The sequence below is a fragment of the Pantoea piersonii genome (assembly GCF_003612015.1).
GTDB lineage: Bacteria > Pseudomonadota > Gammaproteobacteria > Enterobacterales > Enterobacteriaceae > Pantoea > Pantoea piersonii.
Window position 1 is genome coordinate 73343 of sequence record NZ_RARB01000003.1, and the last position, 114348, is coordinate 187690.

104 protein-coding genes and 1 other RNA gene (2 of these 105 only partly in view) are annotated in these 114348 nt (G+C 59.4%); 37 read left to right on the forward strand and 68 right to left on the reverse strand.

Going from position 1 to position 114348, the window contains the following annotated elements; genetic code table 11:
- The 3 genes from D7S44_RS23510 to D7S44_RS09870 all read right to left on the reverse strand — a co-directional run.
- Positions 1-72, reverse strand: the 5' end (the start) of a protein-coding gene (locus D7S44_RS23510; RefSeq protein ID WP_158591243.1) for a hypothetical protein. The gene continues 72 nt to the left of window position 1, outside the view; only the first 72 of its 144 coding nucleotides appear in the window; the start codon lies at positions 70-72; its stop codon lies off the left edge, out of view.
- Positions 73-104: 32 nt separating this feature from the next.
- On the reverse strand, positions 105-440 hold the full coding sequence (locus D7S44_RS09865) for a hypothetical protein (protein WP_120454396.1): 336 nt from the start codon (positions 438-440) through the stop codon (positions 105-107).
- Between the two features lie 114 nt (positions 441-554).
- Positions 555-788, reverse strand: a complete 234-nt coding sequence (locus D7S44_RS09870) for a hypothetical protein (protein WP_048781224.1) — start codon at positions 786-788, stop codon at positions 555-557.
- A 118-nt stretch (positions 789-906) separates the two neighbouring features.
- On the opposite strand from D7S44_RS09870, the gene D7S44_RS09875 reads away from it, so the two are divergent.
- The 19 genes from D7S44_RS09875 to D7S44_RS09950 all read left to right on the forward strand — a co-directional run bounded on the left by D7S44_RS09875 (position 907) and on the right by D7S44_RS09950 (position 8559).
- Positions 907-1644 carry a S24 family peptidase gene (locus D7S44_RS09875; RefSeq protein ID WP_048781225.1) on the forward strand — a complete coding sequence of 246 codons (738 nt, stop codon included), beginning with the start codon at positions 907-909 and terminating at the stop codon, positions 1642-1644.
- Between the two features lie 479 nt (positions 1645-2123).
- A complete protein-coding gene (locus D7S44_RS09880) occupies positions 2124-2420 on the forward strand; it encodes a hypothetical protein (protein WP_147402096.1) in 297 nt (98 codons plus the stop codon).
- Positions 2421-2427: 7 nt separating this feature from the next.
- Entirely contained in the window at positions 2428-2754 is a 327-nt protein-coding gene (locus D7S44_RS09885; RefSeq protein WP_120454399.1) for a hypothetical protein, read from the forward strand.
- A gap of 114 nt (positions 2755-2868) precedes the next feature.
- The gene (locus D7S44_RS09890; protein ID WP_205685223.1) at positions 2869-3222 is read left to right on the forward strand and encodes a hypothetical protein; all 354 of its coding nucleotides are present in this window, start codon (positions 2869-2871) and stop codon (positions 3220-3222) included.
- A gap of 16 nt (positions 3223-3238) precedes the next feature.
- A complete protein-coding gene (locus D7S44_RS23515; protein WP_158591245.1) occupies positions 3239-3394 on the forward strand; it encodes a hypothetical protein in 156 nt (51 codons plus the stop codon).
- A gap of 307 nt (positions 3395-3701) precedes the next feature.
- Complete coding sequence (locus D7S44_RS23520) at positions 3702-3839, forward strand: hypothetical protein (protein ID WP_158591247.1); 138 nt, start codon at positions 3702-3704, stop codon at positions 3837-3839.
- Positions 3839-4033, forward strand: coding sequence for a hypothetical protein (locus D7S44_RS09895; RefSeq protein ID WP_120454401.1), 195 nt, complete (start codon positions 3839-3841; stop codon positions 4031-4033). The genes D7S44_RS23520 and D7S44_RS09895 overlap by 1 nt, the downstream gene beginning before the upstream one ends.
- Positions 4030-4182, forward strand: coding sequence for a hypothetical protein (locus tag D7S44_RS23525; RefSeq protein WP_158591249.1), 153 nt, complete (start codon positions 4030-4032; stop codon positions 4180-4182). The genes D7S44_RS09895 and D7S44_RS23525 overlap by 4 nt, the downstream gene beginning before the upstream one ends.
- On the forward strand, positions 4175-4777 hold the full coding sequence (locus D7S44_RS09900; RefSeq protein WP_120454403.1) for an ERF family protein: 603 nt from the start codon (positions 4175-4177) through the stop codon (positions 4775-4777). The genes D7S44_RS23525 and D7S44_RS09900 overlap by 8 nt, the downstream gene beginning before the upstream one ends.
- On the forward strand, positions 4778-5305 hold the full coding sequence (locus D7S44_RS09905; RefSeq protein WP_205685224.1) for an HNH endonuclease: 528 nt from the start codon (positions 4778-4780) through the stop codon (positions 5303-5305). It begins immediately after the preceding gene.
- Positions 5289-5753 (forward strand): single-stranded DNA-binding protein, encoded by a 465-nt coding sequence (gene ssb, locus D7S44_RS09910; protein WP_120454405.1) that lies wholly within the window; start codon positions 5289-5291, stop codon positions 5751-5753. The genes D7S44_RS09905 and ssb overlap by 17 nt, the downstream gene beginning before the upstream one ends.
- A gap of 25 nt (positions 5754-5778) precedes the next feature.
- Complete coding sequence (locus tag D7S44_RS09915) at positions 5779-6129, forward strand: hypothetical protein (protein WP_120454407.1); 351 nt, start codon at positions 5779-5781, stop codon at positions 6127-6129.
- A 32-nt stretch (positions 6130-6161) separates the two neighbouring features.
- Positions 6162-6485 carry a hypothetical protein gene (locus D7S44_RS09920; protein WP_120454409.1) on the forward strand — a complete coding sequence of 108 codons (324 nt, stop codon included), beginning with the start codon at positions 6162-6164 and terminating at the stop codon, positions 6483-6485.
- On the forward strand, positions 6482-7027 hold the full coding sequence (locus D7S44_RS09925) for a hypothetical protein (RefSeq protein ID WP_120454410.1): 546 nt from the start codon (positions 6482-6484) through the stop codon (positions 7025-7027). Before D7S44_RS09920 ends, D7S44_RS09925 begins: the two co-directional genes overlap by 4 nt.
- A 52-nt stretch (positions 7028-7079) precedes the next feature.
- Complete coding sequence (locus D7S44_RS09930) at positions 7080-7346, forward strand: hypothetical protein (protein ID WP_120454412.1); 267 nt, start codon at positions 7080-7082, stop codon at positions 7344-7346.
- 45 nt (positions 7347-7391) lie between these two features.
- Positions 7392-7610 (forward strand): TraR/DksA C4-type zinc finger protein, encoded by a 219-nt coding sequence (locus tag D7S44_RS09935; RefSeq protein WP_120454414.1) that lies wholly within the window; start codon positions 7392-7394, stop codon positions 7608-7610.
- Positions 7607-7939, forward strand: a complete 333-nt coding sequence (locus D7S44_RS09940; RefSeq protein WP_120454416.1) for a hypothetical protein — start codon at positions 7607-7609, stop codon at positions 7937-7939. The genes D7S44_RS09935 and D7S44_RS09940 overlap by 4 nt, the downstream gene beginning before the upstream one ends.
- Positions 7940-7984: 45 nt before the next feature.
- Positions 7985-8278: a hypothetical protein gene (locus D7S44_RS09945; RefSeq protein ID WP_120454418.1), complete on the forward strand. Its 294-nt coding sequence runs from the start codon at positions 7985-7987 to the stop codon at positions 8276-8278.
- A gap of 98 nt (positions 8279-8376) precedes the next feature.
- On the forward strand, positions 8377-8559 hold the full coding sequence (locus D7S44_RS09950; protein ID WP_120454420.1) for a helix-turn-helix transcriptional regulator: 183 nt from the start codon (positions 8377-8379) through the stop codon (positions 8557-8559).
- Here D7S44_RS09950 and D7S44_RS09955 read toward each other — a convergent pair.
- The 10 genes from D7S44_RS09955 to cysG form a co-directional block, all read right to left on the reverse strand.
- A complete protein-coding gene (locus D7S44_RS09955) occupies positions 8537-9730 on the reverse strand; it encodes a tyrosine-type recombinase/integrase (RefSeq protein ID WP_120454422.1) in 1194 nt (397 codons plus the stop codon). The genes D7S44_RS09950 and D7S44_RS09955 overlap by 23 nt on opposite strands.
- Before the next feature lie 164 nt (positions 9731-9894).
- Positions 9895-10944 (reverse strand): tRNA pseudouridine(13) synthase TruD, encoded by a 1050-nt coding sequence (gene truD / locus D7S44_RS09960; protein WP_120454424.1) that lies wholly within the window; start codon positions 10942-10944, stop codon positions 9895-9897.
- Entirely contained in the window at positions 10941-11423 is a 483-nt protein-coding gene (gene ispF / locus D7S44_RS09965; RefSeq protein WP_120455109.1) for a 2-C-methyl-D-erythritol 2,4-cyclodiphosphate synthase, read from the reverse strand. Before ispF ends, truD begins: the two co-directional genes overlap by 4 nt.
- Positions 11423-12139, reverse strand: coding sequence for a 2-C-methyl-D-erythritol 4-phosphate cytidylyltransferase (ispD, locus tag D7S44_RS09970; protein ID WP_120454426.1), 717 nt, complete (start codon positions 12137-12139; stop codon positions 11423-11425). The genes ispF and ispD overlap by 1 nt, the downstream gene beginning before the upstream one ends.
- A gap of 3 nt (positions 12140-12142) precedes the next feature.
- Positions 12143-12457 carry a cell division protein FtsB gene (gene ftsB, locus D7S44_RS09975; protein WP_033752087.1) on the reverse strand — a complete coding sequence of 105 codons (315 nt, stop codon included), beginning with the start codon at positions 12455-12457 and terminating at the stop codon, positions 12143-12145.
- Between the two features lie 171 nt (positions 12458-12628).
- Positions 12629-12949 (reverse strand): DUF3561 family protein, encoded by a 321-nt coding sequence (locus tag D7S44_RS09980; RefSeq protein WP_120454428.1) that lies wholly within the window; start codon positions 12947-12949, stop codon positions 12629-12631.
- Positions 12950-13004: 55 nt separating this feature from the next.
- The gene (gene cysC / locus D7S44_RS09985) at positions 13005-13610 is read right to left on the reverse strand and encodes an adenylyl-sulfate kinase (RefSeq protein ID WP_120454430.1); all 606 of its coding nucleotides are present in this window, start codon (positions 13608-13610) and stop codon (positions 13005-13007) included.
- Entirely contained in the window at positions 13610-15037 is a 1428-nt protein-coding gene (gene cysN, locus D7S44_RS09990; RefSeq protein ID WP_120454432.1) for a sulfate adenylyltransferase subunit CysN, read from the reverse strand. Before cysN ends, cysC begins: the two co-directional genes overlap by 1 nt.
- Positions 15038-15047: 10 nt before the next feature.
- Positions 15048-15956 carry a sulfate adenylyltransferase subunit CysD gene (cysD, locus tag D7S44_RS09995; RefSeq protein ID WP_120454433.1) on the reverse strand — a complete coding sequence of 303 codons (909 nt, stop codon included), beginning with the start codon at positions 15954-15956 and terminating at the stop codon, positions 15048-15050.
- A 9-nt stretch (positions 15957-15965) separates the two neighbouring features.
- Entirely contained in the window at positions 15966-17381 is a 1416-nt protein-coding gene (cysG, locus tag D7S44_RS10000) for a siroheme synthase CysG (RefSeq protein ID WP_120454435.1), read from the reverse strand.
- Positions 17382-17634: 253 nt separating this feature from the next.
- Between cysG and D7S44_RS10005 the strand changes: the two genes are divergently transcribed.
- Positions 17635-18654, forward strand: a complete 1020-nt coding sequence (locus D7S44_RS10005) for an aminopeptidase (RefSeq protein ID WP_120454437.1) — start codon at positions 17635-17637, stop codon at positions 18652-18654.
- 73 nt (positions 18655-18727) lie between these two features.
- On the opposite strand, the gene D7S44_RS10010 is transcribed toward D7S44_RS10005, so the two are convergent.
- From D7S44_RS10010 to cysJ, 3 genes are read right to left on the reverse strand one after another with little or no spacing between them, the layout of a single operon-like run.
- Positions 18728-19462 carry a phosphoadenylyl-sulfate reductase gene (locus D7S44_RS10010; protein WP_120454438.1) on the reverse strand — a complete coding sequence of 245 codons (735 nt, stop codon included), beginning with the start codon at positions 19460-19462 and terminating at the stop codon, positions 18728-18730.
- A complete protein-coding gene (gene cysI / locus D7S44_RS10015; protein WP_120454440.1) occupies positions 19459-21183 on the reverse strand; it encodes an assimilatory sulfite reductase (NADPH) hemoprotein subunit in 1725 nt (574 codons plus the stop codon). The genes D7S44_RS10010 and cysI overlap by 4 nt, the downstream gene beginning before the upstream one ends.
- A complete protein-coding gene (gene cysJ / locus D7S44_RS10020; RefSeq protein ID WP_120454441.1) occupies positions 21183-22988 on the reverse strand; it encodes an NADPH-dependent assimilatory sulfite reductase flavoprotein subunit in 1806 nt (601 codons plus the stop codon). Before cysJ ends, cysI begins: the two co-directional genes overlap by 1 nt.
- A gap of 296 nt (positions 22989-23284) precedes the next feature.
- Between cysJ and queD the strand changes: the two genes are divergently transcribed.
- Positions 23285-23644: a 6-carboxytetrahydropterin synthase QueD gene (gene queD, locus D7S44_RS10025; protein WP_120454443.1), complete on the forward strand. Its 360-nt coding sequence runs from the start codon at positions 23285-23287 to the stop codon at positions 23642-23644.
- A 126-nt stretch (positions 23645-23770) separates the two neighbouring features.
- Positions 23771-24367 carry an inorganic diphosphatase gene (locus tag D7S44_RS10030; protein WP_120454445.1) on the forward strand — a complete coding sequence of 199 codons (597 nt, stop codon included), beginning with the start codon at positions 23771-23773 and terminating at the stop codon, positions 24365-24367.
- Between the two features lie 40 nt (positions 24368-24407).
- Here the strand turns inward: D7S44_RS10030 and queE are convergent, their stop codons facing one another.
- The 6 genes from queE to rlmD form a co-directional block, all read right to left on the reverse strand.
- Positions 24408-25079 carry a 7-carboxy-7-deazaguanine synthase QueE gene (queE, locus tag D7S44_RS10035; RefSeq protein ID WP_120455111.1) on the reverse strand — a complete coding sequence of 224 codons (672 nt, stop codon included), beginning with the start codon at positions 25077-25079 and terminating at the stop codon, positions 24408-24410.
- 174 nt (positions 25080-25253) lie between these two features.
- Complete coding sequence (gene eno, locus D7S44_RS10040; RefSeq protein WP_120454447.1) at positions 25254-26552, reverse strand: phosphopyruvate hydratase; 1299 nt, start codon at positions 26550-26552, stop codon at positions 25254-25256.
- A 76-nt stretch (positions 26553-26628) separates the two neighbouring features.
- Complete coding sequence (gene pyrG / locus D7S44_RS10045) at positions 26629-28266, reverse strand: glutamine hydrolyzing CTP synthase (protein ID WP_120454449.1); 1638 nt, start codon at positions 28264-28266, stop codon at positions 26629-26631.
- A gap of 229 nt (positions 28267-28495) precedes the next feature.
- A complete protein-coding gene (gene mazG, locus D7S44_RS10050) occupies positions 28496-29284 on the reverse strand; it encodes a nucleoside triphosphate pyrophosphohydrolase (protein ID WP_120454451.1) in 789 nt (262 codons plus the stop codon).
- 63 nt (positions 29285-29347) lie between these two features.
- Entirely contained in the window at positions 29348-31579 is a 2232-nt protein-coding gene (gene relA / locus D7S44_RS10055; RefSeq protein ID WP_120454452.1) for a GTP diphosphokinase, read from the reverse strand.
- 33 nt (positions 31580-31612) lie between these two features.
- The gene (rlmD, locus tag D7S44_RS10060) at positions 31613-32929 is read right to left on the reverse strand and encodes a 23S rRNA (uracil(1939)-C(5))-methyltransferase RlmD (protein WP_120454454.1); all 1317 of its coding nucleotides are present in this window, start codon (positions 32927-32929) and stop codon (positions 31613-31615) included.
- A gap of 87 nt (positions 32930-33016) precedes the next feature.
- Between rlmD and barA the strand changes: the two genes are divergently transcribed.
- On the forward strand, positions 33017-35749 hold the full coding sequence (barA, locus tag D7S44_RS10065; protein ID WP_120454456.1) for a two-component sensor histidine kinase BarA: 2733 nt from the start codon (positions 33017-33019) through the stop codon (positions 35747-35749).
- 123 nt (positions 35750-35872) lie between these two features.
- Here the strand turns inward: barA and lplT are convergent, their stop codons facing one another.
- The 12 genes from lplT to D7S44_RS10125 all read right to left on the reverse strand — a co-directional run bounded on the left by lplT (position 35873) and on the right by D7S44_RS10125 (position 59094).
- Positions 35873-37078 carry a lysophospholipid transporter LplT gene (gene lplT / locus D7S44_RS10070; protein WP_120454457.1) on the reverse strand — a complete coding sequence of 402 codons (1206 nt, stop codon included), beginning with the start codon at positions 37076-37078 and terminating at the stop codon, positions 35873-35875.
- Positions 37075-39225, reverse strand: a complete 2151-nt coding sequence (gene aas, locus D7S44_RS10075) for a bifunctional acyl-ACP--phospholipid O-acyltransferase/long-chain-fatty-acid--ACP ligase (protein ID WP_120454460.1) — start codon at positions 39223-39225, stop codon at positions 37075-37077. Before aas ends, lplT begins: the two co-directional genes overlap by 4 nt.
- A gap of 77 nt (positions 39226-39302) precedes the next feature.
- Positions 39303-40691, reverse strand: coding sequence for an efflux transporter outer membrane subunit (locus tag D7S44_RS10080; RefSeq protein ID WP_120454461.1), 1389 nt, complete (start codon positions 40689-40691; stop codon positions 39303-39305).
- Between the two features lie 3 nt (positions 40692-40694).
- The gene (locus tag D7S44_RS10085; RefSeq protein ID WP_120454463.1) at positions 40695-43796 is read right to left on the reverse strand and encodes a multidrug efflux RND transporter permease subunit; all 3102 of its coding nucleotides are present in this window, start codon (positions 43794-43796) and stop codon (positions 40695-40697) included.
- Complete coding sequence (locus D7S44_RS10090) at positions 43793-47005, reverse strand: efflux RND transporter permease subunit (protein WP_120454465.1); 3213 nt, start codon at positions 47003-47005, stop codon at positions 43793-43795. The genes D7S44_RS10085 and D7S44_RS10090 overlap by 4 nt, the downstream gene beginning before the upstream one ends.
- Positions 47002-48231 (reverse strand): MdtA/MuxA family multidrug efflux RND transporter periplasmic adaptor subunit, encoded by a 1230-nt coding sequence (locus D7S44_RS10095; protein ID WP_120454467.1) that lies wholly within the window; start codon positions 48229-48231, stop codon positions 47002-47004. Before D7S44_RS10095 ends, D7S44_RS10090 begins: the two co-directional genes overlap by 4 nt.
- A gap of 143 nt (positions 48232-48374) precedes the next feature.
- Positions 48375-49772, reverse strand: a complete 1398-nt coding sequence (locus D7S44_RS10100) for an efflux transporter outer membrane subunit (protein WP_120454468.1) — start codon at positions 49770-49772, stop codon at positions 48375-48377.
- Entirely contained in the window at positions 49762-52899 is a 3138-nt protein-coding gene (locus D7S44_RS10105; protein WP_120454470.1) for an efflux RND transporter permease subunit, read from the reverse strand. The genes D7S44_RS10100 and D7S44_RS10105 overlap by 11 nt, the downstream gene beginning before the upstream one ends.
- A gap of 10 nt (positions 52900-52909) precedes the next feature.
- Positions 52910-54046 (reverse strand): efflux RND transporter periplasmic adaptor subunit, encoded by a 1137-nt coding sequence (locus D7S44_RS10110; protein WP_120454472.1) that lies wholly within the window; start codon positions 54044-54046, stop codon positions 52910-52912.
- Positions 54047-54219: 173 nt separating this feature from the next.
- On the reverse strand, positions 54220-54408 hold the full coding sequence (locus D7S44_RS10115; protein WP_120454474.1) for a toxin-antitoxin system HicB family antitoxin: 189 nt from the start codon (positions 54406-54408) through the stop codon (positions 54220-54222).
- A gap of 411 nt (positions 54409-54819) precedes the next feature.
- Positions 54820-56547: a penicillin-binding transpeptidase domain-containing protein gene (locus tag D7S44_RS10120; RefSeq protein WP_120454476.1), complete on the reverse strand. Its 1728-nt coding sequence runs from the start codon at positions 56545-56547 to the stop codon at positions 54820-54822.
- A gap of 273 nt (positions 56548-56820) precedes the next feature.
- Complete coding sequence (locus tag D7S44_RS10125) at positions 56821-59094, reverse strand: molybdopterin guanine dinucleotide-containing S/N-oxide reductase (RefSeq protein WP_120454478.1); 2274 nt, start codon at positions 59092-59094, stop codon at positions 56821-56823.
- Positions 59095-59272: 178 nt separating this feature from the next.
- On the opposite strand from D7S44_RS10125, the gene galR reads away from it, so the two are divergent.
- A complete protein-coding gene (galR, locus tag D7S44_RS10130) occupies positions 59273-60274 on the forward strand; it encodes an HTH-type transcriptional regulator GalR (RefSeq protein WP_120454479.1) in 1002 nt (333 codons plus the stop codon).
- Here galR and D7S44_RS10135 read toward each other — a convergent pair.
- Both D7S44_RS10135 and lysA read right to left on the reverse strand, forming a co-directional pair.
- Positions 60271-60723: a GNAT family N-acetyltransferase gene (locus D7S44_RS10135; protein WP_120454481.1), complete on the reverse strand. Its 453-nt coding sequence runs from the start codon at positions 60721-60723 to the stop codon at positions 60271-60273. The genes galR and D7S44_RS10135 overlap by 4 nt on opposite strands.
- A 12-nt stretch (positions 60724-60735) precedes the next feature.
- Positions 60736-61992, reverse strand: coding sequence for a diaminopimelate decarboxylase (lysA, locus tag D7S44_RS10140; protein ID WP_120454483.1), 1257 nt, complete (start codon positions 61990-61992; stop codon positions 60736-60738).
- Between the two features lie 97 nt (positions 61993-62089).
- On the opposite strand from lysA, the gene D7S44_RS10145 reads away from it, so the two are divergent.
- Positions 62090-63010 carry a LysR family transcriptional regulator gene (locus tag D7S44_RS10145; protein ID WP_120454485.1) on the forward strand — a complete coding sequence of 307 codons (921 nt, stop codon included), beginning with the start codon at positions 62090-62092 and terminating at the stop codon, positions 63008-63010.
- Here D7S44_RS10145 and D7S44_RS10150 read toward each other — a convergent pair.
- Entirely contained in the window at positions 63007-64170 is a 1164-nt protein-coding gene (locus D7S44_RS10150; RefSeq protein ID WP_120454487.1) for an MFS transporter, read from the reverse strand. The two genes, D7S44_RS10145 and D7S44_RS10150, sit on opposite strands and share 4 nt — an antisense overlap.
- 353 nt (positions 64171-64523) lie before the next feature.
- On the opposite strand from D7S44_RS10150, the gene D7S44_RS10155 reads away from it, so the two are divergent.
- On the forward strand, positions 64524-65150 hold the full coding sequence (locus D7S44_RS10155; protein ID WP_120454488.1) for a serine protease: 627 nt from the start codon (positions 64524-64526) through the stop codon (positions 65148-65150).
- 42 nt (positions 65151-65192) lie between these two features.
- On the opposite strand, the gene lysS is transcribed toward D7S44_RS10155, so the two are convergent.
- Together lysS and prfB are read right to left on the reverse strand one after the other, a co-directional pair.
- Complete coding sequence (gene lysS / locus D7S44_RS10160; RefSeq protein WP_120454490.1) at positions 65193-66716, reverse strand: lysine--tRNA ligase; 1524 nt, start codon at positions 66714-66716, stop codon at positions 65193-65195.
- Between the two features lie 9 nt (positions 66717-66725).
- A protein-coding gene (gene prfB, locus D7S44_RS10165; RefSeq protein ID WP_120454492.1) for a peptide chain release factor 2 occupies positions 66726-67824 on the reverse strand; the annotation gives its coding sequence in 2 pieces (ribosomal slippage) (positions 66726-67748 and positions 67750-67824; 1098 coding nt in all).
- Positions 67825-67995: 171 nt separating this feature from the next.
- Between prfB and D7S44_RS10170 the strand changes: the two genes are divergently transcribed.
- Positions 67996-68313 (forward strand): RpnC/YadD family protein, encoded by a 318-nt coding sequence (locus D7S44_RS10170; RefSeq protein ID WP_147402097.1) that lies wholly within the window; start codon positions 67996-67998, stop codon positions 68311-68313.
- A 7-nt stretch (positions 68314-68320) separates the two neighbouring features.
- Here D7S44_RS10170 and recJ read toward each other — a convergent pair whose 3' ends face one another.
- The 3 genes from recJ to xerD are packed head-to-tail and all read right to left on the reverse strand — an operon-like array spanning position 68321 to position 71686.
- On the reverse strand, positions 68321-70054 hold the full coding sequence (gene recJ / locus D7S44_RS10175; RefSeq protein ID WP_120455113.1) for a single-stranded-DNA-specific exonuclease RecJ: 1734 nt from the start codon (positions 70052-70054) through the stop codon (positions 68321-68323).
- A gap of 6 nt (positions 70055-70060) precedes the next feature.
- On the reverse strand, positions 70061-70771 hold the full coding sequence (gene dsbC, locus D7S44_RS10180) for a bifunctional protein-disulfide isomerase/oxidoreductase DsbC (RefSeq protein WP_120454496.1): 711 nt from the start codon (positions 70769-70771) through the stop codon (positions 70061-70063).
- A 21-nt stretch (positions 70772-70792) separates the two neighbouring features.
- Entirely contained in the window at positions 70793-71686 is an 894-nt protein-coding gene (xerD, locus tag D7S44_RS10185) for a site-specific tyrosine recombinase XerD (protein ID WP_120454498.1), read from the reverse strand.
- A 102-nt stretch (positions 71687-71788) separates the two neighbouring features.
- Between xerD and fldB the strand changes: the two genes are divergently transcribed.
- Positions 71789-72307, forward strand: a complete 519-nt coding sequence (gene fldB, locus D7S44_RS10190) for a flavodoxin FldB (RefSeq protein ID WP_120454500.1) — start codon at positions 71789-71791, stop codon at positions 72305-72307.
- 8 nt (positions 72308-72315) lie between these two features.
- Here the strand turns inward: fldB and D7S44_RS10195 are convergent, their stop codons facing one another.
- Together D7S44_RS10195 and sdhE are read right to left on the reverse strand one after the other, a co-directional pair.
- Positions 72316-72729, reverse strand: coding sequence for a protein YgfX (locus D7S44_RS10195; RefSeq protein WP_120454502.1), 414 nt, complete (start codon positions 72727-72729; stop codon positions 72316-72318).
- On the reverse strand, positions 72704-72970 hold the full coding sequence (gene sdhE / locus D7S44_RS10200; RefSeq protein WP_120454504.1) for an FAD assembly factor SdhE: 267 nt from the start codon (positions 72968-72970) through the stop codon (positions 72704-72706). The genes D7S44_RS10195 and sdhE overlap by 26 nt, the downstream gene beginning before the upstream one ends.
- 218 nt (positions 72971-73188) lie before the next feature.
- Here sdhE and ygfZ point away from each other — a divergent pair, with 218 nt between their 5' ends.
- Complete coding sequence (gene ygfZ / locus D7S44_RS10205; RefSeq protein ID WP_120454506.1) at positions 73189-74172, forward strand: tRNA-modifying protein YgfZ; 984 nt, start codon at positions 73189-73191, stop codon at positions 74170-74172.
- 45 nt (positions 74173-74217) lie between these two features.
- On the opposite strand, the gene trhA is transcribed toward ygfZ, so the two are convergent.
- Positions 74218-74868 (reverse strand): PAQR family membrane homeostasis protein TrhA, encoded by a 651-nt coding sequence (trhA, locus tag D7S44_RS10210; RefSeq protein WP_218834529.1) that lies wholly within the window; start codon positions 74866-74868, stop codon positions 74218-74220.
- A 178-nt stretch (positions 74869-75046) separates the two neighbouring features.
- Here trhA and D7S44_RS10215 point away from each other — a divergent pair, with 178 nt between their 5' ends.
- Together D7S44_RS10215 and D7S44_RS10220 are read left to right on the forward strand one after the other, a co-directional pair.
- Positions 75047-75766, forward strand: a complete 720-nt coding sequence (locus D7S44_RS10215) for a MurR/RpiR family transcriptional regulator (protein ID WP_120454508.1) — start codon at positions 75047-75049, stop codon at positions 75764-75766.
- 113 nt (positions 75767-75879) lie between these two features.
- A complete protein-coding gene (locus tag D7S44_RS10220; RefSeq protein ID WP_120454510.1) occupies positions 75880-77319 on the forward strand; it encodes a 6-phospho-beta-glucosidase in 1440 nt (479 codons plus the stop codon).
- A gap of 40 nt (positions 77320-77359) precedes the next feature.
- On the opposite strand, the gene D7S44_RS10225 is transcribed toward D7S44_RS10220, so the two are convergent.
- The 8 genes from D7S44_RS10225 to D7S44_RS10260 all read right to left on the reverse strand — a co-directional run bounded on the left by D7S44_RS10225 (position 77360) and on the right by D7S44_RS10260 (position 87418).
- Complete coding sequence (locus tag D7S44_RS10225; RefSeq protein WP_120454512.1) at positions 77360-78112, reverse strand: SDR family oxidoreductase; 753 nt, start codon at positions 78110-78112, stop codon at positions 77360-77362.
- Between the two features lie 60 nt (positions 78113-78172).
- Entirely contained in the window at positions 78173-81046 is a 2874-nt protein-coding gene (gene gcvP / locus D7S44_RS10230) for an aminomethyl-transferring glycine dehydrogenase (RefSeq protein ID WP_120454513.1), read from the reverse strand.
- Between the two features lie 83 nt (positions 81047-81129).
- Positions 81130-81516, reverse strand: coding sequence for a glycine cleavage system protein GcvH (gene gcvH / locus D7S44_RS10235; RefSeq protein WP_120454515.1), 387 nt, complete (start codon positions 81514-81516; stop codon positions 81130-81132).
- A gap of 22 nt (positions 81517-81538) precedes the next feature.
- Positions 81539-82633 carry a glycine cleavage system aminomethyltransferase GcvT gene (gcvT, locus tag D7S44_RS10240; RefSeq protein WP_120454517.1) on the reverse strand — a complete coding sequence of 365 codons (1095 nt, stop codon included), beginning with the start codon at positions 82631-82633 and terminating at the stop codon, positions 81539-81541.
- Between the two features lie 442 nt (positions 82634-83075).
- The gene (gene ubiI / locus D7S44_RS10245) at positions 83076-84278 is read right to left on the reverse strand and encodes an FAD-dependent 2-octaprenylphenol hydroxylase (RefSeq protein ID WP_120454519.1); all 1203 of its coding nucleotides are present in this window, start codon (positions 84276-84278) and stop codon (positions 83076-83078) included.
- A 13-nt stretch (positions 84279-84291) separates the two neighbouring features.
- On the reverse strand, positions 84292-85470 hold the full coding sequence (gene ubiH, locus D7S44_RS10250) for a 2-octaprenyl-6-methoxyphenyl hydroxylase (protein WP_120454521.1): 1179 nt from the start codon (positions 85468-85470) through the stop codon (positions 84292-84294).
- Positions 85467-86789 carry a Xaa-Pro aminopeptidase gene (gene pepP, locus D7S44_RS10255; protein WP_120454522.1) on the reverse strand — a complete coding sequence of 441 codons (1323 nt, stop codon included), beginning with the start codon at positions 86787-86789 and terminating at the stop codon, positions 85467-85469. The genes ubiH and pepP overlap by 4 nt, the downstream gene beginning before the upstream one ends.
- Before the next feature lie 50 nt (positions 86790-86839).
- Positions 86840-87418, reverse strand: coding sequence for a YecA/YgfB family protein (locus tag D7S44_RS10260; protein WP_120454524.1), 579 nt, complete (start codon positions 87416-87418; stop codon positions 86840-86842).
- A 170-nt stretch (positions 87419-87588) separates the two neighbouring features.
- Here D7S44_RS10260 and zapA point away from each other — a divergent pair, with 170 nt between their 5' ends.
- The 3 genes from zapA (at position 87589) to D7S44_RS10275 (ending at position 88810) form a co-directional block, all read left to right on the forward strand.
- Entirely contained in the window at positions 87589-87918 is a 330-nt protein-coding gene (zapA, locus tag D7S44_RS10265; RefSeq protein WP_120454526.1) for a cell division protein ZapA, read from the forward strand.
- A gap of 39 nt (positions 87919-87957) precedes the next feature.
- Positions 87958-88141: non-coding RNA, 6S RNA (ssrS, locus tag D7S44_RS10270), on the forward strand.
- Positions 88142-88216: 75 nt separating this feature from the next.
- Positions 88217-88810: a 5-formyltetrahydrofolate cyclo-ligase gene (locus tag D7S44_RS10275; protein WP_120454528.1), complete on the forward strand. Its 594-nt coding sequence runs from the start codon at positions 88217-88219 to the stop codon at positions 88808-88810.
- 101 nt (positions 88811-88911) lie between these two features.
- On the opposite strand, the gene serA is transcribed toward D7S44_RS10275, so the two are convergent.
- Positions 88912-90150, reverse strand: coding sequence for a phosphoglycerate dehydrogenase (gene serA / locus D7S44_RS10280; protein WP_120454530.1), 1239 nt, complete (start codon positions 90148-90150; stop codon positions 88912-88914).
- Positions 90151-90430: 280 nt separating this feature from the next.
- Positions 90431-91090 (reverse strand): ribose-5-phosphate isomerase RpiA, encoded by a 660-nt coding sequence (gene rpiA / locus D7S44_RS10285; protein ID WP_120454532.1) that lies wholly within the window; start codon positions 91088-91090, stop codon positions 90431-90433.
- A gap of 207 nt (positions 91091-91297) precedes the next feature.
- Between rpiA and D7S44_RS10290 the strand changes: the two genes are divergently transcribed.
- Positions 91298-92203 carry a LysR family transcriptional regulator ArgP gene (locus tag D7S44_RS10290; RefSeq protein ID WP_033752211.1) on the forward strand — a complete coding sequence of 302 codons (906 nt, stop codon included), beginning with the start codon at positions 91298-91300 and terminating at the stop codon, positions 92201-92203.
- Between the two features lie 40 nt (positions 92204-92243).
- Here D7S44_RS10290 and D7S44_RS10295 read toward each other — a convergent pair whose 3' ends face one another.
- The 6 genes from D7S44_RS10295 to epd all read right to left on the reverse strand — a co-directional run bounded on the left by D7S44_RS10295 (position 92244) and on the right by epd (position 98352).
- Complete coding sequence (locus D7S44_RS10295; RefSeq protein ID WP_120454534.1) at positions 92244-92981, reverse strand: oxidative stress defense protein; 738 nt, start codon at positions 92979-92981, stop codon at positions 92244-92246.
- 142 nt (positions 92982-93123) lie between these two features.
- A complete protein-coding gene (gene argO, locus D7S44_RS10300; protein WP_120454536.1) occupies positions 93124-93747 on the reverse strand; it encodes an arginine exporter ArgO in 624 nt (207 codons plus the stop codon).
- A 126-nt stretch (positions 93748-93873) separates the two neighbouring features.
- The gene (gene mscS, locus D7S44_RS10305) at positions 93874-94746 is read right to left on the reverse strand and encodes a small-conductance mechanosensitive channel MscS (RefSeq protein WP_120454538.1); all 873 of its coding nucleotides are present in this window, start codon (positions 94744-94746) and stop codon (positions 93874-93876) included.
- Positions 94747-94933: 187 nt separating this feature from the next.
- Complete coding sequence (gene fbaA, locus D7S44_RS10310) at positions 94934-96013, reverse strand: class II fructose-bisphosphate aldolase (RefSeq protein ID WP_120454540.1); 1080 nt, start codon at positions 96011-96013, stop codon at positions 94934-94936.
- Between the two features lie 104 nt (positions 96014-96117).
- Positions 96118-97281 (reverse strand): phosphoglycerate kinase, encoded by a 1164-nt coding sequence (pgk, locus tag D7S44_RS10315; RefSeq protein ID WP_120454542.1) that lies wholly within the window; start codon positions 97279-97281, stop codon positions 96118-96120.
- 51 nt (positions 97282-97332) lie between these two features.
- A complete protein-coding gene (gene epd, locus D7S44_RS10320) occupies positions 97333-98352 on the reverse strand; it encodes an erythrose-4-phosphate dehydrogenase (RefSeq protein WP_120454544.1) in 1020 nt (339 codons plus the stop codon).
- Positions 98353-98690: 338 nt separating this feature from the next.
- On the opposite strand from epd, the gene D7S44_RS10325 reads away from it, so the two are divergent.
- Positions 98691-99410: a bactofilin family protein gene (locus D7S44_RS10325; protein WP_120454546.1), complete on the forward strand. Its 720-nt coding sequence runs from the start codon at positions 98691-98693 to the stop codon at positions 99408-99410.
- 42 nt (positions 99411-99452) lie between these two features.
- On the opposite strand, the gene tkt is transcribed toward D7S44_RS10325, so the two are convergent.
- A complete protein-coding gene (gene tkt / locus D7S44_RS10330) occupies positions 99453-101444 on the reverse strand; it encodes a transketolase (RefSeq protein WP_120454548.1) in 1992 nt (663 codons plus the stop codon).
- A 273-nt stretch (positions 101445-101717) separates the two neighbouring features.
- Here tkt and loiP point away from each other — a divergent pair, with 273 nt between their 5' ends.
- On the forward strand, positions 101718-102476 hold the full coding sequence (gene loiP / locus D7S44_RS10335; RefSeq protein ID WP_120454549.1) for a metalloprotease LoiP: 759 nt from the start codon (positions 101718-101720) through the stop codon (positions 102474-102476).
- A 38-nt stretch (positions 102477-102514) separates the two neighbouring features.
- Here loiP and D7S44_RS10340 read toward each other — a convergent pair whose 3' ends face one another.
- From D7S44_RS10340 to D7S44_RS10365, 6 genes are all read right to left on the reverse strand, one after another.
- Complete coding sequence (locus D7S44_RS10340; RefSeq protein WP_371315485.1) at positions 102515-102958, reverse strand: YidB family protein; 444 nt, start codon at positions 102956-102958, stop codon at positions 102515-102517.
- Between the two features lie 18 nt (positions 102959-102976).
- Entirely contained in the window at positions 102977-103900 is a 924-nt protein-coding gene (gene speB, locus D7S44_RS10345) for an agmatinase (RefSeq protein ID WP_120454553.1), read from the reverse strand.
- A 186-nt stretch (positions 103901-104086) separates the two neighbouring features.
- Positions 104087-105307 carry an HlyD family type I secretion periplasmic adaptor subunit gene (locus tag D7S44_RS10350; RefSeq protein WP_120454555.1) on the reverse strand — a complete coding sequence of 407 codons (1221 nt, stop codon included), beginning with the start codon at positions 105305-105307 and terminating at the stop codon, positions 104087-104089.
- Positions 105304-107475 carry a type I secretion system permease/ATPase gene (locus D7S44_RS10355; protein ID WP_371315487.1) on the reverse strand — a complete coding sequence of 724 codons (2172 nt, stop codon included), beginning with the start codon at positions 107473-107475 and terminating at the stop codon, positions 105304-105306. Before D7S44_RS10355 ends, D7S44_RS10350 begins: the two co-directional genes overlap by 4 nt.
- A 5-nt stretch (positions 107476-107480) precedes the next feature.
- Complete coding sequence (locus D7S44_RS10360; RefSeq protein ID WP_240629452.1) at positions 107481-108815, reverse strand: TolC family outer membrane protein; 1335 nt, start codon at positions 108813-108815, stop codon at positions 107481-107483.
- A 193-nt stretch (positions 108816-109008) separates the two neighbouring features.
- Positions 109009-114348, reverse strand: the end of a protein-coding gene (locus D7S44_RS10365) for an Ig-like domain-containing protein (RefSeq protein WP_120454561.1). Its footprint extends 11292 nt past the window's final position; 5340 of the gene's 16632 nt are visible here — the last part of the coding sequence; its start codon lies beyond the right edge, outside the window; its stop codon occupies positions 109009-109011.

The window sequence follows — 114348 nt, forward strand, 5'->3', positions numbered from 1 at the left end:
GCCTTTGCAGAACTCGATACGGGCAAGGTTTTTCTGCATATCTGCCTGGTAAACTGTGTGTTTCTTTGGCATAATTACTCCTGTGATTTGTCCTACATTTCGCACTAGGCCTCGAAGCTGTTCGCGCAGCTCGGGGCTTTTTCTTTGGTTATTTCCAGCTGCAACTTCGCGAATTCCATCGCTACCGTCATCAGCCATCGGTACTGCTCCAGAGGCATCTTCTTTTCCCCTTGCATCACAAAATCCTCTACGCCACTTGCGGCGAGAGTTTCCATTAGCTCTGGGTACTTTTCCGTCCGACGAAGAACGGTTGAATCAGCGACGTTGAGCATCTTCGCTACAACGGTTTGACGAGTGTTGGTTAATGCCTGGTGTGCGGTTGCCAGTAGGTGACGACCGATAAACGCAATGTGTGATTTGCGTGGATTTGCCTGTTCCATTTTATATTATTTCTCTTGTTGATTAATTGGTTGCGTGGTTAACCCGTGGGGTTTCCACAATGGGCTCCTGCATTTCGGCGGGAGCGGCGGCGATTTTTTAAAGAGCGGTGTTACTTAAGCGGCTTTGCTTTTAAGTTCAGCGAAAACCAGCTTTTCTTTGGATACTGACTTGATGCGCTTAAAAAGCTTGGTTCCCTTTTCGATACTCTCAGCCATCTGGGGAGATGCGCGACGATATCCATATGCGATCTGGTCGAGATAGCCAGTGGACGTCTTAGCGAGCTGAGCGAGTTGGGACCAATCATCTTTAGTGGCTTCCTGACGCCAGCGAAGAAGATCGTTAATCATTCGCTTTACCCTTTTTGTTGAAGATTAATCAAAGTTTATCTTAATGATAAATTATGCGCAAGCTGATTTATCAATCTGCATATTTATCATTTTGCTAAGCGGTGAGATCATTTAAGGTATGGAAACTAAAGACATAAGACGCAGCAATCTGCGCACTCTGCTGGATGAGTACGTCTCGCAGGGTCTGACAAAGGCCGAATTCGCTGAGAAACTTGGCATCACTGCTAGTCAGTTAAGCCAGGTTACTTCCCTTAAACATGTCCGCAATATAGGAGATACGCTCGCGCGTCGGACGGAAGTGTCTTTTGGTTTACCTAAAGGTTGGATGGATACTATTCAGGCCGGGTCTGTAGACAAACCAGGCAAAACTGAGCACGCTAACAATTACAGCTTGCAAAATCTTTCAAGAAACTATACTGATCATACATACAGGATAGAGCAACTTGATGTGGAGCTCAGTTGTGGTGGAGGCAGGATGAATAGTGAATATCCAGACATAATTCAATCAATTGAAGTTGACCCTGAATATGCAAAGCGCATGTTTGGTGGCAGACCGGCATCTTCTCTAAAGATAACGACTGCTGTAGGTGACAGCATGAGGGGATCCGTGGAGCCAGGGGAATTAGTGGTCTTGGATGTCACTGTTAGCCGCTTCGTAAGTGATGGCATCTATGCGTTCTCTTATGGCGATAGCGTGCACATTAAACGCCTCCAGAAGCTTAAGGACAGGCTCGTAGTCATCAGCGACAACAAAACGTATGAGAAGTGGGAAATTGATTCAAGCGAAGAGGATCAGCTCCACATTCAGGGATTTGTTGTTGGCAAATGGGAAATGAATTACACCCGCCTCGGCTAGAAAAGCCTACCCGTCACCCGAAGAAACCAGCCGCGAGCTGGTTTTTTTTCGCCTCAAGTAAATTTGATAAATTTTTTTATCCTTACCAGACAATAATTTATCTAGTTTTAACCCCTTACTGATAAATTATTTATCATCCTGCTATTTACCAATCTTTATCTTTGAGATAAATTAAATCCCATCAGCAGGACGCAACGCAGTACACGGCAAGATGCCGACGCTCTTTAACATTGATGGGGTTTGTCTCCGCCGAAATGCGGGGAACCAAAGTGAAGTTGGCTTTGGTGGGCGGTAGCTCAGTGTTAACCGGTAATCGGCCATTCTAGATGGCGGTGACGGTTGCAATAGCTGAAGGATAGTTTCTCGGAGTGCGCACGATGAGAGGCTGGATGTCGGTAAAGCTTAGAGCACCACGATGCGATCGTGGAGGTCACCCATAGAGGGTCTTCCCAACCAAAGCCAATTACCGGAGGTACACCATGACAGTAGTCATCACTTATCTGGCTTCCGATAACGCCAGAAATCGTCGCAGAGCACGTCGTGCTGAAGCGCAATTGCAAGTCGATGCGGATTCACGCTTGGCTCGCAAAATCGCAGTAGCGGGCTCTGGATGCAGCTTAAACGTAGCCCGCGCTACGTCAGCGCCGAGTCTGCGTGATAAGCGCGAAGAGGTAGCTCTGCGCATCATCACCAAATACCAGAAGGTCAGCAACGAAGCTGGCCGTCAGATTCACGCAGTGCAGAAGATGCGTGGCAAATCGATTCCTTTAATTTGAGGTGAGCATGAAAACGTTGAACGACTGGCTGAACGAAGGCCGCAAGGTAGAAAGCATTCACTACGCAAAGATGTCTCGGATTAAGTGCGCTGATGGCTACAACGTAAGCATTCAGGCCAGTAGCGGCCATTACTGCACACCACGCGAAACAATGCAGGATGTGCAGTACTACAGCTCTTTCGAGCTGGGTTATCCGTCATCAGCAGATGATGCTTTTCTGGAGTATGCAGAAAATCCAGATGAGCCAACCGATACGGTTTATGGCTACGTTCCGCGAGAAGTTATTGAGGAGGTAATTGCCTCTCATGGTGGAGTGGTTGGCTACGGAAAATAACAGGTCGCTTAGGCGGCATTTTTACTGGAGCCAACATGAGCAACACAGACTGGATTATCGGCTGGATAGTGATAGCCGGGCTTATGTTGGCTGGTTATTTAGCAAGGGGGTGAGATGAGTACAGGCATAGGAAAACACAAGTTCAGCACCAGTAACGGCAGCGTCTGGAGTCCTGATGAAGCCATCTGTCCATATTGCAACTATGAGCACTGCGAAGCCGACCATTGTGATGTCGGAATTGGGTTGGTTCAGTGCGGACCATATCACTGCCCCGTCTGCGAGGCGTCGGAAATAAGCAGCCTTGATACCCGCGAGCTTACCGAAAGGGAAAAAGAGACCGGATGGTTTGAGCCGGGAAGCCCTGTTAGCGATGTAGCTAACACAGTTAATGGCAGACTCGTTGATCATCGTGAGGCTAAAGAATATTACGACATTGGCCTGCTGGATAAGAAGGCGCTGGGCAAGTAACCGCAAGGAGAGAGATATGACAAACGAGAAATTTGAATTTGAAGAATGGATGGACTTTCTGCGCGACCACGCAGCCAAGAAAGGAGGCGCGGCCAACTTCCCTGATGAGTGGCAGGAAGATTATGACGCAGGCCTGACACCAGAAGAAGCTTGGAGCAAAGCCTGGGATTGATAGCAATGCAATGGCTTGTCACGACAGGCCATGACGGTGCTAGTCACCAAGCGCACTTCGGTGCGAGATAACTACGACACACTCCTTGCCAGCCTAGCGCTGGCTTTTTTATGCACTAACACCAACCAAATTAACTGAGGTATCCCATGCGTCTTTCTTTCGCAGGGGCAGCATCGGGCTGCCCGCAAAGCACTATGTTCGATTTCAAATTAACCGGCGCAGACGTTATGTCGTGGAAGCCGAAGAGCCGCTTACAGAAGCTGGTAGAGCGTCTGATTCAGGCAGTAACACAGCCTGGTAATCCGCAATGAACGCGCCGGCAGCAGTTGAGCAGTACCGCAAGCAGCAGGAAGAGTTGGAACGCCAGCGCCGGGAAGAAGAACGACTGGCTGGCTACGACTTCACTCGCATGTTGCTGGAAAAATTAGGGCTGAGGGTTAAGTGATGAGGCTGAAACTCGAATGCGGCGAACTGAAAACTCGCGCCGGATACCGCCCCGGCATGATTGTTATCGAAGCTGATGAGGTCTCTCTGCTTGACTTCAACGGCAAGCAGCTACTCAACCAGTTCGACATCAAAGACGTCATGGAGTGGCTTACAGAGCAGGGTTACACGATTCATCAGGAGATAGCAGCATGATTGACCCGGATATGTATTTCATCGAGATGATGCAGGCCATCTTAGAGCCTGTGCTCGACCAGATGACGCCAGAGCAAGCCGCAATGGAAGCGATTGCTGATTACCGTACGGAGCAACAGGCAGCACGCATGGGAGTTGCATATGAGTAAGGAGTTCTACACCAAGCTGGCTGAAATACAGCGCACGCTGAACGCACCAAAGGGGCAGTACAACAACTTCGGTAAATATCACTACCGGAGCTGTGAAGACATTCTGGAAGGTGTTAAGCCGCTGTTGAATGGCTTGTTCCTGTCTATCTCTGACGAAATTGTTCTCATTGGCGATCGCTACTACGTCAAAGCCACGGCTTCTATCACCGATGGCGAAACCACACATACCGCCACAGCAATGGCGCGTGAAGCAGCCGACAAGAAAGGAATGGATGAAGCGCAGATAACCGGCGCAACCAGCTCATACGCCCGCAAATACTGCCTGAATGGATTGTTCGGCATTGATGACGCGAAAGATGCAGACACGGACGAGCACAAGCATCAGCAGAAAAACACGCAGCAGCAACAGCCCGTCAGGCAGCCTGATGAAATCCTCGCTGACTTTACCGCGCAGGCAGCAGCGAGTCAGACGATGGATGACTTGAAGTCCATCTATCGGCCAGCGTGGAATGCACTCGCACCTTCACCAGACCATCAGAAGAAATGCGAGGCAGTCTTTAAATATCGCGCTTCAGAACTTAACAAGGCGGCATAAATGGCAAGCAGAGGCGTGATTGACCTTTACGTCTCTGGAATGAGCATACCGCAAGTTTCCTCGATGACCGGTGTATCTCGGTCAACCGTTAGATACCACTGCAAAAAAGCAGGTGTACTAAGGGGAAGAACTGAAGGGGTTAGGAAGGCGGCAGAAGATGGCAGGATGAGCCATGGCAAAGGAAAGACGCGCACCTTCAGCGATGAATGGAAAAGGAAAATCAGCGAGGGAAAACTTAAACATGCGGATGCGAATGCCAGAGGCTTCAGAATAAACAGCGCTGGGTACAAGGAGTTTACCCGTGGAGAGCATAAGGGAAGATCCGAACATGTCGTCATTATGGAAGCCATCATCGGTAGGCGCATAACCCGGAATGAGCACGTCCACCATAAAGACCGCAATAAGCTCAACAATCACCCTTCAAACCTTCAACTTCTAACAATATCCGAGCATGCAGCACTTCACCGAAGAGAGGATGCTGCCGCAGGAATCACTCGCAGGAGAAATAAAAATGGGACGTGGAGTTAACCGCGTAATTCTGGTCGGCCATTTGGGTCAGGATCCAGAAATTCGCTATATGCCCAACGGAGGGGTCGTAGCAAACCTGACTATCGCCACATCGGAGAGCTGGCGAGACAAGGCAACCGGTGAGAATAAGGAGGTAACTGAGTGGCATAGAACAGTGCTGTTCGGCAAGCTGGCAGAAGTAGCTGGCGAATACCTTCGCAAAGGCTCTCAGGTCTATATAGAAGGCCAACTTCGCACCCGTAAATGGCAGGACAACAGCGGGCAAGACCGCTACACCACGGAGATTGTGGTGAATGTCGGCGGCGTGATGCAGATGCTGGGAGGCAAGCAGGAAGCGAGCCAGGGAAACAACAAACCACAGTCACGGAGTCAGCCGCAGCGTGGTCCATCTACGCCACCGGCAAACAATGAACCTCCGATGGACTGGAATGACGACACCCCCTTCTGATTTAACCCTCCACTAAGGCACCTGTATGACTCTCACACCGCTTGAATCGGCGCATTACGCACGCCTGTCAGAAATACAGCAGGAGCGCTTTCTGTGGCGTACAGAGCAGATGACGCCGCATCAGAGAAAGTGTCAGCAGGTTGCCTTATCAGCTGTAGCTGCAATGGAAGCGGCCAAGCGGGGAGAGGAGCATCAGAGCAGGTTAACGCCGGAACGGAAAGCTGAAGTGCATAGGGAGTGCCTTCACATCCGTATCCATCGGCTCACTGCGATAAGCCCCGCCCTGCCCAGAATTCTGGTCACGAAGCCGGGCGTGCTGTGGATGGATTACACGACAGAGCGGCGCGGAAGGTTCGGCGCTGTAGTGCAGGACTAACTATTTCGCCGCTCAGCGGCACAGGAGGATAAATGATGGCTACCTACGCAAAAGCACAGGTAAAGCGAGAGGCTCGCCTGGCACGCATCCGCGAGATGGCAGGCAAAATGCCTGCACACGCGATAGCTGATGCGCTGCACATGTCGCCAGAGTCTCTCAACTGGCAGTGCTGGCGCAACGGAATATCACTGGCTTATCAGTACAAAGTCATTACACCAGAGCAACGTCGCTACATCATGGAAGCACGCGAAGCAGGTGTGCCGTATGCGGAGATTGCAGAAAAAACCGGTCGAACCATTCCACAGGTCTGCACCATCGTCAGCAACACTAAAAATCGCGGAGTTCAGTGGAAATGATGCAATTTACGGAAGAGCAGAAAGCGGCGCTGATTTATTGGCTTAAACCTCAAATATCAGAACTAGAGGCGGTATGCGATGAAATCCCGTTCGGGCTGGATGAGGATGATTCAGTGCAGTTACAGGTCATGAAAATCGCGCTCGCGGCGCTGACGGCGGAGCCTGTTGGGTATATCCACAATTTCTTAGGCCCTGACCAGAGTGGAAGCATCTTTGCAGAGGAAAACAGGCACTATGGGCGTGCAGTCTACACCGCGCCGCCCGCCCCGGCGCTACGGCTGCCGGACAGCATTAGCCTTTCAGGTGATATGGATGAGGTCTATGTGGCGGCGTGGAATGATTGCATTTCCGAAGTTAAGCGCCTGAACGCCACCGCGCCGCAGCCTGTGACTGAATGCTGGACTCATAACCTGGATGCTGATGCTGCGCTGGTTATGCTGGACCGCATTGATACGCTTGACCCAGCTGACGACGGCAGGATTGAAGACGTTAAGCGTATCATTCGTAAGATGGCAGCAGCGCCTAAACCCTCCACCAATTGACCCCTCCCCCGCCCTGATATACTGTTTATGTAAACAGTATTAAGGCGGATATATGCGCACATTCATAAGCGGCGTTGCGTTCTATATGCTCGATGAAGGCGAGCGGCTGACTAGGGCTCAGGTCTACAGCAATCAGCACACATGCGGCTATGTAATCTGGCCGCGTGAGGGGAAGTGGGACGTGCGTAAAATGGGCTTGCGGGGATGGGAGAAGATAAGCGACAAGCTATTCGACACGGAAAACGAGGCTTTGGTTTTCGCCTATGACAAGTATTGCAGGGATGAAGATATTAAGAGCCGGGCATGGCTCTCGAAATGACCGCCCAAGTGGCGGTTTTTTTACGCCTACGATTTGGAGATAACCATGAACTTTCCAGATATTGCAGATGAAGCAGCAGAGCGCGAGCAGCAACTGATAGCAGTGGCGCTGGCGAACCGGCCAAAGCCGAGCATGACCTTTACCGGCGTATGCCATAACGGTGACTGCGGCGAGAAGATAACGAAGGGATTCTTTTGCTGTGCAGAGTGCCGTGAGGACTTTGAGCGAGTGCAGTGGGCGCAGAGCCAAAGGAGCGTTGCATGAGTATTGAATGGAATGGGGAAGGTTTGCCACCGCGGGGATGCGTATGTGAGATTGCACCACCAATACATGATGCGGGTACAAAAGTTCGCGTGCTATGCCATGACGAGAACGCGGCTGTATGTCGCATTCTAGAAGGTGATCGACTGCATTCGCTTTGCCAATTAGAAGTGGCGGAGATTCGACCCGTTAGAACCGAAGCAACGCGCAAGCGTGATGAGACAATAGCAGACCTTCAGAATGCTTTAGGTCATGCGCACGGACTCTTCGACCTTGTGCTGCTCTATAAAGCGCTAACGTCAGGCAGAATTCGTCACATCACCCTGAAGTAACCCCACCAACCCTATTCACTATCGCGCTCTGCGTGAGGAGTTGTTATGTCTGAATATAGGTGCTGCCGCTGCAAAGCTGAACTTGATGGCTACAGCGCATATGAATATCGCGGCTTCGTGGCATGTGAAACTCATTTCGACGAGGTGATTCAACTTGTCGATGCTAAGCGTTCTGACCTCATTGAGCGTGAAGCGTCTCGCCTTAAGCCGCTGGCCGGTCTCGACATCCATCCGGACTCACCAATTGGACAGGTTAATCGTCGGATATTGGGGGGCGTAATAGAAGCTGTAGCCAAAGAGCACCCTATCGAAGCGGAGTACCGCAAGGGCATTCTGTGAACACCATCTGCGACATATCCCCCGGCGAGTTCTTTATATGGCTTGCCGTTTTTATTTGCATCGTGCTGGTCTGGAACTGGCCGTATAAGGAGTAGAGAATGGAACGCCTGTTAAGCGTAAAAGCAGTATGCACGGCACTCGATATGCACCGTGCGACGCTGTATCGAAAAATTAAAGCGGGAGAGATTCCGCAGCCACTCAAGGATGGCCCACGCTCAAAATGGCTGGAGTCAGAAATTCAGCCTTATATAGAGCGCCTTAAGACCCAGCGTGCGGCATGAAGCCGCACAGCCAGTCATCATACACCTGCATCATCTCTCTTCTTTCTTTCATGTACTCGGCGTGGTTATAGGCTGCAACAACGCGGTTAGATTCTGCATGTGCCAGTTGCTTCTCTATAACCTCACGCCTGAACCCCATTTCATAAAGCGTTGTCGATGCTGTCGCGCGAAAGTCATGGCTGGTTATATGCTTTGGCGGAAAGCCGAGATATTCAATTGCCCGGTTGATCGTGCTGTCACTCAGCGATTCCTGTGGCTTGTAAACACCAGGCATCATGAGCGGATTGTCCCCACATACAGCTTTAAGCTGCTGCATAAGTCGCTTTGAGGTGGAGGTTAATGGGACGGAATGCGATCGCTTCATCTTCATCCGCTCTGCCGGTATCACCCATAAATCATCATCAAAGTTTACTTCACTCCATCTGCCACGCCGCAACTCTCCCTGTCGTACAAAGGTAAACGGAAGGAGCATGAGAGCTATCCGGGTTTGTGGGTAGCCGGGAAAGTCAGCAAGAGCAGAGAAATACTGCCGGAGCTCATCGGCGGACAGGCAGCGAGAGTTTTTTGTTTTCGGGGGAATGACTGCACCTTTCAGTGCTGCAGCCGGGTCTGTATCTGCCCTGAGAGTTGCGACGGCATAACAGAAGATAGCCGAGCACCATTGCCTCACCTTTAACGCCGAAGATGCCGATCCACGCTTTTCCATGTCCTTTAGCACGACAAGTATCTCATGTGCTGTAACGTCACGGACGGGTTTCTTGCCGAATACCGGATAACAGTTAATGGAGAGAAAGGACTCAACCTGCTCGCATGTTCCGGCAGTCCATGTAGGACGCTTGCGCTCAATCCACTCTTTGGCAACCAGTTCGAACGTATTCGCAGCCTCTGCCAGATTCTGTTGCTTCTCTTTCTTCCTCGCTTCGGTAGGGTTTATTCCGCGCTTAACTTGCTCCCTTGCCCACTCACGTTCTTTACGTGCATCGGAAAGAGAAACGGAGGGATATTCGCCGATTGTGTAGCGCCCGTCTTTGGTAGGTGTAAGCCAGTAACGATAGCGCCAGAATTTTGCGCCGGTTGGCCTGACCTCAAGATAGAGCCCCTGCCCGTCCTGTAGCGTGTAAGGTTTGTCCTGCGCTCTGGCGTTTTTTACTTTGGTGTCTGTGAGTGGCATACCGGATAACACGAGTTGTGGTTTATGTTATCCGGCAGGTTGTCCGGTTTATGGTGCGCTGTCAATATTCAACATGCGACACCATGAGATAACCAGTTCAGGTGAGGCGGGCATCAACCGGTAGGTTTGCGACATCAAGCGATACAGTGAGTCAGCGGTAATGATTACTCAGCAATATCCGCATCGTCACCTTCCTGTTGCAGAAGCTCCCGAATCACGCTGGTGGCGAAACTGCCTGCCGGCAGCCAGAACTGCATCTCCAGCGTCACCTCGTCCCACCAGCTCCAGCGTAGATCGCGCGGCACCACCAGCATTGCGCGCCGCGCCGCATCAACACGCTCTCGCTCAAGCAGTGTAACCAATTCTGCTGCGCCCGCCAGAGATTGCTGCTCAAAGGCGACCGCGTCGCCGTGTGGGCCGGGCTCACCGCGTCCCGGCAGCGGCGCGGTAATACGAAGTTCATGATGATCGACGCGCGTCTGCAGCTCGCTAAGTTCGTCCGCCTGAGCGACAAACCAGCTACCGCGCCCGGTCAGCTGCAGCGCGTCGCCCTCCATCACCTGCGTCAGCGACCCCTGTTTCAACAGCCGCGCGCTGGTGACCTGATTAAACAGCGCGCTGCGCGCCGCAGAGAGGATAAGGCTGCGCTTGTTGCGATCGCGCAGGCTGATTTCGCCTTGCGCCCACTGCTGCGCCATAGTCAGGTTGTTGCCGCCGCGTCCAAAGCGCTGCGTGCCGAAGTAGTTTGGCGCGCCGCCGTCGCGGATCAGCGCCAGGCGCGACTCCACCGCGTCGCGGTCACTGATGTGGCGCACCACAAGGCGGAAGGCGTTGCCTGCCAGCGCGCCGATGCGCAGCTTGCGCTTATGGCGCACCGCCTCGAGAATTTCGACGCCTTCCAGCGTGAAGCCGCTCAGGTCGGGCATCGCATTGCCTGGCATACGGAAACAGAGCGTCTGCTCGGTCACCGCATGGCGATCTTTCATCCCGGCGTAGCTCATATCGCGCTGATGCACGCCGAGGAACTTCGCCAGCGCTTCCGCCACGAAGCGGGTATTCGCGCCGGTTTTGCGGATACGCACCAGCAGATGCTCGCCTTCGCCATCGGCGCCGTAGCCGAGATCTTCCACCACCACGAAATCTTCCGGGTTAGCTTTGATCACGCCGCGCGCGGTCGGCTTGCCGTGCAGAAAAGCCTGATCCGCCAGCGTCATGCCGCATCCGCCTTCAGCAGCAGCGCAACCGCTTCACAGGCGATGCCTTCGCCGCGTCCGGTAAAGCCCAGCTTTTCAGTGGTGGTCGCTTTCACGTTAACCTGATCCATATGGCAGCCCAGATCTTCGGCAATATTGATGCGCATCTGCGGCACATGAGGCAGCATTTTCGGCGCCTGAGCGATCAGCGTGACGTCGACGTTGCCGATGCGGTAGCCCTTCTCCGCGATACGCCGCCAGGCTTCGCGCAGCAGACCGCGGCTGTCTGCGCCTTTATAGGCGGGATCGGTATCGGGAAACAGCTTGCCGATATCGCCCATCGCAACCGCGCCAAGCAGCGCGTCAGTCAGCGCATGCAGCGCCACGTCGCCGTCGGAATGGGCGATAAACCCCTGCTCAAACGGGATCCGCACGCCGCCAATCACCAGCGGACCTTCGCCGCCAAAAGCGTGAACGTCAAAACCGTGACCGATACGCATCATGCGCTCTCCTTTAACTGAATCTGGGTTAAATAAAATGCCGCCAGCGCCAGATCTTCTGGCCGGGTGACCTTGATGTTATCACTACGTCCGCTGACCAGCAGCGGATGATAGCCGCAATATTCGAGCGCCGAGGCTTCGTCAGTAATGGTCGCGCCCTCTGCCAGCGCGCGTGTCAGGCAGGCAGTCAGCAGCTGGTGTGGGAAAAACTGCGGCGTCAGCGCATGCCAGAGATCCTCGCGCTCCACGGTGTGAGCGACGGCAGCAATGCCCGGCTCGCCGCGCTTCATGGTATCGCGCACCGGGGCCGCCAGAATACCGCCGACATGGCTGGTTTCGCGAACCTGCAGCAGACGCGCAAGGTCGTCGGCGTGCAGGCAAGGACGCGCCGCGTCGTGCACCAGCACCCAGCTTGCGCCCTGTGCGGCACGCAGACCCGCCAGCACCGACTCTGCGCGCGTGTCGCCGCCCGTCACGCTTAATACGCGCGGATCCCGCGCCAGCGGCAGCGATGCGAACTGCGCATCGTCCGGGCTTAGCGCGACGATAACCTGTTTGATAGCGGGATGGGAAAACAGACGTGCAATGCTGTGTTCCAGAAGCGTCTGCTGACCAATGGTCAGATACTGCTTAGGACAGGTCGCCTGCATGCGGCTGCCGATACCGGCAGCGGGCACGACAGCGATCACCTCCGCAGGGGAAGAGAACATGTTCATGAGTTATCGTTGTTGGTTTTGCGCAGCCTGCGCGTTGCGTTTGTTCTGATCCGGCACCAGACGATAGAAGGTTTCACCGGGCTTAATCATGCCCAGCTCATTGCGCGCGCGTTCTTCGATCGCTTCAGAACCGCCATTGAGATCGTCAATTTCGGCAAACAGCTGATCGTTACGCGCTTTAAGTTTGGCGTTGTTCGCCTGTTGCACCGCGACGTCGTCATTGACGCGCGTATAGTCGTGAATACCGTTTTTGCCCAGCCATAGCGAATATTGCAGCCAGCCAAGCAGCACCAGTAGCAGTAACGTCAGTTTTCCCATCCCCGCCCCCTGAAAAACGGCTCAATCATCCCATAACTTTATGCAGGACTCCACTCCAGCGGTGAAAATGGCGCGCTTTCGCGGCTGTCTGCACAAATTCTGATTAGGATGGCGAGAAGGCAGGCAGGTAAAGTTTTGTAACCTGCCGACGTGTTTATACATCGGGAAGCGTTACCAGCCGGATAAAAAAGAGAAGAGCAGCCAGAAGAGACAGACCACCGCCACCGCCGTGGCAGGCGTCGTCCAGAGAAGATTACCGCGCAGCGCCATGCTGAGAATCATGCCGATCAGCACCGATACCGGCAGCAACGCCAGGAAGAAGGGCCAGGTGTAAAGGAAGAAGAAAAGCGTGTTGGAGCCGTACAACAGAAAGGGGATCGCCAGCGCGCACCAGTAGGAGAGGAAGCCGATGATGCCGCCCGGCAGCGTCGAGCGCGGCTCTTCCGGGGTGCTTTCATCTTTGCGGGCCAGCATGGGAGTAACATTCTGCATAGAGATCCTGTTGACGCGAAGGCGGCAAATCAACCTCGATTTGCCGCTTGTCTGTTCAGGATTTGATGATATCGCGGTGACGCAGCAGATCTAACAATTGGGCGGTCAGTTTTGTAACCAATTGTTCGCCCGCTAAGCGAATTTCCGGCTGTTCCGGCGCCTCATAGACGCTGTCGATACCGGTAAAATTACGCAGTTCGCCCGCGCGCGCTTTTTTGTACAAGCCTTTGGGATCGCGCGCTTCGCACACCGCCAGCGGCGTATCGACGAACACCTCGATAAAACGCGCTTCCGGCAGCATATCGCGTACCATCTGGCGCTCGGCGCGGTGCGGCGAAATAAAGGCGGTCAGCACCACCAGCCCCGCATCCACCATCAGCTTCGCGACTTCGCCGACGCGGCGGATATTCTCTTTCCGATCCGCGTCGCTAAAGCCCAGGTCGCGGCACAGGCCGTGGCGCACGTTGTCGCCGTCGAGCAGATAGGTGCTGACGCCGAGGCGATGCAGCGCCTGTTCCAGCGCCCCGGCGACCGTCGATTTGCCGGAGCCGGACAGGCCGGTAAACCAGAGCACCACGCCCTGATGGCCATGCTGCTGTTCACGCGCGTCGCGCGTAACCGGATGGTCGTGCCACACCACGTTTTCGTCGTGCTGCGCCATTACTGACCGCCCAGCAGATCGCGCGCGTTCCAGTGCGGGAAGTGACGTCGGATCAGGGCGTTCAGCTCCAGCTCAAACGCGCTGAACTGACCCGCCTGCTGCGCTGCGCCGCTCAGCGGCTGATGGATCATCCCCGCCCCGACGGTGACGTTGCTCAGGCGATCGATAAAAATCATTCCGCCGGTTACCGGGTTCTGCTGATATTTATCCAGCACCATGGGTTCATCGAAGGTCATTTCCACCAGGCCGATGCCGTTCAGCGGCAGCGTCTCAGCGGCGCGCTTCTCCAGCGTATTGATCTCAACCTGATAAATGATTTTCTCTATGCGGGCGCGCGCTTTCTTACCGGCGATTTTGATATCGTAGCTCTGGCCCGGCTGTAACGGCTGCTCCGCCATCCACACCACATCGACGGTAGCGGACTGCACCGCCTCCAGCGTGGCGTCGCTGTCGACCAATAGGTCGCCGCGGCTGATATCGATCTCGTCTTTCAGCACCAGGGTAATGGCTTCGCCCGCGCCCGCTTCCTGCAGGTCACCGTCAAAGGTAACGATGCGCGCGACGGTAGACTCTACGCCCGACGGCAGCACCTTCACGCGCTGGCCGACCTTCACCGCGCCGGAGGCCAGCGTGCCCGCATAGCCGCGGAAATCCAGGTTCGGACGGTTAACGTACTGTACCGGGAAGCGCATCGGCTGCTGATCCACCACGCGTTTCACCTCGACGGTCTCCAGCACGTCGAGCAGCGTCGGGCCGCTGTACCACGGCATGGTCTGACTCGGCGTCGCGACGTTATCGCCCTCCAGCGCCGACATCGGCACGAAGCGAATATCCAGGTCTTCCGGCAGCTGCGCCGCGAAGTCGAGATAGTCCTGTTTGATCTGCTCGTAGGTCTGCTGGCTGTACTCCACCAGATCCATCTTGTTGATCGCCACCACCAGATGCTTAATGCCCAGCAGCGTCGAGATAAAGCTGTGACGACGCGTCTGATCCAGCACGCCCTTGCGCGCGTCGATCAGCAGGATCGCCAGATCGCAGGTCGACGCGCCGGTCGCCATATTGCGGGTGTACTGCTCATGCCCTGGCGTGTCGGCGATAATAAATTTACGTTTCTCGGTAGAGAAGTAGCGGTAGGCCACGTCGATGGTGATGCCCTGCTCGCGCTCCGCCTGCAGGCCATCCACCAGCAGCGCCAGATCGAGCTTCTCGCCCTGGGTGCCGTGGCGCTTGCTGTCGTTGTGTAGCGAGGAGAGCTGATCCTCATAAATCTGGCGCGTATCGTGCAGCAGGCGGCCGATCAGCGTGCTTTTGCCGTCGTCGACGCTGCCGCAGGTAAGAAAACGCAGCAGACTTTTATGCTGTTGCGCGGTCAGCCAGGCTTCCACGCCGCCCTGATCGGCAATCTGTTGTGCAATAACGGTATTCATCTGCGTCTCCTTAGAAATAACCCTGACGTTTTTTCAGTTCCATCGAACCGGACTGATCGCGGTCAATCACGCGGCCCTGACGTTCGCTGGTGGTGGAGACCAGCATCTCTTCAATAATCTCCGGCAGCGTCTGCGCTTCGGATTCCACCGCGCCGGTAAGCGGCCAGCAGCCAAGCGTGCGGAAGCGCACCATGCGTTGCTTGATCACTTCGCCAGGCTGCAAATCGATACGGTCGTCATCCACCATCATCAGCATGCCGTCGCGTTCCAGCACCGGACGCGGCGCCGCGAGATAGAGCGGCACGATTTCAATATTTTCCAGGAAGATGTACTGCCAGATATCGAGTTCGGTCCAGTTCGACAGCGGGAAGACGCGGATACTTTCACCCTTGTTGATCTGGCCGTTGTAGTTATGCCACAGCTCCGGGCGCTGGTTTTTCGGATCCCAGCGGTGGAAACGGTCGCGGAATGAGTAGATGCGCTCTTTGGCGCGCGACTTTTCTTCGTCGCGGCGCGCGCCGCCAAACGCGGCGTCAAAGCCATATTTGTTCAGCGCCTGCTTCAGCCCTTCGGTTTTCATTATATCGGTGTGCTTGGCGCTGCCGTGTACGAACGGGTTGATGCCCATCGCCACGCCTTCCGGATTACGGTGAACCAGCAGCTCGGCGCCCATCTCTTTCACGGTGCGATCGCGAAACGCATACATCTCGCGGAATTTCCAGCCGGTATCGACGTGCAGCAGCGGAAACGGCAGCGTACCTGGATAGAAGGCTTTACGCGCCAGATGCAGCATCACCGACGAATCTTTGCCGATGGAGTACATCATTACCGGATTGCTGAACTCTGCCGCAACCTCGCGGATGATATGAATGCTTTCCGCCTCTAACTGACGCAGATGAGTGAGTCTTTTTTGGTCCATGATTTTTCCTCAAGCCAGATTGACAACGGCGGACTCGCGGGTCGCCTGCTGTGCAGAATGTTGAAACCAGGCCAGCTGCCCGTGCAAATTCACCACTTCCCCGATGACCAGCAGCGCGGGCGTCGGCGCGGCGGCAGCCAGCGTCTCAAGGTTAGCCAGCGTGCCGGTCAGCACCTGCTGATCCTGCCGCGTGCCGCGGCCAATCACCGCAACCGGCGTTCCGGCGTCCCGGCCGTGGCGTATCAGGCCTTCGCTGATCTCCGCCGCCTTTACCGTGCCCATATAGATCGCCAGCGTCTGACGCGCACGCGCCAGCGAAGGCCAGTCGATATCGTCGCCGTCGGCGCGGCAGTGTCCGGTAATAAACAGCACGCTCTGGGCGTAGTCGCGGTGCGTCAGCGGAATGCCGGCGTAGGCGGTTGCGCCCGCCGCTGCCGTTACGCCAGGCACCACCTGGAACGGAATGCCCGCCGCCTGCGCCGCCTGCAGCTCTTCGCCACCGCGGCCAAAGATAAAGGGATCGCCCCCTTTCAGGCGCACCACGCGTTTGCCTTTGCGCGCCAGCTCCACCAGCAGACGATTGGTCTCCTCCTGCGCCACCGAGTGCGCTCCGGCGCGTTTGCCGACGCAAATTCGGTCGGCGTCGCGACGCACCAGATCCAGCACCTCATCGCTGACCAGATGGTCATAGAGCACCACGTCGGCCAGCTGCATCACCTGCAGACCGCGTAGCGTCAGCAAGCCGCTGTCGCCGGGACCGGCGCCGACCAGAATGATTTCGCCCTCGCGGTTCGGCTCCTCCTGCAGTTCACGCTGTAGCGTACGCGTCGCCTCCTCCAGGTTGCCCGCTGACATCTGGCTGGCGAACAGGCCGTTAAAGGCGCGCTCCCAGAAGCGACGACGGTCGGACATGCGGCGAAAGCGCTGTTTCACGCTGTCACGAAACCCGCCCGCCACCTCCGCCATCTGTCCCAGACTGGCGGGCAGCAGCGCCTCCAGCTTTTCGCGCAGCATACGCGCCAGCACCGGCGCGGTGCCGCTGGAGGAGATAGCCACCACCAGCGGAGAGCGATCCACAATAGAGGGGAAGATAAAGCTGCACTTCGGCTGGTCATCCACCACGTTGACCAGCCGGTGACGGGCGTTGGCCTCGTCATAAACCTGACGGTTGAGCAGGTTATCGTCAGTGGCGGCGATGGCGAGAAAAACTGTGTCCAGCTGCGCCGGATCGAACGCTGTCGCCAGCCACTCAAGCTGTTGTTCCTGATGTAACGCCTGAAGCTCGGGGCAAAGCTCGCGCGATACCACGCGTACCTGTGCGGAAGCGCGGCGCAGCAGCTCGATTTTGCGTGCCGCGACGTCGCCGCCGCCCACCACCAGCACCGGACGACCTTTGAGATCGGCGAAAAGAGGCAAATAGTCCACGATAACCCTGGTGTTGTAACCGTAATTTAACGCGACTATACGTTGCGCCCTTCTGGCAGATGAAATTACGAATTGGAATGAGTAGTTACCGAATGGAATAACGCCCTTGGGAAGCTCATAACAAAATGTGCTTAACAGATGATCTGGCAAGGCTTTCAGAGCAAATCAAATTGTTTAATGTCGATCACAGTTTCATACTGAACGGCAAAAAATTTTGGCTTTTCGCCACAGGATGACCCACAAGGAACACAGCATGTTTGCCTTTCTCCGCCTGACCGCGCTGGCTGCGCTGTTAAATTGCGGTTTCGCTCTGCACGCCCAGGCCGCCAGCGTCGCACCGGGAGAGTTTGCCGAGCAGCAGCTTCGCCACATCGCCACTTACTTCCCTGGCCGTATGAGCGGCAGCCCGGCCGAAATGATGGCGGCCGACTACCTGCAACAGCAGTTCACCGCGCTCGGTTTTCAGAGTAATACCCGCCAGTTCAATACCGGCTATCGCTGGCGCGAAGCCAATGGCGATCTGCGCCTGCATAAAGTGACGGCGACCTCGGTAATCGCCGCACGCGCCGGCAGCGCGCCGCAGGAGATCCTGATTGTGGCGCATCTTGATACCTGGACGCCGCTCAGCAGCAGCGAGGCGGAGCGTAATCTTGGCGGCCTGCGCCTGCAGGGGGTCGATGACAATGCCTCAGGGCTGGGAGTGATGCTGGAGCTGGCGCAGCAGCTGAGTCAGCGGCCGCTGCACTACGGCGTGCGGTTCGTGGCGCTGAGCGCAGGCGAAAACGCGCTGGGCGGCATGCAGGATTACGTGGCGCGCATGAGCGAAAAAGAGAAAAAGAACACGCTGCTGGTGGTGGATCTCAACAGCCTGATCACCGGCGATCATCTCTACTTCAACAGCGGCAGCAATACACCGCGCGCGGTGCGCAAGCAGACCAGCGAGCGCGCGCTGCGCCTGGCGCAGCAGCTTGGCATCTCCGCCGCCAGTCATCAGATGTCGGCACGCGACTATAGCGGCATCAACGCGTTCGATAAGGCGGGCTTTCCGCTGCTGGACGTGACGGCAGCCAACTGGGCGCTGGGCGGTAAAGATGGCGCGCAGCAGCGCAGCCGCTCGAAGCGTTTCCCGGACGGCACGACACGTCATCAGACCGACCGCGATAATCTCAGCTATCTGGATCGCTGGCTGCCGGGTCGTATTTCACTGCGCACGCGCGACAGCGTGAAGGTGCTGCTGCCGCTGCTGGGCGAGCTGACCAATCCAAAGGTATAAGGGTTTAACGCCAGCGAGGGGGTTAAGCGGGACGCGCGCCGCCTGAGGTGAATCAGACAGCGCGCGGTAAGACTCAGCCTTCGTGCAGGCCGCACTCGCGCTTCAGGCCGAAGAAACGCGTCTCCTCTTCCGCCATGCCGGGTTCCCATTTGCGCGTGGTGTGGGTATCGCCCACTGACAAATAGCCCTCATCCCATAGCGGATGGTATTTAAGGTTATGCTGCTGCAGATAGTGATGAATCTGGCGATTGTCCCAGTCGATAATCGGCAGCACCTTGAAAACGCCGCGCTGCACGCCGAGCACCGGGAGATTCGCGCGGCTGCCGGACTGATCGCGACGCAGCCCGGCGAACCAGGTCTGCGCACCCAGCTCCTGCAGCGCGCGGTTCATCGGCTCAACCTTGTTGATCTGGTTGTACTGCTCAATGCCTTCCACGCCCTGCTCCCACAGCTTGCCGTAGCGCGCTTCCTGCCAGGCCGCCGACGTTTCGGCGCGAAAAACCTTCAGGTTCAGGCCTAGCTGTTCCGTTAACTGATCGATAAAGCGATAGGTTTCCGGGAACAGATAGCCGGTATCGGTGAGGATCACCGGGATATCCGGCTGCTGGCGCGTCACCAGATGCAGCGACACCGCCGCCTGAATGCCAAAACTCGATGAGAGCACAAAGGCGCCCGGCAGGTTCTCCAGCGTCCAGCTGACGCGCTCCTCCGCCGAACGTTTCTCCAGCTGCGCATTAGTGGCCGCCAGCGCCAGGGTGCGCTCGACTTTGTTCATTTCACTCAGTGCTGCGAGGTCAAACTGACTCATACTGCCTCCGAATCCCAGAAGTCTCGTGCCGGATCGACCACCGGCTTGACGATGCCCGCGCGGATGGCGAAGTCGCCGAAGCCCTCTGCGCCGTGGCGCTCCCGCGCCCAGCGTCCCACCAGCTCATCAATGCTGGCGAGGATCTCGCTTTCGGTGATGTTCTCGCGGTACATGCGAGGAATACGCGTGCCGATGCGGTTGCCGCCAATATGCAGGTTGTAGCGACCCGGCGCTTTGCCGACCAGGCCGATTTCCGCCAGCATGGCGCGGCCACAGCCGTTGGGACAGCCGGTCACGCGTAACACGATGTGCTCTTCGCCCACGCCGTGGCGGTGCATAATCTCTTCTACTTTTGTCACGAAGGCGGGCAGGAAACGCTCCGCTTCCGCCATCGCCAGCGGACAGGTAGGAAACGCCACGCACGCCATTGAGTTTTCGCGCTGCGCGGTCACGTTCTCCATCAGGCCATGTTCACGCGCAATCGCCTCGATTCTCGCCTTTTCGTTCTCCGGCACGCCGGCCACGATCAGGTTCTGGTTCGCGGTCAGACGGAAGTCGCCCTGATGGACGCGCGCGATAGCCGCGATGCCGCTTTTCAGCGGATGATCCGGATAGTCGAGCAGGCGGCCGTTCTCGATAAACAGCGTCAGGTGCCACTTATTGTCGATGCCCTTGATCCAGCCAATGCGGTCGCCGCGCGTCGTGAATTCATAAGGGCGAATCGGTCCGAACGTCAGACCGGCGCGCTTCTCTACTTCCGCTTTGAACGTCTCGACGCCGACGCGCTCGAGGGTATATTTGGTTTTGGCGTTTTTGCGATCGGTACGGTTGCCCCAGTCGCGCTGCGTGGTCACTACCGCGGCCGCCACTTCTAGCGTTTTCTCCAGCGGCAGGTAGCCGATCTCGCTGGCGGTGCGCGCATAGGTCGCTTTATTGCCGTGCTCAATCGACAGGCCGCCGCCGACCAGCAGGTTAAAGCCGATCAGCTTGCCCTTCTCCGCCACGGCGATGAAGTTAAGATCGTTGGCGTGCAGATCCACATCGTTGTGCGGCGGGATCACCACGGTGGTTTTGAATTTACGCGGCAGATAGGTTTCGCCGAGGATCGGCTCCTCATCCGTGGTCGCGACCTTCTCTTTATCCCACCAGATTTCGGCATAGGCGCGGGTACGCGGCAGCAGATGCTCCGAGATTTTCTTCGCCCACTCGTAGGCTTCCTGATGCAGCTCCGACTCCACCGGGTTTGACGTGCAGAGCACGTTGCGGTTTACGTCGTTGGCGGTCGCCAGCGCGTCGAGCCCGACTTCGTGCAGCATCTGGTGCGACGGCTTGACGTTCTTTTTCAGAATGCCGTGAAACTGGAAAGTCTGGCGGTTGGTCAGACGGATGCTGCCGTACAGGGTTTTCTCGGTGGCGAACTTGTCGATCGCCAGCCACTGTGTCGGCGTAATAATGCCGCCCGGCAAGCGGCAGCGCAGCATCATGGCGTGACGCGGCTCCAGCTTCTGTTCGGCGCGCTCGGCGCGGATATCGCGGTCATCCTGCTGGTACATGCCGTGGAAACGGATCAGCAGAAAGTTATCGCCGCTAAAGCCGCCGGTCAGACCTTCGTCGAGATCTTCCAGAATGGTGCCGCGTAAATAGTTGCTCTCTTTTTTAAGACGCTCGGCGTCAACCAGCTTGCCTTCTACAACCAGCGGTCCGGGGTGTTTTTCGCTCATCAGTAAACGTCTCGTTGATAACGGCGCTCAATGCGCAGCTCACTTAAAAATTCGTCGGCCGTTTCACGATCCATTGCGCCGTGTTCGACCACCACATCCAGCAGTGCCTGCTCGACATCTTTCGCCATACGGTTGGCGTCGCCGCAGACATAAATATGCGCGCCCTCTTCGATCCAGCGCCACACCTCCGCCCCGCTGGCGCGGATTTTGTCCTGTACGTATACCTTCTGCTCCTGGTCGCGCGACCAGGCGAGATCGATACGGGTCAGCAGGCCCTCTTTTACGTACTGCTGCCATTCAACCTGATAAAGGAAATCTTCGGTGAAGTGCGGATTGCCGAAGAAAAGCCAGTTTTTGCCGGTGGCGCCGTCATGGTCGCGCTGCTGCATAAAGGCACGGAACGGCGCGATGCCAGTGCCCGGCCCGATCATAATGACCGGCGCGTCAGGGTTGGCGGGCAGACGGAAGTTATCGTTGTGCTCGATAAAGACGCGGATCGCCGCATCCTCTTCCAGACGGTCGGCCAGATAGCTGGAAGCGCCGCCTGCGCGGGCGCGGCCGTCGATATCGAAACGCACCGCGCCAACGGTAATGTGGACTTCGGTTTCATTCTCCGCCTGCGACGAGGCGATAGAGTAGAGACGCGGCGTCAGCGGACGCAGCAGCGTGGTCAGCTGCTCGGCGTTGAGTTCGGTCGGCGCGTTTCGCACCATATCGACGATGGGGAACGTCTGCGCGTAGTGCTGCAGCTTCGCCTTGTCGCCCACCAGCGCCAGCAGGGTTTCGTTGCGCGACAGCGCGGCGTACTGCTCAACAATCTGCGCGGTATTGACCGTCAGTTCGAAATGCTTTTGCAGCGCCTCGCTGAGCGGCAGGGTATCGTTTTCGATCTGCACCGGCTCGTCGCCTTTCAGCCACAGCAGGCTCAGCAGTTCGGCGACCAGTTCAGGATCGTTTTCATACCAGACCCCCAGCGCGTCGCCCGGCTGGTAGCGCAGGCCCGAATCGCCCAGGTCGATTTCGATATGACGTACATCTTTATCGGAGTGACGGCCGGTGATTTTCTGGTTCAGCGCAAAGCTGGCGGTCAGCGGCGCCTCTTTAGTGTAGGGACTGCTGTGTACTTCATTGAAGCTGCCCGTCGCGTTGGCGATCGCCTGCGCCGGCGTCTCGCTCGGCACGCGCTGTTTCAGCACCTCTACCAGCGCGCGACGCCACTCAGCCGCCGCTTCAGCGAAATCAACGTCGGCATCGACGCGGGCCAGCAGGCGCTCTGCGCCCAGCTCAGCCAGACGGCCATCAAAATCTTTGCCCGCTTTGCTAAAGAATTCATATGAGGTGTCGCCGAGGCCCAGCACCGCAAAGGCGGTGCCATCCAGCTTCGGCGCTTTTTTCGACATCAGGAATTTATGCAGTGCCACCGCCTCTTCCGGCGGATCGCCTTCGCCCTGGGTGGAGGTCACCACCACCAGCAGCTTCTCCTGGGCGATCTGCTTGAATTTGTAATCGCCGGCGTTGACCAGCTTCACGTTCAGCTTCGCCGCCTGCAGATCGTCGCGCAGCTGCTCCGCGACGCGGCGCGCGTTACCGGTTTGCGACGCCGAGATCAGCGTAATCGCCGGGATCTCCGCTGCCGCTGGCGCGCTGGCCGCGACGCTGCCGGGCGTCTGATTAATCATTCCCCAAAAATAGCCCGAGATCCACGCCAGCTGGGTGGGAGAAAAATCAGTCGTTGCCGCCTGTAAGCGCGCAAGTTGCTCCGGGTTAAGCGGGAGCAGAGAGCCTGGGGGTGCCTGAGTCGTCATCGCGTTAAAAATTCCAGTATCTGAAGTCCGGACGGTAAAGTAGCGGGAAGAGTGGTAGGTTACCGGCCCGCATATTAACGATTAAATACGGCTTCGACATAATTAATAACCAAAATGACTAAGCGGTTTTTCTGGTAGTTATAATCAGTAAAACTGGTAATGAAAGGCGTTATTTATCAAATCTTTAATGGATTATATCTTCTAACGTTTGGCAAAAATTAGCTGTTCTGGCGCGACAGATGCGAAAATTCCGTATTTCAGGTAGAATTCCCCGGTTTTTAAGCCTGAGAGCCATTATGTCTACCACACTGTTTAAAGAGTTCCAGTTCGAAGCCGCTCACCATTTGCCTAACGTCCCGGAAGGACACAAATGCGGACGCCTGCATGGCCATTCGTTTCTGGTGCGTCTGGAAATTACCGGCGAAGTGGATGCGCATACCGGCTGGGTGATGGATTTCGCCGAACTCAAAGCGGCGTTTAAGCCCCTTTATGACCGCCTCGATCACCACTATCTGAACGAGATCCCCGGCCTGGAAAATCCCACCAGCGAAGTGCTGGCGAAATGGATCTGGGATGAGATGAAGCCACTGCTGCCTGAGCTGAGCGCGGTAATGATCAAAGAGACCTGTACGGCGGGCTGCGTCTATAAAGGTTAATCCCCGCCAGGGCTGTGGTCGCACAGCCCGCAACTTCTGCTACGCTTCTTTATGCCCGCGTCATCTCTCTGTCATCTGCCCCCTCTACGTTGTCCTCTCCTTCATTAAAGATCAAGAGAATCAACGATGAAACTGAAATCCCTTGCCGCCATCGCGCTGCTTTTCACTGCCTCTGCCGCCGTTCAGGCGCAAAACGTGCTCGACTTTCCCCAGCCGGAAAACGTGCCGGATGAGTTCTATGCCGTCACCGAGATCCCGGCGGGCGGCATCATCAAATATGAGACTGACGCCAAAACCGGCTTTATCGTGGCGGATCGCTTTCAGTCGATGCCGGTAGCCTACCCGGCTAACTACGGCTCTCTGACCCAGTCGCTGGGCGGCGACAACGATCCGCTCGACGTGATCTTCTACACCCGCGCGCCGCTGCAGCCGGGCACGCTGATCAAACTGCGCGCCATTGGCGTGCTGAAGATGATCGACGGCGGCGAAGTAGACGATAAGATCGTCGCGGTGCCGACCAGCAAGATCGATCCCACCTGGGATGACGTTAAAAGCATGAGCGATCTGCCGAAGATTGAACAGGAGCGTCTGGAAGCCTTTTTCCGCGTCTATAAGCAACTGCCGGACGGCCGCAAGAAGGTCGAGCTAAAGGGTTTTGAAAGCGCCGATGTGGCGAAGAACGAGATTAAGCAGGCGTTTGACGCCTATAAAGCGAAGCAGTAATGGGAGCGGGCGGCGCGCAGCGCCGCCCTGCTCTCCGCCGTCAGGCGATATTAAGATACTTGTGGGTCTGCATAGATAAGCGCCAGTTGCGCGCGATGCAGGTTTCAATACAGAGTTTTGTCGCCGCCTCTTTGCGGCTGATGGGCTGCAGCGCAATAATGCGCTGTTTGCTGTCGCTCAGCGTCGCCAGCAGTTCGTCCAGCGCCTCTACGTCGCGCTCGCGCGCCACCGGATGTTTGATCTCATCCGCACGCTGTAGCGCCTGCGCCAGCACATCATAGCCGCCGCGCATATTCACCTTCGGCGATACCGTCACCCAGGTTCGCTCAGAGCAGCGCACTTCATGCGTGCCGCTGGTTTCGATCTGGCACTGAAAGCCCTGCGCTTCCAGCGCCGTGGTCAGCGGGCGCAGATCGTAAATCGACGGCTCGCCGCCGGTGATCACCACATGGCGCGCCGTCCAGCCCTGGCGCTGAATAGTCTCCAGCAGCAGCGTCGCATCGGCGTTGCCCCAGGCATCGCTCTCAACCGTTTTCACCAGAATATCGCCCAGCGCCGTTTCCCGATCGGCCCGTTTTTCCCAGGTATGTTTGGTATCACACCAGCTACAACCTACCGGACATCCCTGTAAGCGGATAAAGATGGCCGGGACGCCGGTATAGAATCCTTCTCCCTGCAGCGTCTGGAACATTTCGTTAATCGGGTATTGCATTACGGACTCGCTAGAAAAAAACAGGGCGCTGATTATGGCAGATTTGTCGCGCAGCTCAACCACGCGTCGTGCCTTTTCTCAGTGCCAGCCCCACATCAATAAAGCAAAAGCCCCGCACAAGGCGGGGCTTTATATATCAGGCGAATGCCGTCCGCGGACGGCATTGACAGGCGATTACGCCTGGCCTTTCACTTCTTTCAGACCGTTGAACGGCGCTTTGGAACCCAGCGCTTCTTCAATACGGATCAGCTGGTTGTACTTGGCAACGCGATCAGAACGGCTCATAGAACCGGTTTTGATCTGGCCTGCTGCGGTACCGACCGCCAGGTCAGCGATGGTGGCATCTTCGGTTTCACCTGAACGGTGTGAAATCACCGCGGTGTAGCCTGCGTCTTTCGCCATCTTGATCGCCGCCAGCGTTTCGGTCAGAGAACCGATCTGGTTGAATTTGATCAGGATAGAGTTAGCGATGCCTTTCTCGATGCCTTCTTTCAGGATCTTGGTGTTGGTAACGAACAGGTCGTCGCCTACCAGCTGGATTTTGTCGCCCAGCACTTTGGTCTGGTAAGCGAAGCCGGTCCAGTCTGACTCGTCCAGGCCATCTTCGATAGAGACGATCGGGTACTGTTTGGTCAGATCTTCCAGGAAGTGAGTGAACTCTTCAGAGGTAAAGGCTTTGTTACCTTCGCCAGCCAGCACATATTTGCCGTCTTTGTAGAATTCAGACGCTGCGCAGTCCATCGCCAGGGTGATGTCTTTGCCTAGCTCGTAGCCTGCCGCTTTTACCGCTTCCGCGATAACGGCCAGCGCTTCGGCGTTAGAGCCCAGGTTCGGCGCGTAGCCGCCTTCGTCGCCGACTGCGGTGTTCATGCCTTTCGCCTTCAGCACTTTCGCCAGGTGATGGAACACTTCAGAACCCATGCGGATCGCTTCTTTAACGCTGGAAGCGCCGACCGGCTGGATCATGAATTCCTGGATGTCGACGTTGTTGTCGGCGTGCTCACCACCGTTGATGATGTTCATCATCGGCAGCGGCATAGAGAATTTGCCCGGGGTGCCGTTCAGCTCAGCGATGTGCTCATACAGCGGCTGACCTTTAGAGGCTGCTGCTGCTTTCGCTGCTGCCAGGGAGACCGCCAGGATGGCGTTTGCGCCGAAGTTGGATTTGTTCTCAGTACCGTCCAGGTCGATCATGATCTTGTCGATGTTCGCCTGATCTTTCGCGTCTTTGCCTTTTACCGCATCCGCAATCGGACCGTTAACCGCAGCAACTGCTTTAGTTACGCCTTTGCCCAGGAAACGAGATTTGTCGCCGTCGCGCAGCTCCAGCGCTTCGCGTGAACCGGTAGAAGCGCCTGACGGTGCCGCTGCCAGACCAACAAAACCACCTTCCAGATGTACTTCCGCTTCTACAGTTGGGTTGCCGCGGGAGTCGATGATTTCGCGACCGATGACTTTAACGATTTTGGCCATTACGATTTTCCTCAGTACAAGTTAGTCAATCCTAAGACAAACAACGCGCGAGAAGTTCGCGCGTTGCTCGTGAAACTTACTTCGCTAAACGCTTCTGGTGATCCTGCGCGGCCTTAACAAAGCCGGCGAACAGCGGATGACCGTCACGCGGTGTTGACGTGAACTCCGGGTGGAACTGGCAAGCGACAAACCAGGGGTGGTTCGGGATCTCAATGATCTCAACCAGCTGGTCATCGCCAGAACGTCCGGCAATACGCAGTCCTGCGGCTTCAATCGGCTTCAGCAGCAGATTGTTGACTTCGTAGCGGTGGCGATGGCGCTCGACGATGGTATCGGAACCGTAGAGCTGGCGGACTTTGCTGTCCGGCGTCAGCTGGCACTGCTGGCTGCCGAGGCGCATGGTGCCGCCCAGGTCGCTGGTTTCAGTACGCTGTTCCACATTGCCGTTTTCATCGCGCCATTCAGTGATTAACGCTACCACCGGGTATTTACAGTCTGGCACAAATTCAGTGGAGTTGGCGCCTTCCATCCCGGCGACGTTGCGTGCGAACTCCATCAGCGCAACCTGCATGCCGAGACAGATGCCGAGATAAGGCACGTTATTTTCACGCGCGTACTGCGCGGTCATCAGCTTGCCTTCCACGCCGCGGTAGCCGAAGCCGCCCGGGATCAGAATCGCATCCAGATCTTTCAGAATTTCGACGCCGCGCGTCTCGACGTCCTGCGAGTCGATCAGCTTGATGTTTACCGTCACGCGGTTTTTCAGGCCGCCATGCTTCAGCGCTTCAATCACTGATTTGTACGCATCCGGCAGTTCGACATATTTGCCGACCATGCCGATGGTCACTTCGCCGCCCGGGTTAGCCTCTTCGTAGATCACCTGTTCCCATTCAGACAGGTTGGCTTCCGGCGCGTTCAGACTGAAGCGTTTACAGATATAGTCATCCAGACCCTGCGATTTCAGCAGGCCCGGAATTTTGTAGATGGAATCGACATCTTTCAGCGAGATAACCGCTTTTTCCGGCACGTTGCAGAACAGCGCAATTTTGGCGCGTTCGTTCGCCGGTACGGCGCGGTCGGAGCGGCAGATCAGCACGTCCGGCTGGATGCCGATAGAGAGCAGCTCTTTAACGGAGTGCTGGGTCGGCTTGGTTTTCACCTCGCCCGCCGCCGCCATATAAGGCACCAGCGTCAGGTGCATATACATGGTGTGCTCGCGGCCGACGTCGACCGCCATCTGACGAATCGCTTCCAGGAACGGCAGCGACTCGATATCGCCAACGGTCCCGCCGATCTCCACCAGAACGACGTCGTGACCTTCGCCGCCTTCGATAATACGTTCTTTGATGGCGTTGGTGATATGCGGAATAACCTGAATGGTCGCGCCGAGATAGTCGCCGCGGCGCTCTTTGCGCAGCACTTCAGAGTAGATACGGCCAGTGGTGAAGTTGTTGCGGCGCGTCATTTTGGTGCGAATGAAGCGCTCGTAGTGACCTAAATCCAAATCGGTTTCGGCCCCGTCGTCGGTGACGAATACTTCACCGTGCTGGGTAGGGCTCATGGTGCCCGGATCGACGTTGATATAGGGATCCAGCTTCATGATGGTCACGTTAAGACCACGTGCTTCGAGAATGGCTGCGAGGGAGGCTGCGGCAATGCCTTTACCCAGAGAGGAAACGACCCCGCCGGTCACAAAAATATAATTCGTTGTCATGCTGAACCTGAGAGTTTAGGTTTAAAGACGGTGGAATAACCAGGACGGGAAAACAGTATACCTGAAACCCCTGTCAGCCACAATTGATGAATCACCGCCATCCTCCAACGCATTGCAGCGGGTAACATAGCGGATAGCTGACGAGGAAATGTTGACGCAGGTCACAACTTTTTTCTTGCGCTGAATCGAGTAAGCGCGACCGGCTAAATAGTATGCACTGCTGGAATAATCAGCGTTTTTCTGCGGCTTTAACCTGCTGCCAGGCCGCCTCCATCTGTTCCAGCGTCGCCTCCGGCATGCGCAGCCCCTGCGCGGCGATAATCGCCTCTACCGCGCGGAAGCGGCGCTCAAATTTGTCGTTCGCTTTTTGCAGCGCGGTTTCCGCTTTGCTGCCCAGATGGCGCGACAGATTGACCGTGGCGAACAGCAGATCGCCTATCTCCTCTTCCAGCTTGAGCGGATCGATGGTCGCCTGCTGCGCCTCGTGCATCACCTCGTCGATCTCTTCGTGCACCTTATCCAGCACCGGCCCGATCGCGGTCCAGTCAAAGCCGACGTTATGGCAGCGCTTCTGGATTTTATGAGCGCGCATCAGTGCCGGCAGCGCTTTAGGAATATCGTCAAGCGCCGAATGCTGCGCCTTTTCCGCCCGCTCTGCGCCTTTGATCGCCTCCCAGTTCTTCAGCACCTCAGCGCTGTTCTCCACGCTGGCGTCGCCGAAAATATGAGGATGGCGGCGCTCCAGCTTGTCGCTGATGGCGTCGCAGATATCGTTAAAGGTAAAGCGATCCTGTTCGCTGGCCATCTGCGCGTAAAACACCACCTGAAACAGCAGATCGCCCAGCTCGCCGCGCAGATCGTCGAAGTCTTCGCGCTGGATGGCATCCAGCACTTCATAGGTCTCTTCCAGCGTATAGGGGGCGATAGAGGCGAAAGTCTGCTCGCGATCCCACGGGCAGCCGCGTTGCGGATCGCGCAGGGTTTGCATAATGCCCAGCAGGCGATCGAGTGAGCTCATAGTTAATCCTTTTAAAACACGGGGATGAAAGTGCAGGGATGAGCGCGCGCTCATCCCGCAAAATCAGTGAAGACGTCGGGCGTCGATGATATCAGGCACCTGGTTCAGCCGCGACAGCACGCGGCCCAGCACCTGCTGATTGTAGATTTCAATATCCATATCGATCGTAGCCAGCTGCTTTCTGGTGTCGCTGCGGCTGGAGACGCCCAGTACATTGACCTTCTCGTTGGCGAGAATGGTAGTGATATCGCGCAGCAGTCCGCTGCGATCGTTGGCGGTAACGCGCACCACCAGCGAGTAGCCGCTGGAGTAGCTTTCGCCCCACACCGCATCGACGATGCGTTCCGGCGCATGGGCGCTCAGCTCCGCCAGCTGGTCGCAGTCGGCGCGGTGAATAGAGATGCCGCGCCCCTGGGTGATAAAGCCGACGATATCGTCTCCTGGAATGGGCTGGCAGCAGCGCGCGATATGGTGCATCAGGTTGCCGACGCCTTCGACCACCACGCGGCCGCTCTCTTTGCGCGACGGCGGCGAGTAGTTTTTCTGCGTCAGCTGGCGCAGCGCCTCGCGATCTTCCTCTTCCGCGCTCGGCTTGTTGAGCTTCGCCTGCAGGAAGTTCACCATCTGGTTAAGGCGAATATCACCGCCGCCGATCGCCGCCAGCAGTTCATCCAGCGAGGTGACGTTATAGCGCGGCAGCAGCAGTTTTTCCGCTTCACGCAGGCTGATATCGAGCTGGTTGAGTTCGCTGTCGAGGATCTGACGCCCCGCGGCGATATTTTTGTCGCGATCCTGCTTGCGGAACCAGTTATGGATCTTGGCGCGTCCGCGGCTGGTGGTGATATAGCCGAGGTTCGGATTCAGCCAGTCGCGGCTCGGATTCGGCTGCTTCTGGGTAATAACTTCGACCTGATCGCCCATCTGCAGCTGATAGGTAAAGGGCACAATGCGGCCGCCGATCTTGGCACCGATGCAGCGGTGGCCGATATCGCTGTGAATATGGTAGGCGAAGTCGAGAGGCGTGGAGCCTGCGGGCAGATCCACCACGTCGCCTTTTGGAGTAAAGACGTAAACGCGATCGTCGAACACCTGACTGCGCACCTCTTCCAGCATCTCGCCGGAGTCGGACATCTCTTCCTGCCAGGCGATCAGCTTACGCAGCCAGGCGATGCGCTCTTCGTGTCCGGAGGCGCCGCGCGCGCTGCCGGTGGTCGGCCCCTCTTTATATTTCCAGTGCGCGGCCACGCCCAGCTCCGCGTCTTCATGCATCTGACGAGTACGGATCTGGATTTCCACGGTTTTGCCTTTTGGCCCGAGCACCACGGTATGGATCGACTGATAGCCGTTCGGCTTGGGATTGGCGACATAGTCGTCAAACTCCGCCGGCAGATGGCGATAGAGCGTATGCACGATGCCGAGCGCGCCGTAGCAGTCCTGCAGGCGCTCGGCGACGATGCGCACCGCGCGCACGTCGAACAGCTCGTCAAACGCCAGCGACTTCTTCTGCATCTTGCGCCAGATGCTGTAGATATGTTTCGGTCGACCGTAAACCTCGGCGCGCACGCCCTCTTTCACCATCTCTTTGCGCAGCGAATCGACAAAGTTCTCGATGTACTGTTCGCGATCGATGCGGCGCTCGTGCAGCAGTTTGGCGATGCGTTTGTATTCGTCAGGGTGCAGATAGCGGAAGCAGTAATCCTCCAGCTCCCATTTCAGCTGGCCGATGCCGAGACGGTTGGCGAGCGGCGCATAGATATTGGTGCTCTCTTTCGCCGCCAGCACGCGCTCATCTTCCGGCGCATCTTTCATTTCGCGCAGGTTCATGATGCGTTCCGCCAGCTTAATCACCACGCAGCGGAAATCTTCCACCATCGCCAGCAGCATGCGGCGCACGTTATCCACCTGCTCGGAGGCCATCGAGTCGTTGTGGATCGCTTTGAGCTGACGAATGGCGTCCATATCGCGTACGCCGTGCACCAGCGTGACGATGCCGCTGCCGAAGGTTTCGCTCAGCTCCTCTTCGCTTACCACTTCCGCATTCGCCAGCGGGAAGATCAGCGCGGCGCAGGAGCTTTCGATATCCATACTGAGCATCGACAGGATCTCTACCATTTCAATGCCGCGCCAGAGCAGCAGCGACTGATCGGGGTGATCCTTCGTCTGGGCTTCGCAATAGCGCCAGGTTTCAGCGATGCGTTCACATGATTGCGGGTTGGCAATGCCAAGAGTGGCGATCCACTGATCGAGAGCGAACTCTCCTGCCGTATTTAAATGCGCACTTCTGACCGCAACCATATCCTCTCCTGCCACAGCAGCATCAATTACTGCTTATGTTTTACTGAACAGCACCATGGATTCGAGATGACGGGTATGAGGGAACATATCCAGCATCGCGACCCTTTCCAGATGGTAGCCCGCCGACAGCAATGTCTGGCTGTCGCGGGCAAGCGTTGTGGGATTACACGAAACATAGACCACGCGCTCCGGCGCAAGTTTAACCACATGCGCCATTACGCCCGCGGCCCCGGCGCGCGCCGGATCGAGCAATACCTTGTTAAATCCTTGCGCCGCCCACGGCTGACGCGCAACGTCTTCCTCCAGGTTGTGCTGGAAAAAGCGGACATTTTTAAGATTATTCAGCTGCGCATTATACGCTGCCTGCCGCACTAATGCTGCAACGCCCTCCACACCCACAACATTTTGTACGAATTTTCCTACAGGGATCGTAAAGTTTCCCATGCCGCAAAAAAGATCCAGCACGCGGTCTTCCGGCTGAAGATCGAGCCAGGCTAACGCCTGCGCCACCATCTGCTGGTTGACGGCGTCGTTGACCTGAATAAAGTCCTGTGGACTAAAGGTGAGCCGCACCTCGCCCGAGTGGTAAAAAGGTTCGTCGCCGCGCACCTGCTCCAGCTCATCGCCGCCGCTGTCCAGGAACAGCATCAGGTTGTGCTCATGCGAAAAGCGTTCCAGTTTTTCCCGGTCGGCAGCGTGCAGCGCATCCAGGTGGCGCAGTACCATCAGCGGGCCGTTGTCCGCCAGCACCAGCTCAACGTGTCCCAGCCGGCTGGCGGCCTTCAGCGCGCTGAGACAGTCGCGCAGCGGCAGCAGCAACGCCTCAAGTTCGGGCGCCAGAATGGGGCATTCGCGAATCGCCACCAGATCGTTGCTCGCCTCCTGGCGAAACCCCATCTGCAGCTCGCGCGTTTTAGGCTGCCACTGCAAACCAAGCCGCGCGCGACGACGGTAGCCCCAGGCAGGCCCGGCGAGGATCGCGTCCACTGCGACGGTGCGCTGCGCCGCCTGGCTCAGCATGCGCGACAGCGCCGACGCTTTGCTGCGCTGCTGCAGCGGCTCGGCAGCGTGCTGCTGCTGGCAGCCGCCGCAGCGGGTAAAGTGCGGACAGCGCGGCTTGACGCGTTCCGGGCTGGTGCTTAACAGCCGCGTCGCTTTGCCGCGCGCGTACTGACGTTTCTCCTCCACCAGCGTCACTTCCGCCTGCTCGCCAGGCAGCGCGCCGCTGATAAACAGGGTCTTGCCCTGATGCCGCGCTACGCCCTGGCCAAAGGGATCGAGCTCGTCCACGGTGACGGTGATGCGTTGCTTAGTCGTCACGCGCTGTTTTGCGGAGTAAAATTGCGCCATAGTGTTTTACATTCTCAATAAAAATTCAGCGTGCGCGCGCTTCAACGCGGCACAGGGATAACGGGCTGGCAAAAGCCGACGACTATTATGACGAAATACAGCCTGCGGGCGCGAATGATGATTTTAATACTGGCGCCGACATTAATGATTGGACTGCTGCTCAGCTCGTTTTTCGTGGTGCATCGCTACAACGAACTGCAGTCTCAGGTGGTGGAAGCAGGCGCCAGCATCATCGAGCCGCTGGCGGTCTCCAGCGAATACAGTATGACCTGGCACAATCGCGAAGCTCTGCGCGCGCTGGTCAGCCTGCTGCACCGCCGCCACTCCGCTATTGTCCGCGCCATTTCGGTGTTCGACAATAATAACCGCCTCTACGTCACGTCGAATAACAACCAGAACCTGAGTTTGCTGCAGAAAGAGGATATCCGCGCGCTGCCTGACGAGGTCTCGATGGAGCGCCACGGTACGCTGCTGATTTTGCGCACGCCGATTACGCCTGAACACCATGCGGTGGATGAACTCTCCAGCGAAGAAGCCAAACCGGCGGGCAACCCGCTGGGCTACGTGGCGATAGAGCTTGATCTCCAGTCGGTGCGACTGCAGCAGTATAAAGAGGTGTTCGTCGCAACCCTGATGCTGCTGTTTTGCCTCTGCATCGCCATGCTGTTCGCCTACCGCCTGATGCGCGACGTCACCGGCCCGATCCGCAATATGGTCACCACCGTCGACCGCATTCGCCGCGGCCAGCTCGACAGCCGCGTCGAGGGCTATATGCTGGGCGAACTGAGCATCCTGAAAAATGGCATCAACGCCATGGCGATGTCGCTCACCGCCTACCATGAAGAGATGCAGCACAATATCGATCAGGCGACCTGGGACCTGCGGGAAACGCTGGAGCAGCTGGAGATTCAAAACGTCGAGCTGGATCTGGCGAAAAAGCGCGCCCAGGAAGCGGCGCGTATTAAGTCGGAGTTCCTCGCCAATATGTCTCACGAGCTGCGCACCCCGCTCAACGGCGTGATCGGCTTTACTCGTCAGATGCTGAAAACAACGCTCGGCACCACGCAGCGCGACTATATGCACACCATAGAGCGTTCAGCCAATAATTTACTCAGCATTATCAATGATGTGCTCGACTTCTCTAAGCTGGAGGCGGGCAAGCTGGTGCTGGAGTCGATCCCGTTCCCGCTGCGCGCCACGCTGGACGAAACCATTGTGCTGCTGGCGCCCTCGGCGCATGAGAAAGGGCTCGAGCTGACGGTACTGTGCGATTGCAGCGTGCCGGATAACGTCATCGGCGATCCGCTGCGCCTGCAGCAGATCCTGATCAACCTGCTGGGCAACGCCATTAAATTTACCGAGCACGGCACCATCGATCTGCGCGTCGAACAGCGTAACGTCAGCGCCACGCGCGTCGAGCTGGAGGTTCAGGTTCACGACTCCGGCATCGGCATTTCCGAACATCAGCAGACGCAGCTGTTTCAGGCGTTCCGTCAGGCTGACGCCAGCATCTCTCGCCGTCACGGCGGTACCGGGCTGGGGCTGGTGATCACGCAGAAACTGGTCAGCGAAATGGGCGGCGAAATCGCTTTTCACAGCCGCGTCAATGAAGGGTCGACCTTCTGGGTGCGAATACAGCTCGACCTCAATCCCAACGCCCCGACGCTGCCGCGCGCGCTGGACGCCCTGTCGCGTTCGCGTATGGCCTACGTTGAGGCGCACGCCGCTTCCGCCGAGGCCGCGCTGAAGATGCTGCGCGTCACGCCGCTGCAGGTTGAGCACAGCGAAACGCTGGCGGGCCTGCGCGAACCGCACTATCCGCTGCTGCTGGTGGGGCTGCCGATCGATATCACGCAGCAGGAGCTGCTGGATGACCTCTTTATCGACGCCCTGCTTAATCGCGCCGACTGCGTGCTGCTGGCGTTGCCGAGCGCCATGATGCTGCTGGCGGATCGACTCAAGGTGCGCGGCATTCACGGCTGCATCACCAAGCCGGTTTCCACCACGCGCCTGCTGCCGCTGCTGGCCGATCTGCATACGCGCCAGCGCAGTGAACTGCCTGACAGCGCGCGCCTGCCGCTGCGGGTTATGGCGGTGGACGATAACCCCGCTAACCTCAAGCTGATCGGCGCGCTGCTGGAGGAGCAGGTGCAGCACATTCTGCTGTGCAACAACGCCGAGCAGGCGATCGCCGCCGCCCGCGCGCAGCCGCTGGATATTATCCTGATGGATATTCAGATGCCGGAGATTGACGGCATTCGCGCCAGCGAAATTATTCGCGGCCTGCCGCTGCACGCCAGCACGCCGATAGTGGCGGTCACGGCGCACGCCATTGACGGCGAGCGCGAACATCTGATCAAAGCCGGTATGAACGACTATCTGGCGAAGCCGATCGACGAGAGCCGGCTCAGCCAGCTGCTGGCGCGCTACAGCCCGCCGCTGCCTGCGATGCTGCCGCCGGTACCTGCGGTTTCGCCGTCGCTCGACTGGGAGCTGGCGCTGCGTCAGGCGGCGAACAAACCCGATCTGGCGCGCGATATGCTGAAGATGCTGCTCGATTTTCTGCCCGAAGTGCACGAGAAGATTGACGCTTTTATGGCGGCGCACGACGTGCAGGGATTACGCGAGATTATCCATAAGCTGCACGGCAGCGCCAGCTACAGCGGCGTGCCGCGCATGAAGCAGCTCTGCCGCCAGCTGGAGCAGAACCTGCGTCAGAGCGACGATATCGACGCGCTGGAGCCGGAGCTGCTGGAGTTGCAGGACGAGATGGAAAACGTGGCGCGCGAGGCGCGCAGGCTGCTGGGGCATGCCCGGTAGTCCCCATTCAGTTACAGCAGGCGTACCGGGAAAACCCCAACGGTTTCAGCGGGTTGTTTTAAAGAAGGGAGCGTTACGCCGGTGCCTGCTTTTTCTGAGCGGGCGCCTCGCATCGGTTGTTAACTAACGCTGCGCCCGCGCTGTCGGCCGCCATATCCACAGCACCGCAATCGCCAGCGCAAACAGCGCGCCGAAGCCGATGCCGGTCGCGACCGCGGGCGCGCCCGCTTTCACCGCCAGCGTATACAGCCCCAGCATCACCAGCATGGCGATATTCTCGCCGAAGTTCTGCACCGCAATCGCATTGCCTGCGCCGACGCTCGCCTTGCCGCGCGCCTGCAATACGGCGTTGAGCGGCACCACGAAAAAGCCGCCCAGCGCGCCAATCACCATCAGCAGCAGGTAAGCGTTCACCAGCGAATGCTGCAGAGAGAAAACCACCACCATCACGCCGATCAGCACGCCAGCGGGCATACAGCGGCGCACCGTCTCCAGCGTCACCAGCTTCGCCGCCGCGCCCGCGCCGACGACGATGCCGATCGCCACCATGGCGTTGAGCGTGGTCGGCGTGGTGTTGTCCTCGATGCCGAGCGCCACCGGCACCCACAGCACCAGCAGGAAGCGCAGCGTCACACCCGCACCCCAGAACAGGCTGGTGCCGAGGATAGAAAAACGCGTCTCTGCGTTATGCCACAGCAGGCCGCACGCCTGGGAAAAACGGCGCAGCATCGCGCCGGGGTTCCAGCTCTGCCCTGACCGCGCCGCCGCAAGCTTCGGAATAAAGAGGTTCGCCGCCACCGCCGCCGCGTAGGTAACCGCGCACGCCGCCAGGGCCGCCAGCAGGCTCCAGTCGGCGAGCGCGCCGCCCGATACCGACCCCAGCAGGATCGCGGCAATGGTGGAGCTCTCCATCATGCCGTTGGCTTTCACTAGCTTCTCGCCGGAGGTCAGCTCGGTAAGGATGCCGTATTTGGCGGGCGAGTAGGCCGCTGCGCCGATGCCCACCAGCGTATAGCCCACGAAAGGATTAAAGCCGAAGCAGATCAGCAGCGCGCCCAGCAGCTTCAGGCTGTTGGCGAACATCATCACCCGGCCTTTGGCGAAGCTGTCCGCCAGCTGGCCGACAAAGGGCGCCAGCAGAATATAGGCCGCGACAAACAGCATCTGCATCACCGGCTGGCTCCAGTCGGGATAAAGCTCGCTTTTCAGCAGCGCCAGGGTGGCGAAGAGCAATGCATTGTCGCCAAAGGCGGAAAAGAACTGCGCGCCCATAACCGCCAGCATCCCGCGCGACGTCAGCGACATCTCCTGCGTATTCAGCGTGCTCATGCCTGCTCCTCTTCCGCCATTTTTTTCAGGCTGACATAGTCCGGCTTGCCGCTGCCCAGCATCGGCAGCTGTTTCAACACGCGGATATCGCGCGGGACGGCAAGCTCCGGCGCGCCCAGCTCGCGTGCCGCCTTTTGCAGCCCGTCGCGTTTCAGGTCGCCGTCGGTAGTAAAGAGCACCAGCGCTTCACCGCGGTTGCCGTCAGCGCGCAGCGACGCCGCATGCTGTTTTTCCGGCGACGCTTTCAGAGCGATCTGCTCGACGCTCTCCAGCGACACCATCTCGCCCGCGATTTTGGCAAAGCGTTTGGCGCGTCCCTGAATCTGGCAGAAGCCGCCCTCGTCAAAGCTGACGATATCGCCGGTATCGTACCAGCCCGCCTCCATCTGCCCTTCGCCGTTGTCGGCGACGGGCGCTTCCAGCACGCCGGGGTTTTCGACGCGCAGATAGCCCTTCATGATGTTGGGCCCGCGCAGCTGCAGCCGCCCGCCCTGTTCAATGCCTTCAACCGACATCAGGCGCGAATCCATGCCCGGCAGAATGCGACCGACGGTGTGCGCTTTCGCCGCCATCGGTACGTTGATCGCCACCACCGGCGCGCATTCGGTCACGCCGTAGCCTTCAAGAATGCGGATGCCATACTTCTCCATATAGATCTGACGCGTCGCTTCCTGCAGCTTCTCCGCCCCCGCCACGACGTAACGCAGACGGGCGAAATCGTAAGGCGCGGCAAAGCGCGCATAGTTGCCGAGGAAGGTCGAGGTCCCGAACAGCACGGTGCAGTTGCGGTCATAGACCAGCTCCGGCACGATGCGATAGTGCAGCGGGCTGGGATAGAGAAACACCTGCGCGCCGGTCATCAGCGGCGTGAACAGACCAACCGTCAGGCCAAAGGCGTGGAACAGCGGCAGCGCCGACATAAATTTATCGCGCGGGGTAAAATCCGCCACGGTGCGGATCTGCTCCACATTCGCCAGCAGGCTTTTATGGGAATGCACCACCCCTTTCGGATTGCCCTCCGAGCCGGAGGTAAACAGCACCATCGCCGCCTCCTCCGGCTGCTGCGCCACCTGCGCGCGGCGCGGGAACAGCAGATGCGCCAGGATCCAGAGTTTATCCTGCGTCGTCACGCTGTCGCGCAAATCCTCCAGGTAGATCCATTCGATGTCGCTCAGCCCCTGCGGCAGATGCCAGAGGTTGCCCTTCTCAAGAAACTGACGCGAGGTAAAGATGGTTTTGACCTGCGACGCGGTCAGCGCCGCGCGCATGCCGTTTACCCCGGCGGTGTAGTTGAGCATGGCCGGAACGCGGCCGCGCAGCGAGGCGCCGAGGATCGCCGCCGCCGTCACCGTGGTGTTGGGCAGCAGCAGACCGACAATTTCGCCCGGCTGGCTGTAGCGCTCAAGAATACGCCCGACGCCGAGCGCCTTTTTCAGCAGTCCGGTATAGCTGTCGGGCTTCAGATTAACGTCTTCGATGCAGCGCTTGAACGCCCCGTAGCGGGTGCGGGCGTTGAGGAAGGCTTCAAACAGCGTTTCGCGCGGGCGCACCGCCATGCGCGCCTCCATCATAATATGGTGGAGGTGTTCGCCCGCCAGCTGACGGCGGTCGCGTGCGCGCTTCGCTTCCGGCATCGGAATGCGCGTGGCGGGCAGCAGCGTCAGCGTGATACGGGGAAAAAGGCGGCGCTTGAAGATGCCGGCCAGGCGGCCGAAGGGGGTGTACTCCGCGCCCTCGATGCGCATCGGCACCACGCTGGCCTGCGATCGGGCAGCGACAAAACCGGCGCCGCTGTAGATCTTCATCAGCGAGCCGGTAACGGTGATACGTCCTTCCGGGAAGATCACCACCGGACGGCCGCTGTCGATCAGCCGCACCAGATGCTTGATCGACATCGGACGGGTTGGATCGAGCGGAACGAAGTCGATCAGCGGCTTCACCAGGCGCATATACCACTGCTCGCTGACGGAGGAGTAAACCGCAAAAACCGGCCTGATCGGCAGGAACAGCGCCAGCAGCACGCCGTCCAGAAAAGACATATGATTCGGCGCGATCAGCACTTTTTCCTGATGCAGCGCGGCGGTGTCGCCGCGCAGTTCCACCCGCCACAACAGGCGACAGACCAGACGTAAAAATGTAAACAACATGCCAGCTCCATAGCATCGCTAAAAAGGTTCCTAACGATGCAGGATCTGGCGTCGTTCGACAAGCGTAAAGGCGCGATTTAAGGCGTCGCCTGCCAGCCGCCGCCAAGCGCAGCGATCAGCGCCACGCTGGTGACCCACTGCGTGCTTTGCAGCGTCAGCAGGCTCTGCTGCTCGCTGAGGCTGCTGGTTTCCGTGGTGGCGACGTCGAGATAGTCGATCATTCCCGCCTCATACTGATTGCGCGTCACGCGCGCCGACTCGCGCGCGGCGTCGCTGGCGCGCTGCTGCGCCGCCAGCTCGTTGTTCAGCGTAGCCAGCTCCACCAGGTCGTCCTCCACTTCCTGCATCGCCGTCAGCACCGAAAGACGGTAGCTGGCGACGCTGGCATCATACGCGGCGCGCGCCTGCTCCACCTTCGCCGAGGTGGCGCCGAAATCGAGCAGTGTGCCGCTCAGATCGGGCCCGAGCGACCAGACGCGCCAGGGCAGCGAGAAAAGATTATGCAGTGCCGACGCGCTGGTGCCGCCGCTGGCGCTCAGCGTCAGGTCGGGATAGTAACCGGCAATGGCCACGCCGACGGCGGCATTGGCCGCCGCGACGTTACGCTCGGCATAGGCGATATCGGGACGGCGCTGCAGCAGCTGCGACGGCAGCGCCTGCGGCAGCGGCGGCAGCGTCGCGTTCAGCTTCGCGACCGGCAGGCTGAATTCGGCGGGCGTTTTCCCCACCAGCAGCGCGATGGCGTGCTCCAGCTGGGCGCGCTGCCACTGGTAGTCAAGCGCCGAGGCGCGGGCGCTCTCCAGCTGCATCTGCGCCTGCGCCAGCGTGGCGCGCGACTCGCTGCCGGCCTGGTATTTATTCTCGATCACCTTCAGATAGCGCTCATAGGCCGCGATGCTCTGCTGATAGAGCGCGATCTTCTCATCCATAATGCGCAGCTGAAAATAGTCCTGCGCCAGCTCCGACTGGGCGCTGAGCGTTACGTTCGCCAGCTCGGCGGCGCTCGCCTCGGCGCTGGCGGCGTTCTCTTCGCGGGTGCGGCGCAGTTTGCCCCACAGATCCAGCTCCCAGCTGGCGCTCAGCTGCGCCGAATTGCTGTTGGTGGTGCTGCGCGCGCCGCTGTTCGCGGAGCGGGTGCCGCTGCGCGTTCCGCTGACGTCATAGCCGAGCGTCGGAAATAGCGCGGCGCGCGACTGGGCGGCCAGCGCCTGGGCTTCGCGGTACTGGGCGGCGTAGCTGGCGACGTTCTGGTTGGAGATGCTGACCTGCAGCAGCAGGCTGCTCAGGGTGGCGTCATGATAGACCGCCCACCATTCACCTTTGCTCTGGTCGTCCTGCGGCGTGGCCCGCTGCCAGCCTTTGGCCTCTTTATAGTGCAGCGGCACGCTGGCGGCGGGACGCTGATAGTCGGGGCCGACGGCACAGCCGCCAAGCAGCAGCAGTAAAGCGAGAGAAACTTTTTTCATGGATCACGATTCCGCATGGCGCAAACGGCGCCACTGACGTTGGGTGGCACGACTCAGACGGTCGAACCAGAGATAGACTACCGGCGTGGTAAACAGAGTCAGCAGCTGGCTCAGCGCCAGACCACCGGCGATCGCTATGCCGAGCGGACTGCGCAGATCGGCATCACCGCCGCTGCCGAGCGCCAGCGGCAGCGCGCCGAAGAAGGCCGCCAGCGTCGTCATCATAATGGGACGGAAGCGCATCAGGCACGCCTGAACGATCGCCTGCTGCGGCGAGAGACCTAGGCGGCGTTCGGCGTCGAGCGCAAAGTCGATCATCATGATGGCGTTTTTCTTCACTATGCCGATCAGCAGAATAATGCCGATCAGCGCGATCACTGTCAGCTGGGTGTTGGTGAGGAGCAACAGCAGCAGCGCACCGACGCCCGCCGACGGCAGCGTAGAGAGAATGGTCAGCGGATGCACATAGCTCTCGTAGAGCACGCCCAGCACGATATAGACCGCCGCCAGCGCCGCCAGGATCAGCCAGGGCATGGTCGCCGTCAGCTGGGCGAAGGCGGCGGCGGTGCCGGCAAAACCGGCCTGAATGGTTGAAGGCAGACCGAGCCTCGCCATCGCCTGCTTAATCAGCACCTGCGCCTGCTCCAGCGAGACGCCGTCGTTGAGGTTAAAGGCGATGGTGCTGGTGGCTGACTGTCCCTGATGCGCCACCGACAGCGGCGCGTTGCCGGTGGTCAGGCTGGCAAAGGCGGAGAGCGGCACCCGATCGCCGCTGTCGTTAATCACGTAAAGTTCCTGCAGAATCGCCGGATCGCGCGTGTAGCTGCTGTTGAGCGACATCACGACGTGATACTGGTTAAGGGTGTGGTAAAGCGTCGCCACCTGGCGCTGGCTGAAGGCGTTATTCAGCATGGTATCGAGCATCTTCACATTCACGCCGAGACGGGTGGCGCGATCGCGGTCGATATTAATTACTATCTCCTGGCCGCCGGTTTGCGAGTCGGAATCGACGCTGTTGAGCTGCGGGATCGCCGCCAGCGCCGCCTGCACTTTCGGCGTCCAGGTACGCAGCAGATCGAGGTCGTCCGCCTGCAGGCTGTACTGATAGCTGGCATTGGCGCTGCGGCCGCCGATATGCAGATCCTGCGCCGCCATCAGAAACATCTGCGCGCCAGCGATATGGCTGGTTTTCATGCTCAGCCGGTTGGCCACTTCGGTGGCGGTGGCGTCGCGCTGGTCTAAGTCTTTAAGCCGCACAAAGAAGTTGGCGCTGTTGCGCGAGCCGAACATGCCGCTACCCATCGAGGACATCACGCTCTCTACCGCCGGGTCGGACTGGATAATGCGGGTAAACATCAGCATTTTCGGCTTCATCGCCTGAAACGAGATGTTCTGGTCGGCGCGTAGCGCCCCCATCAGCAGGCCGGTATCCTGATTGGGAAAGAAGCCCTTCTGCACCACGCTATAGAGAAACAGATTGAAGAGAACGGTAAGCAGCAGGCTGAAGATCGTCAGCTTCTGATGGCGCATCACCCAGTTAAGCCCGCGCGCATAGGCCGCCAGCAGCGCATTAAGCTGATTCTCAATAAACTGATAAAGCGGGTGCGGCCGCCGGGTGACGCGCGGTTTGCGCTTCAGCAGCCGCGAGCAGAGCATCGGCGTCAGGCTGAGGGAGACGAACATCGAAATCAGCAGCGATACCGTGAGCGTAACGGCGAACTCGCGAAACAGGCGGCCCACGATGCTGCCCATCAGCAGAATGGGAATAAATACTGCCACCAGCGACACCGTCATCGACAGCACGGTAAAGCTCACTTCGCGCGCACCGCGCACCGCCGCGCGTACCGGTCCCAGCCCCTCTTCAATGTGACGCGTAATATTTTCCAGCACCACGATGGCGTCATCCACCACAAAGCCGGTGGAGATGATCAGCGCCATCAGCGACAGGTTGTCGAGGCTATAGCCGAGCAGATACATCACCGCACAGGTGCCAATCAGCGATACCGGCAGCGCCAGCGCCGGGATGATCACCGCCTGCAGGTTGCGCAGAAAGATAAACACCACGGCGATCACCAGCAGCACCGCGATCAGCAGTGTCTCTTCGGTATCGTAGAGCGAGGCGCGCACGCCAGGCGACCGGTCGACAACCACTTTTAGCTGCGTATCGGCGGGCAGATTCTTCTCCAGCGCCGGCAGCTGCGCCTTAATCGCGTCGATGGTTTCGAGCATGTTGGCGCCCGCCTGGCGCGTAATGCCGATCATCACCGAAGGCGCGGCGTTGAGAAAACCGGCCTGATACTGATCCTCTACCGAGTCGTAGACGGTGGCGACGTCGTGCAGACGCACCGCCTTGCCGTCCTGATAGGCGACGATCAGATCGCGATACTGCGCCGCCTTGTCGAGCTGGCCGTTGCTGTCCACCACCCATGACTGGCTGCTGCCCTGCAGCATCCCTTTCGGCAGGTTAGTGGTGCTGCTGGCGATGGCGCTGCGCACGCTATCGAGCGAGATGCCGTAGTGCGTCAGCTTCTGCGGCTGCAAATCGATCCGCACCGCAGGCAGCGCGCTGCCCATCAGCGACACCTCGCCGACGCCCTTCACCTGCCCCATCGCCTGCTCAATCTTGCTTTCGGCCAGATCGTACAGCTCGCCGGGCGTGCGCGTTTCGGAGGTGAGCGCCAGCATCACGATGGGCGCGTCAGAGGGATTGGCTTTGCGGTAGGTCGGCAGCGACTCCATGCTGCTCGGCAGCAGACTACGCGAGGCGTTAATAGCGGCCTGCACGTCGCGCGCCGCGCCGTTGATATCGCGATCCAGCTCAAACTGCAAAATAATGCTGGAGGAACCCTGCGAGCTGCTGGAGGTCATTTCGGTAATGCCCGCGATTTGCCCCAGCGCGCGCTCCAGCGGCGTCGCGACCGTCGCCGCCATGGTTTCCGGGCTGGCACCGGCAAGGCTGGCGTTCACCATAATGGTGGGGAAATCGACCTGCGGCAGCGGCGCGACCGGCAGCAGCCGGTAACCGAGCGCGCCGAGCAGCAGGATCGCCAGCGTCAGCAGCAGCGTCGCAACCGGGCGGAAGATAAACAGCCGCGTCAGGTTCATGATTCGCCTCGCGACTGCTGCTGGCGGCGTTTCACCCAGGCGTTACCGCGCTGCGCGATGGCGTCAAACCACAGATAGATAACCGGCGTAGAAAAGAGCGTCAGCACCTGGCTGACGATCAGCCCGCCGACGATCACCAGCCCCAGCGGCTGGCGCAGCTCCGCGCCCGAGCCCGACGCCAGCATCAGCGGCAGCGCGCCAAGCAGCGCCGCCATGGTAGTCATCAGAATCGGACGGAAGCGCAGCAGGCAGGCCTGATGGATCGCCTCGCGCGGGCTGAGGTGCTGCTTGTTCTCTGCCTCCAGCGCAAAGTCGATCATCATAATGGCGTTCTTTTTCACGATGCCGATCAGCAGGATCACGCCGATCAGGGCGATCAGGCTGAATTCACTGCCCGCCAGCAGCAGCGTCAGCAGCGCGCCGACCGCCGCCGACGGCAGCGTCGAGAGAATAGTGACCGGATGGATAAAGCTCTCGTAGAGAATGCCCAGCACTACGTACATGGTGAGCAGCGCGGCGAGGATCAGCCACAGCGTATTGCCGGTCGCGCTCTGGAAGGCGGAGGTTTCCCCCTGATAGCGCAGCGTTATGCTCGACGGCAGCTGCAGCTGCTGCTCTACCTCGGCGATCGCCTTTTGCCCATCCTCCAGCGAATAGCCGCTGTTGAGGTTAAAAGAGATCATCACCGCCGGGAACTGGTTCAGCCGCATATGCATCAGCGAACCGGTGCGCTGGTGAATGGTCGCGACAGAGGTCAGCTTTACCATGCCCTTGCTGGCGTCGCTGCTGGCCGAGTCAGATGTCGTCGTCGAGGAGGTTGATGTCGAGGTCGAGGTCGAAGCTGACGCAGAGGTCGAGGTCGTCGCTGAGCTGGTGCTGGTCGACGGCTGCAGATAAACCTCCTCAAGGGAGGCTGGCGACTGCTGCCAGGCAGGCGCGACTTCCAGCACCACGCGATACTGGTTTGACTGGGTAAAGATGGTCGACACCAGACGCTGGCCGAAAGCGTTATAGAGCGCGGTATCAACATCCGACGCGGTAATGCCGTAGCGCGCCGCTTTGTCGCGGTTCAGCTCTACCCAGGCGACGCGCCCCTGATCCTGCAAATTGCTGACCACGCCGTTGAATTCCGGGCGTTTTTGCAGCGCCGCCACCAGCCGCGGCGACCAGGTGACCAGGTTTTCGCTGTCGGGGTCGTCAAGGGTGAACTGATACTGGCTTGGCGTTACCTGATCGTTGACCGTCAGATCCTGCGCAGGCTGCATATAGAGCTGAATGCCCGCCACCTGCGCCGCCGCCTGCTGAAGTTGCTTAATCACCACGTCGGCTTTGACGTCGCGCTCGCTGAACGGCTTCAGGTTAATCTGCAGCCGCCCGCTGTTAAGGCTGGTATTGCTGCCGTCGATGCCGATAGTGGACGAGACGCTCTCCACGGCCGGATTCGTCAGCACCGCTTTCGCCAGCGCCTGCTGGCGCTTCGCCATTTCGCTAAAGGAAACGTCCTGTGACGCCAGCGTAATGCCCTGGATCAGTCCAGTATCCTGCGTCGGGAAGAAGCCTTTCGGCACCGCCAGATAGAGCAGCGCGGTAAGTGCGAAGGTCGCCAGCGCCACCAGCAGCGTCAGCTTCTGGTGGTTGAGCACGATGGTCAGCAGCCGGTCGTAGCCGCGGATCAGCCTGTCGAAGAGTTCGCCGCCCTTGCGCGCGAAGCGTGACTGCTTCTCCGGCGGGATATGGCGCAGCAGATAAGCGCACAGCATCGGGGTGAGCGTCAGCGACACCAGCATCGACACCAGAATTGAGACCGCCAGGGTAATGGCGAACTCGCGAAACAGTCGCCCGACCACGTCGCCCATAAACAGCAGCGGGATCAGCACCGCAATCAGCGAGAAGGTCAGCGAGATAATCGTGAAGCCGATCTGTTGCGACCCCTTCAGCGCTGCCTGCATCGGGGGTTCGCCCTCCTCCAGCCGCCGCGAAATATTTTCTACCACCACGATGGCGTCGTCGATAACAAAGCCGGTGGCGATGGTCAGCGCCATCAGCGAGAGGTTATTCAGGCTAAAGCCCGCCAGATACATCACGCCGAAGGTGCCCACCAGCGACAGCGGCACCGCGACGCTGGGGATCAGCGTCGCCGCCACGTTGCGCAGGAACAGAAAGGTCACCATCACCACCAGCGCGATCGACAGCATCAGTTCGAACTGCACGTCGCTGATCGAGGCGCGAATAGTCTGGGTACGGTCGGAAAGAATGGTCATCTTTACGCCGTCCGGCAGCGCGGCCTGCAGGGTCGGCAACGCCGCTTTGATGTTGTCCACCACCTGGATCACGTTGGCGCCCGGCTGGCGCTGCACGCTGATAACAATCGCCGGACTGTTGTTGGCCCAGGCTGACTGATAGCTGTTTTCCGGCCCCTGTTCGATATGGGCGATATCCTTCAGACGCAGCGCCGCGCCGTTCTGATAAGTGAGGATCAGATTGCCGTACTCGGCAGCAGTGCGCAGCTGGTCGTTAGCGTCGATGGTGACCGAGTGATACTTGCCGTCGAAGCCGCCTTTCGAGCCGTTGACGTTGCTGTTGCTAATCAGCGTATTAACGTCCTCCAGCGTTAGCCCGTGCGCGGCGAGCGCCGTTGGGTTCATCTGAACGCGGATCGCCGGCTGATGGCCGCCCGCCAGCGTAACCATGCCGACGCCGGAGATCTGCGACAGCTTCAGCGCCACGCGGGTATTAACCAGATCCTGCACCTGCGTCAGCGGCAGGGTATCGGAGCTGGCCGCCAGGGTGATCACCGCGCTGTCTGCCGGATTAACCTTTTTATAGGTCGGCGGGTTGGTCAGATCGCTCGGCAGCAGATTGTCAGCGGCGTTAATCGCCGCCTGCACTTCCTGCTCTGCGACGTCGAGCGAGAGATCGAGGCCGAACTTCAGGGTAATGATGGACGATCCGCCGGAGCTAGTGGAGGTCATCTGGCTCAGCCCCGCCATCTGCCCCAGCTGGCGCTCCAGCGGCGAGGTGACCGACGACGCCATCACGTCCGGGCTGGCGCCGGGATAGAGCGTGGTGACCTGAATCGTCGGGTAGTCCACCTGCGGCAGCGCCGAGGTAGAGAGAAACTTATAGGCGAAAATACCGGCGACCAGCACGCCGACCATCAGCAGAATGGTCGCCACCGGGCGCAGGATAAACAGGCGTGACGGATTCATTTTGCCTCGGCGGGTGCGGTCGGTTGCGTCTCATCCGCCAGCGTGACTTTGCTGCCGTTAGTCAGGCGATCAATGCCCTCGGTCACCAGACGATCGCCAGGCTCGACGCCCGTGAGGATCGCCTGTTTGTCGTCGCCAAATGCCGGACCGGCGGAGACCGCCTTGCGCGTCACGGTGTTGTCTTTGTTGATAACGAAGACGAAGCTGCCGTCGCTGCTCAGCTGCAGCGCCTGCGACGGGATCACCGTCGCCCCTTTCAGGATACGCGTCTGCACGCGCAGGTTAACGAACTGGTTGGCGTAAAGCGCCTCATCCTCATTGGCGAAGGTGGCCTTCAGCGCCACGGTGCCGGTATCGGTGTCGATCTGGTTGCTGATAAATTTCACTTCGCCCTGCGCCAGCGCGCGGCTATTGTCCTGGTCAAAGGCGGTGGCCGGCAGCGCCTGCCCCTGGTGCAGCGCCTTAATCAGATCGGGAATATGGCTCTGCGGCACGCTGAAGGTCACGGCGGCAGGCTGCATCTGCGTGATAGTGACCAGGCCAGTGCTGCTGGAGCTTTGCACCATATTGCCTGGATCGACCAGCCGCAGCCCGACGCGACCGCTGACCGGCGCGGTAATGCGCGCATATTCGATGCTCAGCTTCGCGCTGGCGATCTGCGCCTGATCGGCCGCCACCGCGCCGCGATACTGGCCGACCGTGGCAATTTGGGTGTCGAGATCCTGACGCGCCAGTGAATCCTGCGCGTAGAGCTTGCGGTAGCGCGCCAGCGTGAGCTCAGCGCTTTTCAGCAGCGCCTGATTCTGGCTCAGCTCCGCCTGATACTGATTGAGCGTCGCCTGGAAGCTGCGCGGATCGATCTGCGCCAGCAGCTGCCCCGCCTCCACTTTTTGCCCTTCGGTGAAGTAAACCTTCTCCAGCTGACCGTCGACGCGGCTGGTCACCGTGACGCTGGCGTTAGGGATCACCGTGCCCAGCGCGTTCAGGTAAACCGGCACGTCGGCAGTGGTCGCCACGCCGCTATGCACCAGCGTCGCGCCGCCGCCCATCATCGCCATCCCCGGCGGGCCGCCGCGCCCGCCATGCGGGCCGCCAGGCGGCATTGCGCCCTGCCCTTTGCCAGACGGCAGCACCCGCCAGACGACGCCGGCAATAATCACAATCAGGATTAACAACAGCAGCCACTTAAACCAGCGGGAACGAGAAGAGCGGGACGCATTAGTCATTATCAAAGTCTTACAAAGAGTAAAAAGGAAAAATCCCCTTATTTCAGGGGATTATTTAAAGTGTTAAGCATAGCGCTGCGTATTATCTGCGAAAGCCCGTACGTTTTTCCATCGGTAAACTGTAATGGTTCCGTTAAGAAAGGTCAGGCTTTCCAGCCGCCGCCCAGCGCTTCATACAGCGTGATTTTCTGGTTTAGCTGGCCCAGACGCGCCGCAATCCAGGCCTGCTGGGCGCTGTAAAGCGAGCGCTGCGCCACCAGCACATTCAGATAGTTGTCAATGCCTTGCTTATAGCGCAATTCAGAATAGTCGTAATCGCGCTGGTTCGCCGCGACCTCTTTTTCCAGGGCCGTTAGCTGATCCTGCCAGGTGTCCTGACCGGCCAGCGCGTCGTTCACCTCTTTAAAGGCGGTCTGGATCGCCTTCTCATAGTTGGCGACTTCAATACGCTTCTCGATTTGGGCGATATCAAGATTGGCCTGATTCACGCCGCCGTCGAAGATCGGCAGGTTGATCGAGGGCACAAAGGACCAGGAGGCGGTTCCGCCCTCCAGCAGATGCCCCAGCGAACTGCTGGCCGAACCGCCTGACGCCGTCAGCGAGATGCTGGGGAAAAAGGCGGCGCGCGCCGCGCCGATATTAGCGTTGGCCGCCTTCAGCGTATGCTCAGCAGCAATAATATCGGGACGGCGGGTCAGCAGATCCGACGGCAGACCCGCCGGGGTCGCCGGGAAGTCCCAGCGATTATTCAGCGTGGCGTTTTTCAGCAGATCGACCGGCAGATCGGTACCCGCCAGCAAACGCAGCGCGTCGACATCCTGGCGCACCTGACGTGTGTAGCTCGCCACGTCCGCTTCGGCGCTGCGAACCGTGCTCTCCGCCTGTGCCACATCCACATCGCTGCTTACGCCGCCGCGGTAGCTGAGCTGGGTTAATTCATAGGATTTCTGCTGGCTCTGAGCGGTCTGCTGCGCCAGATGCAGCAGATCGTTATCGGAGCAGAGCGTCAGCCAGGCTGACGCCACCTGGGCAATCAGCGCAATGCGCGTGGCGCGCTCGGTCGCCTCGGTGGAGAGATACTGTTCCTGCGCCTCGTCGCGCAGGCTGCGCAGACGGCCGAAGAAGTCGAGCTCCCAGGAGGTGACGCCCAGCCCGGCGTTAAGCTCGTGATAGGTCACCGCGCCGGAGCTTTTGGTGCTGTAGAGATTGGCGGGCTCGTGCGCCGAAGTCTGGCTGGCGGTGGCGCTGATCGACGGCAGCAGCGCGGCGCGGTTGACCTGCACCGCTGCGCGCGCCTGCTCGACGTTAAGCGCCGCGACGCGCAGGTCGCGGTTATTCTGCAGCGACAGCGCAATCAACTGGCGCATGCCTGCATCGGTAAAGAAATTCTGCCACGGCAGATCGGCCACGTTGCCAACGGGCGTCTGCTGGTCGTAGCGCGTCTCGACAGGCATGGCCGGGCGATGGTACTCAGGCTGTAGACTACAACCCGCCAGCAGCAGAGCGAGCGGCAGCAACGTACAGCGAACATTAACGATCATGATTAACTTCCTCAGGGGCCGCGTTCTCTTTCTTACGTGAGAAGAACTGCGCCACGACTACGTAGAACATGGGAACAAAGAAGATGGCGAGGAAGGTTGCGGTGATCATCCCGCCCACTACCGCCGTACCGATAGAGTGCTGGCTGCCCGCGCCCGCGCCGCTCGAAATGGTCAACGGCAGCACGCCGAGGATAAAGGCCATCGAGGTCATGATAATGGGACGGATACGCAGCCGCGCCGCCTCTAGCGCCGCCTCGACCAGGCTCTTGCCGTCGCGCTCATGCAGCTCTTTGGCGAACTCGACGATCAATATCGCGTTTTTCGCCGCCAGCCCGACGGTAGTCAGCAGGCCGACCTGGAAGAAAACATCGTTCTGCAGGCCGCGCAGCAGCACCGCGCAGAGGGTGCCGAGAATGCCGAGCGGCACCACCAGGATTACCGAGAAAGGTATCGACCAGCTCTCATAGAGCGCTGCCAGGCAGAGGAAGACCACCAGGATCGAGAGAGCGTAGAGCTGAGTGGTCTGCGAGCCGGACGTCTGCTCCTCATAGGAGATGCCGTACCACTGCACGCGGAAGCCTTTCGGCAGTTTCGCCGCAATCTCCTCAACCGCCTTCATCGCCTCGCCGCTGCTGTAGCCCGGCGCGGGCGATCCCTGAATCTCCTCTGCCGTCATGCCGTTAAAGCGCTCGTAGTGCGGCGAGCCGCTGACCCATTTGCCGCTGCCGAAGGCGGAGAACGGCACCATGGTTCCGCTGCTGTTGCGGAAGTACCACTTATTGAGATCCTCCGGGGTGACGCGCGACGCCGCCTTGCCCATCAGATAGACCTGCTTGACGCGGCCGTTATACATAAACTGGTCGATATAGCTGGAGCCCCAGGCCACTGACAGCGTGTTGTTGACGTCAGACATGCTGAGGCCGAGCGCGCTGGCGCGTTCGTCGTTGATCTCCAGCTGGTACATCGGCTCATCTTCCAGGCTATTCATACGCACCTGCGTCAGACGCGGATCCTGGTTCGCCAGCTGCAGGAACTGGTGGGTGGCGTCCATCATCTGCTGATGGCTGTGCCCGGCGGTATCCTGCAGGTAGAAGTCAAAGCCGGTGGCGTTGCCCAGCTCCATTACCGCAGGCGGCACCATGGCAAAGACTTTTGCGTTCGGGTAGCTGGCGAAATGCGCGCTGATACGCGCCGCCAGCGCCTGGACGCTCTGGCTGCTTTGCTTGCGTTCGCTCCAGTCTTTGGTGCGCACGAAGACCATACCGCTGTTCTGTCCGCGGCCGGCGAAGCTAAAGCCGTTAACCCCGAACATGCTGCTAAATACCGAGGCTTCGTTCTTTTGCAGATAGTCGTTGATATCGTTAAGCACCAGCTGGGTGCGCTGCGCTGAGGCGTTTACCGGCAGCGTGACCTGTAACATCATCACCCCCTGATCTTCCTCAGGCAGGAAGGTGGTCGGCACGCGGGTGAAGAGGAAGCCGGTGACGCCAACAATCACCAGATAGACAACGATAAACAGGCCGCGCCGCGAGATCACTGTGCTCACGCCGCGCGTGTAGTACAGCGTGCCGCTGTCGAAATGACGGTTGAACCAGCCCGCAAGCCCGGTGGTTTTATGTTCCGCCGAGGCGCGTTTAAGGATCGTGGCGCAGAGCGCCGGGGTAAAAATCAGCGCCATCAGCACCGAAAGCGCCATCGCCGAGACGATAGTGATAGAGAACTGGCGGTAAATCACCCCGGTCGAGCCGGCGAAAAAAGCCATCGGCAGCAGCACCGCCGAGAGCACCAGCGCGATGCCGAACAGCGCGCCCTGAATCTGCTCCATCGACTTGATGGTGGCGGTTTTCGGATCGACCTGCTCTTCGTGCATCACGCGCTCGACATTCTCCACCACCACGATGGCGTCATCCACCAGCAGCCCTATCGCCAGCACCATGCCGAACATCGTCAGGGTATTAATGCTGTAGCCGCTGGCGGCGAGAATGCCGAAGGTGCCCAGCAGCACGACCGGCACCACCATGGTGGTGATCAGCGTTGCACGCAGGTTCTGCAGGAAGATCAGCATTACGAAGAACACCAGCACGATCGCTTCGATCAGCGTTTTCACCACCTCTTCGATCGAGGCGCTGACCACCGGCGAGGTGTCATAGGGATAGACCACCTCCACGTTGTCCGGCAGCGAATCTTTCAGTGAGGCAATAGTGGCGCGCACCGCTTTGGCGGTATCCAGCTCGTTGGCGCCGGTAGCCAGACGCAGCGCGATCCCGGCGGAAGGCTTGCCGTTCATGATGGAGTCGATGGTATAGCTCTGCGGCCCCAGCGCCACGCTGGCGACATCTTTCAGGCGGATTTGCGAACCGTCGCTGTTGACCTTGAGCAGCACGTTTTCAAACTGGCTGACCGTCGTAAAGCGCGACTTGCCCAGAATGGTGGCGCTGGTTTTCGCGCCCGGAACGGTCGGCAGCCCGCCGAGCGAGCCGGAAGAGACCTGCACGTTCTGATTGTTGATGGCAGTGGTGACGTCGCTCGGCATCAGGTTATATTTGTAAAGCTTCGCCGGATCGAGCCAGATGCGCATCGCATATTCCGCCCCCATCACCATAAAGTCGCCAACCCCTTTGGTACGCGAAATCGGATCCTCCAGCTTCGATACCAGCATATCCGCCAGATCGCCGTTGCTCAGCTTGCCGTCTTTCGAGATCAGGCCGATCACCATCATGAAGTTTTTCTGGTACTTACGAATACGGAGTCCCTGCTGGGTGACGTCAGTGGGAAGCTGCGACTCAGAGAGCGAGACGCGGTTCTGCACCTGGACCTGGGCGATATCGGGATCAACGCCCTGATTGAAGGTGGCGATAATCTGCGCGCTGCCGTCGCTGGCGCTGCTCGATTCGATATAGCGCAGGCCATCCAGCCCGTTAAGCTGCTGTTCGATGACCTGCACCACGGTATTTTGCGTGGTCTCCGCGCTGGCGCCCGGATAGGTGACAGAGACCGATACCGCCGGCGGCGAGATATCGGGATACTGATTCACCGGCAGGCTTAGCGTGGCGATAGCGCCGACCAGCATCACGATAATGGCCACAACCCAGGCGAAGATCGGACGCTTAATAAAAAATTTAGACATGACCTCTCCTTTACTGCGCTGACGGATCGGTCATCGACAGACTGACGCCGCCGGCAGCCGGCGTATCCTGGCTGTTCGCGGCCTGAGCATTGACCTTTATGCCGCTGCGCACGCTCTGAAGTCCGTTGACGATAACCTGCTCGCCGCTCTTCAGGCCGCTGTTGACCAGCCAGTTGCCTTTCACCATCTCGCCGGTCGTAATGTTGCGCTGTTCTACGCTGCTGTCCGGTTTAACGACGTAGACATAGGGCTGCCCTTTGGCGTCATGCATGATCGCCTCCTGCGGCAGCAGAATGCCCTGCTGCTGCACCCCCTGCGGGAACACGGCGTGTACATACATGCCGGGCAGCAGCTCGTTATGCGGGTTAGGGAAAACCGCGCGCAGCACGACCGTGCCGGTCGTCTCGCTGACGTTCACCTCGGAGAACGCGAGTTTGCCTTCCAGCGGATAGGTGCTGCCATCTTCCAGCTGCAGCTTCACGGTGGCGGTGTTGTCATCCACTTTTTCCAGCTTGCCCTGCGCCATGGCGCGACGCAGGCTCAGCAGATCGGCGACCGATTCGCTGACGTCGACGTAGATCGGATCGAGCTGCTGAATAGTGGCGAGATAGTCGGTCTGCCCGTTGGTCACCAGCGCGCCGGCGGTGACCAGCGAGCGGCTGATATGACCGGCGATCGGCGCTTTTACCAGCGTGTAGTCCAGATTGACTCTGGCGGTCTCGAGATCCGCTTTCGCGGAGCGCTCCGCGGCAACCGCGTCGTCATAGGTCTGCTGGCTGATGGCGTGCGCCGCCGCCAGCGGCTGATAGCGCTTCGCTACCATTGCGTCGTTCTGCCAGGTCGCCAGCGCTTTGTCATAGGCCGCTTTATAGGTGGCCGGATCGATCTGGTAGAGCGGCTGCCCGGCTTTCACTTCGCCGCCTTCGGTAAACAGCAGTTTCTGTATCACGCCGCTTACCTGAGGGCGTACCTCAGCAGTCTTTACCGCATTGGTGCGGCCAGGCAGCTGTTTCATTAACGTTACGGGCTGGCTTTTAACCGTTGTTACGCCTACTTGCGGGATGCTGGAGGCAGCAGGCTGGCCTCCTCCCTGATCGCAGGCCACCAGTAAAAACACCACGCTGGCAGAAAGAAATTTCAGACGCATAGTTCTTCTCATTACAGGGGAAAGTAACGAGAGTGATTACTCTCGTAGGGGGGTCTATTGTAGAGAAGCGCCCACACAGGAATCTGTTAAGGTTGCGTAAAATATATTTTCCGGACGAAAATTCCGCGCTTTTGTGCAGCATTCCCGCACGTTTCGTTCAGGACTGAACCGGTTTAACCTTGAGGTTCGATGCCGCGACGACGCAGCTCGCGGCGCGCCAGCTCTTTAAGCCAGCAGGCGAGCGTCACGTTTTCAGCATCCGTCAGTTCACGCAGCTGCTGATGCAGCTGGTAAGGGATACGTAGTTGAAACGCAGCGGATCTTCCTTCGCCGCGCGGCGTTCGATCTTTGGTTTTCGGCATAGATATTTCCCTGAGCGACAGAGCGCCTTTTACGGCGCTACCCACGCCGCAAAAGGCTAACGTCCCGTCATGGAATGCAGGATAACGGTTCGTTGCAGTTACCCTATCGCACCGGCTTTTTTTTTGTTCGCGTCAAAGCGTTAAGGGTGGGTTAAGAGATGTGAGCAGATTGCGGCGGGTTAACAAAAGACAAAAAAAACCCACGCATCCGCGTGGGTTGGTGCAATAAACAGGGTGGATTATCCTTGCGGATATCGCTGCCTGAGCAGCGCGTCTTCGCACCTATCAATACCTCTGGGACTGCTATCCTCGCACTCTGCAGCGGGACAAAACAGCGCGAAAACGCAACGGAATTCGGGGAAATGAAACCAGGTATGAATAAGCTCCACTCCCGTTTACATCCTGATTTTACTAAGATTTATCTGAAGACTTACTGTAAATCGCATCCGGCGCGATATTCATATGCTTCAGCACTGGCCCCATGATATTGCCGAAGATGGGCGCGGCGACCGAGCCGCCGAAGTGGTCCCCGGCGGTGGGATGGTTGATCATCACCACCAGCGCCACTTCCGGATGACTGGCGGGCGCAATGCCGGCGGTATAGTTGATATAGCCGCCATCATATTTGCCGCTGTCGCCCATCTTCTCCGCCGTACCGGTTTTCGTCGCCAGCCGGTAGCCAGGCACCGCCGCTTTGATACCCGTACCGCCTGGCAGCACGTCACTCTCCAGCATATGCACCACCTCTTTTACCGTTTCCGGATTCGCTACCTGCTTGCCGAGCACTGGCGGCGTCACGCGGGTAATCGACAGCGGACGATAAACGCCGAAAGCGCCCAGCGTGGCGTATTCACGCGCGATCTGCAGCGGCGTTACGCGCAGGCCATAGCCGAAGGAGAAGGTCGCGCGTTCGATATCCGCCCAGCGCTGACGGTGCGCCGGAAAGTAGCCGACGCTCTCGCCGGTCAGCCCCAGCCCGGTAGGTTTGCCCAGGCCAAACGCCTGATAGGTATTGACCAGCGCCTCGGCGGGCATCGCCAGCGCGATATGGGACACGCCGATATCGCTCGATTTCTGCAAAATGCCGGTCATGGTCAGGCGCGGCCAGTGGCCGACGTCGCGGATCAGGTGGCCGTTTACCCGATACGGCGTGGTGTCAATCACCGAATCGGGGCGCACCAGATGACGCTCCAGCCCTTCCATCACGACCAGCGGCTTCACCGTTGAGCCGGGTTCATAGCTGTCGTTGATCGCCGCGTTGCGCATCTGCGCCGGGGTGGCGCCGTCGTAGTTGTTCGGGTTAAACGACGGATAAGAGGCCATGCCAAGGATTTCGCCGGTATCGATCTTTATCAGCACCGCCGCGCCGGAATCCGCTTTATTCAGCAGCACCCCATCGCGCAGCTTGCTGTAGAGGGTGTATTGATCGAACTTATCGATGCTGAGCTGCACCGTCGGCGGCTGCGTCGGCGGCGTATAGCTCAGCATTGAGATAATGTTGCCCGCGGCGTCCTGACGGTACACCTCTTTGCCCGGCACGCCCTGCAGCAATTTGTCATAGCCTTTTTCCAGCCCGTTCAGGCCGGAGTTGTCTGCGCCGACGATGCCGATAAGCGGCGCGGCCGCCTCGCTCATCGGGTAGAAGCGGCTGTCGTCATAGACTTCGCTGATGCCCTTCAGGTGCAGCTCGGCGATATCTTTGGCGATGCCAAGCTCGATTTTACGGCCCAGATAGAGAAAGCGGCGTTTCGGGTTGGCGGTGATCTGCGCGGCGATCTGCTCTGGCCGCATATTCAGCGCCGAGGCCAGGTAGGCCCACTTGGCGCTAAGAAAGTCGGGGTTCGCCTCCAGCACGCGCATTGGATCGGCGATAACGTCACGCGAGGGCACCGAGAGCGCCAGCGCTTCGCCGTTGCGATCCAGCAGGGTGCCGCGGTTGGTCGGCAGCGTGACGGTGCGCAACGAGCGCTGGTCCGCTTCGTGCTCCAGCATCGGCTGGTTAAGAAACTGCAGATCGGCGATGCGCGCCAGCAGCACCACCATGCAGGTCAGCACGCCAAGGCAGATCAGGCGAAAGCGAAACGGGTTAAAAGGGGCTTTGATCTGGTCTTTTCCCAGTAGTTTTTTTATCCGGGGCATGGCAATCCGCTGCAAAGAAAAAGTAAAAAATATCTCCGCGAGCAGTTATAAAGAAAGCGTTACGTTGTTAACAGGAAAACTGTGTATCAGTTCGTAATCGGCGCGCCAGGCAAAAAAAAACCTGCGCATCTGCGCAGGTCGGTGTAATCAAGAAAATCTATTGATGTTCACCCATCAATACCTCTGGGACCCTGACTGTAGCAAGGCCGCGAGACGGGCTGCCATCACTCAAACGCAACAGTGTCCGGCAAAATGTAACCAGCCATGTGTTTGTTAAGCAATTTTGCAAACCGCATGTTTTTTGATGTCTACCAGGCAACTCATGGCGTTCGGCCCCTGCGTCAGCGACGAGGTGCCGATATCCAGCGTCAGCACATTAGGGTTGCCCGCGCGGTCGAACGGCTGCCACTCTGCGCCGAAACCGGGATCGAACCAGGCGCCGGTGGCGACGATGACCACGCCTATCGTCAGACCGTCGGTCAGGCGCACGCCCGCCAGCATCGCGCCGCGTGCGTTGCGCACTTCAATCACGTCGCCGTCCGCAATGTCGCGCGCCGCCGCGTCCTGAGGATGCATATAAAGCGTTTCATGTCCGGCGGTTTTGTTGCCCTGCACCGTCGGCGTGGCGTCAAGCTGGCTGTGCAGCCGATCCGACGGCTGGATGGAGATCATATGCAGCGGGAACTGTTCGCTCAGCGCCGCGCCCAGCCACTCCTGCGGCTCGCGCCATTCAGGGTGACCGGCGAAATCCGCCAGCTGATAGTCGGCGATGGTCTGGCTGAACAGCTCGATCTTGCCGCTGGCGGTCTTGATCGGATGACGCTCAGGATCGGCGCGGAAATCCTCCATAAAGAGATAGGGCTTGCCCCCTTCCGGGATCTCGACGAAGCCGCGCGACCAGAAATCTGCGAACTCCGGGAAATCGATCCCTTTGCGCGCATGCGCCACCGCGCACTGCTGGTAGAGATACTCAATCCACTGGCGTTCGTTGCGTCCCTCGGTAAACGCCTCGCGATAGCCGAGACGTTCGGCCAGATCGGCGAAAATATCAAAATCGTTGCGCGCCTGATGCTGCGGCCTGATCGCCTGGTGCATCGCCAGCACAAAGCGGTCGCGCGACGAGCCGCCGATATCGTTGCGCTCCAGCGTGGTAGTCGCGGGCAGCACGATATCCGCCATCTGCGCCGCTGGCGTCCAGACGATATCCTGCACCACCACGGTATCGGGCTTCTGCCAGCCCTCAACCAGTCGGTTAAGCTGCTGATGATGATGGAAAGGATTGCCGCCCGCCCAGTGCACCAGATGAATGTCGGGATAGGTCAGCGTTTCCCCCTGAAAGGTATAGGGCTGGCCCGGATTGAGCAGCATATCGCTGATGCGCGCCACGGGAATCGACAGGCCCGAAGGATTGGGCCCGGTGGCCATCAGCGGCGCGGGGCCGTCCTGACGCGGGTTGCCGACGCTGTTCATCGAACCGTGGCCAAAGGAGAAACCGGCCCCCGGCAGGCCAGGCTGGCCGAGCATGGACGACAGCGCAATCATCATCCAGTAAGGCTGCTCGCCGCGATGGGCGCGCTGAACCGAGTAAGAGCAGGTAATAAAGCTGCGCTTGCCGATCAGCTGTTCAGCCAGTCGGACAATGCGCTCCGGCGGGATGCCGGTGATGCGGCTCGCCCAGCCGGCGGTTTTGGCGACGCCGTCGCTTTCGCCCAGCAGATAGGCGCGCAGCTGCGGCCAGCCGGTGCAGTGGCTGGCGAGAAACGCCTCGTCCACCGCGTTGCGCTGGGCGATCTCATAGCCCAGCGCCAGCATCAGCGCCACGTCGGTATTGGGGCGAATCGGGATCCAGTCGGCGTTGACGAACGCCGGGCAGTCATCGCGCATCGGGCTGATATTAATAACCGGCGTGCCTTTGGCCGCCAGCTGCTCCAGCGCCGGTTTCAGGCTGTGCTGGCCTGCGCCGCCCGACGCCACCTGGGCATTTTTCAGCGCCAGCCCGCCGAAGGCAACGAAGATTTCCGCGTGCTCCACCACCTGCGGCCAGTCAGTCACGCGCCCGGTCAGCGGCATATAGGTGCCGATCACATAAGGCAGAAAAAACTGCGCCGCTCCCCAGCTGTAATTGCCCTGCTGATCGACGCCGCCGCCGCCCTGAAAATAGAAGCGACGGATCAGGGTGCGCGCGTGGTTGACGCGGCCCGCCGACGACCAGCCGTAAGAGCCGTTGAAAATGCCTGAGGCGCCGTAGCGTTCGCGGATGCGGCGATTTTCGTCCGCCACCAGATCCAGCGCGGTCTCCCAGTCAACGGCGACGAAATCTTCCCGTCCGCGCAGCGTGCGGTCGCTTTTTTCGCGCGCTTTCAGCCAGGAGCGGCGCACCATCGGCTGGCGAATACGTTTGTCGGAGTAGACCAGCTCGGGAATGGTGTTCAGCATCGGCGACGGATCGGCGTCGGCGAAGAACGGCTCGCAGCCGATCAGGCGATCGTTTTCAGTTACGGCGGAGAATGCGCCCCAGTGCGCCAGATGCGGCACTCGCTTTTTCATGGTTTCTTTTACGGCAGGTAAGGGAAAAACGCAGGATACCACGCGACCCTGCGCCGGGTTAAGCCTGGAATTTTGCCCCTTTTTGCGACGGCGCAGACATTCTACCGGCTTGATGTAGGCCGCCTTTTCCGTAACACTGCTGCCATGTGTAAACGTTTTCCCTAAAGCAGGTCAAGGCATGGCTACGATTAAGGATGTTGCCAGACTGGCGGGAGTTTCCGTCGCGACGGTTTCCCGTGTGATTAATAATTCGCCTAAAGCCAGCGAGAGTTCGCGTCAGGCCGTCAGCCAGGCGATGGAGGAGCTGCAGTACCATCCTAACGCCAACGCGCGCGCGCTGGCGCAGCAGTCAACAGAGACCTTAGGACTGGTGGTCGGCGATGTGTCCGACCCTTTTTTCGGCGCAATGGTTAAGGCAGTTGATGAAATAGCCGGACAGACCGGTAACTTTTTGCTGATTGGTAACGGTTACCACAATGAGGAAAAAGAGCGTCAGGCGATTGAGCAGCTGATGCGCCATCGCTGCGCCGCGCTGGTGGTGCATGCCAAGAAAATCCCTGACGCCGAGCTGGAGCTGCTGATGAAGCAGGTGCCGGGCATGGTGTTGTTAAACCGGCTGCTGAAAGGGTTTGAACAGCGCTGTATCGCGCTCGACGACCGCTACGGTGCCTGGCTGGCGACGCGCCATCTGATCCAGCAGGGGCATCAGAACATCGCCTTTATCTGCTCCACCCATCCGATTTCCGACTCCGAAGATCGCCTGCAGGGCTATTACGACGCGCTGAAAGAGCACGGCCTGCCCTGCAACGATCGGCTGGTTACGCTCGGCGAACCGGATGAAGTCGGCGGCGAACAGGCGATGACCGAGCTGCTGGGGCGGGGCCGCAGTTTTTCCGCCGTGGCCTGCTATAACGACTCGATGGCCGCCGGGGCGCTGGCGGTGCTGAGCGATAACGGCGTTCGCGTGCCGGAGGAGATGTCGCTGATCGGCTTTGATGACGTGCTGGTGTCGCGCTACGTGCGCCCACGCCTGACGACGGTGCGCTATCCCATTGTCACCATGGCGCAGCAGGCGGCGGAGCTGGCGCTGGCGCTGGCCCACGGGCAGCCGCTGCCGGAGGTGACCAATATGTTCAGCCCGACGCTGGTGCGACGGCATTCAGTGAGCGGGCCGGGTTAAATCTCGCGCCGGTAAAGCCTGACCCTTTTATGCGGGTAGTCCAGCGCCTCGCCCGCTGGCGTCCAGCCGTGGCGTTCGTAGTAGTCGCCAAAGGTGGACCAGAGCCACAGGCGGCCATAGCCGCGCTGTCGCGCGTAGTCGATCACATGCTGCTGTAGCGCCGCGCTCAGGCCGCCACCGCGCGCGCTTTCCTCGACGTAGAGCGCAGCGAGCCAGGGGAAGAGATCCTGACGGCTAATCAGGTCGCAGCGCCAGAAGCCCACCGTACCCACCGCCCTGCCCGCGTCGTCAACGGCGACGAAGGTGACGGGAAACTCCGTCTCCTGCAGCGAACTCTCCACCACGCTGGCCATAAAGTCGCGACTGTTGTCCGCGTCAAAGGCGCGCCACAGCCAGTCGGAGACCTGTCCGGCGAACTGTGGCGCGTCGCGCAAAGAGAGGATCTTCACCTGACGCGCGCCTTAGCTCAGCTCAAGCGCCAGCAGTTCCTGGATGGTCTGCGCACGGCGGATTTCGCGCGCCCTGCCCTGTTCGAACAGCACTTCCGGGATCAGCGGGCGGCTGTTGTAGTTAGAGGACATCGACGCGCCGTAGGCGCCGGTATCGTGAAACACCAGATAGTCACCCACCCGTGCCGCAGGCAGCGCGCGCGTTTCGACCTTGCCGCCTTCCAGCTGGGTAAAGACGTCGCCTGATTCGCACAGCGGCCCGGCGACCACGCTATCGACCCGCGTCTGCTCATCCACAGCGCGTCCGTCGCCCGCCAGCAGCGAAATATGGTGATAGCTGCCGTACATTGAGGGGCGCATCAGATCGCTGAAGCCCGCATCCACCAGCACGAAGTGGCGGCTGCCCATCGCTTTCACCGCGCGCACCTGCGACACCAGCACGCCTGATTCAGCAACCAGAAAACGGCCCGGCTCGATCTCCAGCTTGACCGGATGGCCGAGATGGGCGGCGATACGCTGGCGCGCCGCATCCCACAGCCCGAAATAGTGCGCGGTGTCGATCGCCTCTTCGCCGAAGCGGTAAGGAATGGAGAGACCGCCGCCCGCCGAAATCGCCTCAAGGTCGTGGCCGAGCGCGATCACCTGCTCCACCATCGCATCGCATACCTGCTGGAGATGACCGTAATCGACGCCGGAGCCGATATGCATATGCAAGCCGACCAGCCGCAGGCCATGCTGCTCAATCGCCTTCAGCGCCTGCGGCAGCTCGCTGTGCCAGATGCCGTGTTTGCTGTTCTCGCCGCCGGTATTGGTTTTCTGGCTGTGGCCATGGCCGAAGCCAGGATTAATGCGCAGCCACACCGCGTGGCCAGGGGAAACGTCGCCCAGCTGATGCAGCATATCCACCGAACCGGCGTTAACCGGCACCTTCAGCTCCGCGATGCGCGCCAGCGTCGGCCGATCGAAAACGTCGGCGGTAAATACGATCTCTTCGCCGCCAGGCTGAAAACCCGCCGCCAGCGCGCGTTCGATTTCGCCGAGCGATACCGAGTCGACCTTAACGCCCGCCGCGCGCATCAGGCGCAGGATATGAATGTTGGAGCAGGCTTTCTGCGCGAAGCGCACTACGTCGAAGGCGCGCAGCTGTTCGATACGCTGCTGAATAATCTGTGCGTCATAGGCCCAGAACGGGCCGTTGTACTGCTGCGCCAGCGGCAGCAGCTGTTCGGCGTTGAGCGCGGTGGTGTGGTCGGTTAAGGCGCGTGGCATAAGGATTCTCCTGTGGTTACGGCTATTAAGCCAGAACCGTGCCATGCTGAAAAATATCTGTTTTAATAGCTTCTATGCAAAATGGATATGGTAGCCCATGGCAAAAATTAACTGGCGACACATTGAGATCTTTCACGCGGTGATGACCAGCGGCAATCTGACGCAGGCCGCGACGCTGCTGAACACCTCGCAGCCCACCGTCAGCCGCGAGCTGGCGCGACTGGAAACGCAGCTTGGGCTACGGCTCTTCTCGCGCGTGCGCGGTCGGCTGCAGCCCACAGTGCAGGGGTTGCGCCTGTTCGAAGAGGTGCAGCGCTCGTGGTACGGGCTGGATCGCATTATGGAGGCGGCGGACGGGCTGCGTCAGTTTCGTCAGGGGGAGCTGTCCATCGCCTGCCTGCCGGTCTTTTCGCAGTCGCTGCTGCCGCCGCTGGTGCAGCCCTTTATGCAGCGCTATCCCGACGTCAGCCTGAATATTATTCCGCAGGAGTCGCCGCTGCTGGAGAAGTGGCTGTCGGCGCAGCGCTACGATCTCGGCCTGACCGAAACCCAGCATGCGCCTGCCGGTACGGAACGCCTGGCGCTGCTGACCTGCGACGAGGTGTGCGTTCTGCCGCAGCAGCATCCGCTCTGCGCGCGCGCAGTGCTGACACCGCAGGATTTCGCCGGAGAAAACTACGTCAGCCTGTCGCGCGCCGACAGCTATCGCCAGCTGCTGGATACGCTGTTTCATGAAAAGAGCGTGGAGCGCAGGCTGGTGCTGGAGACGCACAGCGCGGCGTCGGTTTGTGCGATGGTGCGCGCGGGCGTGGGGATTTCGGTGGTGAATCCGCTGACGGCGCTCGATTATGCCGACAGCGGTGTGGTGATGCGTAAATTCAGCGTCGCGGTGCCTTTTACCGTCAGTCTGGTGCGCCCGCTGCACCGCCCCGCCTCGGCGCTGGTCGCCGCCTTTGTTGACCACCTGCAGACGCAGGTGGCCGACTTTCCCCGGCGCATCGCCGAACGGCTGGCTTAGGCGCGCACTGTTGCGGCGCTGCCGCCCGCTTTACGGAAGGTGATCAGACAGATCAGCAGGCCTACAGCGGCCAGCGCGGCGGCGGCGACCGGCACCGCGGTCAGGCCGTAGCCTCGTCCGATTACCGCGCCGCCGACCCATGCGCCCAGCGCATTGCCGACGTTAAAGGCGGAAATGTTCAGCGTCGAGACCAGATTCGGCGCCTCCTTGCCATGGCGCACCACGTTGATCTGCAAACCCGGCACGGTGGCGAAAGTCGCCATCGCCCACAGGAACAGCGTCACTTCCGCCAGCCACAGCGCATGGCTGGTCCAGCTAAACAGCAGCGAGAAGATGGCGATCAGCGAGAAGCTTAAAATCAGGCTGAAGGAGACCTTCCAGTCCGCCAGCTTGCCGCCGAGGATATTGCCGACGGTCAGGCCTGCGCCAATCAGGAACAGCGTCCAGCTGACGCCGCGCGCGCTGATGCCGGTAACCTGCAGCAGCAGCGGCGCGATATAGCTGAACAGCGCGAACATCGCCGCGGCGAAGAACACCGTCATCAGCAGCGAAAGCCACAGCTTGCCGTTAGCCAGCGCGCTGATTTCGCTCGCCAGATGCACCGGCTTCTCTTCTTTGTTGACCGGCAGGCTGACGATCAGCGCGATAAAGGCCAGCACGCCGATAATGGCGACGCCCCAGAAGGTGGCGCGCCAGCCGAACAGCTGACCAAACCAGGTGCCGAGCGGCACGCCGAGCACGTTCGCCAGCGTCAGGCCGGTAAACATCAGCGCCACGGCCGACGCCTGACGGCCCGGCGCCACCAGGCTTGCCGCCACGACCGCGCCGATGCCGAAGAAGGCGCCGTGACAGAGCGCGGTAATGACGCGGGCCATCATCAGCAGGTTATAGGTGTAGGCCAGCGCACAGAGCACGTTGCCGATAATAAAGATAATCATCAGCAGGATAAGTGTTTTTTTACGCGGCAGTCTGGCGGTCAACAGCGCCATAATCGGCGCGCCGATGGCGACGCCCAGCGCGTAGCCGCTGATGAGCCAGCCTGCCGACGGAATCGAGACCCGCAGATCGCCCGCCACCTCGGGCAGCAGGCCCATAATGACGAACTCGGTGGTTCCAATCGCAAACGCACTCAGCGCCAGCGCCAGTAAAGCAACAGGCATAACACACTCTCCCAATCGATAAGCAGGTGAACGCCGCAGCGGACGCCGGGCGCGGACGGTTATAAAAATTTGAACTTCGTCACGGTGGGTATTAAATCATAGCCGCCTCTCGGCATACACCCCGCGTGCGGCAAGGATCTTTTGCCGCAGACGCAATAATGAGTGCCGGATGTTTGCCAGAATCTTAACAATAGCCTCCCCTATTACGCGCTACGCTTGATAGTGAGGAGCAGCCGCACTATTAAAAAGGGCGCGTTTCATGTTGATTTATTGCGTAAAGGAACAGGATGCATTGCCGATACCCCAAATGCCTTGTCCGATAATGTAAAGCCATTCTTAAGCGGGGAGAGAAAATGCAACGGCTAATCGCTCTGATGGCGCTCTGTCTCAGCGGCTGCTCCGTCGGCCACTATGAGTACAGCAGCGAAGCGCAAAAGCGCGTTGATATGACCTATACCGGCATTCCCACCGCGCTCGGGCTGGGAACCCTGGGCACCACCATTCCGCTGACGGCGGAATATAGCCTGACCGCCGCGCACGTCGCTAAGTTCTCGCTTTATCGGGTTAAGGCCTGGCATCCTGAGTGCGATCTCGCCGTGGTTTACCATAAAAATAGCGAAGCTAATCTGCCGCCGCGTTTTCGCAACAGCCATATCGGCGACAAAGTGAATCTCTACGGCTACAGCTTTATCAGCGCGATGCCGGTCAGCTCCAGCGGCGAGAACCTGATTAATACGTCATTAGCGAACAGCTGGAACAAGGCGCAGTGCGTGGTGGTTGCGGCCAATGCCGGCGTGGTGAAAGGCATGTCGGGCGGCGCGGTCTATAACGCCTCGGATGATACCCTGGCGGGGGTGATCGTCGGCTACAGCAGCCGCATTGATGATAACCAGAGCGGGAAAACCCTCTATCGCGACGTTGCGCTCTATGTGCCCTATGCGCGCTTCGAGGCCTGGCTGAACGGCGTAGTGAAATCCTGACGGCCAGAAAAAAAGAAGGCCAGCATCGCTGGCCTTATTTGTTTACTTCGCGCCGCCCGGACGCAGCGCCGGGAACAGGATCACGTCGCGAATGGTATGGCTGTTGGTGAACAGCATAACCATGCGGTCGATACCGATGCCCAGACCCGCCGTCGGCGGCAGGCCATGTTCCAGCGCCGTAACGTAGTCTTCGTCGTAGAACATCGCTTCGTCGTCGCCCGCGTCTTTCGCGTTTACCTGCTGCTGGAAACGCTCCGCCTGATCTTCCGCATCGTTCAGCTCCGAGAAGCCGTTGCCGATTTCGCGGCCGCCGATAAAGAATTCAAAACGATCGGTAATTTCCGGGTTTTCGTCGTTGCGGCGCGCCAGCGGCGACACTTCCGCCGGGTATTCGGTGATAAACGTCGGCTGGATCAAATGCGCTTCCGCCGTCTCTTCGAAAATCTCCGTCACTACGCGGCCCAGGCCCCAGCTCTTCTCGACTTTAATGCCGATAGCCTGTGCAATCGCCACGGCTTTGTCGAAATCATCCAGATCCGCCAGATCGGTTTCCGGGCGGTACTTTTTGATCGCTTCGCGCATGGTCAGCTGCTCAAACGGCTTGCCGAAATCGAATTCCTGCTCGCCGTAAGGCACTTTAGTGGTGCCGAGCACGTCCTGCGCCAGGGTGCGGAACAGGCTTTCAGTCAGTTCGATCAGGTCTTTGTAATCCGCGTAGGCCATATAGAGTTCCATCATGGTGAACTCAGGGTTATGGCGCGGCGAGATGCCTTCGTTACGGAAGTTACGGTTGATCTCGAATACGCGATCGAAACCGCCTACCACCAGACGCTTCAGGTAGAGCTCCGGCGCGATACGCAGATACATGTCGATATCGAGCGCATTGTGATGGGTGATAAACGGACGCGCGGAGGCACCGCCCGGGATCACCTGCATCATCGGGGTTTCCACTTCCATAAAGTCGCGGTTCACCATGAACTGGCGGATGCCGGCCATGATTTTTGAACGCACTTTAAAGGTGTGGCGCGAATCGTCGTTGGCAATCAGATCGAGATAGCGCTGGCGATAGCGGGTTTCCTGATCGGCGAGGCCGTGGAATTTGTCCGGCAGCGGGCGCAGCGCTTTGGTCAGCAGACGCAGCTCGTGGCAGTGAATCGACAGCTCACCGGTTTTGGTTTTGAACAGCTTGCCGCGCGCGCCGAGGATATCGCCCAGATCCCATTTCTTGAACTGTTCGTTATAGATGCCTTCCGCCAGGTCGTCGCGCGACACATAGAGCTGAATGCGGCCGCCCACGTCCTGCAGCGTCACAAAAGAGGCCTTGCCCATAATGCGGCGGGTCATCATGCGTCCGGCAACGCTGACCTCAACGCCTAAATCTTCCAGCTCTTCGTTGCTCTTCTCGTCATACTGCGCGTGCAGCACGTCCGAGGTGGTATCACGGCGGAAATCGTTAGGAAAGGCCACGCCGTTTTCACGCAGCGCGCTGAGTTTTTCGCGACGCGTTTTCAGTTCGTTATTTAACTCAAGGGCGGCATCAGCGCTCTGCGGTTGTTGTTCTGACATGTCGGTTCCTTATAGCCCTGCTTTTAAACTTGCTTCAATAAAACGATCGAGATCGCCATCCAGCACCGCCTGAGTATTGCGGGTTTCAACGCCGGTGCGCAGATCTTTGATGCGGGAATCATCCAGCACATAGGAGCGAATCTGGCTACCCCAGCCGATGTCAGACTTGTTGTCTTCCAGCGCCTGCTTCTCAGCATTTTTCTTTTGCATCTCAAGCTCGTACAGCTTCGCCTTCATCTGCTTCATCGCCTGATCTTTGTTTTTATGCTGAGAGCGGTCGTTCTGACACTGCGTAACCGTGCCGGTCGGAATATGGGTGATACGCACCGCCGATTCGGTACGGTTAACGTGCTGACCGCCCGCGCCCGACGCGCGGTAGACGTCAATGCGCAGATCCGCCGGGTTGATGTCGATATCGATATCGTCATCCACTTCCGGATAAATAAACGCAGAGCTAAATGAGGTGTGGCGACGGCCGCCGGAGTCAAAAGGACTCTTACGCACCAGGCGATGCACGCCGGTTTCGGTACGCAGCCAGCCAAACGCGTAGTCGCCGGAAATGCGCACGGTGGCGGATTTCAGACCGGCCACTTCGCCTTCTGATTCTTCGATGATTTCGGTTTTAAAGCCTTTGGATTCGGCCCAGCGCAAATACATACGCAGCAGCATGCTGGCCCAGTCCTGCGCTTCGGTGCCACCGGAACCGGCCTGCAGATCGATATAGCAGTCGGCGCTGTCATATTCCCCGGAGAACATACGGCGGAATTCCAGCTCGCCCAGTTTGGTTTCCAGCGTGTCGAGTTCGGCAACGGCTTCGTTGAAAGTCTCTTCGTCGTCCGCTTCTACCGCCAGCTCCAGCAGTCCTTCAACATCTTCCAGGCCCTGCTGCATTTGATCGAGAGTGTCGACGATGGCTTCCAGCGAAGAGCGTTCTTTACCCAGCGCCTGCGCGCGTTCAGGTTCGTTCCAGACGTCTGGCTGCTCCAGCTCGGCGTTTACTTCTTCGAGACGTTCTTTCTTGGCATCGTAGTCAAAGATACCCCCTAAGAACGTCGCTGCGCTCGGTGAGGTCCTGGATGCGGTTTTTAACCGGATTAATTTCAAACATGGCTTTCGGGTCTTTTCGCTGAATGTCGGGATGGAAACCCCGCAGTCTAACTGAAATAGCCGTGAGATTGTAGGGTTTCAGTGGCGCGCCGTCCCTGGCAGTAAACCTCTTCGTCAGCGTGATCTCACCAGGTTGTTTGAGCCGCTCGTCACGTTTATGCTGCAAAATTCAGTGACCCACAAACAGCGGCTGGCGCTGATTAACTCTATGATTCAGGCGGGCGACGTACCGCAGGCGAAAAGCTTTATCGAGGCGCTTGCGCGCCGCGTACCGCAGCAAAAGGAAGAACTGATGACGATTGCGGAACAGCTTAAGCAAATGGGACGCGAAGAAGGCCTTAGCGAAGGCCGTTACAAAGGGCGCAATGAAGGCCAGCGCGAGGCGACGCTGGCGATTGCGCGCAATATGCTGTCCAGAGGGCTCGATTTTACGCTGGTGCAGGAAGTGACCGGGCTGTCGGCGGCGGATCTTCAGCAGATCCGCCACTGAGGCCGGATTAATTCAGCGGCCAGAGATGATCGATAATCAGCTGTACCGAGCGATTGCCGCGGTATTCATTGATATCGAGCTTAAAGGCCAGCTCCACCTGACGCACGCTGCTGTCAGGCCACAGCGTGGTGTCGACGTTAAAAGCGATGCCGTCAATCAGCGGGCCGCCGCCGAGCGGCTCCAGCATCACTTTCAGATGGCGTTCGCCTACCAGCCGCTGCTGCAGCAGTTTGAATTTGCCGTCGAAGGCGGGCTCAGGAAACGCCTGTCCCCAGGGGCCCGCTTCGCGCAGCAGCTCGGCGGTCTGTATGCTGAACTCGCCCGGCTGCAGCGCGCCGTCTGACCAGATAACGCTCTGCAGCGTCTCTTCGCTCAGCCACTCTCCCAGCAGCTCGGCGAAACGCTGACGGAACGCCTCGAACTGCGTCTCCTCCAGCGACAGCCCCGCCGCCATGGCGTGACCGCCAAACTTCAGCATCATGCCGGGATAGAGCGTATCGAGCCGCTCCAGCGCGTCACGCAGGTGCAGGCCGGGAATCGACCGTCCAGAGCCTTTTAGCGTGCCGTCGCCCGCCGGGGCAAAAGCGATAACCGGACGATAAAAACGCTCTTTCAGCCGCGAGGCAAGAATGCCGACCACGCCCTGATGCCATTCAGGATGGTAAAAAGCCAGTCCCAGCGGCAGGTCGGTCTGCTGACGCTCCAGCGCCTGACACAGCGCCAGCGCCTCGCTCTGCATACCCTGTTCAATCTCTTTGCGCGTCTGGTTGAGTGCATCCAGCTCGCTGGCCAGCATACGCGCCTGCGTAATGTCGTCGGTAAGCAGCAGCGCCACGCCGACCGACATATCATCGAGCCGCCCCGCCGCATTCAGGCGCGGGCCAAGGGCGAAGCCGAGGTCGCTCGCCACCAGCTGGCGCGCGTCGCGGTTGGCGATCTCCAGCAGCGCGCGTATGCCCGGACGGCACTTTCCGGCGCGAATGCGGCTCAGCCCCTGCCACACCAGAATACGGTTATTGACGTCGAGCGGCACCACATCGGCCACGGTGCCGAGCGCGACCAGATCCAGCAGCTCCGCCAGGTTCGGCTCGGCGCGCGTTGCGCCAAACCAGCCCAGCTTACGCAGATGCGCGCGCAGCGCCATCATCAGGTAAAACGCGACGCCGACCCCCGCCAGCGCGCGCGACGGAAAGGCGCAGTCGTGCAGATTGGGGTTAACAATCGCCTCCGCCTCAGGCAGGGTTTCGCCCGGCAGATGGTGATCGGTGATCAGCACCGGAATGCCGTGCTGATGCGCGCAGGCGACGCCGCTGTGGGAAGAGATGCCGTTATCCACCGTCAGGATCAGCTGCGCGCCGCGTGCGCGCGCCTGCTCCACCACTTCCGGGCTCAGGCCGTAGCCGTCATCGAAGCGGTTAGGCACCAGATACTGCACGTTATGGCCGCCCATACTGCGCAGCGCCAGCACCGTCAGCGCAGTGCTGGTCGCGCCGTCGGCGTCGAAATCGCCCACGACCATAATGCGCCGCCCGTCGAGCAGCGCCTGGTGCAGCAGCTCAACCGCCTCATCCAGCCCGTTCAGGGTGGTGAAAGGCAGCAGATGCTTCGCACCGCGCTCCAGCTCAGCCGGGCTGCGCACGCCGCGCTGCAGATAAAGCCGTTTAAGCAGCGGCGGAAGATCCGTCGGGAGTTGATCCTCAACGCTCACTTCACGCCGCCGCAGTTCTACTGATTTAATCACTGCCAATTAGCCACCGCGCTTCTGCTGATCCAACACCTGCTTCAGCTCCTGCGGCCCCTGATAACCCGGGATCATCATGCCGGAGTCGGTCAGGATCGCCGGCGTGCCCTGGATGCCGTAAAGAATGCCCAGCTTGTAGTGCTGATCGAGATCGATCTTACAGCTGTCCGGCGCGCTCATCTGCGGCGCGTTGCCCTTCATCGCTTCATCAAAGGCTTTGTTGCGATCGGCCGCGCACCAGATCGCCTTCATGGCGTTTTCTATCTGGCCGTGCAGCCCTTCGCGTGGGAAAGCGAGGTAGCGCACCGTGATGCCCAGCGCATTGTAATCGGCCATTTGCTCATGCAGCTTGCGGCAGTAGCCGCAGGTGATATCGGTAAAAACGGTAATGACGTGCTGCTCTTTCGCCGCTTTATAGACGATCATCTGCGGCGCCAGCGCCTCGACCTTTTTGTCGAGCAGCTGATTGGTGACGTTGACCGGCTGCGCGCCGCTGACGTCGTAGAGCGGGCCCTGAATCATATGTTTGCCATCTTCGGTAACGTAAATCACACCGCTTTCCGTCAGCACGGTTTTAAAACCCGGCAGCGGCGATGGCGCGATTTCTGTCTGCTTCAGGCCCAGCTTTTTCAGGGACTGCAGGATCGCGCCGTCATCGGCCTGAGCTACGCTGCTGAAGGCGCCAGCCAACAGAGCCAGCAGGAGAAATTTCTTCATCTTCTTTCCTTAATGTCCGCGTCAGGCGCGCGGATGATGCTGTTGATGCAACTGACGCAGCCGCTCGGTAGCGACATGCGTATAAATTTGCGTGGTAGAGAGGTCGCTGTGTCCCAGCAACATCTGTACGACACGCAGGTCGGCGCCGTGGTTCAACAAATGGGTGGCGAAGGCGTGGCGCAGCACGTGCGGCGACAGTTTTTCGCTGTCGATGCCCGCCAGCACAGCGTAGTGCTTGATGCGGTGCCAGAATGTCTGTCGCGTCATCTGCTGCGCGCGGCTGCTGGGAAACATGACGTCCAGCGTCTGTCCGTTAAGCAGCCAGGGACGGCCATGTTCAAGGTAGTGTTCCAGCCAGTAAACGGCCTCTTCACCCAGCGGCACAAGACGCTCTTTATTGCCTTTCCCGATCACGCGCACCACGCCCTGACGCAGACTGACGTCGCTCAGGGTCAACCCGACCAGTTCCGAGACGCGCAGCCCCGTCGCGTAGAGCAGCTCCAGCATCGCCTTGTCGCGCAGCTCCAGCGGAATCTCGGTGCTGGGCGCCTGCAGCAGCCGCTCGACCTGCGCTTCGCTAAGATCTTTCGGCAGCCGCTGCGGCAGCTTCGGCGCAGAGAGCAGCGTGCTGGGATCGTCGCTGCGTAGCTTTTCGCGGTAGAGATACTGAAAGATGCGGCGCATGGCGCTGAGCAGCCGCGCCGAACTGCTGGCTTTATAACCGCCTTCCAGCCGCTCGGCGAGAAACTGCTGCAAATCCGCCGTCTGCAGCGTCAACAGCGTCAGACCGTGATGCGTCAGCCAGTCGGTCAGCGTCTTTAAGTCCTGGCGGTAAGAGGACAAGGTATTTTGCGCCAGATTGCGTTCAATCCAGAGCGCATCCAGAAACTGTTCTGTCAGGTCGCTGTCTTGCACGGTATCCCCGCCCTTGAGGTAAAATCATGCTCATTATGCCTGAATCCGCCCTGCTTCTGATACAATTGCGCCAAAGTCAGACTTACTCAGAGCATTATCTGCATGAAAATTGGTCTTTTTTACGGCTCAAGTACCTGCTATACCGAAATGGCCGCAGAGAAAATCCGCGACTTTATCGGGGCTGAGCTGGTCACACTGCACAACGTGAAAGATGACGATCCGCTGCTGATGGAGCAGTACGATTTACTGATTTTAGGCATCCCTACCTGGGATTTCGGCGAGCTGCAGGAGGACTGGGAAGCGATCTGGCCGCAGCTGCCGACGCTCAATCTGCGGGGTAAAATCGTCGCGCTCTACGGCATGGGCGACCAGCTTGGCTATGGTGAATGGTTTCTGGACGCAATGGGTATGCTGCATGAGCTGCTGCTGCCGATGGGGGTGACGTTTGTTGGTTACTGGCCGCTGGAAGGCTATGAATTTACCAGTCCGAAGCCGCTTAGCGCCGATGGCAAGCAGTTCGTTGGCCTGGCGCTGGACGATGTTAATCAGTTCGACGTGACCGATGAACGCATCGAACAGTGGTGCGAGCAGATCCTGACCGAAACCGCCGCGCTGCTGTAGCGGTCGGCCTACCCCTTTTCCGCGCGGCAGAGCAAACGGGCGCGGAACTGACGCCACCGGGCGGGCGGCATCATATCCTGCATCAGCCACAGCCTGTACAGGCGTCCTTTTTCACTGCGCAACACCAGCAGCGCTGCGCCAGGCAGCCAGCGGATCGGCCCGACGATGCGCCAGCGCGCGCCCTGCCAGCGCCAGCTGTCGTCACTTTTATGCTGTAACAGTCCCCGCCGCTGCGCCAGGCGTCGCTGCTGCTGCAGGCTTTCGCGCATCATCAGCAGCAAGATCGGGATTTTTATCAGCCAGAAAAGCGCGGGCAACGGCGCGCCCGCTACCGTAAGCAGCGCGCCTGTCGCAAGCGCGCCATGCAGCACGCGCGCCTGCCGCGACGGCCGCAGCTTACATTGCCACGGGGCCGCGTTCACGGTTGCGCTGTTGGATCAGCCGGATAATGCGCTTCAGCTCGGGATCGGCCGGTTCGCCGTGATCCATCATCCAGTTGAAGAGATCGGGATCGTCGCTCTTCAGCAGCGCGACAAAAGCCTTTTTGTCGGTATCGCTAAGCGTGTCATATTCATATTTGAAGAAAGGCATAATAGCCACATCCAGCTCCAGCATGCCGCGACGGCAGGCCCAGTGAATGCGTGATTTGTCATGAATGTCCATGTGAGTTATTTCCGCAGTTCAGACAGTGCGGCTAGTGTAACCTGGTTTTATTGCGCCTGCAGGCGCCCGTTGCGATGCTGTGCGACGCGCCGCGCGCGCATGCCTGTCGTTACCGCGCCGACTCGCGATTTGTGCGCCCGATTCCGTAAACCTGTTGCAAAGCCAGTACGCTCTTTTAACATTGAGTTCAGGATTAACCTTTTTAATCAGGACAGCCAATGCCTATTTTCAGCTTACCGCCGCGCCAGCCCGTGGCCGCCTCTCGTCTGCCGTTAACCCTGATGTCGCTGGAGGCCTGGGCGCTGGTAGCGGTGCAGGGTGCCGACAGCACCTCTTATCTGCAAGGCCAGCTTACGCTGGACGTCGCCGCGATGGGGGCGGATCAGCACCGTCCGGCGGCGCACTGCGACGCGAAAGGCAAAATGTGGAGTAACCTGCGTCTGTTCCATCGCGGTGAAGGCTACGCCTACCTGGTGCGTCGCGAGCTGCGCGACACGCAGCTGGCCGAACTGAAAAAATATGCGGTGTTCTCTAAAGTGACGCTGCTACCGGACGATGAAGCGGTGCTGCTTGGCGTAGCGGGCTTCCAGGCGCGCGCGGCGCTGGCCAGCCTGTTCGATACCCTGCCGGACAGCGAGACGCCAGTGGTGCAGCAGGCGGACACCACGCTGCTGTGGTTCGCCACGCCCGCCGAGCGCTTCCTGATTGTGACCACAGACGAGCAGGCGCAGGTGCTGCAGCAGAAGCTGGCTGACGACGCGCAGCTGAACGACAGCACGCAGTGGCTGGCGCTTGATATCGAGGCGGGCATACCGGTGATCGACCCGGCGACCTCCGCGCAGCTGATCCCGCAGGCCACCAATATGCAGGCGCTCGACGCCATCAGCTTTAAAAAAGGCTGCTATACCGGGCAGGAGATGGTGGCGCGCGCCAAATTCCGCGGCGCTAACAAGCGCGCGCTTTACTGGCTGGCGGGCCAGGCGAGCCGGGTTCCCGCAGCGAATGATTCGCTGGAGCTGCAAATGGGCGAGCGCTGGCGTCGTACCGGCACCGTGCTTGCCGCCGTTCAGCTTGAGGATGGCGACGTGTGGGTTCAGGTGGTGATGAACAACGATCTGGAGCCGGAAAGCGTGCTGCGCGTGGAAGGTGATGAGGGCGGCCGTCTGCTGATTCAGCCGCTGCCCTATTCGCTGGAAGAGTAACGTCTGGCTGCAACCTCCCTCTCCTTATGGGAGGGAGGTTGCGGTTTACATAACATAAAAATAGATGGCGCAGAAATGACAGGCGCTGCCGCCCAGCACAAAGGCGTGCCAGATGGCGTGGTTATAGGGTATGCGTCGCGCCACATAGAAAATAACGCCGAGCGAATAGATAATGCCGCCCGCCGCCAGCAGCCAGATGCCTCCTGGCGATAGCTTCAGCGTCAGCTGATAAATCACAACCAGCGACAGCCATCCCATACAGAGATAGGTCACCAGCGACAGCGCCTTGAAGCGGTGCGCAATGGTGAGCTTAAAAATAATCCCCGCCAGCGCCAGACCCCAGATCACCACCATCATCCCATGCGCCAGCGGCGACTTCAGCCCTACCAGCAAGAAAGGCGTATAGGTGCCGGCGATCAGCAGATAGATGGCGCAGTGGTCGAGCTTTTTCAGCCAGCGCTTGGCCCCGTGATGAGGAATGGCGTGATAAAGCGTAGAAGCCAGGAACAGCAGAATCATGCTGCCGCCGTACAGGCTATAGCTGGTGATGGCGGTGGCGCTGGCACCCATTTCAACCGCCTGCACCAGCAGCAGCACCAGTCCGACAATGCCGAACAGGCAGCCGAAACCATGGCTGATGCTGTTGGCGATCTCCTCAGCGAGTGAATAGCCCTGAGCGACTAACCGATTTTTCATAATGGCGCGATCCTGAATGTCGGGTTGAGTGAGGATTTTATAACCACCAGCATAACCGGGAACATTTTGAGAGTACAATTGTACGCTAAAATTAATCTGTGAATGCCTGTTACAGCCTGTGCGCTGCGCAAATCTGGTACACTGCCTGCAGATCCATTTTTAATGAGCGCGCCCGCAGATGTTCTCTCATCACGATCTTGCCAGCCTGAATGACCTGGAGATGCAGGTTTATCACGACATCATTAAACACCCGGAAAGCGTCAGTTATATGACCATCCGTGAGCTGGCGGAGCGAGCGGGCGTCTCTACCACCACCGTGCTGCGCTTCTGCCGCAAGATGCGGTGCGACGGCTGGTCGGAATTCCGCATCCGTTTTCGCCTGGCGCAGCAGCAGACGCAGCCGGTACAGGCGAACGTTGGCGTCAGCGAAATGCTGAGCTTTTTCAAAAGCATTAATAACGACGAATTCAGCGAGCTGATATCCCGCGCCGCCAGGATGATTAATCAGGCTGACCAGCTTTTCTTTATTGGCGCGGGCACCTCGGGCAGCCTGGCTAAATATGGTGCGCGCTTTTTCTCTAACGTAGGGAAATTCAGCCACTATATCGACGATCCCTATTATCCGGTCAGCGGCAGCGTAGATGAAAATACGCTGGCGATATTGCTCTCTGTCTCTGGCGAGACGCCGGAAATATTGCGCCTCGCCAGCCAGTTCAGTCTGCGTCGCTGCCAGACCCTTGCCATTACCCATTCCGAGAGCAGCTCACTGGCGAAAATGAGCGATTTCGCCCTGGCTTATCATGTCCCGGTGATCCGCCTGAGCGATAATTACGACATCACTACCCAGGTGCCGGTTATGTATATTCTTGAAGCTATCGGTCGGCTGCTGATTAAATAAAACAGGCTGTTTTACGGGCGTAACATATTACCCTGGCGCGCCGGTGTTATATCGTGACTTCCCTTTTTGCTTTGCTACACTCGCGGCAAGATTTATTTCGCTGAGAGGGACGTATGCATAACGAATCAGGCTTTCCGCAACACTTCTTATGGGGCGGCGCGGTGGCGGCGCATCAGGTCGAGGGCGGCTGGGATCAAGGCGGCAAAGGCGTCAGCATTGCCGACGTGCTGACCGGCGGCGCGCATGGCGTCAGCCGCGTTATTACCGACGGCGTGCAGCCAGGCAACTTTTACCCTAATCATCAGGGCGTGGAGTTTTATTCCCGCTATAAAGAGGATGTGGCGCTGTTTGCCGAGATGGGCTTTAAGTGTTTCCGTACCTCCATCGCCTGGACGCGTATCTTCCCTGACGGCGACGAGCAGGAACCGAACGAAGCGGGCCTGCAGTTTTACGACGACCTGTTCGACGAACTGCTGAAATATGGCATCGAGCCGGTTATCACCCTCTCCCACTTTGAAATGCCCTATCACCTGGTGAAACAGTATGGCGGCTGGCGCAGCCGTCAGGTGGTAGATTTCTTTGTGCGCTTTAGTGAAGTAGTTATGCGTCGCTATCAGCACAAGGTGAAGTACTGGATGACCTTCAACGAAATCAACAATCAGCGCAACTGGCAGTATCCGCTGTTTGGCTACTGCTGTTCCGGCGTGGTCTTCACCGAGCATGAAAAGCCGGAAGAGGTGATGTATCAGGTGATGCATCATCAGTTTGTCGCCAGCGCAAAAGTGGTCAACCTGGGTCACGCCATCAATCCCGATTTTCAGATCGGCTGCATGATCGCCATGGTGCCGATTTACCCTTACTCCTGCCATCCGGACGACGTGATGCTGGCGCAGGAAGCGATGCATCAGCGCTATGTCTTCAGCGACGTGCAGATGCGCGGCGCTTATCCGGCCTATACGCTAAAAGAGTGGGCGCGCAAAGGCTACCAGATTCAGATGGAGGCGGATGACGCCGAGACGCTACGCAACGGCTGCGCCGACTATGTTGGCTTCAGCTACTACATGAGCAATGCGGTAAAACATGACGCCAGCGGCGTGGAGGATCCCATTACCGGCTTTGAAGGCGTAGTGAAAAACCCGCATGTCGGTGCCTCCGACTGGGGCTGGCAGATCGATCCGGCCGGGCTGCGCTATGCGCTGAACGTGCTTTACGAGCGTTACCAGAAGCCGCTGTTTATCGTGGAGAACGGCTTTGGCGCAATCGACCAGCCGAATGAGAACGGCGTGATTGAAGATGACTACCGTATCGACTACCTGCGCGCGCATATCGCCGAGATGAAAAAAGCGGTGGTGCACGACGGCGTCGCGCTGATGGGCTATACGCCCTGGGGCTGCATCGATTGCGTCTCTTTCACCACCGGCCAGTACAACAAGCGCTACGGCTTTATCCACGTCAACAAAAACGACGACGGCAGCGGCGACTTTGCCCGCTCGCGTAAAAAGAGCTTCGGCTGGTATCAGCAGGTTATCGCCAGCAACGGCGAAACGATCTGAGTCTCATCGGGCCGCGCCGCAACAGACGTGGCCCGACTTTTTAGCGGCCGCCCGCGGCGTCGATAAAGGTGCCGGTGATATAAGAGGCCGCCTCGCTCGCCAGCCAGGCAATCGCTTCGGCAATCTCTTCCGCCTCTCCGCCGCGCCCCATCGGGATCACCCCTGCCATACCCGCCACGCGATCGACGCGTCCCGGCTCGCCGCCGTCCGCATGCATCTCGGTATAGATAAAGCCCGGCCGCACGCCATTAACGCGAATGCCCTGTGCCGCCACCTCCAGCGATAATCCGCGCGTCAGCGTATCCATCGCCCCTTTCGACGCCGCATAATCAACATATTCTCCCGGCGCGCCAAGACGCGACGCGGCTGAGGAGACGTTAATAATCGTCCCACCCTGGCCGCCGTGATGCGTGCCCATACGCTTTACCGCTTCGCGGCAGCAGAGAAAAGCGCCAGTGACGTTGGTGGCGAAAACGCGCTGCAGCCGTTCAGCGCTGAGATCCTCAACGCGGCACTGCGTAAAGAGGATACCCGCATTGTTGACCAGCACGCCGAGCGGCATCGCTTCCTCATCCAGTCGCTGAAACAGCGCCACGACCTGCGCCTCATCGGCAATATCCGCCTGAACGGCAAAGGCTTCGCCGCCCTGCTCGCGGATCTCTGCCACCACCTGTTGCGCCTCTTCTGCACGCTGACGATAGTTAACCGCCACGCGATAGCCCTGCTGCGCCAGCTTCAGCGCCGTCGCGCGGCCAATCCCCCGGCTTGCGCCGGTAACCAGAGCCAGTGTCATATTTTCTCCACAAAAAAGGGCCGGATAAGCGGCCCTTGTTGTCTATGTTTTGCGTGACGCTTACTGATAGTCGCTCATCGGCACGCAGGAACAGAACAGGTTGCGATCGCCGAACACGTCGTCGAGACGCTTCACCGTCGGCCAGTATTTATTGTCGCTGCCTGCCGGGAAGACCGCCAGCTCACGGCTGTAGGGATGATTCCACTCGCCTGCCAGTTCGACCTGCGTGTGCGGCGCGTTAACCAGCGGATTATCCTCAGCAGGCCATTCGCCGTCCGCTACGCGATCGATCTCCATCCGGATAGAGAGCATCGCATCGATAAAGCGATCCAGTTCCGTTTTGCTCTCGGACTCGGTCGGCTCCACCATCAGGGTGCCGGCGACCGGGAACGACATTGTCGGCGCGTGGAAACCGTAGTCGATTAATCGCTTGGCGATATCCAGCTCGCTGATGCCGGTCTGCTCTTTCAGCGGACGAATGTCGAGAATACATTCGTGCGCCACGCGACCGTCGCGCCCGGCGTACAGGATCGGGTAGGCCGACTGCAGGCGGCTGGCGATATAGTTGGCGTTAAGAATAGCGACCTGGCTGGCGCGCTTCAGTCCCTCCGCGCCCATCATGCGGATATACATCCAGCTAATCGGCAGAATAGAGGCGCTGCCGAACGGCGCCGCTGACACCGCGCCCTGCTGCGTCAGTACGCCGTCGATCTGCACTACGCTGTGGCCCGGCACGAACGGTGCCAGATGCGCTTTCACGCCGATCGGTCCCATGCCGGGGCCACCGCCGCCGTGCGGAATACAGAAGGTTTTATGCAGATTCAGGTGCGACACGTCCGCGCCGATATAGCCTGGCGTGGTAATGCCCACCTGCGCATTCATATTGGCACCGTCGAGATAAACCTGCCCACCGTGCTGATGCACGATCTGGCACACTTCGCGGATCGTCTCTTCATAGACGCCGTGCGTCGAAGGATAGGTCACCATAATGCAGGAGAGATGCTCGCCTGCCTGCGCCGCTTTTTCACGCAGGTCGCCGAGATCGATATTGCCCTGCTTGTCGCAGGCCACCACCACCACTTCCATTCCCGCCATCTGCGCCGAGGCTGGGTTGGTGCCGTGCGCAGAGCTCGGGATCAGGCAGAGATTGCGCGCGCCTTCATTACGGCTTTCGTGATAGCGACGAATAGCCAGCAGCCCGGCATATTCGCCCTGGGCACCGGAGTTCGGCTGCATGCAGAGCGCGTCATAGCCGGTAAGCTGAACCAGCCACTGCGACAGCTGGCCGATCATCTGCAGATAGCCAGAGGCCTGTTCTGCCGGGCAGAACGGATGCAGTTCAGCGAATTCCGGCCAGGTGATGGGGATCATCTCGGCGGCGGCGTTAAGCTTCATGGTGCAGGAGCCAAGCGGGATCATCGCCTGATTCAGCGCCAGATCCTTTTTCTCCAGGCTGTGCATATAGCGCATCATCTCGGTTTCGCTGTGATAGCGGTTGAAGACCGGATGGGTCAGGATTTCGCTCTGGCGCAGCTGCGCGGCGGGGATCGCCTGGCTGTCAGCCGCAACGGCGGCGTCCAGCTTGTCGATATCCTGACCGTGCTCGTCGCCCAGCAGGATAGCGAACAGCGCCAGCACATCCTCGCGGCGCGTGGTTTCGTCCAGCGTAATGCCGACCGCGTGATGAATATCGCTGCGCAGGTTGACGCCGAAGCTCTGCGCGCGGTTCAGCACCGCGCCTTTGTCTTCCACCTCGACCGTCAGGGTATCGAACCAGCTGTTGTGGCGCAGCTTCAGCCCGCCGTTTTGCAGTCCGGTCGCCAGAATAGTCGTCAGGCGATGGATGCGGGAAGCGATGCGCTTCAGCCCTTTCGGACCGTGATAAACCGCGTACAGGCCGGCGATATTGGCGAGCAGTACCTGAGAGGTACAGATGTTAGAGTTCGCTTTTTCACGACGGATATGCTGTTCGCGCGTCTGCATCGCCATGCGCAGCGCGGTATTGCCTGCGGCGTCGCGCGAGACGCCGATGATGCGTCCCGGCATCGAGCGCTTGTGCTCGTCGCGGCTGGCGAAGAAGGCGGCGTGCGGGCCACCGTAGCCCATCGGCACGCCGAAACGCTGCGCCGATCCGAAGACAATGTCCGCGCCCTGCTTGCCCGGCGCTTCCAGCATCACCAGTGCCATAAAGTCCGACGCGACGCTGACGATGATTTTGCGGCTTTTGAGCTCGGCGATCAGCGCGCTGTAGTCGTGCGCTTCGCCGGTGGTGCCGACCTGTTGCAGCAGCACGCCGAACAGCTGGTCATGCTCCAGCGCTTTCTCGGCGCGGTCGATAATCAGCTCGAAGCCGAAGGTCTCCGCGCGGGTGCGCACCACGTCGAGCGTCTGTGGATGGATATCTTCCGCGATAAAGAATTTACCGGCGTTTTTAAGTTTGCTGACGCGCTTCGCCATCGCCATCGCTTCTGCCGCCGCCGTGGCTTCATCGAGCAGCGAAGCGGAGGCGACATCCAGACCGGTAAGATCGAGCGTCACCTGTTGAAAGTTAAGCAGCGCTTCAAGTCGGCCCTGCGACACTTCTGGCTGGTAAGGAGTATAGGCGGTGTACCAGCCCGGATTTTCCAGCATATTGCGCAGGATCACCGGCGGCGTCACGACCGCGCTGTAACCCATGCCGATCCAGGATTTGTAGCGCTGATTCTGACCGGCGATCGCCTTAAGCTCGGCCAGCGCCTGCTGCTCGGTCGCCGCGTCGCCGACGGCGGGTGGACCGGGCAGCTGAATGTCGGCAGGCACAATCGCGCCGATTAGCGCGTCCAGCGAGCTGGCGCCGATCGCCTCCAGCATCAAAGCCTGTTGTTCCGGCGAGGGACCGATATGGCGTTCAATGAAGGCGCCGTTGTGTTCGAGCTGGCTCAAAGTCTGGGTCATTAGCAGTCAATCCTGAATCGGGCTGGAATACAGAGAAAGCAAGGTCGTTAAAAGCGGCCAGAGCGGGCTGGCCGCCGTGTTGCTTATTCGTCGATGGAGGCTTTATAGGCGTCCGCATCCAGCAGCGAATCGAGTTCAGATTCGTCGCTGGGTTTGATTCTGAACAGCCAACCGGCTGCATAGGGCTCGCTGTTGACCAGCTCCGGCGCATCGCCCAGCTCGTCGTTTACGGCCACGATTTCGCCGCTAATGGGCGCATAAATATCGGACGCGGCTTTGACTGACTCCGCGACGGCGCACTCGTCCCCAGCGGAGTAGGTGTTGCCGACCTCTGGCAGATCGACAAAGACCATATCGCCTAACAGCTCCTGAGCGTGCTCGGTAATGCCGACGGTAAAGGTGCCGTCCGCTTCTTTACGCACCCACTCATGACTGTCGCGGTACTTCAATTCATTTGGCACATTGCTCATCGCCCTTTCTCCTGAAAATAGATTACTGAACCGGCTTGCCGCCGCGTACAAAAACAGGTTTGGTTACTTTTACCGGCATCTCGCGCTGACGGATCTCAACGATAGCGTGCTCGCCGATACCTGCCGGCACGCGCGCCAGCGCAATACTGTAGCCGAGCGTCGGCGAGAAGGAGCCGCTGGTGATAACGCCCTGCTGCGATTGCCCCTGCGCGTCAGTGAAGCGTACCGGCTGACCGCTACGCAGCACCCCTTTTTCCGTCATGATCAGGCCAACCAGTTTTTCTGTGCCCTTTTCGCGCTGCATCTCCAGCGCCTCGCGTCCGATAAAGTCGCGATCGGCAGGCTCCCAGCAAATCGTCCAGCCCATATTGGCCGCCAGCGGCGAAACGCCTTCGTCCATCTCCTGCCCGTAGAGGTTCATGCCCGCTTCCAGACGCAGCGTGTCGCGCGCGCCCAGCCCTGCGGGCTTAACACCCGCCGCAAGCAGACGCTGCCAGAAATCCGCCGCCATGGTCGCGGGCAGTGCAATTTCATAGCCCGCTTCGCCGGTATAGCCGGTCGTGGCGATAAAGAGCTCACCCGACTGTACGCCGAAAAAGGGTTTCATGCCGGTTACCGCTTCGCGCTGCTCCGCGCTGAACAGGGTCTGCGCTTTCTGCTGCGCCTGCGGGCCCTGCACGGCGATAAGCGCCAGGTCATCGCGCTCCGTCAGCGCGACGCCATAGGCCTGGGCATGTTTGCCGATCCACGCCAGATCTTTTTCTCGCGTCGCCGAGTTAACGACGAGACGGAAAAAGTCTTCGGTCATAAAGTAAACAATCAAATCATCAATGACGCCACCGGAGGCATTCAGCATGCCGGTATAAAGCGCTTTGCCGGGCTGCGTCAGCCTGGCGACATCGTTCGCCAGCAGATGGCGCAGGAAGTCGCGCGTCTGCGCGCCGTGCAGATCGACGATAGTCATATGCGAAACGTCGAACATACCGGCGTCCTGACGTACGGCATGATGCTCGTCCATCTGCGAGCCGTAATGCAGCGGCATCATCCAGCCGTGGAAGTCGACCATGCGGGCGCCGCAGGCCTGATGCTGTTCAAATAACGGGGTTTGCTGAGTCATAACCATCCTGTCGCGAAGCGGGTAAGTTTCGGGCGGGCGTCAGCCTGCAAATCGCCCGGCGCAAACGTTCTCTTTTCCCTGACGTTATCATTGAAAAGACGATTTAACCATAAGCTGTACAGGGGCGAATTGAAGCATGTCTTTAAAGGGGCACGCAAAGCCAGCAGCATAATTAACTGTGGTTTTGTGATTTTCCTCGCAGGAAAGAAGCGAAACGCCGTGCGAGATAGCAAGATAATCAGCTGTGTCGCGCAGAATGTTAACAACGCGCTTTAAAGCCCGCGCTCAGGAATAAATAAAACTAATGCGAACACGGGGGTGAAATTAGAATAAATCAAACGAGGCACGCTACAGGTGCAGCGCCGCTCTTTTTTGGTGCATCCCTGAACGGCAGGCGTAAAAAAGCCAGCGCAAGGCTGGCTCATAACGGAAACGACCGACGCTAACGCAGCCAGGCGGGCATATCGTGCAGCCCCATCGCCTGACGCAGCATAACCGGCTTGACGCCTGGCAGCGTATCCGCCAGCTTCAGCCCCAGATCGCGCAGCAGCTTTTTCGCCGGATGGGTGCCGGCGAAAAGCTCGCGGAACCCCTGCATGCCCGCCAGCATCAGCGCCGCGCTGTGCTTGCGGCTGCGCTCATAGCGGCGCAGATAGAGGTGCTGACCGATATCTTTGCCCTGCTGATGCAGGCGGCGGATTTCGCCGATCAGCTCCGCCGCGTCCATAAAGCCGAGATTCACGCCCTGCCCCGCCAGCGGATGTATGGTATGCGCGGCGTCGCCGACCAGCGCCAGACGGTGCGCCGCAAAATTGCGGGCGTAGCGCGCCATCAGCGGGAAAGATTTGCGTTCGCTCTGCAGGTGACACAGGCCGAGGCGCATATCGAACGCCACCGCGAGCTGCTGGTTAAACAGCGCCTGCGGCATGCTCTCCAGCCGACTCGCCTCCTGCGGCGACAGCGACCAGACGATTGAGCTGAGGTGCGGATCCTGCATCGGCAGAAACGCCAGAATGCCGTCGCCGTGAAACACCTGGCGCGCCACCGCGTCATGCGGCAGATCGGTACGAATATTCGCCACCAGCGCGTGGTGATCGTAATCCCAGAAGGTTAAGGGAATATCCGCTTTGTTACGCAGCCAGGAGTTAGCGCCATCTGCGGCAATCAGCAGGCGCGCGGTCAGCATCGTGCCGTCCTGCAGCGTAATAAAGGCTTCATTTTCGCCGAACGCCACCTGCTGCAGCTGCGAAGGTGCCATCAGCGTAACGTCGCTGCAGCGGCTGGCGCGCTGCCAGAGGGCGCTGTGAATCGCCGGGTTTTCGATAATATGCCCCAGATGCGTCAGCCCCTGCTGCTCGTCATCAAAGCTGATGGTGCCGAAGCTGTCGCGATCCCACACTTCCATGCCGTGATAAGCGCTGGCGCGCCGCGCCAGAATATCGGACCAGACATCCAGCTTCTGCAGCAGCCGCTCGCTGGCGGCGTTGATGGCCGATACGCGAATCGACGGCGCAGCGCTGGCGTCGAACTGCGGCTCCGCCGTTTTTTCCAGCACGGCGACGCGCAGCCCGCTGCCCTGCAAACCGCAGGCGACCGTCAGTCCTACCATGCCGCCGCCGGCGATAACCACATCAAAACTTTGCATCGGTGCCCCTTAGTTAACGCTTAACCCAGCCAAGCGTGCGCTCAGCCAGTTGATTACGCAGCCACGGCAGATGATCCATCGCCATCAGCCCCAGATTTCGTCCCGCCACCAGCGGCGCATAGCGATTGGCGAACAGCCGCACCAGCCCGTCGGTGATGCCGATAGTCGCGTCGCGATCGGGCTGGCGACGCTGTTGATAGCGTTGCAGAACGTCATAGCTGCCCACATCCTGCTGCTGACGATGCGCGGCCGCCAGCGTTTCCGCCAGCGACATAACGTCGCGCAGCCCGAGGTTGAAACCCTGCCCGGCGATGGGATGCAGCGTCTGCGCCGCATTGCCAACCAGCGCCAGCCGATGTGAAACCTGCTGCCCGGCGCTCTGCAGCGCCAGCGGATAGCTTTCGCGCTGGCCGGTATGGGTAAAACACCCCAGCCGCCAGCCGAATGCGCGCTGCAGCTGCGCCAGAAATTCGCTGTCGCTCCAGCTCTCTACTTTCTCGCGCGCCGACAGCGGATGGCACCACACCAGCGACAGACGATTGTCCGACATCGGCAGCAGCGCCAGCGGACCGTGTTCGGTAAAGCGCTCAAAGGCGCGTCCCTGATGCGGCAGCTGAGTAGAGACGTTGGCGATAACCGCCAGCTGGTGATAATCCTCGCGCTGCCACTGGATGCCGAACGATGCGGCCAGCGGCGAGCGAGAGCCGTCTGCGGCCACCAGCAGCGCGCCGTCGAGCCGCTCCCCGCTCTCCAGCGTCACCTGTACGTTATCCTGCTGACGCTGAGCGCTGCTGACGCGCGCCGGGCAGTGCAGAGTAACGCCTGGCGCGCTTTTCAGACGGTCAAACAGCCTCTGGCCGACTTCAAAAAGTTCGACCACATACCCGAGCGCGGGGATCTGATACGCCTCGGCGTCCAGCGTGACAAAACCGGCATGCCCGCGATCGGAGACGTGAATATCTGTGATGGCGGTGGCGTGCTTCTCGATGCTGCGCCAGAGATCGATATCCACCAGCTGCTGACGCGTACCGGCTGCCAGCGCAATAGCGCGGCTGTCATACCCCGGATGCGAGCGGCTGTCGGGCGCGCTGTTCTCAATCAGCGTGACCGGCAGTTGCCCCTGGGTCAGATGGGAAATAGCCAGCGCAAGCGTCGCGCCGGTCATGCCGCCTCCGGCGATAATAACCGTCATGCCTGGCGCGCCGCTGCCATCAGCGCCTCAATCGCATCCGCGTCTTTTACCACGCTGTCGGTGAGATTCTCGTTGCCCGTTTCGGTGATCAGAATGTCATCTTCGATACGAACGCCGATGCCGCGATACTCTGCAGGCACGTCGGCATCCGGCGCGATATAGAGCCCTGGCTCAACGGTCAGCACCATGCCCGGCTCCAGCATGCGGTCGCGCGACGGGGTGCCGTAATGACCAACGTCATGCACGTCCAGGCCCAGCCAGTGGCTCAGCCCGTGCATAAAGAACTGGCGGTGCGCCTCTTCAGCGATCAGCGTCTCCACGTCGCCCTGCAGAATGCCCAGCTCCACCAGCCCGCTGACCATAATGCGCACCACCTCTTCGTTGACCTCGCGGATGCTGACGCCGGGACGGAAGAGCGCCAGCGCTTTGTAAAGCGACGCGAGCACGATGTCATAAATGGCGCGCTGCGGCGCGGAGAAGGTGCCGTTCACCGGGAAGGTGCGGGTAATATCGCCGGCGTAGCCGTGGAATTCACATCCTGCATCAATCAGCACCAGGTCGCCGTCGCGCAGCTCGCTCTCATTTTCGGTGTAGTGCAGAATGCAGCCGTTTTCGCCCGATCCGACAATGGTGTTATAAGCGGGAAAACGTGCGCCGTGACGGTTAAAGACGTAATGAATTTCGCCTTCAAGCTGATATTCAAACTGGCCGGGACGACAGGCTTCCATTGCGCGGATGTGCGCCAGCGCGCTGATTTTTCCGGCGCGGCGCAGAAGGTCGATCTCCTCCGGCCCTTTAAACAGGCGCATTTCATGCACCCAGGGACGCCAGTCGGTCAGCGTCGCCGGAGCGCTGAAGTTCTGTCGGAAGCCGCGGCGCAGCTTCTCCAGCGCGGCGAACACCAGCGTATCCGCCTCAGCGTACTCGCCCTGCGCGTGATAAACCACATCCAGCCCGTTCAGCAGCAGATGCAGCTGCTGGCCGATATCATCCCAGGGCAGCGCGCGATCGACGCCTAATTTTTCCGGCGCGGCATCCTGCCCCAGCCGACGCCCAAACCAGATTTCCGCCGTGAGATCCCGCACGCGGTTAAACAGCACGCTGTGGTTGTGGGTCGCATCGCTTTTTATCAGCACCAGCAGCGCCTGCGGCTCGTTAAAGCCGGTGAAATACCAGAAGTCGCTGTTCTGTCGGAACGGATATTCGCTGTCGTTGCTGCGGGTCACTTCCGGCGCGGCAAATATCAAGGCGGCGCTGCCCGGCGCCATTTTCGCCAGTAGCGCCTGTCGACGCTGCTGAAAAGTATCCAGAGAAATCATCTTTGCACTCCCTGTAGAAACGGGCGCGTTCGCGCCCTGTGATATCTGGCTTAGTGTAGCGTCGGTTTTTTCACTTCGGGGGCGGTAGGTTGCGGACGATTGAAGGTGTCATGGCACAGCAGCGCTGCCACGCGCACATATTCAATCACCTCTTCCAGCGACTGCTCCAGCTCATCCTGGTCTTCATCTTCTTCGTAGCCAAGCTGGGCGATGGTACGCAGATCGTCAATCGCTTCGCCGGTTTCGCCGGTGACCTTATCCAGCTTCGGCTGCGTAACGCCCAGCCCGAGCAGGAAATGATTAACCCAGCCCGCCAGCGCATCGGCGCGATCGAAGACAGTGATATCTTCGTCGTCCGGCAGCATCAGCTGAAACAGGAAGCCTTCATCTTCCAGCGTGTTGGCGGTGCTGTCATGCAGCGCCTGAAGAGGCAAAGCCAGCCCCTGCGAAAACGCCATACCTTCATTGGTAAGGTCGTGGACGAGCGTCCTCCAGCTGTTATCCTGATTGCCACCGCACAGAATGCCGCTGAGCAGGCCATGCATTTCCGCTGGCGTCATCCCCACGCCTTGTTGAGAGAGCGCCGAAGCCAGCGCGTTGTAATCGGGGGTTGCGTTCTGTAAAGACATAAGGATTCATCGTCGTTGGCAGAATAAGTTCGTGTTATGCTACCACTAGCTGCCTCAAGGTTTCCAGAAAAGGGGTTGTATCTTATTTCGCGGGTCTATATAGTTGCCCGCCTCCCAAAGCATTGAGCGTCAAGGGAGATGCGGGCGAAGTAATCAGTCAGGAAGGTGGCATGTCTGCACAACCAGTAGATATACAAATTTTTGGTCGTTCATTGAGAGTGAATTGTCCGCCTGAACAGCAAGATGCGCTGAATGCGGCTGCCGAAGATCTCAATCAACGGTTGCAAGATCTAAAAGTTCGCACTAGAGTCACAAATACCGAGCAACTGGTGTTCATCGCCGCGTTAAACATCTGCCATGAACTGGCGCAAGAGAAAGTGAAAACGCGCGATTATGCTGCTAATATGGAACAACGTATCCGTATCCTGCAGCAGACGATTGAACAGGCTCTTGTTGAGCAGGGTCGTATCACCGACCGCCAGGGTGCGAAGTTCGAATAATACTTTATGGTTGCTGTGTTACAGTAACGGTGAAGTCCATTTTCTCTGAGATGTTTGCAAGCGGGCCAGTCCCCTGAGCCGATATTTCATACCAACAGAGTGTGGCGCTCTGTAACCTGTGAGCATGCTCGGTTCGTCCGAGAAGCCTGATGGTTGCGACGGCACATTCACCTTGAACCAAGGGTTCAAGGGTTACAGCCTGCGGCGGCATCTCGGAGATCTCCTTACGTTTTGCATCTGTTTTTCCCCGTTGTGAATGATATAGTTGCTCAGTCAGCGACTTATCAACGGGGTTTCTGTGTCTCATCCCTCTCTGCTCGATCGACACCATATCCGCCAGCATGTGCGCCATCTGCGCCGCTCCCTGACGCCTGAACAGCAGGAACAGGCAGCCGATCGTCTGGCGGAACATGCCGTTAACTTTGCCCCCCTCGCTAACGCCAGCCATATCGCGCTCTTTTTGTCGGTAGATGGCGAGCTTAATACCCGTCCGCTCATCGCTAAGCTCTGGCAGCAAAAAAAACAGGTTTACCTGCCGGTGCTGCACCCTTTCGCCTCTGGCCATCTGCTGTTCCTGCGTTACACGCCTGAAACGGTGCTGACGCCAAATAAACTGCGCATTCCCGAACCGCCGCTCGATATCCGTCAGATGATTACGCTGGATCGGCTGGATGTCATGATGGTGCCACTGGTCGCTTTTGACGACAGCGGGCAGCGTCTCGGCATGGGCGGCGGCTTTTACGATCGCACCCTGCAGAACTGGCGTCAGCATGGCTTTCTGCCGGTTGGCGTGGCGCATGACTGTCAGCAGGTAGAGCGGCTGCCAACGGAGGAGTGGGATGTCCCCTTGCCTGCGGTGCTGACGCCGTCGCGTCTGTGGCAGTGGGAATAGCAGTGGTTGTCTGACACCTTCTCAGTGACCGGCGTCGGGGTTTTACAGTGATGCGCCGTCTGGAGAAAGAAGCAGACGGCGCATTTTCTGTTGAAGCGGAATCAGTAGAGCAGACGGGCGCGAATGGTGCCCGGAATCGCCTTCATCAGCTGCAGCGCTTTGTCCGCCTGATCCTGCGGCGCATCGATATCAATCACGACATAACCCATCATCGGCGAGGTCTGCAGGAACTGCGCGGCGATATTGACGCCCTGCTCGGCAAAGATCTGGTTAATCGCCGTTAACACGCCCGGACGGTTTTCATGAATGTGCAGCAGGCGGCTGGCGCTGGCGCCATGCATCGGCAGCGACACTTCCGGGAAATTAACCGCAGAGAGCGTTGAACCGTTATCGGAATATTTGGCCAGCTTGCCCGCGACTTCGATACCGATATTCTCCTGCGCCTCCTGCGTGGAGCCGCCGATATGCGGCGTCAGGATCACGTTGTCGAACTCGCACAGCGGCGAATTGAACGGCTCGCTGTTGGTCGCAGGCTCAAGCGGGAAGACGTCGATCGCGGCGCCCGCAAGGTGTTTGCTCGACAAGGCGTCGCACAGCGCTGGAATATCAACCACGGTGCCGCGCGAAGCGTTGATCAGCAAGGCGCCCTTCTTCATCTGCGCCAGCTCCTGCGCGCCGATCATATCCTGAGTTGACGGGGTTTCTGGCACATGCAGGCTCACCACGTCGCTCATATTCAGCAGGTCGGCAAGGTGACGCACCTGGGTAGCGTTGCCCAGCGGCAGTTTGTTTTCAATGTCGTAAAAGAAGACGTGCATCCCCAGGCTTTCAGCCAGCACGCCAAGCTGCATACCGATATGGCCATAGCCGATGATGCCGAGCTTTTTGCCGCGCGCTTCGAAAGAGCCAACAGCGTTTTTATTCCAGATGCCGCGGTGCGCTTTGGCGTTCGCCTCAGGAATACCGCGCAGCATCAGCAACATTTCGCCGATGACCAGCTCAGCGACCGAGCGGGTATTGGAGAACGGGGCGTTAAAGACCGGAATGCCGCGCGTCGCCGCCGCGTTGAGATCGACCTGATTGGTGCCGATACAGAAGCAGCCTACGGCGACCAGTTTTTCCGCCGCGGCGAAGATCTCTTCCGTCAGTTGGGTACGGGAGCGGATGCCGATGAAGTGCGCATCCCGAATGGAGGATTTCAGCGCTTCGTCATCCAGCGCGCCTTTATGGAATTCGATATTGGTGTAACCCGCCGCGCGCAGATTCTCCAGCGCGCTCTGGTGGACGCCTTCCACCAGCAGGAACTTAATCTTGTCTTTTTCCAGTGATACCTTTGCCATTTCCCCGACCCTATTGTGATTTCAACAATGGCCGCCATAAGCGCGCCTTCTGTCAAAATATCAAAATTTACGCCTGCGGCAATACAACCGATTGCCATGCCGCCAGCACGGGGAAGCCTGAGCTCAGCACATTGCCACAGAAAATCGGGAGCTGAACCAGGAACAAAGAACGAACCTGCTGTCGATGACGGTTATGTGACATAAGTCACCGAATTTAAGCGATGAAAGAAAAGATGTTTTGCGCAAGGAAATAACCGGCGCGTTCTCCGCGCCGGACAGATCATTTTTCGATGGTTTTGACGCCGTCTGGCGTGCCGATCAGCGCGATATCGGCACCGCGCGTGGCGAAGAGCCCCACCGTAACCACGCCAGGCAGCGCGTTAATGGTTCTTTCCAGCGCAATCGGATCGAGGATACGCAGGTTATGCACATCGAGGATGATGTTGCCGTTGTCGGTAACCACATGCTGGCGATATTCAGGCAGGCCGCCGAGCTTAACCAGTTCACGGCCAACATAGGCGCGCGCCATCGGGATCACCTCTACCGGCAGCGGAAACCGTCCCAGCACGTCCACCTCTTTCGAGGCGTCGGCGATGCAGATGAACTTGTGCGCGACGGCCGCCACGATCTTCTCGCGCGTCAGGGCTGCGCCGCCGCCTTTGATCATCTGCATCTGCGGATTGATCTCATCCGCGCCGTCAACGTAGATCGACAGATCGTCGATCTCATTGAGATCGAAAACCGGAATACCGAGTGCTTTCAGCTTCAGGGTTGATGCTTCGGAGCTGGAGACCGCGCCTTCAATCTGATGTTTCATCGTGGCCAGCGCGTCAATAAAGTGCGCCGCGGTGGAGCCGGTGCCGACGCCGACGACGGTGCCCGGCTGCACATATTTCAGTGCGGCCCAGCCTACGGCTTTTTTCAGTTCATCCTGGGTCATGGTATGTTTAAAACCTGTGCGACAACGAAGTGCGCGTAGTATAAATCAACGCCCGCCGAATGTGCGCGGCTGTTTAGGCTGGAATATTCGCTTTGGAAGCCAGCCCGCAAAAAAGGCGGTGCGCGGCGTGCAGAAAGATCCTTTCAGACGCGTCAGATGAATTTTTTGTGGCATAGTATCGTCCACCCTGAAGGAGAGAGAACAACAATGAAACGCCCCGATTATCGAACGCTTCAGGCGCTGGACGCAGTGATACGCGAACGCGGCTTTGAACGCGCCGCACAAAAATTATGCATTACGCAGTCGGCCGTATCGCAGCGTATTAAACAGCTGGAAAACCTGTTCGGCCAGCCGCTGCTGGTGCGCACCGTGCCGCCGCGCCCCACCGAGCAAGGCCAGAAACTGCTGGCGCTGCTGCATCAGGTTGAGCTACTGGAAGAGGAGTGGCTGAGCGATGAGAATGGCGGCACCACGCCGCTGCTGCTGTCGCTGGCGGTTAACGCCGACAGCCTGGCGACCTGGCTGCTGCCTGCGCTAAAAGATGTGCTGGCGGACTCGCCGGTACGCCTCAATTTACAGGTCGAAGATGAGACCCGCACGCAGGAGCGTCTGCGCCGTGGCGAAGTGGTAGGTGCGGTGAGTATTCAGCCGCAGCCGCTGCCGAGCTGCCTGGTGGATCAGCTTGGCGCGCTCGACTATCTCTTTGTCGCCTCGCCGGAGTTTGCTGCCCGTTATTTTCCTAACGGCGTCACGCGCTCGGCGCTGCTTAAGGCGCCTGCGGTCGCTTTCGACCATCTCGACGATATGCATCAGGCCTTTTTACAGCAGAACTTCGATCTGTCGCCCGGCAGCGTGCCCTGCCATATCGTTAACTCGTCAGAAGCCTTCGTGCAGCTGGCGCGGCAGGGTTCGACCTGCTGTATGATCCCGCATCTGCAGATTGAGCGCGAGCTGGCGGGCGGCGAACTGCTGGACCTGACGCCGGGCCTCTGCCAGCGCCGCATGCTCTACTGGCACCGCTTTGCGCCGGAGAGCCGGCTGATGCGCCGCGTCACCGACGCGCTGATTTCACATGGCCATCGCGTGCTGCGTCAGGACGATCTGGCGGCCTGAAAAACCCGTAAAAAAGGGGCGCCAGGCGCCCCCTTTTTCTTTACTGAGAACCGGCTGTATTCGGCTTGATGTCGAATACCACATCCACCTGATCGTCAAAGTGAATGCTCTGCTGCTCGTAGGTCTGCTGCGCAGAGGTATCCGCAGAAGGCGCAGCGGCCTTATACATGCGCGCCATCGGCATCGGCTGGTAGTTAGCAACATGGTAGCGAATGCTGTAAACCGAGCCGAGCTTCGCGTTAAAGCCCTCCGCCAGCGCTGCAGCCTGCTGCGTAGCGTTATCAATCGCCGCCTTGCGCGCCTGAGCTTTATAGCTGTCGGGGTTGGTGACGCCCAGCTCCACTGAGCGGATCTCGTTCAGGCCGCTTTTCAGCGCGCCGTCCAGCAGCTCATTCAGCTTATCGAGCTGACGCAGCGTAACCTGCACCTGACGCACCGCACGGTAGCCTTTCAGCACCGACTTGCCCTCTTTGGTATAGTCATATTCCGGCTGAGTGCTGAGGTTAGCGGCATCGATATCTTTCTTCTCAATGCCGTTTTTTTGCAGAAAATCAAAATATTGCGCAACGCGATCGTCGGCCTGCTTTTTCGCGTCCGCCGCATCTTTAGAGGAGACGTTAACCACGATAGAGAGCGTAGCGATATCCGGGCGCGCATCGACGGTCGCCTGGCCGGAGGTCACCACATGCGGGCCATTCGGCAGTTCGTCAGCTAATGCGCTTAACGGCAGCGCTAAAGCGCCTGTCATGGCGACCAGCGCCAGTGCTTTCAGTTTCACGAAAGTCCTCCTTGAAATCTCTGTTTTGCTGCGGCATCAAAGGCCAGAGCATGAGCGGAATAGTATGCACAGCTAAGAGCGTGTTATACCGCAAAAGTTCGCGTTTTGCTTATCATGTTCTGTCGCTTTCGGACTATTCAAATCAGAAATTCGCTATTCCCTGTAGCGCCAGCTGGCTGGCGATAATCCACATCACGGCGCCGACCAGCAGGTTGATCGCGCGCTGCGCGCTGGCGGTGCGCAAGCGAGGCGAAAGCCAGGCCGCCATCAACGCCAGTCCGAAGAACCAGATCACCGACGCGCTGATCGTGCCCAGCGCGAACCAGTGGCGCGCTTCCTGCGTCGGCAGCTGACCGCCGAGGCTGCCCAGCACCACAAAGGTATCGATATAGACGTGGGGATTAAGCCAGGTGACCGCCAGCATGGTGGCGATGATGCGCCAGCGACTCTGCTTAAGCTCGGCGTTGCTGGCCAGATCGACATTGCCGCTAAAGGCGGCCCGCAGCGCATTCCAGCCGTACCACAGCAGAAAGGCGACGCCAGCCCAGGTAATCAGCATCAGCAGCAGCGGAGACTGATGCAGCAAGGCGCTGCCGCCGAAGATCCCCCCGCATATCAGCGCGATATCGCTGAGCGTGCAGAGCGTCGCCGTCATTAAATGATACTGGCGCTTGACGCCCTGATTCATCACGAATGCGTTCTGCGGCCCCAGCGGCAATATCAGCGAAGCGCCAAGAGCAAGTCCTTGTAAATATATTGATAACACGGGATTTTCCTTACATCGACGAGATGCAGAGGAGTATAAAGAAGCGGGATTATTAGCGGAAATTGAAAGATTTAATCTGGCATTAGGCAGGTTAATAAAGGCGGCCTGAGCGCCGCCCTGAGAGATTTATTCTGCTTTCGCTTCTGCTTCCGGCTGGCTGACGCGATGCAGATGCACGTCCATTTGCGGATAAGGAATGCCGATGCCCTTCGCATCCAGCGCGCGCTTGAAATTCTTCAGCAGATCCCAGTAGACGTTCTGCAGATCGCCGCTGTTACTCCAGCAGCGCACCACAAAGTTCATGGAGGACGCAGCCAGCTCGTTAAGGCCAATCTGTACGCCCATATCCTGCAGCACGCGTGAATCGGCATCAACCACCTCACGCAGCAGCGTCAGCACCTGATCGACATCCGCATCGTAAGAGACGCCGATAATAAACTCGTTGCGGCGCACCGGCTCGCGTGAAAAGTTCACGATATTGCCGGTGATGATTTTACCGTTCGGCACCACCACCATCTTACCGTCAGCGCTTTTCAGCGTGGTGGAGAAAATCTGCACGTTCATAACCGTGCCCATAATGCCGCCGAGGTCGACGAACTCGCCTGAACGGAAGTGGCGGAAAATCACCAGCAGCACGCCTGCGGCAAGGTTAGACAAGGAGTCTTTCAACGCCAGGCCCACGGCCAGACCGGCGGCGCCAAGAATAGCGATGACCGACGTGGTCTGCACCCCGATGCGGCCCAGCGCAGCGATAAGGGTAAAGGCGATAATCCCGTAGCGAACCAGCGCCGACAGGAAATCAGCGACGGTGGGATCAATATGGCGAGCCTGCAACAGGCGGTTGGCGGTATTGGCGATGATACGCGCGATTGTCATACCAATGACAAGGATCACTACTGCCGCCACGATATTCACCGCGTAGCTAATCAGCAGCTCCTGATTGCGGACAATCCAGCTGCCCGCATTGTTGAGGTCATCGACCACATTCAAATGTTCCATTTATGCACCCTGTTGAATATTCCCCGGGGGAAATGACAAAACATTGTCAGAGGCGTTCCGACAATTTCTTACTGAAGGGTAAACAAAAAAGGCACAACTGCCAAATCAGCCTTGAATTTCCTTACATTTTGTCGGCAAAGCGCATAAAAAAAGGCCCTTACGGGCCTTTTTTGTACTCTGTAGCAAATTACAGACGATCGATGGCGTTCAGCTCTTTAAAAGCCTGCTCCAGGCGCACAACCATTGAGGATTGCGCTGCGCGCAGCCAGACACGCGGATCGTAGTATTTTTTGTTCGGGCTGTCCGGACCCTGCGGGTTGCCGAGCTGGCCTTGCAGATACTCTTCGTTCTTTTTGTAGTACTGCAGAATACCGTCCCATGTTGCCCACTGGGTGTCGGTATCGATGTTCATTTTGATCACGCCGTAGCTGATTGACTCTTCGATCTCCGCTGCGGAAGAACCGGAGCCGCCGTGGAAAACGAAGTCCAGCGCGTTGTGCGGCAGGCCATGTTTTTCACAAACGTATTTCTGCGAGTCGCGCAGAATGGTCGGGGTCAGCTTCACGTTACCCGGTTTGTAAACACCGTGTACGTTGCCGAAAGAGGCAGCGATAGTGAAGCGCTTGCTGATTTTGCTCAGCTCGGTATAAGCGTAATCAACGTCTTCCGGCTGGCTGTAAAGCGCAGAAGCGTCAACGTGGCTGTTGTCCACGCCATCTTCTTCACCACCGGTCACGCCCAGCTCGATCTCCAGCGTCATGCCCATTTTGTCCATGCGCGCCAGGTATTTGCTGCAAATCTCGATGTTCTCTTCCAGGGACTCTTCAGAGAGGTCGATCATGTGAGAAGAGAACAGCGGTTTGCCGGTTTTCTTGAAGTGCTCTTCGCCTGCGTCCAGCAGACCGTCGATCCACGGCAGCAGTTTTTTCGCGCAGTGGTCAGTGTGCAGGATAACCGGCACGCCATACTGTTCAGCCATCAGGTGAACGTGATGCGCGCCTGCGATAGCGCCGAAAATCGCCGCGCCCTGCGGCTTGTCGGTTTTGAAACCTTTACCGGCGATAAACGCGGCGCCGCCGTTAGAGAACTGGACGATAACCGGCGCTTTCACTTTCGCAGCGGCTTCCAGTACGGCGTTGATAGAGTCAGTGCCGACGCAGTTTACCGCTGGCAGCGCGAATTTGTTCTCTTTCGCTACCTGGAAGATCTTCTGAACGTCGTCGCCAGTGACAACGCCGGGTTTAACGAAATCAAAAATTTTAGACATGATTGTGTCCTGTTTCGTGACCGATTATCCCATAAGGGACAGCGATTTAAACGCCCAACGGGGCAAGTCTTCAGGCGACGCGCCAGCGCGTCGCCCCCAAAGGATTACTGCTTAGCACGCTCTTCCAGCATTGCGACCGCAGGCAGTTTTTTGCCTTCGACGAACTCCAGGAACGCGCCGCCGCCGGTAGAGATGTACGAGATTTTGTTTTCGATGCCGAACAGGTCGATAGCCGCCAGGGTATCGCCGCCGCCCGCCACAGAGAAAGCGTCGCTGTCAGCGATGGCATTCGCAACGATTTCGGTGCCCTTACGGAAGTTCGGGAACTCGAATACGCCGACCGGGCCGTTCCACAGTATGGTTTTCGCCTCTTTCAGCAGCTTCGCCATGGCCTGTGCGGTTTCGTCGCCGAAGTCCATAATCTCTTCGTTATCCGCCACTTCGGAAACCTTTTTCACGGTTGCCGGGGCAGTTTCAGAGAATTCCGTGCCAACGCGTGAGTCGGTTGGAACCGGAATGCCGTACTGGTCGCGCAGGCCTTTCGCCGCTTCAACGAAGTCCGGCTCATAGAGTGATTTGCCGACGTTGTTGTCGATAGCGACGAAGGTGTTGGCAATGCCGCCGCCGACGATAACGGTGTCAGCGATTTTCACCAGCGACTGCAGCACGTCGAATTTAGTGGAGACTTTTGAACCGCCGACCACCGCCACCAGCGGACGCTCCGGGTTGCTCATGACTTTGCCCAGCGCTTCCAGCTCGGCTGACAGCAGCGGGCCTGCGCAGGCGATCGGCGCAAACTTGCCGACGCCGTGAGTCGAGGCCTGTGCGCGGTGCGCGGTGCCGAAGGCGTCCATGACGAAGACGTCGCACAGCGCGGCATATTTTTTAGACAGCGCTTCGTCGTCTTTCTTCTCGCCTTTGTTAAAGCGCACGTTTTCCAGCACGACCAGCTCGCCCGCGTCAACTTCAACGCCGTCGAGGTAATCTTTCGCCAGGGTGACTTTAGTGCCGTTCAGTTTTTCTTTCAGATAGTTAACAACGGGCAGGAGGGAGAATTCTTCGTTATATTCACCTTCGGTCGGGCGACCCAGGTGAGAGGTGACCATCACTTTTGCGCCCTGTTTCAACGCCGATTCGATGGTAGGCAGAGAGGCACGGATACGTGCGTCTGACGTCACTTTCCCTTCTTTTACTGGTACGTTGAGATCGGCGCGGATCAGAACGCGCTTACCAGCCAGATCCAAATCGGACATCTTAATTACAGACATGGTGAACCCTCTCGTTGATTCTCGTAAGTTTTGTCAGACGCAGACCGCGCCTTACCTGAAACCGCTTGCGGCCATCGCTAACGTCGTGTCGAGCATTCGGTTAGCAAAGCCCCATTCGTTGTCGCACCAGACCAGGGTCTTGATCAGGCGCTGACCGCTGACCCGCGTTTGCGTGCCGTCCACAATGGCACTGTGCGGATCATGGTTAAAATCTACTGAGACTAACGGTAATTCCGTATAGTCAACTATACCACGAAATGCCCCCTCTGACGCGTTTTGCAGCAGCGCGTTGACCTCGCAGGCCCTTACCGCCTCGCGTACGGAAACGCTGAGATCGATGGCCGTAACGTTGATGGTCGGCACGCGTACCGCGATCGCTTCAAAGCGGTCGCTGAATTTCGGAAAAATACGGGTGATCCCGGCGGCCAGTTTAGTATCGACCGGAATGATCGACTGGCTGGCGGCGCGCGTGCGGCGCAGATCGCTGTGATAGGCGTCAATCACCTGTTGATCGTGCATCGCCGAGTGGATAGTGGTCACCGTGCCCGACTCAATGCCGAAGGCGTCATCCAGCAGTTTAATCACCGGAATAATGCAGTTAGTCGTGCAGGAGGCGTTAGAGACGATGCGATCGGTTTGTTTAAGCGCCTGTTCGTTCACGCCGAACACGACGGTCGCGTCAAGATCGTGGCCGCCCGGATGCGAAAAGAGCACCTTCTTCGCGCCCGCCTGCAGATGCGCCTCGCCATCTGCCCGGCTGCCGTAGACGCCGGTGCAATCCAGCACCACATCGACATTAAGCTCGCGCCACGGCAGCGAAGCGATATCGGCATGATGCAGGATGCGGATCGTATCCTCGCCGACCCACAGCAGATCGCGTTCCTGGCGCACGTCAAAGGCGAAGCGGCCATGGCTGGTGTCATATTTCAGCAGATGCGCCATACCGGCCGCTTCCGCCAGTTCATTGATCGCCACAACCGTAATTTCTGCCCGGCGGCCGGTCTCATAGAGGGCGCGCAGCACATTGCGTCCGATGCGACCAAATCCATTTATGGCAATGCGAACCGTCATACCACCCCTGCAATTAAAATCAGTGTCAAATCGGAACGTTAGCCTGAGCCAGACGATCTCGTTTGTACAGGAAATTCTTGCGCTTTTGCAGCGTTATGCCGCTCGACAAAACGCCGTCACAGCGCTTACTGAAACGGTTCAGCTACAATAAAGAGAAGCAGTAATAATTGGAATGCGTCAGATCAAATCAGACTTTAAAAATCTGACGAGGATCACACTCGCCCCTGCATTATGGATATAAAACGACCGCCAGACGCGGCCTGCTTTAGTAAAATAGCCCGGCTTAGCGCCACTCAACCCAATAGCGGCAACAGGCGCGTCATTACGACAGACAACCTATGAACTACAACCTGCTTTGGTATCTCTGGTTTATCTGGTCTTGCGCTCTGGTGATCTACGTATTGAGCTGGAGCGTTACGCTGACGCTGATGCGTCAGTATCGCGGGCTGCTGCTGGCAGTAGTGGTAACGCTTATCGCCCGGGCGGCTTTCAGGAGATTAAGATTCAACAAAGGAATAATTATGTTTAAACGCAAAGAAAATAACTTCAACGCCAGCTACGCCGAAACGGTCAGCGCGGCGGCAGTGACACCGCCTGAGGATGATTTCGAAGAGAGCGTGTCTGCCGCCACTGTGGTTAAGGCTGCGCCGGCTGCACCGGTCAACACCACGACTATTCCGGAAACCTGCACGATTACGGGCGAGGTTAACGCTCAGGGAGACGTGCACATTAACGGCAATATAACCGGCAAGATTATTGCGGAAAAAACGGTTTTTGTGCAGAAAAAAGGGCGAGTCGACGGAGAGATCTATGCGCAGCGTACCGAAATCAGCGGCGAGCTAAAAGGATTGTGCCGCAGCCGTGAAATCGCCATCAATGCAGAAGGTTTTATGGATGGCACCATCGAATGCGAATCGCTGGCCGTCCATCAGGAGGGGCGTTTCTATGGCACCTCTAATCCCTGGCAGCAGGATAAAAGGGAGAGCGGCCTGAGCGAAGCATCCGTATCCTCCGCTCAGGAGTTTCAACTGCATAAGGCGACGCTGGTACAGCAGTAGTCCGGCAGGGTTCGCCAGCATAAGCAGGCGAACCCTTACTTCTTACAGTACCGCTTTCGCCTGCGCCACCACGTTGTCCACGGTGAAGCCGAACTCTTCGAACAGCTGCTCCGCCGGAGCAGACTCGCCGAAGGAGGTCATCCCCACCACCGCGCCGTGCAGGCCGGTGTACTTCTGCCAGTAGTCCGCAATGCCCGCTTCAATCGCAACGCGCGCGCCAATCGCTTTCGGCAGCACCGCTTCGCGCCACGCGGCGTCCTGCTTGTCAAAGGTGTCGGTTGACGGCATGGAGACCACGCGCACCTTGATCCCTTCGCTGCTCAGCCTGTCATACGCCGCTACCGCCAGCTCAACCTCTGAGCCGGTCGCAATCAGGATCAGCTCCGGCTGGCCGTCGCTCTCTTTCAGGATGTAGCCGCCGCGCGCGATGTTCGCCAGCTGCTCTGCGCTGCGCGCCTGCTGCGCCAGATTCTGGCGGGAGAAGATCAGCGCGGTCGGGCCGTCTTTACGCTCGATGGCGTATTTCCACGCCACCGCCGACTCGACCTGATCGCACGGACGCCAGGTGCTCATGTTTGGCGTGGTGCGCAGGCTGGCCAGCTGCTCCACCGGCTGGTGGGTCGGGCCGTCTTCGCCCAGGCCGATAGAGTCGTGGGTGTAGACCATAATCTGGCGGATCTTCATCAGCGCCGCCATACGCGCCGCATTGCGCGCATACTCCACGAACATCAGGAAGGTGGCGGTGTAAGGCAGGAAGCCGCCGTGCAGCGCCAGGCCGTTGGCGATGGCGGTCATGCCGAACTCGCGCACCCCGTAATGGATATAGTTGCCCGCCGGGTCGACGTTGATCGGCTTAGAGCCGGACCACATGGTCAGGTTGCTCGGCGCCAGGTCGGCAGAGCCGCCCAGATATTCCGGCAGCAGCTTGCCGAACGCCTCGATGGCGTTCTGCGAGGCCTTGCGGCTGGCGATTTTCGCCGGGTTGGCCTGCAGCTGCTCAATGAACTTCTGCGACTCTTCGTGCCAGCTGGCCGGCAGCTCGTTGCTGACGCGACGCCTGAACTCGGCGGCCAGCTCCGGGTACGCCTGCGCGTAGGCGGCGAACTTCTCGTTCCACTTCGCCTCTTTTGCCTGGCCCGCCTCTTTCGCGTCCCACTCGGCGTAGATCTCTGACGGGATAACGAACGGAGCGTGCGTCCAGCCCAGCTGCTTGCGGGTCAGCGCCACCTCGTCGTCGCCCAGCGGTGCGCCGTGCGAGTCGTGCGTGCCCGCCTTGTTCGGCGAGCCGAAGCCGATAACGGTTTTGCACATCAGCAGCGAAGGCTTGTCGCTGACCGCTTTCGCCTCGTCAATCGCCCGGGCGATTGCGTCCGCGTCGTGGCCGTCCACGCCGCGCACCACGTGCCAGCCGTAGGCTTCGAAACGCTTCGCGGTGTCATCGGTGAACCAGCCGTCGGTATGGCCGTCGATAGAGATGCCGTTGTCGTCATAGAACGCCACCAGCTTGCCCAGCTTCAGGGTGCCGGCCAGGGAGCAGACCTCGTGGGAGATCCCCTCCATCATGCAGCCGTCGCCCATAAACACCCAGGTGTTGTGGTCAACGATCTCATGACCCGGACGGTTGAACTGCGCCGCCAGGGTGCGCTCGGCGATGGCGAAGCCGACCGCATTGGCAATGCCCTGACCCAGCGGGCCGGTGGTGGTTTCAACGCCCGGAGTGTAGCCATATTCGGGGTGACCTGGAGTTCTGGAATGCAGCTGGCGGAAGTTCTGCAGCTCGCTCATCGGCAGATCGTAGCCGGTGAGGTGCAGCAGGCTGTAAATCAGCATCGAGCCGTGGCCGTTCGACAGCACAAAGCGGTCGCGATCGGCCCACTGCGGGTTGGTGGGGTTATGGTTCAGGTAGCTGCGCCACAACACCTCGGCAATATCTGCCATACCCATCGGGGCCCCCGGATGTCCCGATTTGGCTTTCTGTACTGCGTCCATACTTAACGCGCGAATGGCGTTGGCAAGCTCTTTACGAGAGGGCATTTTCTACTCCAGGTCGGATTAATGATTCGCCTATTTAACTCATTGTTATTAATGATTTATCGGGCAAAACAAGGAAAAAGTCGCTCATCAATGTACATGAAAATCGGGGCAAAAGTACATGCCGCACCGTGCTAAATCTCGCCGCTTCGCCTGGCATTTGCGGCAATGTCTGCTAGCGAAGTGGCTGACTACAGGCTATAACCCACTCTTTACTGTATCTGACCCTTTTTCAGGTACCGGTTTTTCCTACCTTGTTACTGACAGGATGTACGCATGAAGATCAAGACAGGCATCATGGCAATCAGCCTCGCGGCGCTGCTCAGCGGCTGCCAGGGCATGGACAATAACGCGCTGCTGCAGTCGGGCGCTCAGGCTTTTCAGGCCTACACCCTCAACGACGCGCAGGTCAAACAGCTCAGCGATCAATCCTGCGCGCAGATGGATAAAGAGAACCAGCTCGCGCCAGCCGACAGCACCTACCAGCAGCGCCTGAACAAGATCGCCGCCGCGCTGGGCGACAACATTAACGGTACGCCAGCCAACTACCGCGTCTACGTCACCAAAGACGTTAACGCCTGGGCGATGGCGAACGGCTGCATCCGCGTCTATAGCGGCCTGATGGATATGATGGACGACAACGAAGTCGAAGGCGTGCTGGGACATGAGATGGGACACGTCGCGCTGGGCCATACGCGCAAGGCGATGCAGGTCGCCTTCGGCACCACGGCGGCGCGCACCGCAGCCTCTTCGGTGGGTGGCGTTATTGGCTCGCTGTCGCAGTCGCAGCTGGGCGATCTGGGCGAACAACTGGTCAACGCGCAGTTCTCGCAAACCCAGGAGTCGCAGGCGGATGACTACTCTTACGAGCTACTGAAGAAACGCGGCATTAATCCGCTGGGGCTGGCGACCAGTTTTGAAAAGCTGGCGAAGATGCAGCAGGGCCAGCAGAGCACCCTGTTTGATTCGCATCCTGACTCCGCGGCGCGTGCGCAGCATATCCGCGATCGTATTGCGGCAGACGCCGGAAAATAAGCGAGCGTGCGTCGCTCTTTGGCGGCGCACGCAATCTGTTATCGCTTGAAAAGCTGATCTACCATCGATCCCAGATCGAGCTGCTTATCGTGCAGGGATTGATCGTCCATCTGTCCCTGCGGCGACATGCGGTCAATCAGGTGCGGCAAAAGCTCCGCCAGTTTGCCGGAGGCGCCGTTCACATCGGTCCCTAGCTTCTGCGCCAGCGACTGCAGCGCCTCCTCGCCGAAGGCCGAGCGCAGCTCACCGCCGCTCACCGACTGGTTGCTGCCGGTGCCGATCCAGGAGCTTAAAATCTCGCCCAGTCCGCCCTGCTGGAATTTATGCAGCAGCACTTCGATACCGCCCTGCTCCTGCACCCAGTTCCAGACCGCTTCCAGCTCGCCTAAGGTATTGCGTCCGTTGCCGTTGCCTAAAGCACCGACTAATTCATCAAGCAGGCCCATATTGCTCTCCGTTAAGGTTAAAACCGGGCGCGGCATAACGCCCGGCTTGAAAAATTACTTACCTTTATTCGCCGCCTGAACGTGCAGCATATCAAGCGCCAGCGTCGCCGCGGCCAGCGAGGTGAGATCGGCGTGATCGTAACCCGGCGCCACCTCTACCAGATCCATACCGACAATGTTCAGCCCCTGCAGGCCGCGCACCAGCTTGGTGGCCTTGTCGGTAGTCAGGCCGCCGATAACCGGCGTGCCGGTGCCGGGCGCGTGCGCCGGATCCAGGCAGTCGATATCGAAGGTCAGATAGACAGGCAGATCGCCGACGGTGCGCTTCACTTCCGTCAGGATATCGTCGACGCTGCGATCGTTGACCTGCGCCGCATCCAGCACGTTAAAGCCCAGGCTCTTGTCGAACTCGGTGCGGATGCCGATCTGCACTGAGTGCTGCGGATCGATCAGCCCCTCTTTCGGCGCGGTAAAGAACATCGTGCCGTGATCGAACGTCGGGCCGTTGGAGTAAGTATCGGTATGGGCGTCAAAATGCACCAGCGCCAGCTTGCCGAAATGCTTCGCATGGGCGCGCAGCAGTGGCAGCGTAACGTAGTGGTCGCCGCCGAAGGTCATCATGCGCTTGCCGTTCGCCAGCAGTTTTTCCGCGTGCGCCTGCAGCTTGTCGGAGAGATCCTGCGAATCGCCAAAGGCGTAGACCAGATCGCCGCAGTCCACGACGTTCAGTCGCTGACGCAGGTCGAAATCCCACGGCCAGCGGCACCCTTCCCAGGCGAGGTTGGTGGAGATCTGACGGATCGCGCCCGGGCCCAGGCGGCTGCCCGGACGGCCGGAGGTAGCGGCGTCAAAAGGCACGCCGGTGATCACCCACTCGGCGTCGCTGTCGTAAGGCTGGAAGTTCACAGGAAAACGCATGAAGCCGAAGGCGTTTGAGACCAGCGAATTGTCATACTGATTGCCCAGGGTGTTATACATAAATCATCCTCACTGCCGCGTGGCGTTAAGTTACAGGTGATAAAAGGCTTGATAAAAAAAATCCCCTCCGCGTCGTTAAACCCGACGAGGAAGGGATTTTGCGTTGCCGCATTTTACGCAATTATTGCGGAGTTCGGCGCGCGCTGCAATCCGCGACGCGCCTGAATAAAAAGTATTGGGATGCCATTAACGCTCCCGCAGCGCCTCTTTGGCGCGATTAAACGGCTTAACCAGATAATCCATGACCGTTTTCTCGCCGGTTTTAATATCCACCGTAGAGACCATGCCGGGGCTGATAGAGAAACGGCGACCGGCTTTGTTCTGCACGTAATCCGTTTCGGTGCGGATAAAGACGCGGTAGTAGTAGATCTCCGGCTTGACCTCATCCTGAATGGTATCGGGCGAGATGCTCTCCACCACGCCATGCAGCCCGCCGTAAATGGCGTAATCGTAGGCGGAGATCTTCACCAGCGCCTTCTGGCCCGGATGAATAAAGGCGATATCGCGCGGCGAGAGGCGCGCTTCAATCAGCAGACGATCGTCCATCGGCACGATATTCATCAGCTCGCCGTTGGGCGGGATCACCCCGCCAACGGTAGTGACCTTGATATTTTTCACAATGCCGCGCATCGGCGAACGCAGCGTCAGGCGGCTGACGGTATCTTCGCGTCCCTTCACCGTTTGCGCCAGGCTGTCCGCTTCCGCCGACGCCTTCGCCAGATCCTCGCGCGCCTGCACGTAATACTGCGAACGCATATCGGTGAGCTTCAGCTCCAGATCGGACTTGTCGCGCTGTAGCCGCAGCACCTCGACGCTGCTGGCGGCACCGGTTTTCGCCAGCCGCTGAGTGATCGCCAGTTCGCGGTTGGCCAGCCCGAGCGACTCCTGAATCTGCGCCGTCGAGTCTTTTAGCTGCGCGCGTCGGGTATTGTAGAGCCGGGTTTCAGAGGCGATAAGGTCGGGGAAGGCCTTCAGCTCTGCCGGAAAGCGCAAGGGCTGGTCATTCACCTCGGCGTAGAGACGCGCGCTGGCCGCCAGCGCGGCCCGGTAGCGCGCCGCGCTCTCGCCGACGCTGGAGACGGATCGCGTCGGATCGAGCTTCGCCACGATCTGCCCCGCCTCGACCCGATCCCCTTCGTGCACGTTAAGCTCGGCGAGGATCCCGCCCTCCAGCGAGCTGAGCACCTGATCGCGCGAGCTGGGGATCACTTTACCGGTGCCGGTCGACACCTCATCCAGCACGCCGAACCACGCCCAGATCAGCCCGGCCAGCAGCAGAAAGAAGCTGATGACGATCAGGCGCACCGCGCCGCTGTAGTAGCTTTCCGAATGCAGATCGCCGTTGATATCGTCTGACGCCTCCACTTCGGGCGCGACCAGCCGCAGTTTTGTCGATAGCTCGCTCATGCCTTATCCTCCGGCCGGTTAAGCGACGGCCGCGCCGGCGGCAGCGCGCTCTCTTTCGGGCTGTCCATCACCAGCTGCCCCTCTTTTAATACCAGCACGCGATCCACCAGCGCGAGGATGGCGGCGCGGTGGGTCGCCACAATCAGCGTGCGGCCGTTCAGCCACTGCCCAAGCCGTTCGATAAACTCTTTTTCGGTGTGATCGTCCAGCGAGGCGGTCGGCTCATCCAGCAGCACAATATTGGGATCGCGCAGCAGCATGCGCGCCAGCAGCACTGACTGACGCTGTCCGCCGGACAGCCCGACGCCGCCCTCCATCACCGGATGATCGAGGCCGAGCGGCAGGCGACGAATAAAGTCCGCGCCGCCGCTGACCGTCAGCGCGGCGAAGATCGCCTCGTCGCTGGCGTGCGCCGCGCCCATCGTCAGGTTTTCGCGCAGCGTGCCGTGAAACAGCCGTGCATTCTGCGTCATCAGGCCGACATTGCGCCGTACATCGGCAAGATCGATATGCGGCAGGCTCAGGTTATCGAGCCGCAGCTCGCCGCCCACCAGATCCATGCCGCCGATCATCGCCTGCAGCAGCGTCGATTTTCCCGATCCGTTGCGACCCAGCACCGCGACGCGCTCGCCAGGCTTGATCGTCAGGCTCTTGATGCGCAGCGCAATAGTGGCGGAGTCGCTGTAGTAGCGAAACATCGCCTCGCTGAACTGGTAGTGGCCGAACAGTACCGGACAGTGGATGCGGGTTTCATCTTTGCTGTTCTCTACCGGCAGCGCCATCAGCGCGTCCAGGCTGCTTTTCGCCGCCTTGACCTGCTGCCAGCGCGCCAGCACGCCGCACAGGGTGCCCATCGGGGCGATCATGCGCGACGAGAGCAGCGACGCCGCCACAATCGCGCCGGTGGTGATATCGCCGTTGATTACCATCGGCGCGCCGATAACGATCACGCTGGCGTAGACCAGCCCCTGCACCGTAACGCCCCAGCTAATCAGCGAGTGCATCACTTTACGCATCTCAACGCCGGACTGCGCGGTAATGCGGATATAGCTGTTCCACTGCTGCAGAAAGCGATCCTCCGCCTGCATCAGCTTAATATCCTCCAGCCCCTGCACGCTCTCCACCAGCACCGCGTTGCGCAGCGTCGACTCTTTCAGCGACTGATGCGCCAGCTTCGCCAGCGTTTTCTGCTGCAGCAGACCGGGCAGGATCATCAGGATCACCGCCACCGGCGCGATCCACGCCAGCTGCGGCGCAATAATCGCCATCGCCAGCATAAACAGCAGGAAAAACGGCATATCGACGATGGAGCTGACCGTGGTCGAGGTTACCATTTCGCGGATCGCCTCCAGCTCGCGCAGCTGCGAGATAAAGGTGCCGGTGGAGCGCGGGATAGCGCTGTTGCGCAGGCGCAGCGCATGGCCGAACACCCGATCGGAGACGCGCATATCGGCCCGTTTGCCCAGCAGATCGGTGACGTGATCGCGCCCGACACGCAGGATATAGGTGAAGATCACCGAGATAATCACCCCGCCGTAGAGCACGTAAAGGGTCGGATAGGATTGCGCCGGGATGACCCGGTCATAAACCTGCATCGAGAAGATGATGCCCACCAGCGCCAGCAGGTTGATCAGAAAGGATCCCAGCATGACGTAGCCGTAGGGCCGCAGATCGCGCAGCACCAGGCGACGCAGCCAGTCGGGCCTGATGGTCTCCAGATAGCGGTCGACGCGGCTGTCTTTCGCGGCGGTGAGCGGACGAAAGGCGGCGGCGAAGCGGATATCGGGCAGCAGCGCGCCCAGCGACAGCGGCGTCGGCTGCTCATCGCCGCTGAAGTGCACCCGCACCTCATCTTCACCGTCGAAACTGGTAATCACCCCGACCTGCCCGTCCGCCAGCTCGACCGCCAGCGGCAGCCGCCAGTGGTTAATCTCCCATTTATTATCCTGGTAAAGCTGCAGCGACATGCCCGCCTGGCGCGCCAGATGGCGCAGCGCTTTGTCGCGCGTCTGTTTGCCCTGCCACTCGCTGGCGGCAAGGATCATGCCCGGCGAGCAGGGCAAGCGATAGTGACCGGCGATCAGGATAATGGCTGTCGCCCAGCCCTGTAACGGCACCCCGCCTTCAGCCCCGTCGGGCTTTCCGGCGGGCGTCTCTGGAAGCTGCATTTGCGTCATGGCTGGATCTCCACGGACTGGATCCGCTGATTATTCAGGGCAAACGCCGACCGCATATGGCCGGTGCTGTAAAGGCAGTCGAGCTGCAACGAGCGTAACTGGCTGATGGTTTGCTGCAGCGTGAAGCGGGTCTGGAACACTTCCTGTTCGGCATTGAGCACGTCGAGCAGCGGACGGGTGCCGAGCTGCAGATATTGATCCTGGTAGAGCGACTGGGTTTTCTCGCCGAGCCGCTGCTGCCGCGCCTGAATCGCCAGGCTGAGCGCCAGGCTTTGCGACTGGCTCTGCGATTCGCTCAGCTGCTGGCGCGCCTTTAGCCGCGCCGAATTCACCGCGGCGTTGGCGGCGCTCAGCGCGTTGGCGGCAGCATTGCGGCTGGCGGTCATGCCGCCGCCCTGATAGAGCGGCATCTCGACCTTGACCCAGGTTGAATATTGCGTGCGATCCAGCGTCTCGCTGTTGGCGTAGTGATTGTTAAGGTAGTGCGTCACCTGCGGCTCCAGCGAGATGGTGGGCAGCATCTGCGCGTTGGCGTTGTCCAGCTTCGCCTGCGCCTCGTTGGCCTGCGCCCAGGCGGCGAGCACCGCCGGGTTGGTCCGGTCATCCGCCTTCGCGACATCGCAGGAGCGCGTCAGGCTGGCGGGAAAGTCGTCGCTGACTTTTTTCACCAGCGGCCAGCCCAGATAGGTCGCCAGCGTGGCGCGCCAGCGGTCGAGGCTGGCCTGATACTGCGTCAGCAGCGTGCGCGCCCCTTCGATGCGGGCGTCGGTTTGCGTCGCGTCGGAGAGCGAGGCGGCGCCTTCATCGTTGCGCTGGCGCGCGAGATCGCCGATTTTCATCAGCGCCGTCAGCTGCTCCTGCGCGATCTTCACCAGCTGCTGATAACCCTGCACCTGAATCAGCGCCGCGGCCGTGTCGTGCGCCACGGTATCAATGCTGAGCAGCACGTTGGCCTGCTGCTGGGCGACGCCCGCCTCGGCGGAGCGCACCGAGCTGCTGACCTTGCCGAAATCGTAGAGCATCTGGGAAAACGACAGCACGAAGGAGGGGCTAAACCCCTTCTCGCTGTAGCTGTTGCTGTAGCCGTTATTCATACCGGCGCTGACCTGCGGATAATATTTGGCTTTCGCCACGTCGACCTGATCGGCCTGTTCGAGCAGTTTTCCCACCGCTTCGGCGATATCGGGATGCCACTGGATCGCCCGCTGCACCGCCTGATTGATCGTCAGGGTGTCAGGGACGCGCGCCAGCGCGGGTTCGGCGCTCTCGCCGGTTAATGAAGGGAGATCCTGCTGTTTCGCCAGGCCGGTTGCGGTGATCTGGCTGGCCATCTGCGCGACGTCGCTGCCGGCCGCCAGAGGGGAAGTTGTAAAAAAAGCGATGCCAGCACAGAGAACGCTGAGCTTAAAAGAACGGCGATATATTGCGCTTGATTGCATCCGATCCCTCGTTTTCCACTCGTCAGTTAGAGAAAGGGGCGCATCCCTGCGCCCGAAAATGCTTCCCTGCCAGACATCACGGCGATCAGACCGTGTGAGCCTGGTGCGGCTGTTGCAGTAGCTCCTCCAGTGAAACGTTCACCCCTTCCAGCGTGACCAGCTGCGTACTGCTGTAGGCGGTACCGGTGCCGTCGCGGTCAATCGACAGGACGGTATTGCCATCCGCGGTATGGTCCACCTTCACGAAATCGTTGACGTTGCTGGTGCTGTCGTTCCAGCCGACGAGCAGACTGCTGACGTCAATCTTGTCGCCGTCGGCGACAGAGAAATCGGTCCAGGTGTCATGCCCGTTGCCGCCGACGGCATCCGCGCTGTTAAGCAGGTGATAGACCAGGGTATCGGCGCCCGCTCCGCTCGTGATGGTGTCGTCATAGGCGCTGCTGGTCAGCGCATCCGCCCCTGCGGTTCCGGTAATGATCGGATGCAGATCGATGGTGAAGCTGTTGGTGGTAATGGTGCCGTCGGCTGCCGCCAGGCTATAGCTGAACACCTCTTTATGGGCGATATCCTGCACATTGACGGCGCTGTTAAGCGCATAGGTGTAGTGACCGTCGGCGGAGATACTCAGGGTGCCGTAATCCCCCGCCACCAGCGTAACGCCGCTGCTGCTGACGGCGGTGGTCAGGCCCGCCTCGTTAGTGATGCTCAGCGCGCCGGTATGGGTAGCTGTGCTGTCGCCGTAGATGCTGCCGCTCGCCGTGGTGCCGTCATCGACGCTGGTTTCCGCAAACAGGCTGTTTACGGAGAGCAGCGTGACTGCCGGACCGTTGTGCAGATCGACCGTCAGGGTAGCCGAGGTCACCGTGCCGCTGGCGTCGCGTACCGAATAGCTGAACACGTCCGCCGCTGGCAACGCGCTGGCATCCAGCCCCGCTTTCAGCACATAGGTGTAATCGCCTTGCGCATCAATGGTCAGGGTGCCGTAGGTGGTGTTAATAACCGTATTGCCCGTTGCCGAAATGGCGCTGCCGGAAACGGTAGTCACCAGCGTGCCTGTCGGTATCGTACCGGCCACCGAACTGGTGTCGTTCGCCAGCAGGTTGCCCGTGACGGTGGCCGCCACCGTCACCGCCAGCGTGGTGATATCGGAGGTGGTGGTGACGGTCGTGGAAGGCAGAACACCCACGCCGCTACTGGTGCCCAGCAGCACGGCGTAGTTGCCCGTGCCGAGGTTGCTGTAGGTGACGTTGCTGCCGGTCTGCGTCCCCACCGTCAGGAAGGTGGAGATGTAGTTGGCGTTGCTCGATTTCACCACCCAGGTGCCGTTCGCCTGCTGTTGATAGAGATAGAGCGTATAGGTAGAGGTCAGCGCCACCAGGCTGGTCGCCGAGGCGTGCAGCGTTACCGTACGGGTATCGCCGGTTCCCACGCTGAACTGGTAGGCGTTGGCGCTTTGCAAGACGTCGAGCGTCACCGCGCCGCCCAGGTTAACGTTCAGCAGCGAAACACCAGTATGGCTGCTGTTGGCGTTGGTGATGGTGCCCGTCTGGGTGGAGTAATCCACGGTGGACACATCATTGGCCGCTACCACGCGGATCGCCCCCAGTACCGTCGCAACTGGCGAAACGTTGCCTGCGCTGTCAGCCTGGGTTACCGACAGCGTCGCGCCGGTGGTCTGCGCGGTCGTCAGCGCCACCGAGAAGCTGCCGTTGGCCGCCACGGTGCCGCTGCCGATAGCGTTGCCGCCCGCGTCGCGCACGGTGACCGTCGCGCCCGCTTCGCCGCTGCCGGTCAGGGCGGTGCCCGCCGTATTAATGGCCAGCCCGGTGACCGCCGTCGGCGCCACGCTGTCCACGACCACGTTTGCCGCGGTGGTGGTGCTGACATTACCCGCCGTATCCGTCACCGTCACGCTCAGCGGATGGGTGCCCTGCGACAGCGTGGCGGTGGTAAAGCTCCAGGCGCCGCCGCTGCCCGCGACTACGCTGCCCAGCAGCGCCGTGCCGTCGTAAATAGTGACAACCGCGCCCGCTTCCGCCGTGCCGCTCAGTACCGGCGTGGTATCGCGCGTCGCCCCGCCGCTTGGTACCGTCACGTTCGGCGTGACCGAGTCATTGGTGATCACCAGGGTGCTGGCCGCCGGGGCCGTGGTATCGATGATCAGGGTGGTACTCACGCCCGGACTGACGTTGCCTGCCGCATCGGTCGCGGTGACGGTCAGGGTGTGTGCGCCCCCGGCCAGCACCGGCGTAATCAGACTCCACTGGCCATTGCTGCCCACCGTCGTGCTGCCCAGCAGCGTAGCGCCGTCATAGACGTTGATACGCGCGCCGACCTCACCGCTGCCGCTCAGCAGCGGCGTGTTGTCGTTGGTGACGCCGCCGTTCGGGATGGTCACCGGCGTACTGCCGTTGTTGTTGCTTACCGCCAGCGCCGTTACCGCCGCTGGCACCGTGGTATCGACCACAATAGTCGACGACGTCGAGCCGCTGACGTTGCCGGCCGGGTCGGTGACCGTCACGCTCAGCGGATGCGAGCCCTGCTGGAGCGCGCTGGTGGTAAAGCTCCAGGCGCCGCTTGCGGCTGCCGTTACCGTCCCCAGCAGCGTCGTGCCGTCAAAGATGCTGACGCGACTGCCTGCCTCCGCCGTGCCGCTCAGGGTCGGCGTGTTGTCGTTCGTCGAACCGCCGTTCGCCACTGCCGCGCCGGTAACGTCGTTAACGATCTGCAGCGTTGAGGCCGTCGGCGCCACCGTATCCACAGTAATGGAAACCGTGGCCGACGCGGCGCTGGTATTGCCCAGCGCGTCACGCACCGTCACGCTCAACGGATGCACGCCGTTGCTCAGCGCGCCGGTGGTAAAGCTCCATGCGCCGTTCGCGCCGGCCGTAGTGGAGCCGAGCGCCGTGGTGCCGTCAAAGATAACAACGGTCGCGCCCGCCTCCGCCGTGCCGCTCAGGGTTGGCGTATTGTCGTCCGTGGCCGCGCCGCTCGTCAGGTTGCCCTGAATTGTCCCGACGTTGTCGCTGACCGTCAGATCGGTCACCGCCGCGGGCGCCGTGGTATCAACGGTCAGCGTCAGTGCGGTCGGCGAGCTGGTGTTGCCCACCGCATCGGTGGCGGTGACGCTCAGGGTATGCGCCCCATCCGCCAGCGTCGGCGTGACGAAGCTCCACTGCCCGTTGCTGCCCGCCGTCACGCTGCCCAGCACCGTCGTGCCGTCAGTGATGGTGATGCGGCTGCCCGCCTCGGCGGTCCCGGTCAGCGCTGGCGTATTGTCGTTGGTGCTGCCGTTGCTGCCGATCGCCACCGGTGTGGTGCCGTTGTTGTTGCTCGCCGCCAGGGTAACAGCGGCAGGCGGCGTGGTGTCCACGGTAATGCTGGCCGTGGTGGCGCCGCTGACGTTGCCCGCCAGGTCCGTTACCGTGACGCGCAGCGCATGCACGCCCTCAGCGAGCACCGCCGGGGTAAAGCTCCAGCCGCCATCAGCGCCGACGGTAGTCGAGCCGAGCGTGGCAGCGCCGTCATAGAGGGTGACGATGCTGCCCGCTTCCGCCGTCCCGCTCAGCATCGGCGTGTTGTCATTGGTCGATCCGCCATTCGGCACCGCCACACTGTCGGCGTCGTTGGTGATAGCCAGCGTCGAGGCGGCTGGCGCGACGGTATCCACCGTCAGGGTAAACGGCGTCGCGGCGCTGGTGTTGCCAGCCGCATCGGTCACCGTCACGTTCAGCGTATGCGCGCCGTTGCTCAGCGCCCCGGTGGTGAAGCTCCAGGCACCGCTCGCGTCCGCCGTTACCGTACCAAGCAGCGTCGTGCCGTCGTAGACGGTCACGATATTGCCCGCGCCGGTGGTGCCGTTAAGGGTTGGCGTGTTGTCGTCGGTTACGCCGCCGTTAGTCAGACTGCCCTGCGTCGCACCGACGTTATCGTTCACCGTCAGGTCAGCGACTGGCGCGGGTGCGGCGGTCGCCACCGTCAGCGTCAGCAACGCTGCCTCACTGACGTTGCCCGCGGCATCGGTTGCGGTCACGCTCAGCGTATGCGGCCCGTCAGCCAGCGTCGGCGTGGTGAAACTCCACTGGCCGTTACTGCCCGCCGTCACGCTGCCCAGCAGCGTGGTGCCGTCGGCGATGGTAATGCGGCTACCCGCATCCGCCGTGCCTGCCAGCACTGGCGTGCTGTCGTTGGTGGTGCCGTTACTGGCGATCGGCGTGGTGGTGGTGCCGTTGCTGTTGCTGGCCGTCAGCGTCACGGCGGCAGGCGGCGTGGTATCTACCACCACCGTCGTGGTGCCGGAGAGCACGCTGACGTTGCCTGCCGCATCCGTGACGCGGGCGCTCAGCGTATGCGTGCCCTGAGCGAGCGCACGGGAGACGAAACGCCAGCTGCCGGCGGCGTTTGCGGTGACAGAACCGAGCGCCGTCGTACCGTCGTAGACGGTTACCAGGCTGCCCGCTTCGGCGGTGCCGCTGAGTACCGGCGTGTCATCATTAGTGAAGCTGCCGTTCGGCACGACCGCACTGGTGGCGTCGTTAGTGATCACCATGTTCGCCGCCGTCGCAGGCGCAACGGTATCCACGGTAAAGGCGATTGCATCAGAACGGCCGCTCAGGTTACCGGCGACATCAGTCACCGTTACGCTCAGCGCGTGCGCCCCGTTAGTCAGCAGCGGCGCGGTGTAGCTCCATGCGCCATCGCCGCCCGCCGTGGTGGAACCGATAACGGTATCGCCGTCGTAGACGGTAATCAGCGCGTTAGCTTCAGTGGTTCCGCTCAGCTGCGGCGTGTTGTCATTAGTGGCGGTGCCGTCAGGGATGCTGACCGCCGTCGTACCGTTATTGTTGCTCAGCAGCAGATCGGTGACCGGGGTCGGCACGGTGGTGTCGACGATAACGGTAACGGGAGGAACGGCTGCGCCCGGGTTGCCTTCTGCATCTACGGAGGTAACAGAGAACGTATGCGGCCCCTCCGCCAGCGCCGCAGGCGTAAAGCTCCATATGCCGCCTGCGCCAACGGTCACGCTGCCCAACGTGGTGGCGCCATCGAGGATGGTGATTACGTCGCCCGCCGTCGCCGTGCCGCTGAGTACCGGCGTGGTGTCACTGGTTGACGCACCGTCCGCCAGGTTAACCAGCGTGCTGCCGCTGTCGTCGGTAATCTGCAGCGTGCTGGTGGTCGGCGGCAGGCCATTCTCTATGGTAATAACGAAAGGTGCCGTCGCCGCGCCGACGTTGCCCGCCACGTCAGTCTGGGTCACCGTAAAGCTGTGCGACCCGTTGCTCAGCGCGGCAGAGGTAAAGCTCCAGGCGCCGTTCGCAGCCGTCGTAACCGTGCCCAGCAGCGTCGTCCCGTCATAAAGGGTAACGGTGCTGCCTGGCTCCGCCGTTCCGCTCAGCGTCGGGGTGTTGTCGTCAGTGGTGGC

What these genes read in the sequence shown, in the direction of transcription:
- D7S44_RS09865 (WP_120454396.1), bottom strand. Translation starts at nt 440, where the DNA reads ATGGAACAGGCAAATCCACGCAAATCACACATTGCGTTTATCGGTCGT.
- D7S44_RS09870 (WP_048781224.1), bottom strand. Translation starts at nt 788, where the DNA reads ATGATTAACGATCTTCTTCGCTGGCGTCAGGAAGCCACTAAAGATGAT.
- D7S44_RS09875 (WP_048781225.1), top strand. Translation starts at nt 907, where the DNA reads ATGGAAACTAAAGACATAAGACGCAGCAATCTGCGCACTCTGCTGGAT.
- D7S44_RS09880 (WP_147402096.1), top strand. Translation starts at nt 2,124, where the DNA reads ATGACAGTAGTCATCACTTATCTGGCTTCCGATAACGCCAGAAATCGT.
- D7S44_RS09885 (WP_120454399.1), top strand. Translation starts at nt 2,428, where the DNA reads ATGAAAACGTTGAACGACTGGCTGAACGAAGGCCGCAAGGTAGAAAGC.
- D7S44_RS09890 (WP_205685223.1), top strand. Translation starts at nt 2,869, where the DNA reads ATGAGTACAGGCATAGGAAAACACAAGTTCAGCACCAGTAACGGCAGC.
- D7S44_RS23515 (WP_158591245.1), top strand. Translation starts at nt 3,239, where the DNA reads ATGACAAACGAGAAATTTGAATTTGAAGAATGGATGGACTTTCTGCGC.
- D7S44_RS23520 (WP_158591247.1), top strand. Translation starts at nt 3,702, where the DNA reads ATGAACGCGCCGGCAGCAGTTGAGCAGTACCGCAAGCAGCAGGAAGAG.
- D7S44_RS09895 (WP_120454401.1), top strand. Translation starts at nt 3,839, where the DNA reads ATGAGGCTGAAACTCGAATGCGGCGAACTGAAAACTCGCGCCGGATAC.
- D7S44_RS23525 (WP_158591249.1), top strand. Translation starts at nt 4,030, where the DNA reads ATGATTGACCCGGATATGTATTTCATCGAGATGATGCAGGCCATCTTA.
- D7S44_RS09900 (WP_120454403.1), top strand. Translation starts at nt 4,175, where the DNA reads ATGAGTAAGGAGTTCTACACCAAGCTGGCTGAAATACAGCGCACGCTG.
- D7S44_RS09905 (WP_205685224.1), top strand. Translation starts at nt 4,778, where the DNA reads ATGGCAAGCAGAGGCGTGATTGACCTTTACGTCTCTGGAATGAGCATA.
- ssb (WP_120454405.1), top strand. Translation starts at nt 5,289, where the DNA reads ATGGGACGTGGAGTTAACCGCGTAATTCTGGTCGGCCATTTGGGTCAG.
- D7S44_RS09915 (WP_120454407.1), top strand. Translation starts at nt 5,779, where the DNA reads ATGACTCTCACACCGCTTGAATCGGCGCATTACGCACGCCTGTCAGAA.
- D7S44_RS09920 (WP_120454409.1), top strand. Translation starts at nt 6,162, where the DNA reads ATGATGGCTACCTACGCAAAAGCACAGGTAAAGCGAGAGGCTCGCCTG.
- D7S44_RS09925 (WP_120454410.1), top strand. Translation starts at nt 6,482, where the DNA reads ATGATGCAATTTACGGAAGAGCAGAAAGCGGCGCTGATTTATTGGCTT.
- D7S44_RS09930 (WP_120454412.1), top strand. Translation starts at nt 7,080, where the DNA reads ATGCGCACATTCATAAGCGGCGTTGCGTTCTATATGCTCGATGAAGGC.
- D7S44_RS09935 (WP_120454414.1), top strand. Translation starts at nt 7,392, where the DNA reads ATGAACTTTCCAGATATTGCAGATGAAGCAGCAGAGCGCGAGCAGCAA.
- D7S44_RS09940 (WP_120454416.1), top strand. Translation starts at nt 7,607, where the DNA reads ATGAGTATTGAATGGAATGGGGAAGGTTTGCCACCGCGGGGATGCGTA.
- D7S44_RS09945 (WP_120454418.1), top strand. Translation starts at nt 7,985, where the DNA reads ATGTCTGAATATAGGTGCTGCCGCTGCAAAGCTGAACTTGATGGCTAC.
- D7S44_RS09950 (WP_120454420.1), top strand. Translation starts at nt 8,377, where the DNA reads ATGGAACGCCTGTTAAGCGTAAAAGCAGTATGCACGGCACTCGATATG.
- D7S44_RS09955 (WP_120454422.1), bottom strand. Translation starts at nt 9,730, where the DNA reads ATGCCACTCACAGACACCAAAGTAAAAAACGCCAGAGCGCAGGACAAA.
- truD (WP_120454424.1), bottom strand. Translation starts at nt 10,944, where the DNA reads ATGACGCTGGCGGATCAGGCTTTTCTGCACGGCAAGCCGACCGCGCGC.
- ispF (WP_120455109.1), bottom strand. Translation starts at nt 11,423, where the DNA reads ATGCGTATCGGTCACGGTTTTGACGTTCACGCTTTTGGCGGCGAAGGT.
- ispD (WP_120454426.1), bottom strand. Translation starts at nt 12,139, where the DNA reads ATGAACATGTTCTCTTCCCCTGCGGAGGTGATCGCTGTCGTGCCCGCT.
- ftsB (WP_033752087.1), bottom strand. Translation starts at nt 12,457, where the DNA reads ATGGGAAAACTGACGTTACTGCTACTGGTGCTGCTTGGCTGGCTGCAA.
- D7S44_RS09980 (WP_120454428.1), bottom strand. Translation starts at nt 12,949, where the DNA reads ATGCAGAATGTTACTCCCATGCTGGCCCGCAAAGATGAAAGCACCCCG.
- cysC (WP_120454430.1), bottom strand. Translation starts at nt 13,610, where the DNA reads ATGGCGCAGCACGACGAAAACGTGGTGTGGCACGACCATCCGGTTACG.
- cysN (WP_120454432.1), bottom strand. Translation starts at nt 15,037, where the DNA reads ATGAATACCGTTATTGCACAACAGATTGCCGATCAGGGCGGCGTGGAA.
- cysD (WP_120454433.1), bottom strand. Translation starts at nt 15,956, where the DNA reads ATGGACCAAAAAAGACTCACTCATCTGCGTCAGTTAGAGGCGGAAAGC.
- D7S44_RS10005 (WP_120454437.1), top strand. Translation starts at nt 17,635, where the DNA reads ATGTTTGCCTTTCTCCGCCTGACCGCGCTGGCTGCGCTGTTAAATTGC.
- D7S44_RS10010 (WP_120454438.1), bottom strand. Translation starts at nt 19,462, where the DNA reads ATGAGTCAGTTTGACCTCGCAGCACTGAGTGAAATGAACAAAGTCGAG.
- cysI (WP_120454440.1), bottom strand. Translation starts at nt 21,183, where the DNA reads ATGAGCGAAAAACACCCCGGACCGCTGGTTGTAGAAGGCAAGCTGGTT.
- cysJ (WP_120454441.1), bottom strand. Translation starts at nt 22,988, where the DNA reads ATGACGACTCAGGCACCCCCAGGCTCTCTGCTCCCGCTTAACCCGGAG.
- queD (WP_120454443.1), top strand. Translation starts at nt 23,285, where the DNA reads ATGTCTACCACACTGTTTAAAGAGTTCCAGTTCGAAGCCGCTCACCAT.
- D7S44_RS10030 (WP_120454445.1), top strand. Translation starts at nt 23,771, where the DNA reads ATGAAACTGAAATCCCTTGCCGCCATCGCGCTGCTTTTCACTGCCTCT.
- queE (WP_120455111.1), bottom strand. Translation starts at nt 25,079, where the DNA reads ATGCAATACCCGATTAACGAAATGTTCCAGACGCTGCAGGGAGAAGGA.
- eno (WP_120454447.1), bottom strand. Translation starts at nt 26,552, where the DNA reads ATGGCCAAAATCGTTAAAGTCATCGGTCGCGAAATCATCGACTCCCGC.
- pyrG (WP_120454449.1), bottom strand. Translation starts at nt 28,266, where the DNA reads ATGACAACGAATTATATTTTTGTGACCGGCGGGGTCGTTTCCTCTCTG.
- mazG (WP_120454451.1), bottom strand. Translation starts at nt 29,284, where the DNA reads ATGAGCTCACTCGATCGCCTGCTGGGCATTATGCAAACCCTGCGCGAT.
- relA (WP_120454452.1), bottom strand. Translation starts at nt 31,579, where the DNA reads ATGGTTGCGGTCAGAAGTGCGCATTTAAATACGGCAGGAGAGTTCGCT.
- rlmD (WP_120454454.1), bottom strand. Translation starts at nt 32,929, where the DNA reads ATGGCGCAATTTTACTCCGCAAAACAGCGCGTGACGACTAAGCAACGC.
- barA (WP_120454456.1), top strand. Translation starts at nt 33,017, where the DNA reads ATGACGAAATACAGCCTGCGGGCGCGAATGATGATTTTAATACTGGCG.
- lplT (WP_120454457.1), bottom strand. Translation starts at nt 37,078, where the DNA reads ATGAGCACGCTGAATACGCAGGAGATGTCGCTGACGTCGCGCGGGATG.
- aas (WP_120454460.1), bottom strand. Translation starts at nt 39,225, where the DNA reads ATGTTGTTTACATTTTTACGTCTGGTCTGTCGCCTGTTGTGGCGGGTG.
- D7S44_RS10080 (WP_120454461.1), bottom strand. Translation starts at nt 40,691, where the DNA reads ATGAAAAAAGTTTCTCTCGCTTTACTGCTGCTGCTTGGCGGCTGTGCC.
- D7S44_RS10085 (WP_120454463.1), bottom strand. Translation starts at nt 43,796, where the DNA reads ATGAACCTGACGCGGCTGTTTATCTTCCGCCCGGTTGCGACGCTGCTG.
- D7S44_RS10090 (WP_120454465.1), bottom strand. Translation starts at nt 47,005, where the DNA reads ATGAATCCGTCACGCCTGTTTATCCTGCGCCCGGTGGCGACCATTCTG.
- D7S44_RS10095 (WP_120454467.1), bottom strand. Translation starts at nt 48,231, where the DNA reads ATGACTAATGCGTCCCGCTCTTCTCGTTCCCGCTGGTTTAAGTGGCTG.
- D7S44_RS10100 (WP_120454468.1), bottom strand. Translation starts at nt 49,772, where the DNA reads ATGATCGTTAATGTTCGCTGTACGTTGCTGCCGCTCGCTCTGCTGCTG.
- D7S44_RS10105 (WP_120454470.1), bottom strand. Translation starts at nt 52,899, where the DNA reads ATGTCTAAATTTTTTATTAAGCGTCCGATCTTCGCCTGGGTTGTGGCC.
- D7S44_RS10110 (WP_120454472.1), bottom strand. Translation starts at nt 54,046, where the DNA reads ATGCGTCTGAAATTTCTTTCTGCCAGCGTGGTGTTTTTACTGGTGGCC.
- D7S44_RS10115 (WP_120454474.1), bottom strand. Translation starts at nt 54,408, where the DNA reads ATGCCGAAAACCAAAGATCGAACGCCGCGCGGCGAAGGAAGATCCGCT.
- D7S44_RS10120 (WP_120454476.1), bottom strand. Translation starts at nt 56,547, where the DNA reads ATGCCCCGGATAAAAAAACTACTGGGAAAAGACCAGATCAAAGCCCCT.
- D7S44_RS10125 (WP_120454478.1), bottom strand. Translation starts at nt 59,094, where the DNA reads ATGAAAAAGCGAGTGCCGCATCTGGCGCACTGGGGCGCATTCTCCGCC.
- galR (WP_120454479.1), top strand. Translation starts at nt 59,273, where the DNA reads ATGGCTACGATTAAGGATGTTGCCAGACTGGCGGGAGTTTCCGTCGCG.
- lysA (WP_120454483.1), bottom strand. Translation starts at nt 61,992, where the DNA reads ATGCCACGCGCCTTAACCGACCACACCACCGCGCTCAACGCCGAACAG.
- D7S44_RS10145 (WP_120454485.1), top strand. Translation starts at nt 62,090, where the DNA reads ATGGCAAAAATTAACTGGCGACACATTGAGATCTTTCACGCGGTGATG.
- D7S44_RS10150 (WP_120454487.1), bottom strand. Translation starts at nt 64,170, where the DNA reads ATGCCTGTTGCTTTACTGGCGCTGGCGCTGAGTGCGTTTGCGATTGGA.
- D7S44_RS10155 (WP_120454488.1), top strand. Translation starts at nt 64,524, where the DNA reads ATGCAACGGCTAATCGCTCTGATGGCGCTCTGTCTCAGCGGCTGCTCC.
- lysS (WP_120454490.1), bottom strand. Translation starts at nt 66,716, where the DNA reads ATGTCAGAACAACAACCGCAGAGCGCTGATGCCGCCCTTGAGTTAAAT.
- dsbC (WP_120454496.1), bottom strand. Translation starts at nt 70,771, where the DNA reads ATGAAGAAATTTCTCCTGCTGGCTCTGTTGGCTGGCGCCTTCAGCAGC.
- fldB (WP_120454500.1), top strand. Translation starts at nt 71,789, where the DNA reads ATGAAAATTGGTCTTTTTTACGGCTCAAGTACCTGCTATACCGAAATG.
- sdhE (WP_120454504.1), bottom strand. Translation starts at nt 72,970, where the DNA reads ATGGACATTCATGACAAATCACGCATTCACTGGGCCTGCCGTCGCGGC.
- ygfZ (WP_120454506.1), top strand. Translation starts at nt 73,189, where the DNA reads ATGCCTATTTTCAGCTTACCGCCGCGCCAGCCCGTGGCCGCCTCTCGT.
- trhA (WP_218834529.1), bottom strand. Translation starts at nt 74,868, where the DNA reads ATGAAAAATCGGTTAGTCGCTCAGGGCTATTCACTCGCTGAGGAGATC.
- D7S44_RS10215 (WP_120454508.1), top strand. Translation starts at nt 75,047, where the DNA reads ATGTTCTCTCATCACGATCTTGCCAGCCTGAATGACCTGGAGATGCAG.
- D7S44_RS10220 (WP_120454510.1), top strand. Translation starts at nt 75,880, where the DNA reads ATGCATAACGAATCAGGCTTTCCGCAACACTTCTTATGGGGCGGCGCG.
- D7S44_RS10225 (WP_120454512.1), bottom strand. Translation starts at nt 78,112, where the DNA reads ATGACACTGGCTCTGGTTACCGGCGCAAGCCGGGGGATTGGCCGCGCG.
- gcvP (WP_120454513.1), bottom strand. Translation starts at nt 81,046, where the DNA reads ATGACCCAGACTTTGAGCCAGCTCGAACACAACGGCGCCTTCATTGAA.
- gcvH (WP_120454515.1), bottom strand. Translation starts at nt 81,516, where the DNA reads ATGAGCAATGTGCCAAATGAATTGAAGTACCGCGACAGTCATGAGTGG.
- gcvT (WP_120454517.1), bottom strand. Translation starts at nt 82,633, where the DNA reads ATGACTCAGCAAACCCCGTTATTTGAACAGCATCAGGCCTGCGGCGCC.
- ubiI (WP_120454519.1), bottom strand. Translation starts at nt 84,278, where the DNA reads ATGCAAAGTTTTGATGTGGTTATCGCCGGCGGCGGCATGGTAGGACTG.
- ubiH (WP_120454521.1), bottom strand. Translation starts at nt 85,470, where the DNA reads ATGACGGTTATTATCGCCGGAGGCGGCATGACCGGCGCGACGCTTGCG.
- pepP (WP_120454522.1), bottom strand. Translation starts at nt 86,789, where the DNA reads ATGATTTCTCTGGATACTTTTCAGCAGCGTCGACAGGCGCTACTGGCG.
- D7S44_RS10260 (WP_120454524.1), bottom strand. Translation starts at nt 87,418, where the DNA reads ATGTCTTTACAGAACGCAACCCCCGATTACAACGCGCTGGCTTCGGCG.
- zapA (WP_120454526.1), top strand. Translation starts at nt 87,589, where the DNA reads ATGTCTGCACAACCAGTAGATATACAAATTTTTGGTCGTTCATTGAGA.
- serA (WP_120454530.1), bottom strand. Translation starts at nt 90,150, where the DNA reads ATGGCAAAGGTATCACTGGAAAAAGACAAGATTAAGTTCCTGCTGGTG.
- rpiA (WP_120454532.1), bottom strand. Translation starts at nt 91,090, where the DNA reads ATGACCCAGGATGAACTGAAAAAAGCCGTAGGCTGGGCCGCACTGAAA.
- D7S44_RS10290 (WP_033752211.1), top strand. Translation starts at nt 91,298, where the DNA reads ATGAAACGCCCCGATTATCGAACGCTTCAGGCGCTGGACGCAGTGATA.
- mscS (WP_120454538.1), bottom strand. Translation starts at nt 94,746, where the DNA reads ATGGAACATTTGAATGTGGTCGATGACCTCAACAATGCGGGCAGCTGG.
- fbaA (WP_120454540.1), bottom strand. Translation starts at nt 96,013, where the DNA reads ATGTCTAAAATTTTTGATTTCGTTAAACCCGGCGTTGTCACTGGCGAC.
- pgk (WP_120454542.1), bottom strand. Translation starts at nt 97,281, where the DNA reads ATGTCTGTAATTAAGATGTCCGATTTGGATCTGGCTGGTAAGCGCGTT.
- epd (WP_120454544.1), bottom strand. Translation starts at nt 98,352, where the DNA reads ATGACGGTTCGCATTGCCATAAATGGATTTGGTCGCATCGGACGCAAT.
- D7S44_RS10325 (WP_120454546.1), top strand. Translation starts at nt 98,691, where the DNA reads ATGAACTACAACCTGCTTTGGTATCTCTGGTTTATCTGGTCTTGCGCT.
- tkt (WP_120454548.1), bottom strand. Translation starts at nt 101,444, where the DNA reads ATGCCCTCTCGTAAAGAGCTTGCCAACGCCATTCGCGCGTTAAGTATG.
- loiP (WP_120454549.1), top strand. Translation starts at nt 101,718, where the DNA reads ATGAAGATCAAGACAGGCATCATGGCAATCAGCCTCGCGGCGCTGCTC.
- D7S44_RS10340 (WP_371315485.1), bottom strand. Translation starts at nt 102,958, where the DNA reads ATGCCGCGCCCGGTTTTAACCTTAACGGAGAGCAATATGGGCCTGCTT.
- speB (WP_120454553.1), bottom strand. Translation starts at nt 103,900, where the DNA reads ATGTATAACACCCTGGGCAATCAGTATGACAATTCGCTGGTCTCAAAC.
- D7S44_RS10350 (WP_120454555.1), bottom strand. Translation starts at nt 105,307, where the DNA reads ATGAGCGAGCTATCGACAAAACTGCGGCTGGTCGCGCCCGAAGTGGAG.
- D7S44_RS10355 (WP_371315487.1), bottom strand. Translation starts at nt 107,475, where the DNA reads ATGCAGCTTCCAGAGACGCCCGCCGGAAAGCCCGACGGGGCTGAAGGC.
- D7S44_RS10360 (WP_240629452.1), bottom strand. Translation starts at nt 108,815, where the DNA reads ATGGCCAGCCAGATCACCGCAACCGGCCTGGCGAAACAGCAGGATCTC.